The 115343-nt window shown below is 35.4% G+C and carries 72 protein-coding genes and 3 pseudogenes (2 of these 75 running past the window's edge); 22 read left to right on the forward strand and 53 right to left on the reverse strand.

What is annotated here, in order from left to right; all coding sequences use genetic code 11:
• The 6 genes and pseudogenes from xynC to Bccel_RS08330 form a co-directional block, all read right to left on the reverse strand.
• Positions 1-710, reverse strand: partial view of a glucuronoarabinoxylan endo-1,4-beta-xylanase XynC gene (gene xynC / locus Bccel_RS08300; RefSeq protein WP_081927194.1) — the beginning only. 775 nt of this gene lie to the left of the window's left edge; 710 of the gene's 1485 nt are visible here — the first part of the coding sequence; it begins with the start codon at positions 708-710; its stop codon lies beyond the left edge, outside the window.
• A gap of 571 nt (positions 711-1281) precedes the next feature.
• A pseudogene (locus Bccel_RS31350) lies at positions 1282-2427 on the reverse strand (serine hydrolase domain-containing protein).
• A 352-nt stretch (positions 2428-2779) separates the two neighbouring features.
• A complete protein-coding gene (locus Bccel_RS08315; protein WP_036944945.1) occupies positions 2780-4279 on the reverse strand; it encodes a glycosyltransferase family 39 protein in 1500 nt (499 codons plus the stop codon).
• Between the two features lie 218 nt (positions 4280-4497).
• Positions 4498-7374 (reverse strand): S-layer homology domain-containing protein, encoded by a 2877-nt coding sequence (locus Bccel_RS08320; protein ID WP_036944946.1) that lies wholly within the window; start codon positions 7372-7374, stop codon positions 4498-4500.
• 119 nt (positions 7375-7493) lie between these two features.
• Positions 7494-11780 (reverse strand): S-layer homology domain-containing protein, encoded by a 4287-nt coding sequence (locus tag Bccel_RS08325; RefSeq protein WP_036944947.1) that lies wholly within the window; start codon positions 11778-11780, stop codon positions 7494-7496.
• Between the two features lie 145 nt (positions 11781-11925).
• Positions 11926-20916 (reverse strand): flagellar basal-body rod protein FlgG, encoded by an 8991-nt coding sequence (locus Bccel_RS08330; RefSeq protein ID WP_036944948.1) that lies wholly within the window; start codon positions 20914-20916, stop codon positions 11926-11928.
• A 730-nt stretch (positions 20917-21646) separates the two neighbouring features.
• Between Bccel_RS08330 and Bccel_RS08335 the strand changes: the two genes are divergently transcribed.
• From Bccel_RS08335 to Bccel_RS31355, 3 genes and pseudogenes are all read left to right on the forward strand, one after another.
• Positions 21647-23743 (forward strand): glycoside hydrolase family 44 protein, encoded by a 2097-nt coding sequence (locus tag Bccel_RS08335; RefSeq protein WP_050753276.1) that lies wholly within the window; start codon positions 21647-21649, stop codon positions 23741-23743.
• A 185-nt stretch (positions 23744-23928) separates the two neighbouring features.
• Positions 23929-24612, forward strand: a complete 684-nt coding sequence (locus tag Bccel_RS08340; RefSeq protein ID WP_036944949.1) for a response regulator transcription factor — start codon at positions 23929-23931, stop codon at positions 24610-24612.
• Between the two features lie 597 nt (positions 24613-25209).
• Positions 25210-26078 (forward strand): annotated as a pseudogene (locus Bccel_RS31355) (HAMP domain-containing sensor histidine kinase).
• Between the two features lie 7 nt (positions 26079-26085).
• Here Bccel_RS31355 and Bccel_RS08350 read toward each other — a convergent pair.
• Complete coding sequence (locus Bccel_RS08350; protein ID WP_036944952.1) at positions 26086-26646, reverse strand: LysM peptidoglycan-binding domain-containing protein; 561 nt, start codon at positions 26644-26646, stop codon at positions 26086-26088.
• Positions 26647-26910: 264 nt separating this feature from the next.
• Between Bccel_RS08350 and Bccel_RS08355 the strand changes: the two genes are divergently transcribed.
• Entirely contained in the window at positions 26911-27195 is a 285-nt protein-coding gene (locus tag Bccel_RS08355; protein WP_036944953.1) for a hypothetical protein, read from the forward strand.
• 122 nt (positions 27196-27317) lie between these two features.
• Complete coding sequence (locus Bccel_RS08360; RefSeq protein ID WP_036944955.1) at positions 27318-28256, forward strand: hypothetical protein; 939 nt, start codon at positions 27318-27320, stop codon at positions 28254-28256.
• Positions 28257-28377: 121 nt separating this feature from the next.
• On the opposite strand, the gene Bccel_RS32535 is transcribed toward Bccel_RS08360, so the two are convergent.
• From Bccel_RS32535 to Bccel_RS08370, 3 genes are all read right to left on the reverse strand, one after another.
• Positions 28378-28533, reverse strand: a complete 156-nt coding sequence (locus Bccel_RS32535) for a putative immunity protein (protein ID WP_207642404.1) — start codon at positions 28531-28533, stop codon at positions 28378-28380.
• A gap of 203 nt (positions 28534-28736) precedes the next feature.
• Positions 28737-29954 (reverse strand): LysM peptidoglycan-binding domain-containing protein, encoded by a 1218-nt coding sequence (locus Bccel_RS08365; RefSeq protein WP_050753278.1) that lies wholly within the window; start codon positions 29952-29954, stop codon positions 28737-28739.
• 319 nt (positions 29955-30273) lie between these two features.
• Entirely contained in the window at positions 30274-31137 is an 864-nt protein-coding gene (locus tag Bccel_RS08370) for a hypothetical protein (RefSeq protein WP_036944956.1), read from the reverse strand.
• Positions 31138-31326: 189 nt separating this feature from the next.
• Between Bccel_RS08370 and Bccel_RS08375 the strand changes: the two genes are divergently transcribed.
• Positions 31327-33651: a methyl-accepting chemotaxis protein gene (locus tag Bccel_RS08375; RefSeq protein ID WP_160317705.1), complete on the forward strand. Its 2325-nt coding sequence runs from the start codon at positions 31327-31329 to the stop codon at positions 33649-33651.
• Positions 33652-33946: 295 nt separating this feature from the next.
• Here Bccel_RS08375 and Bccel_RS08380 read toward each other — a convergent pair whose 3' ends face one another.
• The 6 genes from Bccel_RS08380 to Bccel_RS08410 all read right to left on the reverse strand — a co-directional run bounded on the left by Bccel_RS08380 (position 33947) and on the right by Bccel_RS08410 (position 42562).
• On the reverse strand, positions 33947-34492 hold the full coding sequence (locus tag Bccel_RS08380; RefSeq protein WP_036944958.1) for a hypothetical protein: 546 nt from the start codon (positions 34490-34492) through the stop codon (positions 33947-33949).
• Positions 34493-35059: 567 nt separating this feature from the next.
• The gene (locus Bccel_RS32030) at positions 35060-35248 is read right to left on the reverse strand and encodes a DUF5680 domain-containing protein (protein WP_276326220.1); all 189 of its coding nucleotides are present in this window, start codon (positions 35246-35248) and stop codon (positions 35060-35062) included.
• Positions 35245-35499 carry a DUF5680 domain-containing protein gene (locus tag Bccel_RS32035; RefSeq protein ID WP_276326221.1) on the reverse strand — a complete coding sequence of 85 codons (255 nt, stop codon included), beginning with the start codon at positions 35497-35499 and terminating at the stop codon, positions 35245-35247. The genes Bccel_RS32030 and Bccel_RS32035 overlap by 4 nt, the downstream gene beginning before the upstream one ends.
• A gap of 47 nt (positions 35500-35546) precedes the next feature.
• Complete coding sequence (locus tag Bccel_RS08395) at positions 35547-35870, reverse strand: hypothetical protein (protein ID WP_152965962.1); 324 nt, start codon at positions 35868-35870, stop codon at positions 35547-35549.
• A 504-nt stretch (positions 35871-36374) separates the two neighbouring features.
• Entirely contained in the window at positions 36375-37319 is a 945-nt protein-coding gene (locus tag Bccel_RS08405) for an ankyrin repeat domain-containing protein (protein WP_242853187.1), read from the reverse strand.
• Positions 37316-42562 (reverse strand): RHS repeat-associated core domain-containing protein, encoded by a 5247-nt coding sequence (locus tag Bccel_RS08410; protein WP_050753279.1) that lies wholly within the window; start codon positions 42560-42562, stop codon positions 37316-37318. Before Bccel_RS08410 ends, Bccel_RS08405 begins: the two co-directional genes overlap by 4 nt.
• Positions 42563-43183: 621 nt before the next feature.
• Between Bccel_RS08410 and Bccel_RS08415 the strand changes: the two genes are divergently transcribed.
• The 4 genes from Bccel_RS08415 to Bccel_RS08430 all read left to right on the forward strand — a co-directional run bounded on the left by Bccel_RS08415 (position 43184) and on the right by Bccel_RS08430 (position 48360).
• Positions 43184-44278, forward strand: a complete 1095-nt coding sequence (locus Bccel_RS08415; RefSeq protein ID WP_050753280.1) for a hypothetical protein — start codon at positions 43184-43186, stop codon at positions 44276-44278.
• 404 nt (positions 44279-44682) lie between these two features.
• A complete protein-coding gene (locus Bccel_RS08420) occupies positions 44683-45759 on the forward strand; it encodes an S-layer homology domain-containing protein (RefSeq protein WP_050753281.1) in 1077 nt (358 codons plus the stop codon).
• A 463-nt stretch (positions 45760-46222) separates the two neighbouring features.
• Entirely contained in the window at positions 46223-47728 is a 1506-nt protein-coding gene (locus tag Bccel_RS08425; RefSeq protein WP_036937840.1) for a methyl-accepting chemotaxis protein, read from the forward strand.
• 128 nt (positions 47729-47856) lie between these two features.
• On the forward strand, positions 47857-48360 hold the full coding sequence (locus Bccel_RS08430) for a transglutaminase domain-containing protein (protein ID WP_036937843.1): 504 nt from the start codon (positions 47857-47859) through the stop codon (positions 48358-48360).
• Between the two features lie 212 nt (positions 48361-48572).
• Here Bccel_RS08430 and Bccel_RS08435 read toward each other — a convergent pair whose 3' ends face one another.
• The gene (locus Bccel_RS08435) at positions 48573-50705 is read right to left on the reverse strand and encodes an RICIN domain-containing protein (protein WP_242856996.1); all 2133 of its coding nucleotides are present in this window, start codon (positions 50703-50705) and stop codon (positions 48573-48575) included.
• 327 nt (positions 50706-51032) lie between these two features.
• On the opposite strand from Bccel_RS08435, the gene Bccel_RS08440 reads away from it, so the two are divergent.
• The 3 genes from Bccel_RS08440 to Bccel_RS08450 all read left to right on the forward strand — a co-directional run bounded on the left by Bccel_RS08440 (position 51033) and on the right by Bccel_RS08450 (position 55246).
• Complete coding sequence (locus Bccel_RS08440; RefSeq protein ID WP_050753282.1) at positions 51033-53006, forward strand: glycoside hydrolase family 48 protein; 1974 nt, start codon at positions 51033-51035, stop codon at positions 53004-53006.
• A 195-nt stretch (positions 53007-53201) separates the two neighbouring features.
• Positions 53202-54380, forward strand: coding sequence for a DUF1617 family protein (locus Bccel_RS08445; protein ID WP_036937845.1), 1179 nt, complete (start codon positions 53202-53204; stop codon positions 54378-54380).
• Positions 54381-54469: 89 nt separating this feature from the next.
• A complete protein-coding gene (locus Bccel_RS08450) occupies positions 54470-55246 on the forward strand; it encodes a hypothetical protein (RefSeq protein ID WP_036937846.1) in 777 nt (258 codons plus the stop codon).
• Between the two features lie 144 nt (positions 55247-55390).
• Here Bccel_RS08450 and cobT read toward each other — a convergent pair whose 3' ends face one another.
• The 6 genes from cobT to recG all read right to left on the reverse strand — a co-directional run bounded on the left by cobT (position 55391) and on the right by recG (position 62472).
• On the reverse strand, positions 55391-56461 hold the full coding sequence (cobT, locus tag Bccel_RS08455; protein WP_036937848.1) for a nicotinate-nucleotide--dimethylbenzimidazole phosphoribosyltransferase: 1071 nt from the start codon (positions 56459-56461) through the stop codon (positions 55391-55393).
• A gap of 168 nt (positions 56462-56629) precedes the next feature.
• Entirely contained in the window at positions 56630-57994 is a 1365-nt protein-coding gene (locus Bccel_RS08460) for an LTA synthase family protein (RefSeq protein ID WP_160317706.1), read from the reverse strand.
• Between the two features lie 565 nt (positions 57995-58559).
• The gene (locus Bccel_RS08465) at positions 58560-58997 is read right to left on the reverse strand and encodes a hypothetical protein (RefSeq protein WP_036937850.1); all 438 of its coding nucleotides are present in this window, start codon (positions 58995-58997) and stop codon (positions 58560-58562) included.
• Between the two features lie 14 nt (positions 58998-59011).
• Entirely contained in the window at positions 59012-59491 is a 480-nt protein-coding gene (gene coaD, locus Bccel_RS08470) for a pantetheine-phosphate adenylyltransferase (protein ID WP_036937852.1), read from the reverse strand.
• A gap of 119 nt (positions 59492-59610) precedes the next feature.
• Positions 59611-60171 (reverse strand): 16S rRNA (guanine(966)-N(2))-methyltransferase RsmD, encoded by a 561-nt coding sequence (gene rsmD / locus Bccel_RS08475; RefSeq protein WP_036937855.1) that lies wholly within the window; start codon positions 60169-60171, stop codon positions 59611-59613.
• Positions 60172-60372: 201 nt separating this feature from the next.
• A complete protein-coding gene (gene recG, locus Bccel_RS08480) occupies positions 60373-62472 on the reverse strand; it encodes an ATP-dependent DNA helicase RecG (RefSeq protein WP_036937858.1) in 2100 nt (699 codons plus the stop codon).
• A 456-nt stretch (positions 62473-62928) separates the two neighbouring features.
• On the opposite strand from recG, the gene rpmB reads away from it, so the two are divergent.
• Entirely contained in the window at positions 62929-63117 is a 189-nt protein-coding gene (gene rpmB / locus Bccel_RS08485) for a 50S ribosomal protein L28 (protein WP_036937860.1), read from the forward strand.
• 474 nt (positions 63118-63591) lie between these two features.
• Positions 63592-64278, forward strand: coding sequence for a PsbP-related protein (locus tag Bccel_RS08490; RefSeq protein WP_036937862.1), 687 nt, complete (start codon positions 63592-63594; stop codon positions 64276-64278).
• Positions 64279-64397: 119 nt separating this feature from the next.
• On the opposite strand, the gene Bccel_RS08495 is transcribed toward Bccel_RS08490, so the two are convergent.
• The 11 genes from Bccel_RS08495 to Bccel_RS08545 form a co-directional block, all read right to left on the reverse strand.
• Positions 64398-66545 carry a cell division FtsA domain-containing protein gene (locus Bccel_RS08495; protein ID WP_081926779.1) on the reverse strand — a complete coding sequence of 716 codons (2148 nt, stop codon included), beginning with the start codon at positions 66543-66545 and terminating at the stop codon, positions 64398-64400.
• Between the two features lie 49 nt (positions 66546-66594).
• Entirely contained in the window at positions 66595-67266 is a 672-nt protein-coding gene (gene nth, locus Bccel_RS08500; protein ID WP_036937865.1) for an endonuclease III, read from the reverse strand.
• Between the two features lie 239 nt (positions 67267-67505).
• The gene (locus Bccel_RS08505) at positions 67506-68243 is read right to left on the reverse strand and encodes an alpha/beta hydrolase (protein ID WP_036937866.1); all 738 of its coding nucleotides are present in this window, start codon (positions 68241-68243) and stop codon (positions 67506-67508) included.
• A complete protein-coding gene (locus Bccel_RS08510) occupies positions 68240-69520 on the reverse strand; it encodes a radical SAM protein (protein ID WP_036937869.1) in 1281 nt (426 codons plus the stop codon). Before Bccel_RS08510 ends, Bccel_RS08505 begins: the two co-directional genes overlap by 4 nt.
• Positions 69511-70362: a class I SAM-dependent methyltransferase gene (locus tag Bccel_RS08515; protein WP_050753284.1), complete on the reverse strand. Its 852-nt coding sequence runs from the start codon at positions 70360-70362 to the stop codon at positions 69511-69513. Before Bccel_RS08515 ends, Bccel_RS08510 begins: the two co-directional genes overlap by 10 nt.
• Positions 70350-70949 (reverse strand): class I SAM-dependent methyltransferase, encoded by a 600-nt coding sequence (locus tag Bccel_RS08520; protein ID WP_036937872.1) that lies wholly within the window; start codon positions 70947-70949, stop codon positions 70350-70352. Before Bccel_RS08520 ends, Bccel_RS08515 begins: the two co-directional genes overlap by 13 nt.
• Positions 70950-70983: 34 nt before the next feature.
• Positions 70984-71442, reverse strand: a complete 459-nt coding sequence (locus tag Bccel_RS08525) for a helix-turn-helix transcriptional regulator (protein ID WP_036937875.1) — start codon at positions 71440-71442, stop codon at positions 70984-70986.
• Between the two features lie 130 nt (positions 71443-71572).
• Positions 71573-71764, reverse strand: a complete 192-nt coding sequence (locus Bccel_RS08530; RefSeq protein ID WP_036937878.1) for a hypothetical protein — start codon at positions 71762-71764, stop codon at positions 71573-71575.
• Positions 71765-71920: 156 nt separating this feature from the next.
• Positions 71921-73468, reverse strand: coding sequence for a S1C family serine protease (locus Bccel_RS08535; protein ID WP_050753285.1), 1548 nt, complete (start codon positions 73466-73468; stop codon positions 71921-71923).
• A gap of 130 nt (positions 73469-73598) precedes the next feature.
• Complete coding sequence (locus Bccel_RS08540; protein WP_036937881.1) at positions 73599-75131, reverse strand: sensor histidine kinase; 1533 nt, start codon at positions 75129-75131, stop codon at positions 73599-73601.
• Between the two features lie 43 nt (positions 75132-75174).
• Entirely contained in the window at positions 75175-75861 is a 687-nt protein-coding gene (locus Bccel_RS08545; RefSeq protein WP_036937885.1) for a response regulator transcription factor, read from the reverse strand.
• A gap of 304 nt (positions 75862-76165) precedes the next feature.
• Between Bccel_RS08545 and Bccel_RS08550 the strand changes: the two genes are divergently transcribed.
• Entirely contained in the window at positions 76166-80896 is a 4731-nt protein-coding gene (locus Bccel_RS08550; RefSeq protein WP_050753286.1) for a S8 family serine peptidase, read from the forward strand.
• A 24-nt stretch (positions 80897-80920) separates the two neighbouring features.
• Here Bccel_RS08550 and Bccel_RS08555 read toward each other — a convergent pair whose 3' ends face one another.
• The gene (locus tag Bccel_RS08555; protein ID WP_036937887.1) at positions 80921-82144 is read right to left on the reverse strand and encodes an EAL and HDOD domain-containing protein; all 1224 of its coding nucleotides are present in this window, start codon (positions 82142-82144) and stop codon (positions 80921-80923) included.
• Between the two features lie 263 nt (positions 82145-82407).
• Here Bccel_RS08555 and Bccel_RS08560 point away from each other — a divergent pair, with 263 nt between their 5' ends.
• A complete protein-coding gene (locus Bccel_RS08560; protein WP_036937889.1) occupies positions 82408-83148 on the forward strand; it encodes a carbonic anhydrase in 741 nt (246 codons plus the stop codon).
• Between the two features lie 68 nt (positions 83149-83216).
• Here the strand turns inward: Bccel_RS08560 and Bccel_RS08565 are convergent, their stop codons facing one another.
• The 4 genes and pseudogenes from Bccel_RS08565 to Bccel_RS32540 form a co-directional block, all read right to left on the reverse strand.
• Positions 83217-83882 carry a histidine kinase N-terminal 7TM domain-containing protein gene (locus tag Bccel_RS08565; RefSeq protein WP_081926781.1) on the reverse strand — a complete coding sequence of 222 codons (666 nt, stop codon included), beginning with the start codon at positions 83880-83882 and terminating at the stop codon, positions 83217-83219.
• A gap of 4 nt (positions 83883-83886) precedes the next feature.
• Positions 83887-84174 (reverse strand): alpha/beta hydrolase, encoded by a 288-nt coding sequence (locus Bccel_RS08570; protein ID WP_036937893.1) that lies wholly within the window; start codon positions 84172-84174, stop codon positions 83887-83889.
• Positions 84175-84179: 5 nt separating this feature from the next.
• Complete coding sequence (locus Bccel_RS30180; protein ID WP_154673435.1) at positions 84180-84335, reverse strand: hypothetical protein; 156 nt, start codon at positions 84333-84335, stop codon at positions 84180-84182.
• A pseudogene (locus Bccel_RS32540) lies at positions 84335-84550 on the reverse strand (cellulose binding domain-containing protein); the annotation flags it as partial. The gene Bccel_RS30180 and the pseudogene Bccel_RS32540, both read right to left, overlap by 1 nt.
• Positions 84551-84907: 357 nt before the next feature.
• Between Bccel_RS32540 and Bccel_RS08580 the strand changes: the two are divergent.
• The gene (locus tag Bccel_RS08580) at positions 84908-86362 is read left to right on the forward strand and encodes a dockerin type I domain-containing protein (protein ID WP_036937898.1); all 1455 of its coding nucleotides are present in this window, start codon (positions 84908-84910) and stop codon (positions 86360-86362) included.
• A 104-nt stretch (positions 86363-86466) separates the two neighbouring features.
• Here the strand turns inward: Bccel_RS08580 and Bccel_RS08585 are convergent, their stop codons facing one another.
• The 9 genes from Bccel_RS08585 to Bccel_RS08615 form a co-directional block, all read right to left on the reverse strand.
• Positions 86467-87288 (reverse strand): DUF5685 family protein, encoded by an 822-nt coding sequence (locus Bccel_RS08585; RefSeq protein ID WP_036937901.1) that lies wholly within the window; start codon positions 87286-87288, stop codon positions 86467-86469.
• A 60-nt stretch (positions 87289-87348) separates the two neighbouring features.
• Entirely contained in the window at positions 87349-87501 is a 153-nt protein-coding gene (locus Bccel_RS30185; protein WP_154673436.1) for a hypothetical protein, read from the reverse strand.
• A 95-nt stretch (positions 87502-87596) separates the two neighbouring features.
• Positions 87597-92018 (reverse strand): coiled-coil domain-containing protein, encoded by a 4422-nt coding sequence (locus Bccel_RS08590; RefSeq protein WP_036938278.1) that lies wholly within the window; start codon positions 92016-92018, stop codon positions 87597-87599.
• Positions 92019-92022: 4 nt separating this feature from the next.
• Positions 92023-92736: a DUF6063 family protein gene (locus Bccel_RS08595; RefSeq protein ID WP_036937905.1), complete on the reverse strand. Its 714-nt coding sequence runs from the start codon at positions 92734-92736 to the stop codon at positions 92023-92025.
• Positions 92736-94310 carry a hypothetical protein gene (locus Bccel_RS08600; protein WP_036937907.1) on the reverse strand — a complete coding sequence of 525 codons (1575 nt, stop codon included), beginning with the start codon at positions 94308-94310 and terminating at the stop codon, positions 92736-92738. The genes Bccel_RS08595 and Bccel_RS08600 overlap by 1 nt, the downstream gene beginning before the upstream one ends.
• Positions 94288-94971 carry a Wadjet anti-phage system protein JetD domain-containing protein gene (locus Bccel_RS08605; RefSeq protein WP_242857070.1) on the reverse strand — a complete coding sequence of 228 codons (684 nt, stop codon included), beginning with the start codon at positions 94969-94971 and terminating at the stop codon, positions 94288-94290. The genes Bccel_RS08600 and Bccel_RS08605 overlap by 23 nt, the downstream gene beginning before the upstream one ends.
• Complete coding sequence (locus Bccel_RS31360) at positions 94971-95453, reverse strand: hypothetical protein (RefSeq protein WP_242856997.1); 483 nt, start codon at positions 95451-95453, stop codon at positions 94971-94973. Before Bccel_RS31360 ends, Bccel_RS08605 begins: the two co-directional genes overlap by 1 nt.
• A 40-nt stretch (positions 95454-95493) precedes the next feature.
• Complete coding sequence (locus Bccel_RS08610; protein WP_036937909.1) at positions 95494-101013, reverse strand: galactose-binding domain-containing protein; 5520 nt, start codon at positions 101011-101013, stop codon at positions 95494-95496.
• A gap of 155 nt (positions 101014-101168) precedes the next feature.
• Positions 101169-101933, reverse strand: a complete 765-nt coding sequence (locus Bccel_RS08615) for a stalk domain-containing protein (RefSeq protein ID WP_036937911.1) — start codon at positions 101931-101933, stop codon at positions 101169-101171.
• 501 nt (positions 101934-102434) lie between these two features.
• Here Bccel_RS08615 and Bccel_RS08620 point away from each other — a divergent pair.
• Positions 102435-104939, forward strand: a complete 2505-nt coding sequence (locus tag Bccel_RS08620) for a stalk domain-containing protein (protein ID WP_036937913.1) — start codon at positions 102435-102437, stop codon at positions 104937-104939.
• An 81-nt stretch (positions 104940-105020) separates the two neighbouring features.
• On the opposite strand, the gene Bccel_RS08625 is transcribed toward Bccel_RS08620, so the two are convergent.
• Positions 105021-106598 (reverse strand): cohesin domain-containing protein, encoded by a 1578-nt coding sequence (locus Bccel_RS08625; protein WP_036937916.1) that lies wholly within the window; start codon positions 106596-106598, stop codon positions 105021-105023.
• 308 nt (positions 106599-106906) lie between these two features.
• On the opposite strand from Bccel_RS08625, the gene Bccel_RS31365 reads away from it, so the two are divergent.
• Together Bccel_RS31365 and Bccel_RS31370 are read left to right on the forward strand one after the other, a co-directional pair.
• Positions 106907-108499 (forward strand): PEP/pyruvate-binding domain-containing protein, encoded by a 1593-nt coding sequence (locus Bccel_RS31365; RefSeq protein WP_242856998.1) that lies wholly within the window; start codon positions 106907-106909, stop codon positions 108497-108499.
• Positions 108500-108564: 65 nt separating this feature from the next.
• Positions 108565-109455: a PEP/pyruvate-binding domain-containing protein gene (locus tag Bccel_RS31370; RefSeq protein WP_242856999.1), complete on the forward strand. Its 891-nt coding sequence runs from the start codon at positions 108565-108567 to the stop codon at positions 109453-109455.
• Between the two features lie 48 nt (positions 109456-109503).
• Here the strand turns inward: Bccel_RS31370 and ybaK are convergent, their stop codons facing one another.
• From ybaK to Bccel_RS08650, 4 genes are all read right to left on the reverse strand, one after another.
• Positions 109504-109968, reverse strand: coding sequence for a Cys-tRNA(Pro) deacylase (gene ybaK, locus Bccel_RS08635; protein WP_036938282.1), 465 nt, complete (start codon positions 109966-109968; stop codon positions 109504-109506).
• A gap of 51 nt (positions 109969-110019) precedes the next feature.
• Positions 110020-110661: a response regulator transcription factor gene (locus tag Bccel_RS08640; RefSeq protein WP_050753287.1), complete on the reverse strand. Its 642-nt coding sequence runs from the start codon at positions 110659-110661 to the stop codon at positions 110020-110022.
• 357 nt (positions 110662-111018) lie between these two features.
• Positions 111019-112932, reverse strand: a complete 1914-nt coding sequence (locus tag Bccel_RS08645; protein WP_036937921.1) for a copper amine oxidase N-terminal domain-containing protein — start codon at positions 112930-112932, stop codon at positions 111019-111021.
• Between the two features lie 23 nt (positions 112933-112955).
• The gene (locus Bccel_RS08650) at positions 112956-114098 is read right to left on the reverse strand and encodes a trypsin-like peptidase domain-containing protein (RefSeq protein ID WP_036937924.1); all 1143 of its coding nucleotides are present in this window, start codon (positions 114096-114098) and stop codon (positions 112956-112958) included.
• Positions 114099-114714: 616 nt separating this feature from the next.
• On the opposite strand from Bccel_RS08650, the gene Bccel_RS30190 reads away from it, so the two are divergent.
• Positions 114715-115343 carry the 5' portion of a glycoside hydrolase family 44 protein gene (locus Bccel_RS30190; RefSeq protein WP_050753288.1) on the forward strand. The gene runs 1963 nt beyond the window's last position, so the window shows 629 of its 2592 coding nt (coding positions 1-629); its start codon is at positions 114715-114717; the stop codon falls past the right edge of the window.

Here is a 115343-nt window from a genome sequence, read left to right on the forward strand (position 1 = left end):
AAAAGAGGATAAGGGAACTGGCTGACTTGAGTGCCATAAAGGTGAGCACCAAGGATGTCCATATTTGCAAGAGCCTTAGGATCGTTCAAAATAGGGTCTGACATGCTTTTCACATATTGAAATGACTCAGGTGCTATTACCCTGCAATTAATTGATCCAGCATTATTTTTCATAAAGTTAAGCATTTCTTGTGGGCTCCACCACGTCCACTCATTTGCATAATCAGGCTCATTTTGCACAGAAATAGCATACAACTCCACACCATTTTCCTTCATGTATGAAACGAAATCGTTAAGATGCTGCGTATATGCATTGTACTTATCGTATTTAAGTCTTTTTTTGCCACCAACAGTCTCACACATTTCGCTTGGAGGATTCCATGGTGAAGCAAAAACTATCGCTCCATTTTTAATCGCTGCTTTTGCAGTATCCAATTCTTTTGACCAATTAGCTTTATCCGGGTCAACATGGATTCTTAAAATAGAAAAACCTAATTGCTTCTCTCCATTACCAAAAGCTGTTTCTCTTTGAGGTGCTGTTAAATCATCAATCCAAGTCGGAAAGTTAATTCCTCCAAAACCCCTGATCAATTGTTTTTCTGACGATAAAGTCACAGTTACATCACTTGCTGCTAATACTGTCAAACTCACAGATGATAGAAAAGTAAAAATCAAAGTGAATATAAGCAGCCTTTTAAATTTCATTTTCATTTCTAATCCCCTCCCAATAATAAATAAACATATTAATTTATAATTTACATATTTGTAAATTTCACAAGTAATATTTTAATATAATTTTGTATGCTAAAACTCCTCCCAACAATAAATTTCGTATGATATTACTTTTTGAGTACTAAAAATATTGAATTCAATCTTTTTCATTAAAAATTTCTTGATTTTGTTCATATCTGCTCATAAATTATAATTCGGCAAACAATTTAAATTGTGTCGTTTTTTAAAGTCTCTTAATTAAATTTTGAAACATGTTAAAAATACTTTATACCACATTTCATATTGATTTTTGTATAAACAGTAATTATTTAAGATATTTATTACATTCATTAAGGAACAAAAAACTTTGGGATTGATAAAACCATTGCATCAGTGTAAATGCAGTTAAACAAATTTAAATTGAGATGTAATTAATAAACTTGAAGTTCAAATAATTGAAAAGAAATAAAAAAGGACTTTGAATCATCCACCCAAAATCCTTTTTTGCTCTCAATTGTAGAAAAGATAGGTTACATTTTATATGCATTGTAAATAATGCCTCTTTTATTAATCACAATTGATTTTGCTTCATTGTGCCGATATATTTTGATATTATAGAATGAAAACCTGCGATAATGCCATCGTGAAAAGCGGTTTTTTTCTTGTCCTCACCTTTTATGTACCAGCCATATCCGTATGCACCCATAAATGTTTCAGAGTAAGGAGTAAATATTTTATTCATTGTCTCCTTGCTTACAAGCTTTTTAGTATCTAATGCTTTTTCCCACAAATATAAATCCTCAACTGTCGAATACAAAGAACCTGCTCCAAACGATCCTCTAAAATTCATTGTATAGTCTACCGGCTGAATATCCAAGTATCCATCATATCCTATTGTTTTAATATTAACCTTATCACCGCTCATGCATAATCCCCAATTCTTCATCCTCAGTGGCTCGAATATATTTTTATCCAGATACTCCTCATAGCTTTTTCCCGTAATCTTTTCAACTATATCACTTAGTAAAACATACCCGGAGTTGCTGTAATTCCACTTTTCACCTGGTTTAAAGTCCAACGGGTTATTATATAGAAGCTTAAATATATCGTCTTTAGTTATTTTATACGGATCAATCTGCCAATACTCAGGAAGCGTTGTATAATTAACAATACCTTAAGTATGGGAAAGCAACTGATGGATTGTGATTTCATTTCCCCTTGGAAAATCCGGATAGTATTTGGATAACTTATCATCAAGTTTCAACCTGCCTCTTTCATAAAGCTGCATTATAGCCATTGCAGTAAACTGCTTTGTAATTGAACCTATTGCAAATCTGATTGAACTGGTATTTGGTATAATATTTTCATAGTCCGCCATCCCATAACCCTTTGAAAGAATCACTTTGCCTTCTTTTTCAACTAGTGCTACACCTTGGAAATTATTGTGTTTTACTGCTGCATTAAGATATTCTTCCAATTTTATTTTAATTTGCTGATCTTCCTTGGACAAATAAGATTTGCAGCTTGTAATCCCATTCCATTTATAGTTGTTTTTTAAATAGTGGTTATATCCTGATTTACTAATATTACATAAACAGCTTGATTTTACATTAATTTTTGCCGATGCACTTGTGCCAGCAGAAATTGAACATATACACATAGCACTAATTAATATTATTGAAAATTTTTTTAACATATAACCAACCCTTTCACTCATTAAATAATAACTCTAAAGAAATAAAACAATGATATCCGGATATTCTTTGTACTCATCTCAAGGTTTTCATTAACCTAACATCATATTAATGCTTATTCCCAGCTATTTTCAAGCAAATATATTGTCTGCTTGAAATGCAGCATTTTTTTGCACATCATAATAATTTGCGAACAAAATCTGACAAGAAATTTTTCTATACAACAAAAAAGCACCCTATATAGGTGCTCTTTTTAATTCTTAGTCATGATCAAAAAATAACTTCCGCTATAAATTTGGCTCATGTGTTGACTTAACTCGTCAACACCCGCGTAGAAAGCGGAAGTAATTTTTCATTCATACCTTAAATCATTCCCTAATTACTATTGGCTGTAACCTTTTCTACCCTGACACCATACCAGGAAGGATCAATAATGAACTCTTTTGTCATTCCTGTTGAATTTAACTGTCCCGACCCTAGAAGTCTGTAAAAGATGCTCTCACCCTGGGTGTAAATACTTGTAACAAGCCATACATTACTGCTTCCCTTTATAAATTCATTGAAATCATGACCGCTTGTTCCGTTTTGTTTAAATGCACCAAAACCGCTATAGCCATTAGTACCAGGCTCTAGATATAAATAGTGCTTACGGTTAGGGAAATAATAACAGAAGGTTCCAAATGTATGTTCATCGGTATGTATGAAAATATCATCCTTTTTCATATTTTCCTGCATATACGTCTTTACCTCAAACATAGGGCCATTAAAGCGTTTTGTGTAAATATCCATAATCTGAGGAACGGATAAAGCAGTGATTAAAAGACACACACCTATTATAACCGGTTTTTTATTAAAAAGCGAAATACCATAAGCTGCAGCAACAATCATTATTCCAACCACCGGAACAATGTATCTCTCAACAAGCACTGGCCTTATAATTAACGAAGCTGCCACTCCAAAAGCTAGTGTAAGAATAAATACAGTAATACCTAAAACAGCCATTTTACCTTCCTTATACTTCTTTACTACAGACCTAATAATTCCCCAAATTATTATTGCCTGGAACAAAAAGGCCAATATATGAGCAAAAGTCATCAATGGAAAAAACTTATTTCCATAAGGAAAAATTAGCGTTCTTCTTATGGTATCTAAGGTAACAGGTTGTATCCAGAAGTCCTTGGATACCTTGGATACCTGCTGTGTCAAATAGTATATCCACGGCAAATATGATATGGCACTAATTATAGCAGTTATCATGAATGGTTCAATTGCATCCCTTTTCTTGATTAATATTGATAAAAGCATGATGAAATTGATAATTGCTACAGCCAAGAGTGCATAATAATGCGTGTAGGCTGCGAGAACCGTGCATAATCCAAATTTTACCCAGTCAATCTTCTGTCTTTTGCTTACTGCCAAATACCCGAATAACCCTGATGTCGCTACAAAAAATGCTGCCCATGTATACATCCTAGTTTCCTGGGCCATGGATAGGTTTATTGGCATAGTTATTGCCAAAAATGAATAAATAAGGCCTGTCTTTACTCCAAATATGCGTCTTACCGGACCTATTCCAAGACCTGACAATGCCACTACACCTAAAACGGAAAAGAGCCTTAATCCAAACTCGCCATTGCCAAAAATTGTGGTAAAAATTTTTAAGAAAATAAAATACAACGGGGGATGACTGTCACTTCCTGCGATAGACCAAATTTCAGGAATGGAATGATTAATTATTGCAGCTGAGTATGACTCATCGTACCACAATGATTCATGGGTTATTCCAAAAGTCAGAAATATTAGACCTGCTAAAAAAAATCCTATCCAAATTATTATTGCCTTTTTGCCAACAGTTTTCTTATCCTCTTCCACCATTTTGCACCTCCTATAATTCTCTATATTCTATAGTAAAAGTGTTGATAAACTTTTATAATATAATAATAATACTTGGAACTTGGCTTTAACAAGCGATTATATTGCTGTATTGAAACATGACACAGTTTTACACCAAGCACAATTTTTACCCCATACATAATAAAAATGATTTTACTTCAATTACGAAGTAAAACCATTATTTTAGCTGTTATCATGAATTAAAATCTGTTCAAAGCCTTGACAAGGTTATACACACCCTTACATGTATCGGCTCTGCTGGCCTTTTTAATCGGGTCAAACAAGTCTCCTTTTTTGCCTTCTATAATTCCAATGGAATAACACAAATCAACCTGATCCTTAGCCCAATGTGCAACCTTTCCCATATCTTTAAATGGGGCTGCGGAGGTTTTTTGAGGCTTTTTCCCCATGTAGCTATAAGCATTTATAAGCATTACTGCAATTTCCTGGTTTGTAATTTCGGAATTAGGGCTAAAATAACCATTTCCTGTTCCCTTTATAACACCATATTTCTCCAGTGCTTCAACATAGAGGCAAAACCAATCCTTCGATTTAACATCTATAAACTTGCCCTGATAGGTCCCCAAAGGAATTCCAAAGGCTTTTACAACCATTGTTGCAAACTCGCTTCTTTTGACCTTGCCCTCAGGTAAAAAAATATTATTTCCCATTCCTTTAACAATCTGCTTAGCCGCTAACACATCAATATAATCTCTGGCCCAATGTTTTTCATTAACATCGCTGAAACTTATATTTGGTTCTATTACTGCAAATTTAGTAAAGTGATTTGTCTCCCCCTCAAAAATGCCTTTTTCCTTATTATATCTACCACCCAAGTATTCCCAGTGTTTATCAATTTCATTAAAGTAGTATATTCCGTATTTCCTTATGTCGTAAGTTTCATCTGTAATATTTATTGGAAACTGTAGACCGATATTCTTTGTGAAATTGCTTATAATCTTGGTTATAGGGCCGTTCTCCTTATAAACCTTTAAATCTATAACCGGTGTCCTTAGATTAAGCCCTTTTATTGATGATGGCGGTATAGTTTCTACAAACTTGGTATCACTCACCTGATCAATTACAACCCTTAACACAGATGAGGAATTTTGCTTGAATATATCCAACGGAACATTAATATTGACATCCCTTGAGCTTAGTTTGATATCCAGGTTGTTGCCTACTATAATGCTTATAGCCTCCGTGTTGAATAAAACCTCTTTTGCAGTTTCATCTGAATCTTTAATCTCAAGTACAATCTCAGCTTTTCTTCCGCTATTTACACCAAGCTTACTTATGATCTGATGGCCGTTGACCTCAGTGACTGACTTGTTGTTCTCTTTATCAATTGTTGTTTGAATGTTATCTATCTTAATCTCAATAGGCGGCGGAGTATTTTCTTCTTTCCTCACTATACCTGAAAAGTCGTCTCCCTGAGCTGGTAAAGGAGTAACCATAGGGCTGGCAGCAACTTCAAAGCTATCACGACTCATAACGCTATGGCCTGATATGGTTACCTTAAACCTATATACCCCTCTTTTTATTGAGGCTGGCAACCTCAGTAGTATGATGTTTTGTGTATACGAAACCATCGTAGCCTTGTTTCCGTCCAATTCACCACTACTGTTTATAAGCTCTAAAAGAGAAGGAATTGCATTAAACCCGCTGCCGTGTATTACAGCATTACCGCCTACCATGCCTTCATAAAGGATACATCCAGACATGTCTATTCCTGTTATTGAAAAAGCATTATCAGTAGGTAAGTTATCATCCTTCAATATATCAAAGGTGGAGTTTCCAATATACTCCTTTGAATTTATAATAAATTTAATTCTGTACCTGCCTGCCTTAAGATTTAACGGTATTGGTGCTGTAAGTCTTTGGCCTGAGCTGGATGGATCCAATTGGGCAAATACCGACTCAGCACCTGAAGAGTCAATTATATGAAGCCTGTTGTCGACAGGCTTTGTTAAAAACCCAGAACAAGTCACTATTATACTCCCACTGATTTTTCCTTCAATATTAACTGCTTCGCTGGATAACGAAACACTCTTAATCAAAGGCTCAGTGTTTGAAACAGTAGGAGTTGGAGCAGATATACCATCATCCTTCCTGACAGTAAAAGTTGATGTACTGGCGGCACTTTTTCCTTCAGTTGTTATTCTTACCGTATAACTGCCAGCCGTAAGACTTGAAGGAACAGGAAAACTTATTGTCTCCCCGCTGCTCATGTCAGGAATAAAAGCCGTACCTACCCTGCTACCCATTTGGTTTAGAATCTCTATAGTATTACGACTTGAAACTGCGGAAAAGTTTTTACCATTAACTATTATATTTCCACTGATCCTGCCTTCCACAAGATATGCTTTTGATACTCCCAGGCTCGTTATCTCAGGAACTTCGGCAGATATTATACTTGGAGTAATGGTATAATCCATATCCTTTAATTTATTTAATACCTGAACTCTAATTTTATATTTTCCACTTACTACGTCCTCTGGTACATCCAATCTTATATTGGCATTTCCATTTTTAAAGCTTCCAATACCTTTATTAACATCTACTGCCTGCTTACCCTGACCATTTAAAAATACAGCTGTTACACCTGTATAATCACTTACATCCATTTTGATATAAATGAGAATATCCCGGCTTCTTCCTTCCTCATGACTTGAAGGGGTCACTGATACATTCGGAATATTGCCTGCATCCGCTGTTAACAAATATTTAATAAGACTTTGTGCTGTCATTTGAAGGCTGGTTGAACTGAATCTTATATAGTATTCCCCTGCAGTAACACTTTCAGGTATTTGTAATGAAAATACAGTTTGGCTGCCTGTTATGTTCATGGTTCTTTCAACTCCAAAAACCTTAGTCTGTCCATCGTTTAAAACAAGGTCGGCTGTTATGCTGTTTCTACTATCTGCATTGGTTGTCATTACATAAATAACAGGATTCCTTTGATTTGAACTATCGATGAATATATTATAGCATAGCGGTTGATTGGATTCTCCAAAAGTATGTAAAGTTGTCATTACTACGAAAATCATCAAAAAAACTGCTATGGTTCTTTTCATGTTTATACACTCCTAATTTTAGAAATTATAAAGAATTGCTTTTTATATAATAGTTCTAAAGAAATAACTTCCCCTATAAGCTATATAAAAAGTGTATAGGAGAAGTTATTCTTCAATCCTTACTTTAAGTTGAAAATCAAATAAATTATGTTTGCTGCTTCAGCTCTTGTAGAAGCTTTAACCGGATAATAATTTCCATCTTCTCCGCTGTCTACTATCGAATACCTTGCCAGGAGTGAAATATACTTTTGTGAGTAATCAGAAATGGTCTTTGAATCCGCATACTTTTTAATAAACTCTGCATAATCTGTAGGCAGGGTCTTGCCCTTAAGTTTTGAGAGGGCATTAGCAGCTATTACCGCCATATCCTGCCTTGATACCTTCTCATTCGGAGCAAATGTCTTGTCCGGTCTACCGGATACTAAACCAGCTTTTACTGCTACAGAAACGGTAGAATAATACCAGTCCTTTTTGCTTACATCCTTGAAGTTGCTTGCAGCACTTGGATCCTCCAGCTTAAAGGCCCTTACAACAAATGATACAAACTCCGCTCTGGTAAGATTATTATCAGGATTAAACTTACCTGCATAACCTAAAATTACTCCCTTGGATGCAAGAATCTCTATTGAATGCTCATATTTGGAATTAGCTGTATCAGTAAATTTTATATCATTTACTTTGACAACATACTGACTGAAATGTTTGGTTTCAAATGTTACAGAGCCTGTGTTTAAATCATATGAACCTATTATGTTTTGAAGCTGTCCCTTGTCATTAATATAAAATACCGTTATTTTTTCAGGATTCTCTCCATTCTTTAACGTATATGGGACAGCTACCTCAACAGGCTTTGAGAAATTGCTTACTTTCTTATCTCCTACCTTTAAATCAAAGTCGAAGACAGGATTTTCACCAACTATAGCCTTAACCTTTTGACTTATAGCTACATTGTCTACCTTAGCTGCTGATATACTTACAGTTTCATTTTCCTTACTTGTAATAATACTTGGAGGTATTGATATTTTAGCAACGCCCGTATCTACAGCAATCTTGTCTATTCTTTTTTCCTCAGCTTTTTTAAGAAGCGAAGCAGGTAATGCTGTATCAACCTTTGTCAATTCCTGTTTAACATCTTCACCAGAGGCAACCTTTATTTCGAGTACAGCCTCAACCTTTGCACCAGTTTTTGCATCTTTGATTGCTTTATTGAGATCACTAGTCGCTTTAGCTATCTCATCAATCCTGTTTTCCATATTTTGAGCCTGTGTATTGCTAATAACTACCTTAACTTCCTCACCTTTTATTTCAGCACTAACCTCTTCAGTATTAATCTTATCGAGAACTAACTCTGCGGTTTTAATCAACTCTTCCTCCACAGCCTTTGTTGACACACCTTTTTTGTCAATATTTACAATGTTTTGTACTGCGGTTTGAATTATATTCAAAGCCATTTCCTTAGCCGCCTGGACATCAGCTTCATTTGCAAGATTAGCTTGACCATCCTTAATTATCTCAACTGCTTTTACTACTTCAGCAGGCATTGGAGCAGATGTAGGCGTAGGTTTTGGCATAGGTGTTGATTTGTATGAAGTCTTTTGCGTTTGTGTTGGTACAGGTGCTTGTGTTTGCTTTTGTGTAGGTGTTTGTGTTGGTACGGGAGTACCGGTTGCAATCATAGTAGGTGTAGCCGTAGCTGTGGAAGTAGACGTACTGCTTGCTAGTGGCAGTGAACCACCATTATTGGGATTAGCTGCTGAAGGAACCGAAGTTGGTGTTGATGTTGGTGCTAATGTTGGTGTTGCAGTTGGTGTTGATGTTGGTGTTGCAGTTGGTGTTGCAGTTGGTGTTGCAGTTGATGCTGTTACTGTTGGTGTTGCAGTAGCTTCCAATGAATTAAGTGTCGTAGCTTTGATAACTGAAGATTTTGCTGATTCTCCCGCTACCTCATGAGTAGCTGACACCTTATAGTAATAGTCTGTTTCTTCACTTAATAAGGTATTTGTATAAGTAAGGTCATTTCCTGTGTATACTACGGAATATTCACCATTCAGACTCGTAGATCTATAAAGCTTATACCCTGTAGCTCCTGAAACTGCTGACCAGTTTACAACTATTGACGAAGCAGTTACTGTTCCAGTTGTTGGTGTAGCAGGATTTGGTATAACAACAAACGAGGCAATAATCTCATTGCTATTTATATCTGTTGCAGATACATTATAAGTACCTGGTGTTAAATCCTGCGGAGCAGTAAAGGTAATTGTATTTGAAAGTACACTAATTTGAACATTTGAAAGCATTTCATTTTCATCTGCATAGTCATTGTCCCTATTAAGGTCAATTTTAACAATTGTATTTTCATCAAGAGTGATACCTTGCGTTGTCACCACCATTGAAATAACTTCATCATAATGGGAGAATACCAGAGCCGGAGCAATTTGAGCAGATGATGTACTTACAATAATTTTATTTTGTGAAGCCGGAATAATTACTATCTCATCAATAATTCCATTTTCACTTGTACGAACCTTAAGACCATAATTACCTGTAGTGCTTATAGTGCTCGGAATTATATCAAAGGTAAGATGTGTATCATTTGCAGCTACTACATTGGTTATGGTACAAGATACATCTGCCCCACTTACATCAATCAATTTAACTATAGGAGTTATTCTTGAAAAATGTGTATTTGTACCTGTTACAGTAAGAGTCTTTGTGCCCTGTATGGTTTTTAACAGAGTCACAGGAGTGGTCGTACCTTGAGCTACAGCAATTGAAGGCTTAGTAACAACAAAAGTCTTCTCAGCAAGTAGATCATCTGCAGTCACTTCATTTCCATCCATATCAACTTTTATTTTATAAGTTCCATCTGAAAGGCCTTCATCAATATAAAAGGATAATGCAGTGTTTGTTACTCCCGGATTAACCAACTGTGTCTGCTTAAGAGTATTGCCTGAATCATAAATATAAACTTTAGTTGCAGACTGAAACAATGTATTTGAACCTGTTAAACCTGCTTGAAATTTCTTATATCCGGCAGGTATATTACTTCCGACTGCCAAAGCATATCCAGTGAAGCTTAGGGATTGTATGTAGGGATATTTAACATTAAATGATTTCTTTAAAGTTACAGAACCTGCAGTAACCCTTATTTCATAAGTCTTATCAGTACCACCCATATTTGCATCCAGTCCTGTTGCAAGAGTAAAGCTGATGTTGCCTGAAGCAATGCTAATACCACTGATGTTACCGGATGTAATATCGTTACTTTGATCTGTAGTACCATCAAATAGTTTAATTACAGTCTGATCATTAAACTTTATATTAGTTCCCTTAAACACCAAATTCTTCTGGCTGGTATATCCCTGGCATATTGATGTGAATGCAGCCTGACTGCTGTCCTCTAAAACAGCAACTGCAACAAGTACCGTTAGGGTCTTGGTGACTTTTTCAACTCCTGTAGCCACTTCTATATTATATGTATTTGGAGCAAGTCCTTCACCAAGCTTAAATGTTAAAGCCCCACTTCCTGAAACGTTTATATTGGTAACAGTTCCAACACTTGACTGTCCGCTTAATACCCTTACTGTAGTCCTCTCCTGAACAAATCCGGTATTTGTTCCTGTTACGGCTATTGTACAATTATTTGTATAGTTCTGATTTAAGGTCTGATTGTTGTTCTCTGTAGTAAAATTGATGGATGGAGTTCCTCTTACAAAAACCAAGTCTTCTCCAACAACTGTTTCAGATCCTGTTGTAATATGCACATCATAAGCAGTTCCACTGATTGAATCTCCCGCCAGTCCTGTTGGAACCGTTATTTTAAGCTGTTTACTGTTGTTTACAATGCAGGTTACTGTCTGTTCTATAACTCCTGCAACAAGCTTAACCTGAGAAACGCCTTCAACAAAATTTGTATAGTTGGCATCTATAATCATATCAACCGACTGGTCATAATTATTCGCAAGGCTTAAAGGGGAATTTGTTGTTACGACAGGAGTTCCAATGCTGATTGAACCTACAACACTATAGTCATAAGTAGCGGAATTATCCACCAACCTTATTCCATATGTTGTATTATCGGTAACGGTGGAAGAATTGATGATAAATTCAACTTTTGTAGTTGTATTGGTAAGTGATGATGTCTTCACATTATTATCCTGTACACCATTTACAAAAAAGAATGGACTTACCGTACCATTGAATTCTCTTCCGCTTATGGTTATTGATATTGCTTTAGTAGGTAAATCACTTAGTTTCACAGATGCAACATTAATTGTAAATGTTTCACCAGCCGCAAGGGTTAGCTTGACAAAAGTAAAAGTGCATATAAATATAAAAACAAGACTTAGCACTACTGAAAAAAGTTTATTGCGGGTTAACTGCTTCCATAATACTGTTTTCATCATATGAACACTCCATTACAATATAGATTTTTACTGCTTGGACTCACAAAACCACAAAGTGATTTTCCAATATTGTAAAACATCAATTTCCGGCAGGAATATCCTGCCGGAAATTTTATAAAGCTTAGATAAATTTTCAATACGTTCATCAAAGAAGATCAGTTTCAACATTGATAGACCAATTTGATGTGCTATCAGTACTTGCTGTTTTAATTACAATACTGCTTTCCTTCACACTCTTATTTCCTTCAGCAGTTTTAACATTAGTAACAGCCCACTTTGAATTGATATCAACCTTTATAGAGAAGTTGCCTGCACTGTCTGTCTGAACCCATTTCTCTGTATCGGTAGCTACATTTTGAGCATCATATTGTTTTAATGCAACCCATACGCTGTTTGTTACTCCTGTTATCTGCCCAGCCAATTCCCTTCTTGATGTAACAGATGTTAAGTCAACAGCAAATGTATTAGTTCCTGTTACACTAAAACCGTTGCCGTCAACAGCATTCCATGCAGTTGATGTTCCGATACTCTTTATTATATAACTTCCGTTCTTAAGTTTTGCCTTAAATGTAAAGTTATTGTCTGAACCTACTTTAGATTCACTTATAAATGAGTAAATAAATTTGTTTCCGTTCTCGTTTAATTCTACTTCAAGCCATGCCTTATCTGAAGCTGTTGGAGCATTTGTTATGTTAAGAGTTACATTCGGCCCAGGCTGGCTTATTACTAGTGTTTCGACTTTCATCTTGGTATTATTATCGTCAATTTTGTTTAATACATTAATACTATTAACAGTTTCATAACTAAACTTAGCATCAGAACGGTACCACCCGTTTTGTCCATATACATCTATAACTTTGTAGTACCCACCATCATCTATTACCGGCAGATTGATTCCAAATGATCCATCATTGGCAATTTCCGTCCATTTTGCAAACCACCAATGTACATCATCACCTGCGTATTTCTGTGCCATTTCATCCGCTGTGATAGCAGTTCCGTCAATCTTAACCTGCTGATTTTGGTTATTGAAGCGTGCAAAGGATATTGAACCTTTACCTACTGCCTGTGTTCCGCTTATTGTTGCTGTCCCTGTTACATTAGGAAGCGGTGGTGCTATGTCAAGTGCTGGTACTATATTATTGTTATAAACAATCCTACCATCAGCATCAATAGTAAACCTTAAATCCGTTTCATACCAGAAGTATTCGATTGTTTGGGAATCAAAACCACCTACTGATACAACCTTATAGTTTCCGGGATCTGCTACCACGCTGAACTTGTAAATTCCCGTTCCATATTCCTTATAATCAGCTCCGAACGCACCTGTCCAATCATTAGCGGAGTTATTTGCCGGCTTGATTGTCAGCCATGCATTACCTTCTACCTGTTTTAACTGACCATTGGAGTTACTCTTGTAGCTAACTATTCCTGTCAGGTTTTCAATAGGCGGTGTAATATCAAGTGTATTTTCAGTATTGAGATATCCTGACTTGTCTGGAGTTATTATTCCACCTTGTGCTGTAAGTGCTATATTGGTTTTCATCCATACGTCGCTTCCATCAGCCTTATAACCACTAACATTTATTATTCTCCAGCCTGTATCACTATCTCCTAAGAATTCCTCAAAGGTTCCGTCAGCTTTTACATTGAACCAATGAGCCTTTGACCAGTCAATTTCTCCTGTTTTACCTTTAACAACGCTAATCCAGCCGCTATTTAGTTTGACAGACTTATCTTTATCAATATATACAGTTCCTTTGAAGTTTGGTTTCTGCTGGCTTACTGTAAGGGTCTTTGTCTGTGTATTGATAAAGTTGTCAGTGTTGTCATCTACCATATTTCCATTAACATCTATATCAAAATCCTTGTCAACCCTGGTGTAGAAGTTGTTTCCGCCAGCATCCAATACTTTGTATTTACCTGGCTTTAACGTCAGTATTCCATCTCCATCTGATCCGGTATTCACCCACACATTATTGGAGTTGTCATTGTCATCAAGATAGTATACACTTCCATTGAGCTTGTATGGTTTTATATTTACCCATGCTAATTTGAGCTTTGCATATTGTCCTGCTGTCAAGGTACCTTGAGCATAACCGTCAGCCCAATCACCGGCATTGTATATTTTTTCTACTACAACCTTAACATTTGGCTTAATAACAATCTTAGGCAGTGTTGATTCTTGAGCATCATCAATGTTCTTTAATACTCCGCTCTCCACCTTAAAGACATAGTTTAAGTTGATCCATTGTCCGGATGCCCAATCTCCGTTGGCACCTTGTGTCCACTTGGTATTGTATCCGTTGATTCTGTAATTGCCATCTTTAAGCTTGATTGCAAACTTACCTGCATCATCTGCATTAACATTAAAATATCTGTCCTGCCAGTTGAATACTTCTATGTTTTCAACAACATTCTGTCCTAGATCTCCTGTTCTTTCAATGCTTAAATTTGCACCAGAAATACCGGCACCATTAATATCATAAATTTCACCTGTTACATTTGCAGACATATTTATGTTGAGCTCATATCTCGTCAATGCTGCATCATATGTCACATTACCTGCGGTGGTCTGGCTCAAGCTAAATTCCTCATTCATCTGCTGCCAACCTAATGTTGTGGATAGACCGTTTATTGTATATGTACCATCGTCAAGAGTTGCATAGAAGGTTCCAGTGTCTCCATAAACACTCATTGTAACAGATATCCACTTCTCGTACTTCCATGGGTTGTTGATAAATTCAATGTAATTTGGATCATCTTTTTCCAGTTTTGGCCTTATGGATATGCTCACTGATTGTGGTGTAGTACCTTCAAACAGATTTCCAAAATCAATAGTTCCCTTCAAATTAGGCTTAATGACCATATTCTGGCTGCCTTCTCCAACAATAAAGTTCTTATCAAGCTGGAATCTCTGAGTCTTGTTCCAATCATTATCATCAGACATTATAGTAACTTCTCTTATGATATATTGCTGTCCAGCCTCCATATTCTTTCCGAATGTACCGTCTGCTCCGATTTCAGCCCATTCCCACTTTGTATTATCCGGTGATGAGAAGTTAATCCAGCCTTTATTAGCAACAGGCTTATCATCAAATCCTTTAACAGTACCTGATACATTTGGTTTTGGAGGAACTACTACAAACTCATAATCTGGAGTATTTAACTGTTCCTTTGTAATAGTCAGGTTAATATCATAACGTACTCCTTCAACATAAGCTTCAGTTATTATATAGTCATGTGCAGCATCAAGCATAACTGAGAAGGAACCATCTGGTTTAACATTAATCCATTTTTGATACATCCATGGTTGTGCATCGAACTCTGTCTGTAAAACATCCTTCTGTTTCAGCACCAAGTTTATATCTACCCAGCTTCCTTCATTTACTTTCTGTGTTGTAAATGGTATTCCGACATTTGATTCGTAAGTTTTGTAAAGATATCCCGTAAAGTTGTTCTTAGGTATGCTTACATCAAGCAGTGTTACAGCAGCTCCATCCAAAGTGAGTCTCATTTCCAGCTTGCTTGATGTATTCATGACTACATAGAACTGCTTTTTGATTTCTCGCCATTCGTAGAAACCAGTGCCGTCAAGATTTGCCTTCCATATATTAACACCTTCTACAATGTATTCTCCTGCTTCCAGATCTCCGGAGAATTTACCTTCACTGTCTGTGCTGAATCCAAAGTATCTATCCTGCTCTTTTAAAGATGTAACCTTCCTCAAATTAATCCAGGTATTTGCAATAGCACTTCCCGATTCATCTTTAAGTATTGCATTTAGTACAGGAGCTGCAATTACAACTATCTTTGTCAAAGGATTACTGGAAGTAACATTTTCATCAACTATAAAGCTTATATTAAGCTGCTTCCATTCCTTGCTTGTTTGTATTCCTTCTATTACATAGTCACCGAGTTTAAGGTTTGTATTATATTCACCGTTAATATCGGTATTGAAACCCATGTATGTATCCCAATATTCACTTGCAGACTTTATCTTCTTGAGATTAACCCACTTGCCCGCAAGTAAATTACCTGCTTCGTCTTTAAAAATAAGTTTGGTATTTGGCGGAGAGATCTTCATTAATACTGTTTTGGGAATTTCTATAGTATCAGCTGATGTTACTTCAAATGGAATATTTACTTGTTTCCAAGTTCCGCCGTCATCAAATCCATCAATAACATATTTACCTGGCTTCAATATAAATGAAACCTGTCCATCTGAGTCAGTCTTGCCCCATTTATAGACCTTCGTTCCATCTTCATCCCTTTGACCGGATATGTTAAGACTTATATTAGGTCTCGAGTTCTGATTAACATTATCATCTACAACCTTAATAAATACATTGCCAATGCCAAAGTCGTATACTATTGCATTAGATCCGGTTTTGTCGAAACCTTCACCAACTACCAATGTGCTCTTTGGATCATTTTCAACTGCTACATAACCGGATTCCTGAGATGATATCGACTTGATCTTGTAGGTTCCAGGAGCAAGTGAAAAGTCAAATCTTCCTGAATTGGAGTTATGAAGATATATTTCCCTTCCGTTATAATTCATAAATGTGATATCTGCATAACCTGTTAGGAGAATTCCCTTTTTAACCAGATTAACAGTTGCATTAATTGCTGGAAGAACAATTTTATTTATATCTGCTGTTCCTGATACATTGCTTATGACACCATCATTAATGGTAAATGTAATGTTTGTTGTATATAATACAGAATTACCGCTTTGGGTTGTCGCACCGGTCCCATCAGGAGTTTTTGTATCTGAATATCCATCCTTTGAAATGGTGCTTATTCTATAACTACCATTTGGAAGTTTAGCTTTAATATCTCCTGTATAATCTGCCCATGTTTTAAATGTGGGTATCGAATAGTCAAGACCTATGCGTTCTATCTGTACCTTCACGTCACCTTGAACTTCAGTCTGATTCTTGTATAGTTTACCTACTGCTATTTCCTGTGTTACAAAGTCTATTGGCATTCCATTATTTAAATTGATTGCCTGATTGCCTTCTACCAATATTTTAATTTCATTCTTAGGTAGTATTATTGTCTGATCTCCTTGGTATTGTCTTACTCCAAGAAGTATATATTCCCTTGGATTACCTGTTTCACCAGGTGTAAGGTATATGTTAAAGCTGCCGTCAGCTGCTACCATAGCCCTCTTTCCAAATGCCTCCTGTAACATATATTCATCCACACCGGTAAAAGGAGCCTTAAGGTATTTCTTTTCAATAAATACCAGTTCATAACCATTAGGTGCTGTATTATTAACTAACACTGCCTGTATATTTGCCATTCCTGATACATTTGCAAGCTTTTCAGAAGCAATTACCTCTAATGGAACCTCACTCGAACCAACCTTAGGTTTCGCTTCAAAATCTACATCCAATTGGATTCTCTTGTATTCTGGGCTGGATATATTTACTGAATATATCTTATAAGTACCCTGTTCCAAATCCAATATACTAACACCTTCAAAATCAGTCATCCCTGGCTCAGTCTTGAGACCTGTACTATTACCACCGGTTTCAGTTGCTGCAGATTTTGTATTTGAGAGTGAATCTGTTCTGACATACATAAAGCTTGTATTTGGAAGTAAATTACCGTTTCCATCCTTAAAAGTTGCCTTTACTCTAACAAATATCTTAACAGGAACAATGATGTCTTTTGCCATTGTATTTCCAACTATATCCTTAAGACCATGCACAGTAAACAGGTCACCCGAGCTTACCTCATCAAAGTACAATATTGCCCTTCCTACAGGACCCGTTGTTTGCTCTGACCATTCCGGCACAAGCTTTACAGGACTTACAGGCAAACTATTATGGTTTAAACTAAAGTATGCAGCTTTATTTGCTACGATGTCTTCAAGAAGAACCTGGTCAAAGAAATCAACATGTATTGCGTAATAATCCTTACCATCAACATCGTCATGAACTAAACCTTTGAAAAATACATCAGCAGAAGGAGGTGCCAAATCCAGTTCAACGCTTCTCCTTAAGACTTCTGAGACTATATTAGCTGTATCTTCAGCATATCTAACCTTTGCAGTAAGATAAATACTTTGTGTGAATGTGTTTAATATATTGGTGCTATTTGTATCAGGAGTAAATCCGATATCCTTTACAAATCCATCTGTACTCTGTCCTTTTACTAATGCATTTGATAAGTATACTACAGGAATATAATCACCCTTGGTAATATCCATCTGCATATTGGTTATAAACCAATCAAGAGTAATATATGATCTTCCGTTTATAACAATAAGATTTTCGTTATCTTTCTCCAGATAACCAGACTTTGTTCCAATATTTATGCTATATGATCCATCATAGCTGTTCCAATTTATTGTACCATTGAACTTATCAACAAGTGCCCTGACTTGGACATATTCTTTATTATTGTCTGTCAATATTGGAAGAACTACCTCTGAAACAGCAGTGCCGGTAGTAGTTGTACCATCAACATAGGAAGTTGTGCTGCTGAGTTTTATTGTTGCAGGAGTATATCCCAACTCAGCAGACAGCTTAGTTAAGTCACCATTAAACCCATGAAATTTAAGTGTCAAATTTCCATTCTTGTTAATTTTTGAATCCTTATTCTGGTCAATATACTGCCATGCTTTAGCTTTTAAATAGATATCAAATCCTGTGTCAGTTACATAGTCCAAGCCTGAAATTTTTATTATATTTCCTACCTGAATTTCAACAGGTATAGTATTTGATTCAAAGCTACCGTTATCAGAATATTTAACAGCTCTCATTGTATAACTGCCTTCATATAGCCCGCCTAAGGCATATGTTCCATCATAATTGATATTGGACTCAGCTACTTTGTTCTTAATATTATCATAAACTTCAACTCTTCCATAAGTCGCAGGCACATTGTTGCCGCCCGGTTCATATACCTTACCCTTTATCTGAATGTCTGTTAGATTCAGGTCAACATAATTACTATAGCTGTACGGAATATTATTTACATATATGCCCGTCGCATCAACTTTTATTTCAGTCTCTTTAGATGGTGCAAAACTGCCATTATTTGATACACCTTTTATTTTATAGGTACCTGGCCCAAGTTTTCCTATATAGAAATAGCCGCCATTGTTGTTTGATGCAAATCCTTTATAATCTGTTGTACTCCAACCTTCTAAATGTGAATCCTGGCATAACAAACCGTGCTTATCATAAATACGTCCTTTTATTTGCGGACTTACTAACTTAAGCTGTGGATTAGCACCGGTATAATTACTCTGATCGTCGATTGTAAATTGAAAACTGTCAGACCTTATATACTCACTTCCGTATTTGCCTGCCTCAATTCTATAATTCCCTGGAAGGAGATTGCCAATCTTAAAATTACCCAGTCTATCTCCATTAAAATATCCAATCCAATCACTTCCACCTGCCGTGTTATCAGCCTTGAATACATCAACACCGGCATATCCGGCAGGATTATTATATGGATCAACAATTGTTCCAGTTATTTGCGGTATAGTAAGTTTAAATGTAAGATTTAATGTTTGTCCCTCATATTTTGCCAACTGCCTTGCAGAATTAGAATAAACTGAATCTTCCGGTGCAATTGCTGTTATATCATATTCAACATTCTGTGTTAAGTTTGTGATTATAAAACTTCCATCATCATTTACAGGATATATATAATTTCGCATTTCTGCCTTACTTTCAACATTTATAAACCCGCCGCCAATACCAGTAGTGTTATCTTCCGGTTTAACTACCTTTCCAATAATTTGTTGATGTCCAACGAATATTCTGGATATTCCGATAACAACACTGCCATTTTGAGTAACTTTTCTTACATTAATTTCATACTCTCCGCCTTTTAAAGGGTAGCTAAGGTTTTCTGTTGTTGTTATTAGCAGTTGATTATCGTCTACTGTCAAACCGTTTCCCGGCGTAGCTGTCCAATTAAAATCAGGTCCCTTTAAATCCACTTTGATATCCAGATCCCCCGCTGCCCATGTATACTGAGATGATGCACTGTTGGTTAATTGTATGGTCTGACCAGCTCCCTCTCCTGTTATAAAATCAGGGAAAACTGCAAGCTTGGGTATAACATTGAACAAGCCACTATTTGGTAATGCCAATGGTGTATTGCCCTGCATAACTTTAAGGTAGTAACTACCCGGAGCAAGTACCATAGCTTTATCGAAGAAGAATCTAAACCCGTCAAATTCATTCTCAAGCGTTACTGTTCTTCCCAGTTCGTTATTTCCATCTGTTATAACTGCTGTAAGTGAGTTAGTATCCAATTGATTAAGGTTATATCCATGAACCCCTAAATTGTTGGTTCCTTGTACCATAAAGGATATACCGGATATAGTCGGTCCAGGGATTGAGCTATCACTTGGCTCAGGTGTTGAACTAGTATACATTGGTGTTTGTATCGGCTCAGATGACATTGGTGGGGGATTGGGTGTATTAGCTGAACCCACTGTAAATTCGGCATGTCCATATAATTTTCCTGAAGTATCCTTAACATCAACAAAATATGTACCGTCGGATAATAGTGCCGGTAAGGCCCAAATCACATCAGCAGCAGTTTTTGAAATATTTTTGTTTGCATTGTTAAAACTGTTGAGATCCATATTAGAATTTTTACTTCCTAAATATAAATCCAATAATGAATCTACTGTCCACTTATACCCTTCGTAAGTACTGTTTTCTACTTTTATCATCGGTCCGCTGGCAGTATCGTATGTATAGGATGATTTAAGTCTTGGAAATACCTGAAATTCTTTTCCTGAATCACCAACCAATGATATTTGATCTGCCCACAACATAAGTTTGTACGAACCTGGCTCTAAAGTATTCGGCAGTTCCAAATGAAGTATAGTGTCTGAATCAATGCCAATATTCGTAGGGATGATTTCCGTCATTCCTGATGCCTCTTTAATTGAAGCACTAATTTGGGCACCATTTAAATTTTCAAAGCCTAAACCCTCAACCACTATAATTAAATCACCAGCAAGCCCTTTAACCTCTGTAACTGCTGTATTACCAGTATAAGTTAATGCCTGTACAGGATACACAAATGAGGTAAACATCATTACAAAGCATAAAAAGTATACTGCAACCTTCGTTAGATTTCTCTTCATGAAAAATCCTCCTCTTTTTTAATTTGTAAGACCTCTCCTTAATTCTCAACATACAAGTATCATAAAAATTCATAAAGAATCTCTATGACCTTCATAACTCTTATATTCACTTATTACCTGAAAATAAAGATCATGTCCGGAATGCAAGATTTCAATTGATAACAACACAATTAATAATTCCGAATATATACACCTTTTACAATATGGTGTTTAAAAAGTTTACTTAAATCTAATATAAAAATCAATAAATTTATACATTTGTCTATAACAAATACTGTCAAAGCATTTGTTATTTGCTATGTCAAATATAAAATTAACTATGATTTTTATATTTATTGAAATGCATTATGATTATATAAAAATCAATCAATTTTTTAAATTAATATTGATTTCTATATAGATAAAAAATGATAAACCTTTCACACTCATCTTTCGCAAGTGATTTTGTTACGCTAAGTGTAAGATTATTAACACTTTTAATTAAGAAAAAGAACATAGAAATAATCCAAAAGAAATATAATTGACAAACATCATAATAAAATTATATCAGAAATTATATGACCTATCAATATATTTAATGTTCCTTTATAGTCCTATTTTTCGTACATAATCTACCACCACATTCCATTATTAACCATAATGTTTTATATGATTATGCTCGATTTAACTATAATAAGATTAATGCTATAATTATATTAAAAGTGTACAATTATCTAGAGGGGGTTAAATAATGCTCAAAAAAAAATTAAGTATTTTCGTAGCATTTACACTAATATCGGCTACCGTGGCAATTCCATACATTCCTGCAAATGCTGCAAATCTCAATATTAATGTAAGTATTGATACTACCCAGGACAAAACACCCATAAGCCAGCTTATATACGGAGGAAACTGGGATTTCAACGATGCATCAATAACATCAAAAAGACTTGGCGGAAACAGAATGACAGGTTACAACTGGGAAAACAACTTTTCAAGTGCCGGAAGCGATTGGCAGCATTCAAGTGATACATTTCTATTAAGTAACGGTAACGTACCCAAAGAGCAGTGGTCTCAGCCCGCTTCAGTTATAACAACATTTCACGACCAGAACCAGGCAGAAAACATTCCATACTCCTTAGTCACCCTGCAGGCTGCAGGATATGTCTCTGCCGACTCCAAAGGTACTGTTTCTGAAACTGAAGCAGCACCTTCAGCTCGCTGGAAAGAGGTTAAGTTTAATAAAGGGTCTGACCTATCCCTTACTCCAGACACTACAGATGGCAATGTTTATATGGATGAGCTGCTTAATTTTCTAACTAATAAATATGGAAGTGCATCGACTCCTATGGGCATTAAAGCTTATGCAATAGATAACGAACCTGCTTTATGGCCACACACACACGCAAGAATACATCCAAATCAACCAACCTGTTCAGAAATTCTAAATAAAAACGTAGAACTTTCCAAGGTTGTTAAAAAGCTGGACCCTGCTGCTGAAATTTATGGAGCTGTACTCTATGGCTTTGGAGCGTATAATGATTTTCAGACTGCACCGGATTGGGAGTCTGTTAAGGGCAGCTACAAATGGTTTCTTGACTATTATCTTGACAATATGAAAAAATCCTCTGATTTAGAAGAAAAAAGACTTCTTGATGTTCTTGACCTCCACTGGTACCCTGAAGCTCAGGGCGGCGGATTAAGAATTACAACTAACGATACAGCAAACATAGACTGTAATAAAGCCCGCCTTCAGGCACCACGTACTTTGTGGGATACAACATATAAGGAAGATAGCTGGATTGCCCAATGGTTCAGTCAATTCCTACCGATCATTCCAAACATTAAGAGCTCTATTGACAAATATTATTCAGGTACCAAACTTGCTTTCACTGAGTATTCCTATGGTGCTGACAATCACATAACAGGCGGAATTGCACAAGCGGATGTACTAGGTATCTTCGGTAAATATGGCGTGTATGCTGCAAACATCTGGGGTGGCGGACCATATACTGCTTCCGGATTTAATCTCTATAGGAACTATGACACAAAAGGATCTAAATATGGAGATACAAATGTTAAATGTGACACATCTGATATTGCCAACAGCTCAGTTTATGCTTCCATTGTCGGAAGCAGTGACAACAAGCTTCATATAGTGGTAATGAACAAAAGCTATGACAGTGCTGCAAACTTTAATTTTACAATTAACAGCAAATCGAGCTACAAAACAGGCAGTGTCTGGGGCTTTGATTCCAGCAGTTCAACTATAACACAACGTACAGGTATATCTGCAATAACAGGCAACAAGTTTACATATACCCTCCCAGCCCTATCAGCTTACCATATTGTCCTTGAAGGCTCACCTGTTGCCCCAACCATATCCTTATCAGGCTACATAAACCCATCAGTCACCTCTGCCAATCCTTCCATAAAAGCTGGATTCAAGGTTGAAATACCAGGTACGACATTTGGTACAGCTACAGATGGCAGTGGTTTTTTTAAAATTGATAATGTTCCTTCAAAAACGTCTTCATATAATGTACAGATATCAAAGGCCGGCTATCTCGCAAGGATCATCTCCAATGTCTCAGGAAGTACAAACAGCCAGCTTGGTTCAAAGGATGTTTCCCTGGAAATATGGGCTGGTGATGTTCCTATTAACGGAAAGTCAGATGGTGTAATAAACATGACTGATATAGTGGAGATTGCCAAATGCTTCAACTCTATAAAAGGAGCTCAGGACTTTAATGCCAGCTGTGATTTTAATTTAGATGATGCTATAAACATGTCGGATGTTATAAGTATAGCAAAGCACTTTAACGCTACATCAGGAAGTTATAAGTAATGTGAGTTTAAGTTCTTAGAAAAGTAGTCCTTTCCCAAGCAATAATAAAAGTAGTCCTGCATGCAGTTAATGCCGGGCTACTTTTATTATTATTTCCCATATTTCGAAACAATTATAATTAAATTATAAAAATGCGACTCAAAATTACCCTCAATGTTATAATTTATTTATTGAGGTGGGTAATAATGGCTAAAATATTAATTTGTGATGATGAGAGCGGGCTAAGGTCAATTATAAAAAGATATGCTACTTTTGAAGGCCATGAGGTATTAGAAGCTTGTGATGGTATGCAAGCAGTTGAAATATCACTAAAAGAGCAAATTGATATAATAATAATGGATGTAACGATGCCGGTAATGGATGGTTTTTCAGCTGTAAAAAAAATTCGAAAAACAAGTGAAATTCCTATACTTATGCTATCTGCATGTGGTGAGGAGTACAACAAAATTTGCGGCTTCCAACTTGGTATTGATGATTATGTAGTGAAGCCATTTTCTTCAAAAGAAATAATGATGAGAGTAAACGCAATCCTTAAAAGGACTCAAAAATCTTCAAAGCCCGACAGGAAGCATAACTATGAGGTTTTCAGAAAAGATGGGTTTGAAGCTGACATGACCGCACATAAAGTTTTTATAGATGGTGTACAGGCAGACATGGCTCCAAAGGAATATGATTTGCTCTTTTACTTGATTCGCAATAAAAACATTGCTGTCCCTAGAGGAAAACTACTAAACGAGATATGGGGCTATGACTATTATGGAGACAGCAGAACCCTCGATACACACATGAAACTGCTAAGACAATCTCTGGGACCGTATGCAGGACTTATAACTACAATTCGCGGTCTTGGATATAGATTTGAGGGTTAATTTATGAAGTTTAATTTAAACAGGCTAAAATTAAAATGGAAAATATTTGCCTATATGATAGGTTTCTGTGCCGTATTATTATTTATTTTATGGTTGTTTCAGACAGTTTTTATAGATTGGTTTTATAGGAATATCAAAATGATGGAAATAAAGCACAGTACAAAATCCATAACCGATAACATTGATAATAAAAATCTTCCTGACATAATCTATAATATAGCTAACAACAAGGATATCTGCATAGAAGTTTTGGACAAAAATAGCAATGTGGTATATTCAGCTGACGTTATCCAAGGTTGTGCCATCCATCATATGAATTTTTCAGATAAATTAGAACTGGTTACCAACGCAAATAATAATAATGGAGAGTACTATGATTATATGCCAGTATTAACTATGGGGCATTTGAATATATTTAAAGGCTTCGAAGGCAAGTTCCCTGAAGTTGAATACAAACCTGTGCAGTCTTTAATTTATGTAAAAATAGTAAAAAGTTTGTCTGGAAGATCTTTTGCTATTTTTATTAACTCCAACCTCTCTCCCGTAAGCTCAACAGTAAAAACACTTCGGTATCAGCTTTCAATTGTAATCTTTATTATGATCGTACTTGCCGTATTACTTGCATTAATCATTGCAAAACATGTATCAAGGCCAATTGAAGAAATCAATAAAAGTGCCAAAGTCCTGGCAACCGGAAATTATGATACACATTTTGACGGAAAAGGCTTTCGTGAAATAAGTGAGCTCTCGGACACACTAAATACTACATCATCTGAATTAAAAAAGGTAGAATTACTTCGTCGTGAGCTGATGGCAAATATTTCTCATGACCTGCGAACTCCACTCAGTCTTATCTATGGTTTTGCTGAAATTATGCATGATTTCCCTGATGAAATCACACAGGAACAGACCAGGATTATCATGGATGAAACAGTTAGACTCACATCCCTTGTTAATGATGTGCTCGACATATCTAAATTAGAATCCGGAGTGCATAATCTTAAAAAAGTCCCCTTTAATATTACGCAAAGTATAAATGAAACAACCCTGCGAATTGCAGAGTTGGTTAAAAGGGACGGGTATAATTTTACATTCACCTATGACCGTGAGGTTATTGTTTCAGCTGATGAAGTCAATATAAACCAAGCGTTTTACAACCTATTGGTCAATGCTATTAACTACACAGGTGATGATAAAACTATAACCATACGGCAAATTTTATCAAAGGAAATCGTAAGGATTGAAGTAGCAGACACAGGTATGGGAATTCCCCGGAGGATCTGCCCTATATATGGGATCGTTATTACAAGATAGACAAAAAGCATAAGCGTGCAGTTACAGGTACCGGGTTAGGTCTATCTATTGTGAAAAAAATAATAGAACTGCATGGTGGTGAATATGGTGTAGAATCATCACTTGACGGCAATGGCAGCACCTTTTGGTTTAGCCTTAAAACTTTGGAGTAAATTTCACCTATATGCAGCTTCCTCCCGTGATGATTCCTTCAACAATTACCGGACCTGTTGCTCCGGTTAAAGAATTGAATGTACTGATTGCCAATCGTGAGTTTAATATTATTGATGCAGCAGTGGGAAGTTCTACCCTTGTTGACCATGTTGGCGGATCTTCAGAGGTAGGAAACATCTGATTTCCAAACCCTCCAATATCAGGTATAAATATATCGCCTGTATACATATTATAGTTACCGAAGAATGTGGGCGACGGCAATGTTGCCATAAAGCTTACCGCTTGCCCTCCTCTAGGAGCAAAGTTTATATATGCCACTCCCCCAGTACCGAACGGTACACGGCCTTGAGTCTGTAAGGGAATACAACATGGATAAGGAATCAGGCCTGGTACACAAAGAACATCCCCAGGGAATAAGATGTTTGGGTTTGAGATATGGGGATTATTTACTGCAAGTGCTTCTATTCTTACCCTGAACATTTGTGCAATAGCATAAAATGTATCACCCGGAAGGACTGTATATCTCCCAAGAAATGCAGGGGGACAGTTTTGAGGTACTCTTGGCATAAATGCTACCTCCATTACTATTTAAATCTATTACATCTGCTTTTGCAAATATATCAAAATCTATTTACTCTGCCAAATGTAAGACTATTATCACTTTTAATATAGTATATTGTAAAAGCAACGATTTTGTTTTCAAATTTCCAAATATGTAATATGATACTTTTACAGATAATTAGGGTAAAATAATAATATATATGTTGCAACAATTAAAAACGAAGAACGCTTATTGCAAAATATATAGTAAGAAATGGCAGGTGATAAATAATGGTTCAATTTACATTACTACTATATATAACGATAATAGGAATAGTCTTTTCAGGCATAGCATTACTTATTTACAAATTCGAGAGAAACAGGCCTTTACCAAAATACTTACCTGGTATCATATTATTTTTGGCAGGAGTAATTTTAATAATTAAAGCTAAGTGGTTTTCTGAAGGTATGGAAGGATTGGGTTATATAATACTTGCTATACTTGCCATAGGCGGAAGTATTATAGCACTTATTGTCCCAGCAGTATTAGATGTATATAAAAAATACCATCAATAATTCTTGTGAAATTATAAGATTTTTTTGACATGTCTTCAATTGTCTTTAATATATAATAAATTTTATTACAATAAATACCGATAAATTATATTATAAAATACATGGAGAGGAGCTTTGTAAACATGTTCAAAACATATGATTTCTCTGTAGACTTAAGCAATATTGATAGAGATTCCTATATATATGAAGCTGCCAAACTTGCAGACGAGCTAAAAGATAAAAAAGCTGTATTTAGCGGTAATTTAAAACCTGACAACACACCCGCTTCATCAAATTATAATACTCTTTCGTCAGCAACTATACCCAAATCTGACGAAGGTGATATTATCCGAACTTTAGCACAAGACATTGCCTCTTTTTCTAATGAGCCTGAAGTATATAAGATAACCGGCAAAGATTTTATTGAAAAAAATCGAGATATTCCACATATTTTCAGCCAATTTTCAGAGGATTATAACTTTTACTGGATCCGTTTCCCTATTAATATTGTAAAAAAGAGCGGCTGGGCTTTCAATAAATTAGAAGCCATTATTGATTTTCTTGCCGATCCTCACGATCCTCATAGATATCCAAAAGTCTTTCAAATATTACCTGATAAAAAGCATATGTACTTTATTCAAGCCAACGGTTCTGTTGCTATCAATATTGATGAAAATTTTCAGTTTGCAGCTAACCCAAATATTGAAACTAAAGGTTTGATGGGAGCTGCCGAAGTATCAGCAAAGTCTAAGACGAGTAATGGACTAGTAGTTGGACCATTTAAGTATTCATTAAACAAAGCAAAAATGGATCATTCAGATATTGGTTCCCAGTGGCTATTCTGGATGCTCAACGGCATAGAGTTTGTACAAGATACATCGCCAGACTTTGTAATAATAACTCAACTCCATAAAAACACAAATAAATTGAACATAAGAGCTCAGTTGCAGGCATACTATGATTATTCTCTATTAAATACAGATTTACAAACAATAGTAAGTGACCTTCCTGATACTATTAGAAGTTATTTCATTAAAGGTTGTCCTGTCAGGGATATAAAGGAATACCATTTAGACCTATGATTTGGAGTGCTCCTCTGTAATTTGTCACACTTGATTATTCAGGAATTGCTGGTGATAATTATTCGCCAGCAGTTCTTTTTGTTTCTTTTCATTTATATGTAGAATATGCTTATTATAAGAATTATTGCACGTTTTTCATCAGTTCAATCTGTAGTTCACATTCTTCTTTAACTTTGTCAAAATTTTTTGGATACATGATATTGATAATTACTATTGCATATTCCGAAGCGACTAACGCATGCCACTTGACATGAGGTATTGCTGCAACTTGCCCCACAGGTCATAATACTTTTGCTTTTGTTAGATATTTCAATATGTTTTACCCATATATACCCCTACACATAATATAACTATTATTGTCTTAGACTTTGAAAACACTATAACATATTTTTCCATAACTATAGATAGCTGAACTTAGCGTACGCTTTTTAAGAAAATCATTAGTTATACCATTAATGGCACTTTTATAATTAACTTTTATTATTCTGCACCAGCTGCAATTCTTATCTTTGCCTGATGATATTCATCAATTGCATTATCCACATGTCTTCTGCTGTTTTTGAAATGGATATCAAAATGACCCGTAAAGTTATTATTTTCAATATATTCTATATCGTGTGGTGTAGAAGACATTGAAGCTGCTATTTTTCTTTCGCCTACAACAACAAGTACCGCTCTTGTAGCCCACGAGTAATTTCCGCCCCATAACTCTTTTATTATTTGAGAATCAGTTGACGTAAGCGGCTCACAGTCTGCATGGCTGGCACCAATCGTACGTTGTATTTTAAACCTTTTTCCAGTAACAAAATCAATTATATCTGCCTGCTTGCCTATAGGAAATAAATACTGGGCTTCAGTATACCAATCGAGATACTCTCCATATTGTGGACCTGGAGTGAGCCTGACAGGTATAGCATAAACAGGAACTCTTATTTGCTGACCAACGCTAAGCTCACTGGACTGTGAAAGGTTGTTCACAGATAACAGCTCCTGCATTGGTACACCATACCTGTTACTGATGATCCATGAGGTATCACCGCTCTGAACGATATGAGTAATAAATCTAACCTCCGGCACCTTAGCTACATATGGTATATGAAGCACTTGTCCAACATATAGATCATAATCATTCAACCTGTTAAAGAGCCTGATTTTCCATATCGTTGTTCCAAAACGGGTTGCCACTTCGTAAAGTGTATCTCCCCTAATCACCATATAATCCACAAACTCAGCAGGAATTTTAAGTATATCACCTTGGTATATTGTATAACCCTCTATTCCATTAAGGATTTTAATGCTCCTTATATCTGTTCCAAAATGTTCTGCCAAAATTCCCAGTGTATCTCCACTTCTTACTCTATATTCAATATATCTTATCTTTAACCCGTCCTCAGGCGGTGGTATCTTCAGCACTTGTCCCACATAAATATCTGTGCCTGTCATATTATTAAGTTCCATTATTCCTCTTATCGTGGTATTAAATTTCTGCGAAATCTCCCATAAGAGATCACCTGATTTGACTGTATAACTGGTCAGGGTCTGGGCATAAGCAGTAGAAGGCACGCATAAAATACTAGTTGCAAAAACAACAATGAGCAGAAAGCAAAATGCTATTATTGCTCCCGCAAGTTTTCTTTTAAGTTTACTTGAATAAATCTTACCAAACTTGTTCAATATTATAGTGCAATTTATAGCCACATTTAATCCTCCGTAAATTAGTAATTATGGTATTTATTCTAACTAAATTTATATAATTTTTTTCAACATGAAATCATTACTCACTTTTAATATAGAAATATTTTTTCTAAAAACTAAAGATTAAATGAATGTATTTTTATCCTCTAAAGTCATAATACTGATATTTTAAATGTAAGTGCCTGTAGTTAATTTCTTTCTAAATTAGAACAATTTTAACCAATGCTTGTACGAATTTTGGCATCCAAGCACCACACTTTAACAATGTTGCCACAGATTTATACAATTTTCTCAGCACTCGTTTTAATATTTTTGAGTTTCTCTACCTTGGATCTCCTTCTTTCCAACCATATAGTTCCAATTCATACCCTCTTATAGCATCATTCTCAATACACCACCATTGGCATCCCATATGTAAATCCGAATTGTAAGACGCTTCATTTTCAGGATATACAAAATTATCACATTGTCCTAAATACTTTATGCCTTTTGGATATTTTCTATTAGATGTTTCCATTAGTGTATAACGGTAATGCCTTTTCCCATCACCTGGTTTATCCTTTCTTCCGTTGTACACGTTAATAATTCCACATACTAATGTCAATTCATTTATCTGATTTGGCGATACAGGCTCTTCCTTTGAAAGCATAATATATATATCCGGAACTATATCATAAACACCTCGAACTACAAATTCATGTTTTGATAAATCATGAACATAGATTGTAATATACCAACCCAAATATTCCATTTTATCTTTTGGCGGATTTTTTATTTGATAAACATAGACATCCTTTTCTTTCCAGGGTATTATATATGGCTTGTGGATTGAAATTTTCTTCCTTGGCGGCATATCGGATAAAAGTCTAATTTTTAAATCCTCCAGCACCTTTTCACGTTTTTTTCTCTCCTTAATATGAGACCATTCTCTATCCTCTTTTGATATTAAATGGAGTGCTTGTTTTTTTACTTCTTCTGTAAGTCTTCCAAATTTCCACATGGTATCTGCAAGGGCAAACCAGAAATCATATTTTTCATCATCATCCTTCTGAACATCTTCATACTCACATAATATTTCCACTAATGCATCCTCATCCGTTTTTCCTTGCATCAGCTTCATTTTGTAATCATCCTTTACATCTTCACCCACATCATTCTGATACAGGTTCGGCCCCCATACACCCATGTGTATTCCTCCTTAATTGTCAAAAATCTATTGTGATAGTTATATTTAACATTACTAATGTAGTAATTGTACCATCAAATATTTAACTGCTTCAAGAAATTTAAATACAGTAAACTTGTATTGGTTTCTCTCCGATATTTTTATTGATATTTATTTTTTATTATTCATAATTTATAAAGGAGAATGCGAATGAAATTACGAAATAGTATTGGTTCAAAACTTTTGCTAATGATGCTTGCCGGTATGTTGATACCAGCGATAGTGTTGTTTGTGAGTTTATTGTTTTCGGTTAATCATATAAGCAGCTCTTCACAAACAGTGATAGCTGATCAGGTACTGTCAGAAGTAAAAAACGGGATAAAAAACACTGTAGATTCAGTTATCTCTAGTGTTGAGGCTAAGTATAAGGATAAAGTAAACGGTCTTACAGATGAACAAATAAGCCAGATTATAAAAAGTGAGTTTGACAGTATAAGGTATGGAGAGTCCGGTTACTTCTTTGGGTATTTTTATGATGGTATACGCCTGATTGCACCTGAAAACAAGTCCATGGAAGGAAAGAATTTATGGGATTTGTCCGACAAGGATGGTGTTAAAGTAGTTCAGGAGATTATTAAAGCTTCAAAAAACAATGGTGGCTTTTTTGAGTATATGTGGCTCAATCCAAAGACTGAGAAGGAAGAGAAAAAGCTTTCCTACACTGCACCGGTAAAGGTAGGAAATGTTGAAATTGCCGTTGGTACAGGAACATATCTTCCAATGATTGAACAATCAAAATTAATTATTTCACAGAACATTGAGAAAACCAAAGATAGCATTGTTGCTCCTGTTACCATAATATGCATAGTTGTTCTCTTTGTTTTGCTTGCATTCCTTTATCTGTTTTTAATGAAGCGAATAGTTCGTCCTATAAGTGATTTAACGGAAATAGCTGAATTAATTTCTCATGATAATCTTTCAAAGGATGTCAAGGTAATAGAGTCAAATGATGAAATAGGAAATTTGTCAAAGTCCTTTATAAAGATGCATTCAAATCTTAAAAATATGGCATTGGCAGTAACTGAAATAGCTGAAGGAAATATTATTGAAAATAACAGATTATCCGGTTTTAGCAGCACTGAAGGCGACTTATCAAAGGCTATATTTAAACAGGCAAACTCAATAAAGCATGTTATATCCGACATTGATTCTCTTGTACAGGGAGCCATTGACGGCAGACTTAATGTAAGAATTGATACATCAAATCACAACGGAGACTTCAAAAAAATAGCTGTCGGAATCAACAATACACTGAATGCAGCTATTGAACCAATCAAGGAAGCATCTGTAGTCCTTATGGAAATGTCAAAGGGTAATCTTGATGTTGAAATAAAAGGAGACTATAAAGGAGATCATGCCGAAATTAAGAACGCACTAAACAATACAATAAAATCGTTAAAGAACTATATTCACGATATTACCACCGTTTTAAACGAAATGTCCAATGGCAACTTGGACATGGAAATATCTTCAGATTATGAAGGAAGCTTTATTAAAATTAAAGAATCTATTAATAAAATAATTAAGTCTATGAATACTTTATTATTAAGTATAAATAATGCATCAGAACAGGTTCTCGTAGGTTCGAGACAGGTAGCCAATTCAAGTCAGCTTCTTGCTCAAGGATCAACAGAACAAGCCAGTGCAATTGAAGAGGTAACTTCAGCAATAAATGAAATTGCTGAACAAACCAAAAAAAATGCACTAAGTGCCGGCATGGCCAACGATAAGTCTTTAATGGTTAAAGAGTATGCAAGTCAGGGTAATATTCGCATGATAGAAATGCTAAAAGCCATGGAAGACATAAACCAATCATCCAATAGTATCTCAAAGATAGTAAAGGTTATTGAGGAAATTGCCTTCCAGACAAATATTCTTTCTTTAAACGCAGCTGTAGAAGCAGCAAGAGCAGGAGTTTACGGAAAAGGTTTTGCTGTTGTTGCTGAAGAAGTAAGGAACCTTGCAGCTAGAAGTTCTAATGCAGCAAAGGAAACTACAGACATGATTGAAAGCTCAATCAATAAAATCAAAAACGGCTCAAACATTGCAATTGAAACTGCAGGAGCTCTTGACAAAATAGTTGAAAGTGTGTCAGATGCTGTAAATTTGGTAGGAAATATAGCTACGTCATCTAATGAACAGGCAACATCCATATCCCAGATAAATCAGTCTATCATCCAGGTTTCTCAAGTTATTCAGACAAATTCGGCAACCGCTCAGGAACAAGCTGCTTCAAGCGAGGAGTTATCAAGCCAGGCCGAAAGTATGAGAGATATGATTTCTAAACTGAAGCTTAAAGAGCAATCTGCATTATCCGGTGATTTAGAATTGGATGAGGATCTACTCCATGCTTTGGAAAACCGACTTCAGAATATAAATAATACAAAAGCACCAAAGAGAAATTCCAAAAGGTCTAACAATTCAACATCTTCAGGAAGACCTTCTATTGATCTGAATGATTTCGGCAAATATTAATTTCTCCTTATGATAAGGCTATTGGATGTTCTCCAGTAGCCTTTTTTAGTAACTAAATATTACGCAGCTACCCTTCTTATTAACAAATGTGAAGAAGAATTCGGAATATCCCACTCCAAGTTAAAAAGCAGGCATTTAGCTTTACAGTAAATAATATACATATATTGGTGTCTATATCACCTAAAATAAGCATATCAACCTTTTTGGATACTTAATAGGTAACAATTCTCTAATGATATTCGACAGGTACACAAATAGTACTGTCATATGTTGGAACATTTTTTATAGCACCTTGTTAAACTGAAGATAAAAGTTCCCTGTTTATTATGTCCTCTACTTTTTTAACATCTTTTATCCCTATAAAACCAACTTGATTTGTACTTCTTTCTCCATCTGAGTTATAAATTACTTCACTGGAAAAAATAATATTTCCTGTTCCGTTCTTATTTTGATATCTTTCAATATTGGCCACTTGATTTGGAAAAAAAGATTTAACCTTAATTTTCCTACCATATTTGTAAATTATAGCTCTTTGGTTTGTTACTATATAAATAGTTCTTTTCTCTGCATTTTTATTTATGAATGGAGTACAAAGCATATATAAGCCTATTAATACAAAGGGAACACCAAATAAGGAAAATATAAAACTGCCTTTACTGGCACCATACATCCAAAATAAAGAAAAGGTAGTCCACGGAATTGCAAATAAGTATATAGCGAATGACTTAAAAAATAAACTTCCCAAAACAGGTTTATCCGCCCAAATTACTCTTTCTCCCACATTCAATTCCCCGTTAATCAATCTTTGTTCTTCATAAGATAGTATATTGTAATAATTCATGTCGACCTCCTTTAACTATTCCTATCAATTCTATAATTTCCATATTGTTGACTTTGTTTAGTTCTCATAACAGCATATATAAAATCTTGCGAAACAAGGCCCATATATATACTATCATGCATTTTCTGTTTTGGAAACTGTTGGTTTTATGTATTCCCTTTGATAACCATCATTGAATAAATAACCTTTGCAATCTATCTCATTACAGTGCTTATTTCCATCCCGGCTCTACATTAAGTTACCGTAAAGAATTTGGATAGCTTGGATAATGATACAAAATGTAGCTGTTAACCTTATTTTGGGCTGCAGCCATACCTTGACTATTGAATTACGCCGAGATACTAAAAGATGAAGGATTCAGCTTTCATCATGAATTGACGCATCAGAAAAAATCATAATTAATTCTTGATTTTTTACATTGAATTTACCAAAAATATTATTACTTAGGTTTTCTTTGTTTCCAAAAAATTTTGGTAAATAAAAGGTAAACTTATTTTTATCAACTTTGAACCTTAAAAGTATATTATTTACCCCATAGGGATTCCTTTTCCGCAAATTTGCTAATAGCTAAACAATTAACCCTCCATGGAAAACACACTCATAAACCTTTATTCCATTCTTAAATATTTCTTCCGCCCCATTAAACCAATCAAAATCTCCATCTACTTTACATCTATATTCAAAGTTATCTCGTTTGAATTCTAGCGGTCCCCTAAATGGCATATCTATAGGAACATTAAATAGTGCTTCTTTCAAGAAATCCCTTCAAAATCATCTGATAATACTCGCCCACAATAATTCATCGACCAAAACGGAGTGTTATTATCCCATAGTGCTTCTTCACCTGCAAATTGACGTCCTCCTAAATATGTATCAATATACTTTAAACCATCTTCCTTATACTCCAAATCATGAGACTTCGGTCTTGATGATTTCTTTTCAGCACCTTTCCCAGCATATGTAACCTTCTTAGCGTTAATTAAAAAATCTATAATCTTCTTATCCACGAATCCATCCTCCCTAGTATTTACTTTATCTGTCGTCAACTTAAGCATTAATGAAATAAAACTCGTATATGTTTGACAACAGGTAGCTGAACATAATCCTCAAAGAAATTTAATACTAATATCCCCTCAGTAATTCTTTTGATCTTTATTTCAAATGAACCATCCATAAAAATAAGCTTAAATGGCTGTTTATCATTTTCAACAAATGTTTTGTAAGCTGAAAGCCACCAGACTAATACTATTATAATAAAATCATTCCAGTTCTGTTCTGGGAAAGAGAATTCTCCTACTTTGAAAAAGATTTCTCCTGTTATATTTCTTCTTTTCTGAAGGGAATTTGTATTTGCAATTATCTCAAGTTCATTTATCATAATATTTTCAACCCATTTTCCATATTTGGGATAAACTGTTCCGATTTCTTTTGTGTTAATATTGTGCCACATCTCAACTGTTATGCTATGCACTGAAAATAAACCAATGCACATATAGAATTATATAAGCTAAATTTAATACAATCGGAACAACATTATTAGTAAGAGATATAGCCTTCCTATATATAAAGAATACACTCATTGTAATTGCAATAGCTGATATTAAGCCTGAAAATAAGATCATGTAAGTAGGATGAAATATATAACAAACAATATTTATAATATCTTTAATCATTCCATCCATTAAATAGTCATGAAGTTGGTACATTAAATAACCAAACAAATTTATAAGACTTAGTATTATTGGTATTTTAAAAATAATATTTTTCATTTTACGCTACCCCAAAATTATGTAAAGAACTGGTACTTCCACCACCCCTGATATTCCCTAATAGCTTTCCAGGAATTAAGAAGACTGGCGTAAAACCAGCCTTTCCTTATATATTAATATTTTTTTAAATATTCTTCCCATGTATCAGGGTAAAGTTTTTTAATATGTTCAAGTGTGTCATTATAAATTTTGGCATCCCAATAATTCACGCCTTGACGGGCAAATTCTTCAATAATATCCATTTTCATTCTATATTCTTTTGAATCTAACTTATAAACCCAGTCTCTTAATAGAGTAACTGGATAAAATTTTTCATTTGGATCTTCATTGCCATAACTTTCTCTTCTGTAATATGGCTCTGTTATTTTTGCTTTCTTTTGTACGATTAAATAATGTGCATACTCTGGACTCCCATCTTCTAATAATGCTTCAATTGCTGCTGTTTTTCCCCTCTTTGTTTTGTAATTAATATCAGCTCCAGCTTCCACTAAAGCTTTTGTTTTTTCTATGCCACAACTAATTGAATACATTAATGGACTAGTTCCTGGCTCTATAATCGTTTTTTTCCCATCAATATTACTTCCGACATAGTTTTTATTTGGATCAGCACCATAGCTCAACAATAGTTTTACATATTTAACATCCTTTTTGGCATCTTTATCTACCCAAGAGTATCCCGATGCTAAGAAAAGGGGAGTCTCTCCCTCACTTGTAGAAGCTATATCTGGATCAGCACCACATTTGAGCAATGTTTCTGCTGAATCATACTTCTCCATACCTATGGCCCATAGTAACAATGTAGCACCATATTTAGGTTCCTGATAATTTATTAACTCCTTATTATCTTTTAATATTTTCTCAATAATTTTAACTTTTTGGTCTTTTACAGCTAATGCTAATTCCCATGCTGCAGTATCTTTATAAATTTTCACATCTGTAATATTACTCTCATTTCTATCTATCTTGCTTATAAAACGGCAAGAACATAATATACCCGCAAGAGTTAATGCACTAAAAATTACTTTTATAATCATAGTTATATTTTGTCCCTTCATCATTTTATTGCTTCCTGTACAGCACCCATTAAATGGTTTGTAATAGGGTTCCAAGATTGTCGTGGCAAGTATACTGCTCTATCAATTGGTTTTGATATTGGACCAAAAATAGTATTTAAAATATCTCCTTTCACAATATAGGCAGTCATATTGCCCGTGTATTCCGAAGTCTTTAATCCATAAGAACTTGTAAAAAGCGTAGCAGGATTGAAAAGTATAGCATTTTTATTTGTTGCTAACGCATTTGCAGCAGCCTCCGCACCACCCTTTGAATGACCGATAAATGTTATATTTGCATCACGATGATTTTTTACAAAATCTCTTGAAAATGCAATAGAATTTTTCATATCTTTTGATGCACCAAAAGGCTGTTGTACATTATTCTTCCAGTCTCCTAATTTTGAAGGTGTTGTACCTTTATTCACTATAGCATACTCCATGTTGCCACCCGTTCCTTCTCTTGCATACACTCCCATTCGTAGGGTTCCTGGATCATAAACATCCACCAGTTTCCAACCTCCTGGCCGCATATCTCCTTTATTTCCGGAATAAATATGTGCAGCTAAATCTGCAGCTTCCTCTAAGGTTGGGCCATATACATTAGATTTAGTTTCACAACTATACCCGCTTGGGTCGTAATAATTTACAGGATTATTCTGTACATATGCATATAAATTCAGTCCATCGCCTCTGTATGTATCTTCTTGTGTAAATCTCCCCACAACTGGATTATAAAATCTAGCTCTCAAATAATACTGTCCTGTAACCTGATCATACTGCTCTCCTGCATAACGGAATCTATTATGTACTTTCTCAACAGCTTCAACTGTATTACCAAATGCATCATATTGATACTTATTCACCACTGCACCAGCAACGTCAACTAATGCAGTGACATCACCGTGTGAATTGTTAACATAATAATAACTCTTCCCTGTCACTTCCTTATGTGCAAGAAGCTCATGCCCCCTTATGGTAGAATGTTTTAAACTACCTCCACCATCCAACTCCGATACAATATCTCTTCCGCTAAATACGAACCTGCTGATATTACCATTCTCCTGAACCTCATACCTTAAGCCTTCAGGATCGTAAACATTCTTTATGAATCCGCCTTCTACACTCTGTACAGATGTAGTTCTGTTGAAACAGTCGTAGGTGTACTTGGTAATTCCACGCCTGCCGCTTTCCTGTATAAGGTTTCCGTGGGAGTCATACTGGTAAATGGTATGTGCTCCTCCCTCAACCTTCTCCACCAGCCTGTTTCTTTTATCATAACTGTATTCTTCTTTTACATTTCCCTTTGTCCTTAATATCCTGTTTCCTGCAAAGTCATATTTGAATGTTTCTTCCACATCAGGATAAACCACTTTTTCCAGTCTGTTGAGTTTATCATAGATGAAGCTTGTAACACAGCCATTTTCAACTCTCTCGATCTGGTTTCCATTGTTATCATAGGAATAATTATGTGAGATAACTTCTTCACCGTTTTTATTTCTTGACACTATAGATGTTACATTTTTATCCTCATCATAGCTGTATTCTATTGTTGTCCCATTGCCATAGCATATAGAAGCAATTGTGTTGTCAAGGTTATATGTGTAGGCAGCTTCTTTCTGTGATGCATCCCATACCTCTGACAGCCTTCCAAGCTCATCATATTTGTAGGTAGTAAGTTTTCCTAAAATATCCTTTAGCTCTATAAGGTTGCCGTCCTTGTCATACCTGTAATTTATTACAGGCTTTCCATTTACTCTCTTTGACTTCAACTTAAAGTCATGAGTATACTCATAGTAATAGTTAACAGCACCATTTACAGCTGACTTAAGGCTTCCATCCAGGTTGTAAGCATACTCCTCGCGGTAGCCTGATGCCATATCTCTTTTTAGCACTATACTGTCATCCTGATTGTATATAAATTCACTTATTTTTCTGTTTCTGTCTACCTTACGGGCTACCCTTCCCTGCAAATCATATTTAAAGGATATGATATCTCCTGCCGGGTCTACAATCTGTGAAAGCTTGTTTAAGCTGTTGAACACATACTCAGTGGTGCTTCCATTTCCGTCGGTAGCACTAACAATATTGCCGGCATGGTCATAGCTGTACTTTTCCAGGCTTCCGTCGGCTTTTTCTATTTCTGTTACCCTTCCCCACAAGTCAAGCTTATGCTGGGCCAAGTTGCCTTCGCCGTCTTTAATTCCGGTTATATTGCCCATTGCATCATAAGTATACTGCTGTGATGCAATCCCCTTTTGCTTTGCACCAGGTGTTGATATTTCCTTTATTCTTCCGCCAATATCATATTTGTATTCTGCTGCCAGCATTGTTGCATCCATCTTCTCAACAAGTTCACCGGCACCATTGAACTTTCTCTTTTCCACAACATTGCCGAGGGCATCAACTACTTCTGTCAGCCTGTTAAGACTGTCATATACGAAGGAGGTTCCTATTCCGTCATCTGTTTTAGAATCATAGTTTTTGGGGGATACCTTTTTAATCACATTGCCTGCTTCGTCATAAAACAGCCTTGTAATTCCGCCTTCCCTGTCAATTATCCTGATCCTGTTATTCATACTGTCATATTCATACTTTATGGAACTACCGTTGCAATCTGTTTCTTTAATTAGATTGCCTGCTTTGTCATATTCATAGGTTGTGGTTCTGGCTTCGTTTTTGCCTAAGACCTTTTTGACCTCTGTGATTCTCCCAGCTTTGTCATAGCTTACCTGGGTTTTGTAGCCAAGGGGAGTTGTAACCCCAGTCAGGTTATAGTTACCATCATAATTGTAAAGGGTTTGGGCAATTGCCTTACCTTCTATTTTTTCTACAAGATCGTCTCCATCTATCTCTTCAGTCTTCTTTTCCAACAAGCCAACGCTGTTGTATCTGTACCTTATAATCTTATTTTTGTTATCATTTATTTTAATTATTTCTGTTGTTCTGTTGCCAAGGCAGTCGTAGGAATATTGGATTCTTGCTCCTGTGGAATCTGAAACCTCGATAATACGATTGTTTTTATCATAAACATAAGTTATAGTGTTCCACTCTTCAGGATATTTCTTTTCATCCACATATACTTGTGAAACCTTTTCTTCAATCCTTCTACCTGCTTTATCGTAACTGTACAGTGTTATATTATACTGTGCCTTTGAGTCCTTTTCATCTACAGGAACCCTCTTCTCAATAAGCCATCCTACCGCATTGTACTTGTAAATAACAGCATGGCCTTTAGCATTAAATTCCTTGGCCACCCTGCCGTCATTATCGTATTCAAAAGCTTTAACAGTGTTTCCTTCAGGGTCCTTTATGAGAGAAAGCCTGTTAAGCTCATCATAAACATACTCGTTTCCTTCACCATCATCAGAATATACATCATATCTTCCAGGTTCAATGGTTTTTATGACATTTCCAACAGGATCGTATTTTGTTCTTCCAACTCCTCCTGTTGGGTAAATATTCTTTATCTTCCTCTGGCTCTGGTCATATACATATTCGACGCCGATACCATCATCGGTATCCTTATTGTAAAAGTTTGGATTAACTTCCTTAACTAAATTCCCATGTATATCATACTTTAAAGCCATTACATTTTTTAATGGGTCAATGGTTTTAACAAGCCTATCCATGTCATCGTAGTAAAACTCGTATTCAGCAGCCGCATCCCTGCTGCCAGGAAGTATCTTTTTAACAAGGTTTCCCATCATGTCATATTCCATTTGGGTAACATTACCTAATGCATCAACCTTTTTGGTCACCTTGTTAAGAGAATTATATGTGTATTCTACTGTTCCGTAGGATGTGGTAATGGAAAGCATCCTGCCTGCTTTATCATACTTGTATTTAAATACATTGCCTTCAGCATCCTTTATTGCAGTAGGCTTATCAATCTGGTGGTCTTCATACTCAAATTCTGTTACATTTCCTTCGGGGTCAACCCTCTCAATAAGCCTTCCGTGCTCATCGTATGAATAGCTCGTTATTGAATATATGTCATCTTCAATAAGTATCTTTTCCTCGGTAATATTGCTGTTTCCATCATAGATATATAACTTCAAGGAACCGCCTGTTGTTGTAGTCTTAATCAGGTTTCCGAAGCTGTCATAGTAATTTGTAACTGTATATTCATTTGGATATATCTCTTCCAATAGATACCCGTCTTTATCATATACATATTCTGTAGTTCTTCCCAAGCGGTCTGTAACGGAATCTTTATTTCCATATATGTCATATGTATAAATTTCGCTGGTACCATCAGCATAAACCCTTTCGGATAAAAGGTTTTGCTCGTTGAACCTGTACCTTTCAACTACATTTGTAGCATGAAATATAAACACGTTCTCTTTATCATCGTCATTATACATCATTTCTGTGATGTTTCCGTTTTTATCAAACTGCTTTATTACCCGGCCTTTTTCATCATATTCGTTTTTTACATATGTAATGCCGTTTTGGTCGGTAACAGTTGTAATCCACCCCTGCTCAAAGGTGTATTTTACAGTTCCCCCATTAGGGAGTGTAACCTCAGAAAGGTTGTCTCCTAAGTATTTATATTTTACAGTTCTGCCTATGTTGTCGGTTATCTGAAGTATTTTACCTGCACTGCATGTAAATGTGATAATTTTTCCGCCAGGAGTTATAAAGGTATCGATTTCACCTTTATGATTGTAAGATATTTTTAATGTGTTGTTGTTTTTATCTGAAATGGAAGTTAGTTTTCCGTTTTTGTCATATATAAATGTCTTTTTGTCTTTGTTTTTTAAAGAAAATTGGCCTGACTCAAGCTCCACAAGCTTATCTGACTCATCATCGTCACTTGCGTTAATCCATTGGCCTTCTTTTTTCTCAAATTCCTTAACACTCCCGTCAGGATAGACATAAGTCAATTCATCTCCGCGTCTTTCTATTCTGCTTTCAAACTCAAAGGTCCAGCCTTTTCCCATGGGGCCTACCGATTCGTCAGTTGAGTTATATTTTCTTTTTATCTCAAGATTAATTCCTCTATCCTCAATCAAAAGGTCTGTTGCATCTATGTAAAAACTTCCTGTTACAACGTTTACAGGATCGCCTGAAGTGCATACATTTTGGGTTGCCTGATTTTTGCTTTTAGGGCTTTTTGACTTTTTGCTCATGCCCTTTCCCTTTGGTGATGCCTTCTTCTTTTTCTTTTTATTCTCTTGTTTCAGCTTCCCTGCTTTTAGCTTTTCCAAGTCAGTTTTAGATATCTTTGTACTTTTCCAATTCATATGCTGCACCCCCCCTACTTCAAATCAAATACATTATTTATGTTTTATATAAAATGCACTATATTACTTTTACAATCAATTATTCTGCTTTTAGTCATGATCAAAAAATAACTTCCGCTATAATTTTCGCTTAGTAATGGCTAAGAAATAACGTCCATTCTCATCGACCAAAACCCCGTTAAATCGTCGGGATTTTGTCCTCTAGAATACGAAGTATTTCTAAGGCATTCCTTATGTGCTTACTTAACTCATCAACACCCGCTTGGGAAGCGAAAGTAAATTTTCATTCATGCATCATACCAAAAAGTTACTTTATATTCATTATAAGATAAAATCTTCTTATAGGGTAGTAATTTTTAATATTAATTTTAATTCAAGAAGATCTTGCCCCTTTATATATGTAAATTTTAACATTTACTATAGAATATCAATAAGCAAATATAGTGTCAATGTATCATTTATGAGTAGGAAATTTTATATCGGCATATATTGAATTTTTTTCAAATTTTGTATATACTGGATAGAGCATTTTGAAACTTTCATTAGATATATAAAGGTTTCAAATGAATGTAATATTCATTCTAAGATAATACAAAAAGAGAAAAGGGGAGATGTTAATTTATGAAAAGAAAAACATTTAGCAAGTCTTTAGCAGTAGTATTAAGTCTTATCCTTGCAATGTCGGTAATTGTTCAAAATGTTTCGTTAGTTTACGGGGAAGAAACGACTAAGGAATGGAAAGCCAAGTATCTTGGCGTTAAAGATCGACCTGAAGATTTTACGTTTGAAATTGAAGATCTTTTAGAGGTAACAAAGATTGAATCTCTAAAAGTTCCTGGGAAGTCATCAGATAATGTAATCCTTAATCAAAAAGTAAATGGAAACACAATAACAGGTTCAATATATGGTGACAATGCAGAAGTTGTAAGTGACGGTTACATATACAAATTTAAGATTAATTATAACAAAAATACTGCTCCCGTTTTAAACATCAGTCAACCACCATCAAACATCAAACGTTATAACGGATTTGAATACATAGAAGTTAATGGTTCAGTAAACGATCCTAATAAACAAAATATAAAACTATACTACTTAATTAATAAGTATTCACCACAAGCAACTCAAGCATCAGTAGCTGTGACTCCAACAACTGCTGCAAATTCTTCTGCTACCTCAGTTGCTTCTTCTGTCCCAACTACTTCAGCTACACCAACACCAACACCAACTCCATTGACATTCCAACAAACACCGGGTAAAAATTTAGAAGGTCCTTATACTATTAAACATAATGGAGGCACATCAAATTTCACATGCTATTTACCCTTGGGAGAACTTTCTGATGAAGGTTTATATGAAGTTAAAATATGGGCAGATGATGGACTCAAAAAGAGTAATGAAATTATTCGTACTTTTTACAGAGACACAGCAAAACCTGCAACACCTCAATTCAAGATTATTCCAGAAGATACATATGCTAAAAAAGTAACTGTTAGTATAATATATCCTACATCTTCACAGGCGACTATTCCCGAAAAAGATGTAAAAATATATTATAGTTATAAAACATCAAAGGAATATGTTAACAAACTCTATACAAACAGCTTTGAGTTAAACGAAAACCTGACTGTTACTGCTGCTTGTTATGATGAGTTCGGTCGTATAAGTAGTGATCAACCTAAGACAATTGTAAACATAGATAATGCACCCCATTAGCACCACAAATCGTTTTAAAGAGTGATAGTACTGTAACTGATAAACCGATAAAATTCGTAATTAATCATGGTATAGATAAAGTAATAGATTTAAAAACATATAATGAGACTAAAGAGATTAAAGAAATTAATGGTCCTGTTACTTCAAAATACAGCTATGACGATGGTAAAACCTGGCATGATTATAAAGATATCAATTCAAAATTCGAAGCAGAAATATCGAAAACTCAAAAAGTTGGAGATTTCGAAATAATAGCAAAAACCGTTGATTCTGTTGGTAATGAGTCAGTTTATTCTGAACCTGTTAAAGTTACAATCAAATCATCAACACCAGTATCACCAACACCAGGCAATTCTGGCACTGGCACTAGCGGCGGCGGTGGCGGTTATGTTTACATTCCAGCTGTGCAGTCAACTACACCTATTCCATCAGCTGTTACTGAGCCTGTGTCAACAATGCCAATAGCAGTTCCAACTCCAACTCCAATACCAGTTCCAGCTGATTTAGGGGTATTCCTTACATCAGACAAAACTGCATATGAAGAAAATAGCACAGTTGCATTCTCAGTCTATTACAACAATAAGTTGGGCACACCTGCTGAGAAAGTTGTTGTTAAAGCTGAAATACCTCAAAATACAACAGTCGTTGACGCAGCAAAAGGCACAGTTTCAGGAAACACAATTTCCTGGGATATCGGATCCCTTAATGGTAAAGCAACTGGCGAAATTATCTTTAAGATTAAGCTTGGTGCATTAAGTGCATCTGAGGTAAATATGTCAAGTAAAGCAACAATATCTTCAGCTAACCAGATGACAAAAACTGATGATGACGAATCAATCTTTAACTTTATGGGATTCTCTAAAAAAATTGCAGGCAAACCTCATACCAAATTTATAAATGGTTATGAGAACAAGCAGTTCAGGCCTGAGAACATGATAACAAGGGCAGAAGTTGCAAAAATACTGGTTACTGCATTATCCCTTGCTAAAGCTAAAGATACCGGCAAAAAGTTCAAAGATGTTGATAACAAACACTGGGCATATGATTACATAGTCACAGCTGTAAATAGCGGAATATTCAGCGGTTACAATGACGGAACGTTCCTGCCGAACAAAGCTATTACAAGGGCAGAGCTTTCAACTGCACTTGCAAAATACTTAAAACTTAAAAACATAGAGCCTGTAAAGGTACATTTTAAAGATATCAACACACATTGGGCAAAGAACTTTATCGAAGAAATATATCGTTCAAAACTGATTGCAGGCTATAGCGACGGCAGCTTTAAACCGGATGCTCAGATTAAGCGTTCTGAATGTGTGACAATTATATGCAGACTTCTAAATCGCGGTCCATTAAAAGATGCTGATTGTGGATTTGTAGATGTAAATAAAACACACTGGGCATACGGATACATTGCAGAAGGCAGCCTCGACCACAGCTATACAAGAAACTCAGACGGCAGTGAAACTAAGAAAAAATAAATAGTAAAACATCTTATATTTGGAGAGTGTTGCAAAACTACTTGAGAGTAGGTAACGCAACACTCTTTTTCTATTGGTATTCAAAGCAGACACCGAAAATTAATCCATCACATTCATAAATATCCCATTTGAGTAAGAACAACCAGGTTTATAACATTAAAAATTTTTATCTGTGTTATTGTTCAATAATATATAACTAATGATTTTGAAACATTTTCCGATATAAAAGATATAATGTCTTGGCTTTTTAAATTTTCAACTATATATGTTACGAAAAAAATTTACATTAGCAAATGCAGTTGAATCGTCTGTATTTGCAATATAAAAATGAATTTTTCGCAACATATAGATCAAGGAAAATGTTTTGCAATAATTAAAATATATAATGATTATTGGAAAACATATAGTCTGAATTTATATAACAATATTATCTAATTAATAATCATAGGGAGGAATATCGAGTATGGAATCTAAAATCCAGCAGGTGTATAGTTTAAAAAGAGTACATTTTGTAAACCTCATATGCGTCTATATTATCGCTATAGTTCTAAGTATTGTTGCAATCAGTGCTTTAGAGTTCACTAAGGGATTGGATATTATAATCAAATGTGCAATCACTTGCGGTGTCCTTACTGCAGTATACTTTTTACCCATATATGATAATATAAAAGCATTTATATTCAGTCTTGTTCCCGCAATTATTGGTCTGATCAATACCTTGACAAGTTCCACATTTACTCTGGGTAACCACTACTTGTTTTTTATTTCTATTGCAATGATTTCATTGTACTTTAAAAAAAGGCTGATTGTTATATTTGGAGTAGTTTTAAATGTTTTAATTGTCCTGGTGTCTATGAGAGCTACAAACAATTTGTTTATAGGCCAATATAATAATATAGGTACTCTATTTGCATTGCTGGCTTATATTAATTGTGTAATCAGCATATTGTTTTTTCTAACAAAATGGGGTGAATCATTAATACTAGCCTCCATATCAAATGAACAGAAAGCATTGGGTTTTTATGATAAACTGAGTACAGCTGTTAATGAAATTGAAAAAGAATCAGGGAGCCTAAGTTTGAATATTTCAAACATAAATAATAACATTTCGGACTCAAATTCATCAATATCCAATATAAATACTGCAGTGCATGAAATGGCAAAAGGTGTGAGCGAACAAGCCGATAGCCTTGGTGCAATCAATGTAAAAATGTCAGATGTCAAAACTCATGTTGATACAAGCCTTACAATATCTCAAGAGGTTTTGGATCATGTTTCACAAGTTTCCGGTAAAGTAACCGAGGGATTGGAGAAAATAGGACAAATGAATACCCAAATGGGAATTATATTTCAGGCTGTAGATACCTCTTTGGTTACAGTAAATGAACTTGAAAAAAATATTGCTGATATAAACAGTTTTCTTGAAGATATCACACAAATTTCAGAACAAACAAACCTATTGGCACTTAATGCATCAATTGAAGCTGCTAGGGCTGGAGATCAAGGAAAAGGATTCGCTGTAGTAGCTGATGAAGTAGGAAAGCTTGCTGATCAAAGTTCAAATACTGTTAAGGATATAAATAATATTATTAGAGAAATAACGACAAAAACCAAATTGGTAGTAGATAAGGTTAAGCTTGGTGATAATGCAGTAAAAGCAGGAAACCAATTAATAAACTATGTCAATAACTATTTTGAACAAATGCAGGAAGAATTCGAGAGAATGAGTAAAACAATAAATAAAGAATCAGATATGATTAAGGATATGGCATTCAATTTTATTAAAATTCAAGAAAAAACAGAAAATATCGCAAGTATATCCGAACAGCATGCAGCATCCCTTGAAGAAGTATCAGCTACAATTGACAGTACAAACAGCGACATAGAAAATATTAGTAAATTAATCACAGAAATTAAATTTTCAAGCGACAAGTTAAAATTAATGGCAAAAGAATCAGCTTTATCTTAACTATTCTTGCATTATTTCTCCACTAATTTTGCCACAGTTTTGCCGAGATTTTTATGTAAGGATTATAGTAACATAGAAACTGACATATCTATCGGCAGTAATCAATTTATATAATTGGAGGCAGATAAATGCGAAGAATTGAAAGGAAATTCAGCATAATACTATTGGCTTTTACTTCTATACTCCTTATAGCTATACCCTTAATTATTCTTTTACCTCCAAATAAAATCTGTGACTTTTATTATAGAGAACTGACTTATAAACATTTAACTGCCACCATTACAGAAAATTCCCAAAATGATTTAATGTCACTAATCGCCTTGTTTAACTATGTTAAGGAAAATCAAAATATAGATCCTGAATATAAAGCAGTTGACAAAACTGCATATAACAATCTGGTTATGGGAGTAAGCTGGTGTGACCAACAAGCGTTTACACTGGCGACTCTTCTCAATAAATGCAATATAAACAGTCGGCTTAGAGATGTCCAAAACCATACAACCCTTGAGGTGTTTATTAATGATGAGTGGAAACTGATAGACAGCATGATAAAGCTCAGAAGGAATATCAAAGTCTTGTTTCCCTATTCCCCGATAGTTTCTGGGCTAAAAGAGTCGATAATTCATCTTTGATGGCAGAAAGGCAGAAGGATGAACTTATTAATTAGCTGTTCAACACTGCAAAATTTACTAAACCACAAAATCGCCGACTTAAAAGTACTTTTCTTATATTTTCCTACAATGAATACAAACAGTACTCTTTCATTGCATTATACACCAAACTTTTTCATAAATCCAACAAGGGAGCCGTGGAACGGGCCCCCTTGTTGGATTTTCACTACTTATCAATAATCTGAGGAAGTCTTGTTAAAATGACCTGCAACAATTATTACGTCAGACATGTTGATTACAGAATCTTCATTTAAATCACAATCAGTTCTATATTTACCGTCCCCGGCTACGCTGTTGAAGCCTTTAGCCATTTCTAATATATCGGCCATATTGATTGTATTATCCTTGTTTCCATTAACCAAAACATCTCCTGCCCATATAAATATTGGTTGGGCTTCTGATGAAACAGCAGTATCATTTTGTACATTAATACCTGTTAATTTCCTCTGCATATATTGCACCTTGCTTATTACAACTGCACACCCCGCAGTGCTTGGTACATCTGAAATTTCAAAATATCCGTTGGCGTCAGTTAAATCTGATTTTCCAAGGCCTTCTATTTCCACCTTGAAACCCGCTTTTACCTTGGGTGCCATACTTGAATCAAATATGAAATCGGGCCTTATGTATCCTTTTACTTTAAAATACTTTATTCCGTTGGTAGGCGATGGAACATTAGTTGGTGTAGGGGTCGGTGCTTTTGTAGGAGTTATTACTTTTGTCGGCGTTGGTGTAGGATTGCTGGAAGGCTGTACATTGACAAGCTTCCAATGCTGATTTTTTCCGCCTGCATCAGCCCACTGCTGAACCAGTGCACCATCTTCAGTTGATTGTTTGTTAACATCAAGAAGCTTGCTGCTGTTTTTATTTACAATCTTATTGTAACCATTTCCGTTATCTACTATTTTCCACTGCTGATTGGCACCACCGGTACTTGTATATTGTATGACAGAGCCCCCGTCATCCTTGGACTCATTATTAACATCCAGCACCTTTCCGCTTTTGACATTGACAATTTTCTTATAGGTACCGTCTATATCAACAAAGTACCACTTTTGTGATTCACTCCCACTATCAGTGTTTTGAATTATTTTAGCAGCATTTACAGTTGATCCGTCTAAAACGTCCAGAACCTTACCACTGTTTTCATTTACAAGCTTGTAACATGGTGCATTCCCCATATCTTCACGGATCGTACCGGCAGCAGCATCAATCTTTATTGTATCGTAATAGTTTAACTCAAGCTTGGTATCCGATACAAAATTTAGCGGAAGCCAAACATATTGAGAATCATTTACTTTGCCGCCCCATGCACCGGCCCATCTGTCTCCCGTGTAAAGGTAAGTAGTTCCGGCTGTTCCCTGAACAGGTATTATAAACGCAGGCTGTGAGTTATATGTAGTGTTATTTCCAAAGTTAGTCAGGGCTGACCAGCCACTGGCAAGGTTTTGTGAATATGAATACTTTCCTTGATTGGGGTCCCATCCTGTACATCCTGATGTAATAAGATAATAATAGCCATTTCTTTTTATAATACATGGAGCTTCCCGTTGAGATCCGGCAAATAGCTTTGCTTTAAGAGATGCCACATTTTTATAATCTGGAGTCAATTCATAAAGCATTAAATCCATATTCTCATTTGCACTTGATATAAAATACCCTTTGCCGTCAGTATCTACAAAAACATTACAGTCCCTGGACATGTATCCGTTTTTGCCATGGTCAACCACTCCTGAATTGGCCAACGGTCTGAAACTTCCCTGATATGTAAAGTTTCCGTCAGGCGTTTTACAATATGCCACAGCTGCCCTGGCTTCTCCATAGTGTACTCCGTTCTCCCAGTGCATCCACATTACAAATTCCTTGGTTGATGCATTGTACATTACCTTTGGCCTTTCAACATTACATCTGTTTAATTCAGCAGCAGAACTGGGCTTTAGAACCTCTCCCCTATACTCCCAATTCATAAGATCTGTTGAACGATAACAGCGAACACCCAAAAACAAATTGGAACTATCCCTATATTCACCATACCAGTAGTAATATCCGCCATATTGTATAAGGCCGCCTCCATGTGCATGAATAATATTACCTGCAGTATCTTTAAACTGTGTCCCATTCTTAAGCGATCCTACAGCAGCCCAAGAAATGTGACTTGGAACAATACAGGATACAGACATAATAAACATAAGCAAAAAAATTATGAAATGATTTTTCAACTTTGATTGTTGCAGTGAGAAATTGCGATGCAGTATACACCATAGTCTCCCAGACATTATAAAAGCAATAAAACTCTTTCTCCTCAAGATATCATCTCCTTTTTAAACTTTTCATACTGATTATATAATTATTTTATCATTTTATAGGCCAATTTTTCAGGCAAAATCTTTACAACATTAAAATGATGGCACATAACTGGACATTAAATATATAAACAAATATATACAACAAATAGCAAGTTGAAACATTCTACCAGCTAATCTTTATATTATATAATTGTACTGTAACTTTTGTTTTACACAAAATAAACTTTTTCTGTATCTGTAAATCGCCGTAATATACCAACTTATTAGTCAGGAGGGATTTTATGTTTAAGATTTCTAAAAAAGTTTTATGTTTTTCCCTTAGTCTTATTGTTTCACTACCTGCAGTTAGAAGCAGCTCAAGGCTATTTCACAGGCGATTGGTCAGGTTACAATAAGGCATGGGATACTATTTCAAAGTATGCAATACCTAGTAATGTTGAGCAGCCTGGCTTTGAATCGGGGTACAATTTCAATGATTGCTCCTTTTATTATCCTGAAGGAAGTCTATTAGATTATCCTCAAAAAGTTAACCGGCTTGTAAAAGGTAGTAAAGATCCCCTGTATTGGAGTCTTTCTTCATTTTATAATAAAAAAACAATATTAGGAATACATAATCTTTTAGATGTTGATAACTGGCACAAATATGGGAATATGGGCACAGTAAATAGCCGTGTATCCAAAATCAACATTACAGGAAGAGGCCCTGGAGAAACTATTTGGCAAAGGCTCATGATACCTGCATGGGATGCATTTACCGGTAAGCCTGCTTTTTCATCCCTTGTATATAAATCAGATATGCTACCCAAACCCTGGACCTATATCACTTCCTCAACTGGTGACACAAATATTATTAAGTCTGCCTACTATGCTAACAAGTGGGCATCTGAACAAAATATGGGTTCTGAAGTCAAAAGCTCCACATCCTCAGCAGGCAAACTTGGAAACTACCTCAGGTATTCAATGCTTGACAAGTACATGAAGCCTATAGGCTGTAATTCAGTAGATACTGTTAGTGATGGTGCCAGTGCTTTCCATTATCTTATTTCATCGGGGTATTCATGGGGTTCAAACGTTGAACCAAACGATTTTGCATGGATTAAAGGAAGTGATATCCTCCACCAAAAAAATCAGAACCCTCTAGCTGCATATGCACTCTCATCAACATCTAATTTGGTTACTGGTCTTTCCGGAGCATCATTAGATTGGAACAAAAGTATTGATATGCAATTGGAATTTTTACAATGGCTTCAGTCTGCTGAAGGTGCTATCGCAGGCGGATGTACCAACTCGTGGGGATACAATTATAAGACACCTCCTAAAGAACTGTCCCATTTCTATAAAATGACATACGACGTAAGTCCAGGTACTTTTGATCAATTAAGCAACGGGAGCTTCCTATCTCAATGCCGGTCCATAGTGAACCTTGCGGAATATTATTATCAAACTGGAGATGAGAGGGCTTATAGTATACTTAGAAAATGGGTTGATTGGGTTAAACCATATGTTAAAGTAGATAATTTTGAAAGTTTTGAAATTCCATCACAAATAGAATGGGAAGGTATGCCAGATACCTGGACCGGCACCTATACAGGCAACTCTTATCTCCATGCCACCATTACATCAATGAGCTCAGATTTGGAAGCTGCCGCAATTCTTTCAAGGATACTTCTTACATATTCATATGCAACTAAGAAATATTCTTACTTTGATGCAGATGCACAAGATATTGGTGAAAAGTTGCTTAATACTTTAGTTTTAAGTAATAAGGATGATTCAGGTTTTACCAATGAAGAGCAAAGAGGCGACTATTCAAGAGTTTTCGACAATGAGATTTATATCCCCGAAGGATGGGAATCTAATAACGGCCAGGGTGCAAAACTTAAAAACGGATGTAAATATATAGATACAAGACCTGCATTAAGGCAAGACCCAAGTTGGAATAATTTATATCAAGCATACGAGGCAGGAGTTAGTCCTATGTTTAAATATCACCGTTTCTCAACTCAATGCGAGATTGCACTAGCACTATTTGCAGCCTATATTCAGGATAGTGATATTCCAACCTCTACTCCAGCTTATACACCAACTCCAACCCTACCAACACAGTCTATCCTTCCAGATGGTGATATAAATGGTGATAGAATAGTCAATATGGCAGATGTGATAATACTGGCAGGCTGTTTTGGCCTTACATCAGGTGAAACTGGCTTTTTAATTGAATGTGATATAAATAGAGATGGTGCAATTAATATGAAAGATGTTATCATTATTGCAAACAATTTTGGCAAAACTAACCGTTAACTCTATAAAGGATAGTTATATAAGAACCTTTAATCAACCGTTTGTATTGTTGACCAACAAGTCTTGATATGAACGGTTGGTTACTTTAATTATTACATCTTTTAACTACAGCAATTTATATATCATTGATTATTGAAATAAAACCAAGTATAATTATATTGATTTATACAAACGAAAGAACTCATGAGGTGTATAATGAAAAAATTTACTTTCATATCAGGCATTCTGGCACTTTTTGTATCATTATTTCTTATAATATCTCTAAAATTTCAAATACCGATTTATCTGACTCTTGCAGTACCTGCCTTCTTATTTATTTACGCATTTAAAAGCAGTAATTTACCAGATAAAAAGCTTTCTTTGACAGTGAGCATATTATCCTTAGCCAGTATTGTTGTTTTTTTGATGTCAGTTATATTTATGATTTTGAACTTACCTGTCGGAAAGCCCTTTGAACAAAAGTTGCAAAGAGTAAGTGTACTGCCTGAAAAAGAGGAAATTTACAATAGAATAAACTTCAGAATTAAACAGCTTTCAATTACTCTTGATGATAATCGAAATGCTTCAAAAGATTTTGATGACTTGGTTGATAAGTATGATTATAACAATGAGATTATTTCTAAAACACTAAATGATAGTCAAATAGTACGAAACGAGCTGGTAAAACTTTTTACAGAGGCCGCATTTTCAATACCTGAAAAATTTTACATGGACAGATACTTGGAAAGTGCTGCTGAAAGTGAAGCTTTTTATGGTCCAAGATTAAGCAGTAAATATCAATTTGAAAACCATATTTCATTTTTTAAATTGGAATTGACTGATATAAGTAAATTGTTTAATTCAGGTGATTATGATGAAGGATTTATGAAATATTTAAACCTTTGGAAATGTGAGGATGTTTTTATATCATCAAATAACATTTCCATTGACAACATTTTAATATTTGAAAGCTCTATTAAGCTTCTGATTGAGTTTTATAATTCCAATCAAAATACACTAAAAAAACATGATCTGACTAAGTTACTATCTCTTTCGGAAAATATTCAAAATAAAATGACACAAGGCTTCCAACGAGCACTTTCCAAGGAATATGAAATAGCATCCCATAATTTGTCCCAGCTAAAGTACAATTGGCCTTTTTTAGATTACAACAAAACCAGCAAGCTGTATCATGATATGTTTGTCAATATCGCAAACAAAGCTGATAATATAGGAGATTCCAATGCTGTTTTCCCAAACACCAATGATATAAAACTCAAAAACCCTGTCGGCAATTCATGTTATCAAAAAGTTTTTAATGCTTTTAATGGCATAGAAGATAATTTTATAGAGGTAAAGGCATTGCTGGAAAAATTCAATAAAGACATGAAATAGCATAATTATAAACTTATCCTATGAAAAATCCGATAATAATAAGAATAGAACTTTTCTAATAAACTGATCTATATTCAAGGAGGAAATCTATGAAAAGTCGTATCTCTTATTTATTTTTAGGAATACTGATTGTCACAATTCTAGCTCTTACTGCAGCATGTTCGTCAAAAACCGATGATGCTCCACTATTTTCTGTTGATGAGTCTTCAACTGAAGTGCAATTAAACGGACCTGGAAATGCATCTCCAAACCCGGACGCATCCCCAAATCCCAATGCATCTGTAGGGTCAAGCCCTGAAACTTCATCAAATTCTTCAACTTTACCCTCTTATAAAGGCTATACAGCTCAAAATATAACTGACTTTGAGTCCAGTTTAAGTTCATGGGAAATTTCCAACTGGCAAAGCGATAATGATGGTGAACTTGGCTTTAAGGATATATCTATAAGCAATGATCAAAAAGCTTCCGGCTCATCTTCGGCAGCAATTACAGCCAACCTGACAGGCCAGCTAGGAGCCAGCAAAACTGCAAAAGGTGCCATAAAGCTAGCATTTGCTTCACCTGTCAATTTCACAGGGAAAAAAATTACTGCTAAGGTATTTATTCCTGATACTTTGGTATCAAGTGCATTCAAAAAAGCATCATATGGTCTTTTATTATACATTAAAACCACCAGTACTTGGAAATGGACTGACGGCGGCTGGATTGATATAGCAAACAATCTTAAACCAGGATGGAATGAAATTAGCTTTTCTCCAAAAGGTGTAACTGAAGATCAAACAATGGAGATAGGCATTCAAATGGCCAAGGGACAAAACGCTCCTGACTGGTCAGGAAAAATATATTTTGATGACATATCCTATTAAAAATCTTATAATTGCATTACACTTTCATAACAAAAGGGTCCTGCTGCAAAATGACTTTAAATGCTCCATATTGTGCCTAATCTTTTCAAATCCGCACAATATGGAGTAATTGATTATGTATCGTTTTGCAATAGCCTTTTTTAATCAGCAATCCTTCCGCATATCAATTAAAAAATCACTGTTCATTTCTACTTCTTCAAAAGTAGCCACTTTATTTATAATTTCTGTTGCAGCTTCTATTACATTAAAAGCAATAGGACAACCTGAGCCCTCTCCAAGCCTCATTTCCAGACCTAAAAACGGTTTTAGTCCTATATACTCAATAACATGCTTAAAGCCCGGTTCCTCAGATATATGAGAAGGAATCATGTAATCCTTGACCTTCGGATTTATCTTATAGGCTACTAAAGCGGCAACAGCTGATATAAAGCCATCAATTACAACCGGAACCTTATAGTATGCTCCTCCTAAAAAACAGCCTGCCATCCCGGCTATATCAAGCCCTCCTACCTTTGCTAAAACATCTATCGCATCATTTTTATCAGGTTTGTTTAACTCCAATGCTTTAAGAATAGTTTTCTTCTTAGCCTCATATCCTTCATTGGTCATTCCTGCACCCCTGCCTACTGCTTTATCGGCTTCAAGCCCTGTAAATGCCATAAGAACAGCACTGCTTGTTGAAGTATTTCCTATTCCCATTTCTCCTGTCCCTATTAGATTATACCCATCTCTTACAAGCTCACCTACAATTTCAATTCCAGTATTTATTGCCAAAACAGCCTCATCTCTTGTCATAGCAGGCCCTTTTACCATGTTTGAAGTTCCCGGTTTGACTTTTTTATTAATAAGTCCTGGGTACTGCACATCTCCATTTATCCCAATATCTACAACCTTAATATCTGAATTTGCATGTTTTGCAAGAACGCTTACACCTGAGAATCCTCTGATAATATTTATTGTCTGCATGATAGTTATAAATTGTGGACAGGTGCTTACTCCCTCTTCACACACACCATTATCTGCCGACATTACTACGACACACTTTTTCTCTATTTTATTGTTTACCTTGCCAAAAATACCAGCAAGCTTTATAGAAATTTCCTCTAAAACACCCAAACTGCCAATAGGCTTTATAAGCGTATCAAGTCTTTTGGAAGCCTCATTCATGGCAGATTTATCAGGAGACTCTATCAAGTCTATTATTTTATCCATCATATATTTGACCCACCTTTCAATAATATATAAAAAATAATTAGCTGGTAAACAGAGCATTCCTAAGGATATTTTGTAAAAAATACCCAAAAATTATTTTTTTTGAAACGCCCTACCTAAAACCAATCAGATTCTATCACTCATACCGGATTTTGTCAAAATAGTTGAGTGCTATTTTATCCCCTCAATCTTTTCATACAGAAATTGCCTATTATAAGTCATATCTTTAAATTTAATTCCTCTCCAGTCTTTTTTAAATTCTAGAAGGTTTACACCGTCAGACTTTATCTTATATTCAACACCTGATGCTTTTAATGAAGTTGGAGAGAAATCAAGCATGGATACTGCCCTGCTGTTCTCAATATACTTCCTGTTATCCGGAGTTAATATAAAAAGCGGAATAAATTCAAAATATTTGTTATCATAATCAAAGGATGCCTGCATATATTCTTTATCCCTTATACTTGGTGTGTGATCCCCATATATAAAGATGTATGTGTTTTTATATTTAGTCCGGACTCTTGTCACGAAATCTTCCAGTACTTTATCTACATATGACATGGAATTGAAGTAGTTTTTTATGTTTACATTTTCAACTCCATCAAAAATCTTATTATCATAATATTTACCCGCATTTGTAAATGGGCCATGGCTTGTCATTGTAATAATGTAGGATATAAAAGGCCTGCTCATCTTTGTCATATGGTCAAAGGCATAGTTTAAAACATCCCTGTCAGGTGCCCCCCATCCAACATCCTTAAAACCCATATCATCCATATCAATCAACCTTTCAAAGCCCATCTTGGGAAACGATATATTCCTATTAAAAAAACTGCCTTTGTTTCCATGAAATCCAATGGCAGAATAGTTATTCTTACGAAGTACCTTAATAAATGAATTGGGGTAATTATAATTTGAAAGTTTCTGGGCGGAGTATCCCTCAAGAGGCTCTATACTATTAATTACCGAAAATTCAATATCTGACGTACCACCTCCCATATGCTCACTTAATACATATGGGTAATAAACAGAGCTATCTTTTAGAGAATTCAGAAAAGGAGTAATATAGCTTCCCTTGTATTTCTTATTTATAACATTGGAATCCATGGCTTCTACTTGGATAAAAATAAAATTTGGATTGTCTTTCATGCTTGCTTTTCCAGCTTGGACCTCTCCATATTTTAACTTATCTATAATCACTTTCTCATTTCTATTTAAGTATATACCCAAAACATTGTTGGCTACCGTCCCATATCGCTCTACTATAGGCTTTTCACCATTATATTTGCTTTGAACCAGATGAACTAATGACCACTCATAATAGTAGCTTCTCACTTCAATTGCTGCTAGCAAAATCAGCGAAAGGCAGGTTACCAATACAGTAAGAAACCTTTTGCTTTTTCTAAAATCAATTATTCTGTGAAAATTCCTATAGACCAGAATAAAACCAGGCAGATCAATGAGTATTATAAGCATTTTCAAATTTATAGGTGCTGAGTTTTGATTTGCTGCAGTAAAGCCCTCTTTAAAAAGCATTATAAACTGCATAACATGAATATAGCTGTGAAAAAACATATAGTAGGAAATATTAATTATTATATAAAGTGACTGTAATAAATAAAGCAATAAAAATAGGATTCTGGACTTTAGTAATAAAAATATGTTTATTAATACAACCATAAACAAAAGTGTGTATACTATTTTATATTGTGCGATGTTAGCCGATTTATTGTCTGTTAATATCAAATTGAATATAGAAATCTTAAGTGTATTTAATAATATAAAAATTGACAGTACAGTAAATAAAGAGAGCTGTCCTTTATCTCTAAATATTGCTGTAAAGTTGTTCATCTGCCTAACCCAAAACCGCTTCATTCATCTTCACCTGTAATCTCTTAAATGTTTTAATTCGCTGTAATTGCCATAAATAACTTTTCTTAGAAATCAAAAAAAATAGACGAACTTTATTATTTTCGCCATTTTTCTTAATTTATTTCTCATATAATATATTTTATTTTTTATCAGGAATTTATACATCTAGAGAGCAATTTACAGTATGAGCTATTTACATGTCCATATCGCAGTGACTATAGTGTACACATTACTTTAGTTCACTGCGGTCAGCTTGGACAACCTCTAAAGCTTCCTTTAAAATCTCCTCAACTTTATTCAGAATGCTGTCCGCATATTCCCTTGTACCCAGCCTTATTTCTTTTGCATTCTTTTGTGCATTGGAGATTATCTCATTTGCTTGATCGTATGCTTGTTTGGAAATTTCATGCTCATCAACCAATGCAGAAATTTTGCTTTCCGCTTCCTTAACTACATTATTAGCTTCCTTCTGGGCTTCCATAAGTATCCTTTGTCGTTCTTCCTTCACCCATTTGGCCTGTTTTAAGTCATCCGGCAGCTTCAGCCTCATTTCTTTAATGATTTCCAATATCTCCTCCCTATCTACAAGACATCTTCCACTAAACGGCACACTAACACTCTTTTCAATTATATCTTCCAAAGTTTCCAAAATAGATAGGATCTCCATTATATTCCTCCCAATCACTTCGTGATTTTGTTCATTATATCCTCTCTTATACACTCCGGTACAAGTCCTTCTATATTTCCGTTATTTCTTGCCAATTCCTTGACCGCACTAGAGCTTAAGAAAAAATAGTTTATATTTGTCATCATAAAAAGTGTTTCAACATCAGGATCAAGGTTTTTATTTAATAATGCCATCTGTAACTCATATTCAAAATCCGATACAGCTCTTAACCCCTTAATAATTGAACAAGCATTTTTTTCTTTGATAAAATCTATAAGCAATCCATCAAAAGACTCTACAACAACATTATCCCTGTCCTTCAATACTTTCTCCAAAAGCCCTACCCTTTCCTCCAATGAGAAGGCCGGATTTTTTCTGGAATTGACAAGAACTGCTACAATCAATTTATCGCATAGCTTTGCTGCCCTATCTATTATATCCAGGTGACCATTGGTCACAGGATCAAAACTTCCGGGATATACACATACCTTCAAATTACCAACCGCCTTAAAATTTTATTTAGCCATGATCAAAAAATAACTCGCCATAAATTTCGCTCATGTATTGACTTAACTCGTCAACCCCCGCATAGAAATCGGAAGTAATTTTTCATTTATTCCTTATTATAAAATGATAGAATCGTTTTCCCATACTTTTGACTTCTAAATCGCTTAATTTCTCCAACTTGCTCAGGAACTTTATCCATTTCTTCGTGTTCTGCAACTATTAGACCATTGTCTATAATTATATCACTATTTACCAAATAATTTAATGTTTCTTCAACAAAATTTTTTCTATATGGTGGATCCATAAAAATCAAGTCGAATTTTCTTCCTGCATCAGATAGCTTTAAAATAGCTGATCTAACATCACAGTTTAGTATTTGTGATTTTTCCAGAAGCTTTGTATGTACTAGATTGTCTTTTATTATACCGGCACACTCACGGGATTGGTCCACAAATACTGCTTCTTTGGCACCTCTGCTCAAAGCTTCTATACCAAGGCTTCCGGTTCCGGAATAGATATCAAGCACTGTAGCATCTTCCAAATATCCTGCTATAATGTTAAACAGTGATTCCTTGACCCTGTCTGTTGTAGGCCTTGTGGAATTACCCTCTTTTGTTTTTAGCTTATGCCCTTTGGCAGAGCCAGATATTACCCTTAAAATAAGCATTCCTCCAACTTGTAATAAGGTATGCCTTAGAAATAGCGACCTATTCTCGAGGACAAAATCACGACGATTTAACGGGGTTTTGGACGATAAGAATCGGATGTTATTTCTAAGCCATTCCTTATTAATCTTTCATATAATGTTATTTTATATTATGATTTCTAATTGTCAACCCCAATATACACACTATAATACATTATTCGATTATAAGAAGCTAAGTCCTTCTATTTTTCCCTCAAATTTTTCTTTTACAGCCATTTTTATTCTTATATTTTCGTCACTTGATAGCTTCGGATCCTCTGTAATGATATTAATGGCTGCTTCCTGTGCTATTTTAAGTATTTCCATATCCTTATACAGGTTTGCAATTTTAAGCTCCGGCAGCCCATGCTGCCTGGTTCCGAAAAATTCTCCCGGTCCCCGCAGCTCCAAATCCTTTTCCGAAATAACAAACCCATCATTGGTTTTTTCCATAACCTTCATTCTTTCCTTAGCTACAGCACCCTTCCCCTCATTAAATAGTATACAGAAAGACTCCTCCTCACCTCTTCCTACCCGACCTCTTAATTGATGGAGCTGTGATAACCCAAATCTTTCAGAGTTTTCCACAACCATAACAGTTGCATTGGGTACATTAACTCCCACTTCAATTACTGTAGTTGAAACCAATATATCCAGATTTCCCTTAACAAAGTCACCCATTATAGCCTCCTTGTCTTTGGGTTTCATTTTACCGTGAACAAGTCCCACCCTCATATCTTTAAAATCATTTTCGGCAATAGTACCTGCCAGCTCGTTTGCAGACCTGGCACTTATTTCTTCAGATTCTTCAACAAGAGGGCACACCATGTATATCTGTCTTCCCTCTTTAACTTTTTTTCTTATAAAGTCATATATCCTTTGCCGCATACCATTATCTACCGCATATGTTTTAATGGGCTTTCTACCTGGAGGAAGCTCATTTATGATGGAAATATCCAGGTCTCCATATAGTATAAGAGCAAGTGTTCTTGGTATAGGTGTTGCAGTCATAACAAGAACATCTGGATCATTCCCCTTTTTAGACAGTACAGCCCTTTGCCTAACTCCAAACCTATGCTGCTCATCTGTAACTACAAGTCCTAGAGAATTAAACTCCACCTTGTCCTCTAAAAGTGCATGAGTGCCTATGAGAATTTGAATTTCACCTTTTTTCAATTTCCCGATGGTTTCTCTTTTTTCTTTTGCAGTCTTGCTTCCTGTCAGAAGAGCAACATTTACGCCAAATCCCTTAAACAGCTTTGACATGGTTATATAATGCTGCCCGGCCAAAATCTCTGTAGGAACCATCAATGCTCCCTGATATCCACTTAAGACCGCCTTATACAATGCAAGTGCAGCAACAACTGTTTTACCGGACCCTACATCTCCCTGAACAAGCCTGTTCATTACCTTATTGCTTTCCATGTCATTCTTTATCTCACAAAAAACATTTTCCTGTGCACAAGTAAGAGAGAACGGCAAAGCTTTAATAAAAGCATCCATTCTATCATCATCTTTATTAAACTTTATGCCCTTGTGTTCATTTGTTAAGGTAGCTTTTAAACTCAAGAGCCCTATCTGCATAAAGAAAAGCTCCTCAAACACAAGTCTGTATCTGGCATTTTTAAAATCTTCAAAGCTTATTGGAAAATGTATGTTTGAATAAGCATAATTTATTTCCGGCAGTTTATATTTTTCTTTGATTGATGGAGGTAGTGATTCCTCAACATTGCTGCCAACAGCATCCATAGCACTTCTTACAGCAGCTCGTATAACATTCTGTGACAAATCCATTGTAGATGGATAAACAGGCACAATTCTGCACATGTTTTTAAATTTATCTTCGCCCGCCTTCTCGTATATAGGGTTCTGAATCTCTATAGAATTGAACTTTCTTGCAATCTTTCCAAAGAAAATATATTTCTCCCCCGGTTTAAATACATTTTTAATATATGGCTGATTAAACCATGACGCAGTAATAGAGCCCGTTTCATCCTTTATAACAAGCTTGCTTATTGTAAAACCTCTTTTAGGCCGGTGCTCGGTAACCCTGGATGATATTTGGCCCTCAAAAGCACATTTCTCATCATCCTGGAGCTCATTTATCTTTTTTATATTATTCCGGTCTTCATAATCACGAGGAAAATAAGAAACCAAATCTTCAATATTGTAAATCCCTAGCCTGTGAAACAGCTTTTCTCTTACTTCTCCAATTCCTTTTAAATATTTTATGGTTTTTTTCATAACCTCTTTTATATTATTATTTCGAGTATTTTCTTCCATATAAAATTCTCCGTCTATAAAAATCAATTAATTTTATTAATTTGTCTATCGCAAATCCCGTTGAACCGATCTTTATTCGCTCTGCCAAATGTAATATTAATGTTGATTTTTATGTATTCATCTTTCTTTTGCAGGTAGAGCATATATTTTATTTATTTGTATTTTATCATATAAAACCGGCATTCGACATGTAATTTTCCGGTTGAGGTATTAACAAATTATTAATTAGGCAATTCTGCATTTCAAAATGTTGAACTAATGATATTACCCATAGAATAATTGAATAATCAATTTTTTGAAATGCACCAAATTTTATTTAAAATCAAATTTTAAATAAAATTTGTAAAAATCACTTGCAGTATCCACATGTATTGTGTTAGAATTATATTTGCTTTGGGTAAAGCAAACAAATATTAATATAAATATTTCTCCAGACTAAAAGGAGGTGTAGATATAATGGCAAAGTGTGAAGTTTGCAGCAAAGATGTTCTCTTCGGATTGAGAGTGAGCCACTCAAACAGAAAGACTAACAGGAGTTGGAAACCAAACATCAGGAAAGTAAAGATTGTTGATAAAGGTACAACTAAATCAATATATATTTGTTCAAGATGCTTGCGTTCAAACAAAGTAACAAGAGCTGTTTAAAATCAAAAAGAATTTTATAGTTATGGCGTGTAATACACCATAATTTCCTAAACATTAAAAAATAAAAAAGCATTAAGCTTTTTTATTTTTTATCATTTTTAACTCATCTTTAGTACTTTTTTAAGTAAATTCCCAACTAACTTGGGCATTTTCAATACCAAAATCTTCATAATAACCACTCCCGGCATTATTTTATTACCTAAATTAAAAGTGTTAATAATCTTCCATTTGACTTAGACAAATGGAAAAGATTTATCACTTTTTATTATAGTATATTCAATTATGCAATTTTCGTGAATATCTGATGCCTATTAAAATATTATTAATCTTGATGAATATTATTTATCCTGTATTAATATAAATTATATATAAAATTCCTTGTACGAAACCGTTTGCAATTTTGTGCCCTTGATTGTTGTCATGGCTAGTCCTAAGCATTTTATAAAAACAATAATAGAAACTGGAGTGATTTACTTGTATGTTATATTCATTAAAAACTACAAAGAAAAGATTGCTAGGACATGCATATTGCTATCAGCATGGTTTGCTTTATTTATATTGGTCAATTTTATTTTAAGCAAAAACATGAATTATATATTAACGATAAACAATTGCTTGTCTTTTTCATGCCCTGCCGATTTTACAGTTGAAAATGTATTCATAAATGAAGCTAACAAGGACGGATCAATAGAAACTGGGTTGCCCTTTATTAAGCCAAGGACTGAGACCTTTAAAAATTTCATATCTGAGAAGGGCAAATTCGGCTTCGACTACCCATCCATTTTCACTATAGATGAGCAGGAGCTATCCGGCAGCGACATACTCTACCATGTGGAGTTAAAGTCGGAGTATTCAAATGGCTTTGTGCAGGTATGGAATTTACCACAACCTCTGCCTGAATTTCTTGAAAAGGCCAAATCAACGTCACAGCTAAATTATCAATACTTTAGCTCAAAACCAATTAAACTAAACAATTTGGATGGATACGTTTGGGATTATTCAATAATTGACAAAAATGGAAAGCAGATAAAATCAAATGAGGTTTTCCTGCAAAAAGAAGGCAAGCTTTACAGGATAAGCTATTTTATCCCTGAAGAATCGTGGAATAACTATCAGAAAAAGCTGTTTTATGATATTGTAAATTCATTAAAGATTTATTAGGAGTGATTTTTAACATCTTAAGGCATAATCAAAAAATAACTTCCGCTATAAATTTGGCTCATGCGTTGACTTAACTCATCAACACTTGCGTAGAAAGCGGAAGTAATTTTTAATCATACCTAGGATGGCTCCCAGCTTATTTCAATCACATCACCCGGTTTTATTTCATCTGTAAAAGCTGCCTTCTCACCATTTAGCTTGAACACTGCATTTCCCTTACCTGATGACAAATCAAAATCTATATGATTAAACACGTCAATAAAAATATATTGGGGCTTATTTCCTTTAAGGATAGTGTTCTTACCGTTTACAGTAACATAGAATGATTCGTTGTTTGTTTTCTCACCGGTATTAATAATTGGATCATTTATAGCAAATCCATCAAAATCTGGCTTATCATCAGCTCCAAGTCCAACTTCTACAACATCACCTTCTAAAAGGGTATATGATACATCCGGTTTATTTCCATTGACTATAACCCTGGATTTCTCCATATCAAAACCATACAACTCCAAAAGATCATTGACACTTGTTATATCCCTCACAAGAATTGAATCACCATCTGACATATTCAAATATTCCTCTACTTCATTTCCATTAACAAAAATATGAGTTCCTGTGTAAATGAGATCTCCATTAAATTTAATACTTCTTTTAGGTTTGATTTCAGTGTAGTCCGAAAGCTTAGCTTCAGCATTCCTGCCATGTATAGAAGGTTCTACTATTATTTGATCTCCAGGTTTTAAAACAGTATCTAGGCTTGCAGCTTCTCCGTTTACGAAAATTCTTGCTGCTTGTCCATGCTCACCTTTAATAAATTTTTCTTCACCGTTAAGTGTAAATCTGATGCTTTTACCCGATCTGCCTATAAGAGAGTTTGAGTCAAATCCTATAAGAACCAGTGAATCTAATACTGTAAGCTTCTTTGAGTTAAATAGCCTTATTTTTTTACCGTTAAGCGTAACGCTTAGAAAGTCATGCCCTCTATGATTAAGTGCTGTAACAGCTATTCCAATAGGGGTTATCGCTTCAGGACCTGAAAGTTTTTTCCCACTGAATTTGATATTGTTGATATTATCACGGTTTCTTAGTGCAACCCTATCATGAGGAATCTTTAGTATTTCAGCTATCATCTCAGTAAGCCCTGGTATCTGACTTCCTCCTCCTATAAGGAATACTGCGTTTGTAGCCTTCTGATTCAATTCGAGAATTTTTTCCGAGACCACCATTGCCAGGTTTTGTATGGATGGTTTAATATCTTCGAGTACTTTTGCTGCGTTTATAACATGCTTTTTACCCATTATGTCCTTGAAGGATATACTATCTGATGAATTTTTTGAAAGTGATGTCTTTATTTCCTCTGCAGTATTGAAGTCTAAAAGATACTCCCTTGCTATTCTCTCAGTCAATTCATCTCCTGCAACAGGTACCATGGCATATGCTACCACACTCCCATCTCTTGTCAATGCTATGTCTGAAGTTCCCGCACCTATATCTACCAGTGCCAGATTCAGCAGCCTCAGTTCAGACGGAATGGTTACATTGATGGCCGCAATAGGCTCCAATGTAAGATTGATCACCTCAAGACCAACTTTATTCATAACTGTATAAAGGCTGTCTACAACAACATGAGGAAGGAAAGTAGCCAATATATGAGCTGCTATAGTTTTTCCCTTATGGTCGGTAAGGTTTGATATAACATAACCATTGAGATAATAATTAACTACGCTGTATCCCACACAATAAAACTTTGTCTGACCAGTAGGAGCTTCATTTTCATCAAGAATTGCCTGTGCTTTTTGTATACCTTCCATCTCCAAACCATTAATAAGCTCCCTGTCAATTGACACTCCCGGGTCAATCTCCCTCTCAACCTTTACCTCACAAGTCTTTAATACCCTTCCTGCTGCTGCAATTGCAACCTTTTCAAGCTTCATACCTATCTTTTTTTCCAGCTTATCCTTTACCTCTCCTGCAACTTCAGCTACCTTTTCAATATCATGGATTTGCCCATTAAGCATTGCCCTGCTTTTATGCTCTACCACTTCTGCCGCGGCAACCTTAAACTTGTCTTTTTCCATGTATCCAACAATACCTACAATTGTTCTTGTTCCTATATCCATGGAGAAAATCATGTCTTCCTTCTCTACACCAGTCAGACTCTCCAGGGATTTAACCTTGCTATCTGAACATATACTGCTGCTATCCTGGTCCCCAGTGCTTTTGTTTTTAATCTTCTTTACAGCTTTGTTAGTTTCGGTAGACATAGCAACACCTCTTTCAAACAGATTATTTATATCAAAAGTGATTTATATTTTACTTTATCTTTTTATTATCCACCTGTTCCTTATAGTATCTGCAGAATATTGCAACCGGACAATCATCGCACTTTGGCTTTCTTGCCACGCAAATCCTTCTTCCATGCCAAATAATCAAATGATGTGCTTTCGACCATTTTTCCATCGGTATATTTTTTCTTAGTTGCTCCTCAGTGATATCTACATTTTTTGCATCAGCCAGTCCAATTCTGTTGGAAACCCTGAAAACATGGGTATCCACCGCTATAGCAGGAACATTAAATGCATTGCTCAATACTACATTGGCAGTCTTCCTTCCAACTCCCGGGAGCGACACAAGGTCCTCCATATTATCAGGAATCTTTCCCTGAAACTTTTCAACAAGTATATTGCACATTTCTTTAATATTCTTTGACTTGTTTTTATATAGGCCAATTTCCTTAATTTCCAATTCCAGCTGGCTTTGGTCAAGCTTCAGAAAATCCTCCAGTTCAGGATGCTTCAAAAATAGTTTATCTGTGACCTTGTTAACTGTTTTGTCAGTTGACTGGGCACTTAACATGGTAGCCACCAGTAACTGGAACGGAGTATTAAAATTCAGCTCACAACGTGCATCAGGATATGTTTTGTCCAGTATTTCCAATACTTCTTCTATTTTGTTCTTCGAAATAATATTATTGTTCTTTTTCATATATTGCCTGCTTTCTACTATATCGTAATCTTGTTCAATTTTTATTATAGCATTTTATTGATACCCAACTGATATATAACGTTACAGTTCGGTATCTATATACCCTGAACAATTATTTTTAAACATTTATATAATTACCTATATTAAAAGTGTTAATAATCTTACATTTGGCGGAGCAAATAACGAACGGCTCAACGGGATTTGCGACAGACAAATGTAAGAGATTTATCACTTTTAATCTAGATATAAACAAAGTGGTTTTTATCCGAAAAATGCATAATGCTAACATTATTTAATGTATTTTTAAGATCTTTGGAAGTTTTTCTAACCTGCTTGAAGGTTGTTCCTGCTGTAATCAACACAACAGGGATATCTCCAAGTATTTTAGCCCTTTCGATATGATCGTACCTTGAATAATCTTTCATAAGCCTTATATACTTTATTGAGTTTTTTACATCAACTTTTTCAAACATTCCTGCAAGTTTTTTATTCCTTCCTGATTTTCTGAATACTCTGTGTACAGAAAGAAGTTTAAATCCTATTTTACGCCTTAACATTAACTTCAATAGCCGCAAACTAAAAAATTCAAAAAGCAATAAATTCATCCAAATTGGAAAATATATCATTGTCTCGACCAAAATAAGTTTAGAAACCTTATGACTATGCCTTATTGCATAATCTAAAGCAATAATACCTCCCATACACTGCCCAACTAAAATAAAATTATTAAGGCCCAATGCATTTGCAAATTCATCCACAATATCGGTCAGTCCTTTAAAATCATAATCAATTAGACACTGGGATTTACCAAAGCCAGGAAGATCAATGGCATATATCTTACACTCCTTTAGCAACCTTCTGTAAATCAAAGACTTAAAAACCCTATTGTTCTCATTCCACCCATGGATACAAATTACAGGCTGTCCTTCTCCAATGGTCTCATAATTTAGCATTATACCCCTAACCGTAATTTTCATACCTTTTCACCTTTAAGAATCCTGTAAAATGCAGGGAGCTTGGGATTCTGACACTTGCATTCAATGCATAAGTCCTCTGCTTCTAATGGATAGCATTTAACATTTTCTTTGGTTTTTAAAATATCTTTTAATTCTGCCTTGCTAAAACAGTACCCTCTGGGCTTACCTATAGACCCATGCATCCTTTGCCAGAGGACATCAATGGGAGTGACAAATACATTTCCAAAACTCAAAGGCACAAAATCACAGGGGTATAAATTGCCTTCGCTATCTATGTAAGAATGCTGTACTGCTGCACCACATCCAAACTGTCCATCTGATTCAAAATATGAAAACACAGATGCCTTAGGTAGTTTCTTGTTATGGTTACACTGAATGTGAAAATCAATGAGCTTTCTTTCTTCTTCAGCATTTAACAGCGAGCTACTGTCAGAATCAAGCCTGCCACAAGGTAATGGCTGAATTATTCTCATCTCATCCACCCCTAATTCCTTCATAAACCTTGCAAAATCATAGAGTTTATTGTCAGCTAAAAGTTCCCTGGTGCACACTGTTTGCACCATAGTATAAAGGCCTGCCTTTTTAGCATGGTTAATAGCTTTAATTGCATGGTCATAAGCACCTTCAAAACCTCTTCCCTTGTCATGCTCTTTAGAATCCAAAGAGTCTAAGCTTATGGCTATACCAAGTAAACCTGATGCTTTTAGCTTCATTGCCCTTTCATAGGTTAGTCCATAACCTGTAGAAAACACAAATGACACACTTCTGTCATCTATACTGGAAATTATTTTCTCCAGATCATCCCTAAGCAGCGGTTCACCTCCTGTAAACCCAATTATACCGGTACCCATATTCTGTATTTTCCTTACAAGTTCAATCATTCTATCAGTATCTGTATCACATTGGATGCCTCTTTTTGCGGCACTGCAGTGCCAGCAGTCATACATGCATTTGGAGGTAGCGGAAATGTATATGGAAATAGGTGCCTTCCGCTTTCCTTCAGTATGGCTTAAAAAAATTTCGCTGCCCTCTCCCGGCACTGCCGTGAGAATGCTTCTATATGCCTTTGAATTTAACGGCGGCATGAAGGAGTTGACTATGTACATTCCTTCATGTTTTACAATTCTATCGTTTTTTATTACATTTAGCCCTGCCTTAATAAGATTTCTCATCCTATAACTTCTGTTTTTAGAAAACATATTGTGAATATCCCAGCCTAGCTTAATACATTTCCTATCAAATACCATATTTAAAATCACCCAAGCGTTCATAAGCATTTATATCCAACCCCCAAAACAAAATCATGAGTAATACTTTTTATTCTAAACTTCTCCAATAGCAGTGAAATCTGATTTTTTATACCGTTATCCTTCAAATGGAGCATAACGTCAAATCCTGCAAGGGCACCGGTTGACGTCACCCATCTGGCCGCATCATCCGTTGAATCAAAACTGAAAGAATGGCATCCATGGGAGGTTTTTATTTGATCAAACCCACAAATACGAAACCATTTATTTAGTTGTTTTTCATTCTTAGGATTTGGGAGTTCCATCATCAATTTATTTATTTCAGTTGAATTATCGATCAATAAATACTTGTATATCTTTCTTATTTCCGGAAGGGTGGCCTTAGTATTAACAATTATACCTATCTGCCCTCCATTTTTAAGAACCCTCCAACACTCTCTAAGTACCTTTAAGGGCGGTTCATACTTTAGTGCCCAACTGCAGACAATTACATCCACCGTACCCGATTCATGCTTTTTTAGAAAATCAAGCATTGAAGCCTCTGTCAACTTAACCTTTCCACAAAGCTTCTTATCCGCTTCCTTAAGCATACCACTGGAAATATCTGAAGCATGGATTAGGGCATCGGGATGTCTTTCATAAATCCACTTGGAATTAAAGCCGGTACCGCAGGCCAGATCCAAAACCCTTGCTTCATTGGGTATACTAAGCATTGACAGCATAGAAACATTGTACCTGTGCATAACATCTATAAACTCATTATCATAACCATGGCTAACTTCATTGTAAGATTTGGCAATATCCTGTTTCTTTACAGTGTTACCTGTGATAAAATTCTTTGCCACATTAAAATACAGCTTTATTCTCCCCACTCTTTCACCCCTGAAAAAACATATTCGAAACTACTCACATTTGTGGTTTGACCATGGATGCCGTTGCACTTCATCATTTCAACAAGCTCTTCAGGTTCTACTAAAACAGTTTTCTCACCAAGGCTTCTTTCAAAAACATAAATAAACTTGGATACTACTGAGCTTGGTCTAAATTCCTGAATAACTATTCTGCCCCCCTGTTTAAGTATCCTTGCTGCCTCTTTAACAGTATCCTGCTTACTTCTTATATGGTGCAGGCAATCCCGCATACACACAACATTGAAATAGTTGTTTTCTACCGAAATATTCTCTGCTGATGCGTTAATTATTTTTAGTCCGGGGCATTTTTTCAAGGCAATTTGCGTCATTGGAGTACTTGGATCAATTACGGTAACTTCTGCATTCCTATGGTGCATTATTTTTGCCAATGTTCCGGTACCACCGCCCACATCTGCCACCTTTAGCCCTTCTAAATCACCTATATGGTCAAGAAGAAGAGATTCATTGGAAAGTCCGGTAATTTCCATAAAAGCATCATAAAACCTTGATAGTTTGTTAAATAAAAAGCTCATATTCTCATCCTTCAATACTTCCTCTTAATAATTGCATTTCATTCCTTAATTACTTTTCATCAAGCGTTAATTCATCAAGCCTTTTTCTCATATAGTCATAGTCAAAAGATGAGCATATTCTCCTATTTTCTTTGTCAAGAATCCTATAATGCTTGGAGATAATGTTCTGCTGTATCTTTAGCTCATTTTTTAATTCAATATCCACCCACCATATCTTTCCACCCATAGTTTTTTCATAGCTGGCTTCACACTTGTCAAATGCCAATGTGGTTATAATATCCTGGGGATGACCGCCAAATATCATTTCAAGAACCTCGCTGTCTTTGAATATGGTGCACAAGGCAACTGCACCCATCCATCCGAGACTTGCCCGCCCTTTCTCAATTTGTATGAGCGTCTTTTTAGATATGCCTAAAACCTCAGCCATTTTATCCTGCGTATAATCCCTTTCATATCTTATAAGTTTAAGCTTTACATCTATATTCCTAATAAATTCATCTCTCGTCATAACAAAGTTACTCCTTTAGTGTAATTTTACACTAAAGGAGTAACTTTGTAAATACGTATATGACTTTAATTATCTCTTTTGCTGTATTCCACCAACTGCTTCATTTCTTTATACAGCTAACTTTTAAATACTACTCATTATCCTTATTAAGCAGGGATTTTATAGCTCTGGCCAATACCTCAGTAGAATCTGAGCTGTTCATTGCATCCTTTATCTTATCCTCCCTATTCTTTATTTGTTTTTCCGCAGAAGAATGCTTTGTTTTCTCATGATTATTTGCATTTTCATTTTTACTTTCATTTTTACTTTCATTTTTGCTCATTGCCAATCTCTCCCTCACCTTTTTCGCAAAACATAATAGCATATTCAAAACTTTATATATATAATTATCGGATTTCTTTATAAAAAACATTATTTCATAGAAATAAAAAAAGATGTTGAGGCTTTTATGCCAACAACACCTTTTAAATGTTCCATCTTACTTTTTAACTACGCCCTTGTCCTCTGATAACTGCACTTGCAGTGTGAGAGTCTCTCCATCTCTGTAAACTACTACCGCAACAGTATCACCAGGCTTATGTTTCACTTTGAGTTCATTAATTTCCTCAACTGATTTTACAGCTTTTCCATCAAACTTGGTAATTATATCTCCGGCTTTTATTCCGCCTTTGTAAGCACCGGAGAAAGGTGTAACCTGTGCAACCAATACTCCCATAGGAACATCATACTGCTTTGCTACTTCCTCATTGAAATTCGGATCACTTTCGATTCCAAGAAGCGGTCTTCCCTTAACATATTTAAACTCCATAAGACTGTCGGTAATTTCCTTGGCTTTATTAATCGGGATTGCAAAGCCAAGTCCTTCATAACCGTTTTCTCCGATTTTCGCAGTATTTATACCTATTACCTGTCCCTTTGAATTTAACAATGCTCCACCGCTGTTTCCAGGGTTTATAGCTGCGTCTGTCTGAATAAGCCTGAGCTCCTTGCCATCATCTATAGGAATTGTCCTGTTCACACCGCTTATAACTCCTACTGTTACAGATCCCATATATTCAAGACCTGCAGGATTACCAATTGCTACTGCCAATTCCCCGATCTTCAGATTATCTGAATTCCCAAACTCAACAGCAGGAAGGTTTGTTGCATTTATTTTAATTACAGCCAAATCAGTCTTTTCATCTCCACCGATAATATCCGCTTCATATGGCTTATCCTTCTGGCTAGGCAGTATAACCTCAAGCTTTGCATTACTTCCACGAACACTTTCTGCTGCTGCTTTCACAACATGATAATTTGTCATGATGTAACCGTCGGGCTTTATAATGATACCAGAGCCTTCAGACTTTCCTTCCTGGCTCATATCGAAAATAAAGCTTTTTGTTTTGTATGTTACCCTTATTCCTACGATTGAAGGGCTAACCTTTTCAGCAATTGCCGTTACTGCAGAATCTTCAGTCTGAACAATTTCTACCTTCTTAATTGTTCCAGCATTTTCATTGGTGCCTGATGATGTATTAGAATTGTCACTGCTTCCTATAAAGTTACTGAAAAAGCTTTTGGATGAAGGCTGCACAGCTGGTGCTAAAAACTGAAAATATGATCCTACAATTGTACCGCCTATCATTGAACTTACTACAGCAACAATAACAAGCTGTAATATACTAGGATTTCTAGTCTTTCTGGGCTTTTTAACAGACTCTGTATAGAATGTGCCCTTTTTCATGCTGTCACCAGGATTGCTGCCATATGAATTCCCAGAGTTTTCTTCGCTTCTTGTATTGTTGTAACTTACCGCTTCTACGCTGCTAACTTGAACTATATCGCTTGGACCTCCCTGAGAGGTAACTTCAACTGCTTCACTAAATGTATCCGTATTAGCATTAAATTCATTAATTTCACCCTCATTATAAGGGTTTGCATTAAATTCATTTCCTCCGGCCGCTTGGTAATTTGAATTTGTGTCATTCCCTGACACAGGTTCTTTCTTCTCGAATTCATTATTTCCAAAATTCATATCATCCATTATTAAAACTCCTCTCCAGTTATTAAGCTGTTTGTTTGTAATTATGAATATTTAAATACAGAAAATTTATCAACTTAAATCCTATAATACTATTTTAAGAAACTATTTTTAAAAAAATATGAACAAATTGTTAACTTTGAGACCCTTTATCAGCTGATTTATTTAAAGTAAATGTGAACTTTGCCCCATGACCAGGCTCACTTTCAACAGATATCTCCTGTCCATGCTCTGAAATGATATTTTTTACAATTGCAAGGCCCAAACCAGTCCCTGACTTGTCTTTCCCCCTTGATTTGTCTGCTTTATAAAACCTATCCCAAATAAGGCTTATCTCATCTTTATCGATTCCCGGCCCGTTATCCTCTATTGATACGCATATCTTATCCCTTTTCTTAATGGTACTTATTTTTATCTTACCATCTTCCTGGGTAAATTTAACGGCATTATGGACTAAATTCAGTATAACCCTTTCTATGGAATCCACATCACCATTTACATACATGTCCTCCGATTCAAAATAGGCTTCTATGTCGATATTTTTACTTACAAGAAGGCTTTCTATCTTTATTACCGTCCTTCTTATGAGTTCGTTAATGTTAAAATCAATAAGGTTTAGCTTAACTTCTCCACCCTCCATCCTGGCAAGATCCAAAAGATCGTTTACCAATCTATTCATCCGGTTAACTTCATCCCTCACAATTGTAAGGTAATAATCCTGTCTTTCAAACGGAATAGTCCCATCAAGTATACCTTCAATAAACCCTCTTATGGAAGTCATCGGAGTCCTGAGTTCATGGGAAACATTGGCAATAAACCCTCTTCTCATCTCCTCCAGGTTCCTTAATGCTTCAATCATATTGTTAAAGCTCACTGCCAGTTCCCCTATTTCGTCTTGGGACTTTATGTTAAGACGTTTCTGGAACTCACCTCCTGCTATAACCCTTGCAGCTTCATTAATCTCTTTTAAAGGCTTGGATATCCTTCTCGAGAACACATAAGCCAATAATATGACGATAATGACGGAAATACCCACCGCATAAAAATAGAACATTATAATTGACCTCTGAAGTTCATAAACATCAGGAATTGAAGTACTTAAATATACGGCACCAATAAATTCATTTCCCATATTGTCTTTTATTCTGATGGGTTTTTCTATGGTTAGCCTTCTTTCTCCAAACAGCCCGTACAAGTCGTTTTTCTCCACCACATCACTACCTGATAACATAACCTTACGGTACTGCTTTTCATCCGGTAATCTGAATCTTTTATTTTCAAAAACAAGTTTCCTTGTTACATCATGCATTTCACTTGAATTAAGCTCGGGTTTTGCAAATCCAATATACCCTTGTTCATCTACAATCCATACATAGGAATGAGTATACTGTCTTACTTTTTCCATTTCGTTTGTAACGATTTTTTGAAGATACGCCTCTATATACTGTCTTAACAAATAATCATTCCCAACTATATCCAAATCATAGGTTGCATAATCATAAAAAGCAGCGATAATGCTATCTGCATTGCGCTTTAAGTCACTCTCCTTCTCGGAGTAGACGAAACTATCAAGCATAAAATACAGCATAATTCCGGTTATGGAAAAGCTTATTATAATTATTGAAATAAAAAGAACTATTAGCTTGCTGAAAATTGATTTGAACATAAAACACCTCTGCATAGCTATAAATGACTATAGAATAGCTTTACTATTTCACTTCGAACTTGTAGCCAACACCCCATACAGTCTTTAATTGCCATATTTGATTATCTATCTCCATTTTTTCACGCAATCTTTTTACATGGACATCAACAGTCCTTGAGTCACCATAAAAGTCAAACCCCCAAACCTGTTCCAAAAGCTGCTCTCTGGTAAAAACCTTATTGGGATTAGATGCAAGAAAAAACAACAACTCCAATTCTTTTGGGGTGAATTCAATTTCCTTACCGTTCACCCTTGCCGAATAGTTGGTTCTATTTATAACCAGGTTTGGATATACAACCTCCTGAACATCTATTTCCTTATGCTCATACCTTCTTAATACTGCCTTGACCCTAGCTACAAGCTCCTTAGGCTCAAAAGGTTTTACCATGTAATCGTCTGCTCCTAATTCCAACCCAAGTACCTTGTCAAAAGTTTCTCCCTTTGCAGTAAGCATTATTATGGGAATACTGCTGATTTTTCTTATCTCACGGCACACCTGCCAACCATCCGCTCCCGGAAGCATTATATCCAGTATGACTATGCTAGGGGTATTCTCCTTAAAAGCATCTAATGCTTTTATACCATTATAAACAGGATATGCCTCAAATCCTTCCTTTTCCAAGTACAGTCGTATTAACTCACAAATATTTATGTCATCATCAACAATTAAAACCTTTGTTTTATTGGTCATATATTCTACCGCCTTTGCAGTTTTGTTCATGTCTAGGAAATTGTAGTGTATTCACACTACAATTTCTCACGACAACAATCAAGGTTGACAAAATCAATTCTTGATTTTGTTCAATTATACCATACCGGTTTGAAACAATCATTATTTAAAATGTAAAAGAATTTTAAAATTTCAAACATAAATCCCAAGGCTTAGGAATCAGGTCTCTCTGTATTATCCACTCCATATCATTATTGACACCCAATAAATACAAATATATAATTTATGTTTGAATGATGTAACATGAAAGGATTGGTTACAATATATGAACCGTAATAAAATACTATGCACTGTTTTAGCTTTCTTCACACTTGTATCAAGCTTTCCGTCAAACTCATCCGGTTCAGATTTTAAAGATGATGCAAGCCCATCACCTTTAGTTACAATAACTGACTCCAATGACACTAACAGGTTATTGATTAAATATAAAAAACAAAAAAAGAATTCATTATCCAAAGATAGTATTATCAAAAAGCTGAAAAATATTAAGTTTCAGCATTATAATAAACTTTCAGGGACAGAAACCCTTGAGTTTTCTAACAGAAAAGAGCTGGAAACTGCCGTTAAACTGCTGGAAGATGACTCTAACATTGAATATGTTCAGCCCGATTATAAATTATATAAAAACGGAAGCATTCAAGATCCTTATTTTAACAATCAATGGGGTCTTGGCAACTCCGGTCAGGATATAAACGGAACCTCTGGCTTGCAAGGCTTTGATATCAATGTAGCAAGCGTATGGGAATCCATTGGAATAAACAATAATATCCTGGTAGGAGTGCTTGATACCGGAATAGACATAAACCATGAGGATCTTAAAGATTCAATTTATAAAAGTCCGGATGCTATTCTAAATACATATGATGATGATAATAACGGATACATAGATGATTATTGCGGCTGGGATTTTATAAACTCAGACAGCAGCGTTTATGATGGAGAAGAAGATGTTCACGGAACCCATATTGCCGGAATTATCGCGGCAGGTGCTAACTCTGTAGGAATCAGAGGTGTCGCCAGCGGAGTTAAAATTGTACCCTTAAAATTCATGAACGGTGTGGCAGGCTACACCAGCGATTTATTGGAAGCAATTGAATACGCAAAAAAAATAGGCGTAAAAATAGTGAACTGTAGTTTTAGCGATACCCATTACAACTATGCATTAGAACAGGCAATAAAAAATTCAGGCATGCTTTTTGTATGTAGTGCAGGAAATGAAAATAGTAATACCCCTTCATATCCTGCATCCTACAGACTTCCAAACCTGATTTCGGTAGGTGCAGTTAATAACAAGGGAAGCCTGGCTTCATTCTCCAACTATGGGCAGCTTGTTGATGTAGCTGCACCTGGAGTTGGCATATTCAGTACTCTTCCCAATAATTCATATGGATTCAGCTATGGTACATCTGTTGCAGCACCTTTTGTATCAGGTATTGCCGCACTCCTTTTGAGCTATAACACAAATTTCAATGCGTATGATCTATCTAATATTATAAAAAACACTGTAAATACCAAATTTACCAATTTAAATGGATATATAGCTTCAGGAGGGATTGTAGACGCAAAGAACGCCCTGGAATATGCAAAATCCTATATTCCCCCAGTATCACCTACAAGTACTGTACCTGCCACAAGTACAGTTACACCTTCTCCAACACCAAATGTCCAGCCAGGTACATGGATTATGAGATCAGTATTAGATTGCGGAAATAAAATTTTATCTAAAGTATCCTTAAACGATAAAATATATGCAATTGATATCAATGGTAATGTTCATTCCTATGATCAAGGTACAGACAAATGGACAAAGTCGGGTACCATAGATACTAATATTATAGATTTAAGCCATAAGCCAATTTTAGTAGCCCTTGATAATAAAATATATATTATAGCCGGCAATGCAAAAAATGTATATGAATATGACCCATCCAGCGGAAAGATAAACGAGAAGGCTCCTGCTTTGTTCAACAGAACAGGCGGTGCTGCAGTCGCCTATAATGATAAAATATATGTATCAGGCGGAGAAGATCCTTTAAGTTCTAAGGCTTTTGAAGTTTACAATCCCTCTAATGACAACTGGTCACAGTTACCCGGCATGCAATATGACAGATCCTCTCATTCCATTACTGTTTGCGGAACCAAAATATATTCAATGGGAGGTATCGCTTATCCAAACCTTATAGAGGAATATGATTTTAATGAAGGTAAGTGGAATGCTCTTGCCAGTGCACCATTAGCCATTAATTCCACAACAGCTGCCGCAATTGGCAGCAAAATATATCTAAGCTGCAAGGGAGATAGTACCGGCTTTGATTTATGGGAATATGACGTCTTAGCATGCAGTTGGACAAAAATAGAAAAAATACCTATGTATACAGCCCTTTCTCTGTTTAGTATTAATAATAAATTATATGCTTTAGGTGAAAGCCCTAATGGCAACAAAGCAGCTTTAGCAGAATATACCTTTGAAGCGACGCCATCAGTAACCCCAAGTCCATCATCTGCTTCAGCTACTCCTACCTTAAGCAATCAGGGAAATAGAACAATATCCGGCAAGGTTACTTTGAAGGATATAAACCTAAAAAAAGACCTTTCAATAGAAGTTTTCGCAGAACAGGATACAGGGAAGTCTTATACTGCCAACATCACACTGAAAAGAGATTCTCAATCTCAAAACTACTCCATAGCTATACCCAAAACAGAAATATCTGGAAATTACAGGATAGGATATTACATAACCTCAGAAGACAGCAATCTTCAAAAAACCGGTTATTACAGCTTTGATGGAAGTGCGTTTGATTCTGATCTTGCTTCTGTACTAAATTTAAACGGTAATGATATTACAAATATAGATTTGAACTTACTTAAAAAGAAAACTATTGCAGGTACTATATCCCTTCCAAATGGAAGCAGAGCTCCGGCAGGAGGTACTACCGTTTATTTGGAATTGGGATTTCCAGATGATGCATATAAAAATTCCAGACATAAACCGGATTATGTATATAATAAGACAGTTGTAATACCTGAAAACCAAACTTGTGTACCATTCAGCTTCTCAGTAATTGAAAACAACAATAAATATAAATATGTTTTAGGCTATGAAACAAACTCCGAAGGCTGCGTTATATCAGGATTTTACAATACAACTGGAACAGTATCAAAAAAGAACAGTGCAGGTTTCATTGATGTAAGTTCATCGGACCAGAATAACATTGACTTCAAAATACCGGGCTCAAAGTATATTTCCGGTATTCTTTCCCTGCCCGATGGTGTAACTGCACCAAAAGGCGGCTTATATGTACTTGTATCTGCAAAAGGAGCTGATGCGGACAGCAGCTGTGCTCCATTTCTTAATCAGTTTGTTATACCTGAAGGAAGCAAATCATTAAAATATTTTATCAATATATCTGACAATTCAATATCAGATCTTTATGTAAGCTATCAAGTTGATGAAAACGAATATGTTAAATATGGATATTACAGTAACGGAAACACTACGCCTTACGAAGGCAATGCATCCAAAGTTTATTTAAGCCCGCAGAATGCAGTAAATGTCAACCTTACAATCATCAAGGGAAGAACCATATCAGGCAAGGTGTATTTGCCTGAATCAAATACTGCACCAAAAGACGGAATTGATGTAGAAGTTGTTGCAAATGTATTTTTCGGCACTGATGCCTTAACCAACATTAAGTGCTTTAATGAAGCGGATTTGAAAGTATCATCAAAAGTTACAATACCGGAGAATTCCAATAGTGCTGAGTATATAATGACAGTCCCTCAAGACGGTTTCTTTTATATTGATTACTTGACTGAACAGGATAATTTTGTAGCTCATGGCTATTATACAGGGCAAGCAATAAGTACCGTTTATTATGAAAGAAAGAGTATTCTAAATCCTTCTACACAGAACTTAGCCAATTGTAATTTGGAGCTTCTCAAAGGATTCAAGTTCACATGCTCAGTATCTTTGCCTTCCGGTCAAACAGCAGCTAACGAAATTCCACTATTGATTGAATTTTTTACAATCAATTATCAGGCACAAGCTTTCGAAGTCGCATTTTCAAAGCAGATTACTATAAACAAGAACTCGTCAAAGGTAGATTTTCAATTATATTTACCTGAAAGCAAATATTATTTATCTTATTACAACCCGAAATACTCCGAGAACAGATATCAGGAATATGGCTTTTATAATCCAACAGGCAGCTTGAAGGATTTTGACTTTAATGGTAAGCTATCTGTGGGGCCGGACAGCCAAAACAAAGCACTTCTCACCCTTATTGAAGGTACAAGTTTGCCTAAGCCCTCTGCATCTCCTGGATTTTCACCGAACCCAGGCGGCCTTACCGTGCCTGTCCCCAGTATAAAACCAGGTTTATCATCTGCAGTTCCATCTTCTGCAGCATCCCCCACCGTAACACCAAAGCCGGTTACTACCGAGCATAAGCCCGCTGCCTTTACCGATATCTCCAGTCATTGGGCTAAAGACAGCATATTAGCACTTTTGACAAAAGGAATAATTGATGGATATCCGGATAAAACAATACGTCCCGATAAAGAAATCACAAGGGCAGAAATAGCCAAGCTTATAGTCATAATGCTAAACCTTGCACCTGGCGAAAACCCAGATATAAAATTTACAGATAAAGCAAAAATACCCTCCTGGGCTTTAGGGTACATTGATGTACTAACCAGAAAAGGTATTATTCAAGGTTATAATGACAACACCTTCAGGGCATCGAATAATGTATCAAGAAAGGAAATGGCGGTTATCATCATGAGGGCACTGGGTTATAAAGATGATGCACCATCTGGCCCGATAAACTTTAAAGATGCAAAATCAATACCACAATGGGCAATAAATTATATTGGGAAAGGAGCTGAACTTGGCATATTTAACGGCTATAATGATTCAACCTTCAGGCCTGATAAATATATAACAAGAGCTGAAGTATTTAAAATAATTGATAACAGTTTAGGTTTTGTAAAGTAGCATAAATAATATTTTAGTCGTTCCTTAAATACAATCACTGCAGTTAACCCATACTATAGCTTTAAAGTATGCATCTGCAATATCTTCAACTTTTATCCCAAGCTTTTCACATAAACTATTAGCTGTATTCCATTCACCTTTTTCATATGAAGTGATTAGCTTATAGCATAACGAAACTTTGTCATCCCCTAATTTGCCGGAAAGGACTTCTTTTATATCTTTAGGAATATCCAATTGGGACAGTATTAAATCCATCATACAACCTGTCAGGGTATCAATCATGGACAGCATCCCCATTGTAAAAAGTTCTGTCTTTCTTTGCTCCAAGCCTATCTTCCGGCTTATAAACTCCATAGCCTTAGCCCTTTGGGCACATATAACAACAATTTCGTCCTTATTATTATCCCCTATTTTCCTCAATACCGTAATGTAAGCCCATTTACGCAGCTCGTCCAGCCCCATACGCATCGAAGCTTGTCTTATCGACTTAACGGAATTACCTCGATAGTAATATGCTGTATTTGCTATCTTCAATATTTCATAGGAAAAAGCAACGTCCTTTTCAATTACATTAACTATATCTTCAAATTTAGGATCATTTTCCTGCAGTATGTGCATAAGCTTTAAATGATTTATTTTGGCAGGCGGAATCTCCTTCGATTGTGAAATCATTGGCTTTGAAAAATAATAGCCTTGATAATATGTATATCCCAACCTTACTGCCTCATGATACTCTTCTATTGTCTCAATTTTCTCCGCAAGAAACCTTATTCTACCATTACCAAAGTGGTTTACAATATATTTTCTCTCATTTTCTGACTTAGTGAGAATAAAGTCAACCTTAATCACATCAGCCTGTTCAATTAGAGGTTCATAACCCGGTTTAAAAATAAAATCATCCAAAGCTAGAGTGTAGCCATGAGATTTAAGGCTTTTACATGCATCTATAATTTCCTTTGTGGGCTCTATTGTTTCAAGGAGTTCAACAACTATCTGATCACTTGGAAATAATGTGGCTACCTTTTGCAGCAACATGTTATGGGTAAAGTTAATAAAAGCCTTCTTCTTTCCCGCTATGGAACTCACTCCCATAGACAGAAAACCAGCTGCCATAACATTTGATGTGGCCATATCTCCATCCACATTATTGAAAGAGTTATTAGCTGCCTCATCCCTGTACAAAAGTTCATATCCATATATGCTGTTCTTTTTATCAAATATTGGCTGTCTGGCAAATAACAGAGGCATAGTAGCTCTCCTTGTTTTAATTAATATTTAAAATTAATATACCTAAATAATATACTCTCAAATAATATATACCACCTAAATCCCCACATAATCTATCGGCTCAAAATGATATTTAAATAAGCATATTACAAATAATTTCATTATTAATATTTTTTCTGATATGAGCTATTGAAAAAAATTTCCTCATAATGTATTATTTATCTGATCATCTATATTAATAGTTTTGATAATTTACATTTAGGAAAGAACCAGGAGGTCATACAATGAATAAAACAACAATCAAACTAACAACCTTATCTTTAACAACAGCATTATCCATAGCAATGCTCTCAGGTTGTACAAGCTCTGAATCCGGTAAAACTTCAAAAGAGTCACCTTCCCCTAAAGTTGTTAACGAACTTTATAAAAGGCCTGAAAAAATTGACTATAACATGGCCGAGCAGTTGCTAAAAGAAGGCAATCAACGTTTCCAATCAAACAAGATACTTTCTGATGATATATCAACCAGTAAACGCAAAGATCTGGTTAGCAACGGACAGCATCCCTTTGCTGTTGTACTTACCTGCTCGGATTCACGTGTTCCTCCTGAGACTTTATTTGATCAAGGTCTTGGAGATATATTTGTAATAAGGGATGCAGGCAATGTCATAGACCCCGTTGAGCTTGGAAGCATTGAATATGGCGTTGAGCATTTAGGCTCTCCGCTTATTGTTGTATTGGGACATGATAATTGCGGTGCTGTAAAGGCTGCTGTTGAAGGCGGTGAAGCTGAAGGAAATATAAAAGACATCGTTGAAAAAATCAAACCGTCTCTGGAAAAAGCCAAACATACTTGCACTGGTAATGATAAACTATGTGAAGCATGCGAAAATGAAAACATAAAGAATTCAGTAGCACAGATAAAAAATGATCCAATAATTAAAAAACTGGAAAAAGAAAACAAAGTTAAGGTAGTAGGTGCAAAATATCATTTGGATACTGGCGTTGTAAGTTTCCAAGGTTAATAACATCATACATAAAAATCTAGATATGGGACTAATTGCTTTTTGTATAAAAGGAATTAGTCCTACTTTTAGGAATTATTAAAATGTTTATTATGATCAATAAATAAAACCCATGGAGTATAAATTATGATTAGAATCCTTATTGCGGAAGATATGCAGATGCTTCGAGAGAGTCTGAAATACATATTGTTATAATACGCTATTGTACCTTCATAATCCAAAATCACAATTCCTTCTTGAAGATGTTCAACAATATCTGGTAAAGCCATGGGAAGCATTCTTAAAAATCTATATTTTAAATGTGCAATCGCTGTGAATAAAAGGCCAATTACCAATGCAACAGGTACTATATCCATATTGCTAAAGTAAAAATGCAAATTTAACCCGTAATAAATGAGTGTTACAACTATTGAAAGCAGCACCCCAAATAATATTAATAGAGTCCTGTTTCTTACATATTTAGATTTTGAATTGGCAAACTTGATAAGAATTAAACCTCCAAATATGTAATACACTGTTTGCAGAGAAATATGAATCCAAAAACCGTAGGAATAATGTACAAGCCCATGTTCCATATATGAATAAAAACCATATCTGTCATTGTAAGATAAAAATAATATAGGTAGATTTGGTATGAAAATCAGGATCAGCTTTAATGGACTTAAGCCATTTTGTATCAACCTGCTTTTAGTGTAATATAAGCAGAAAACAAACCGATAGAGAGAATTTTTTATTCGTTTATTTTATAAAGTATTTATCCAAAAACGCCAGCACCTTATTTTCATAATCTTCTTTATCCGAAGTATACATGGCATCGCAATGTCCTGAGTTTTCAAAAATATATTTCTCCTTAGGTCCAGATACCGCATTATAGAGTGTTTCTACTTCACTTACAGGAATAGAGTCCTTTAGCCCATGGATAAAAAGTACAGGCTTTTTAATTTTCGCCATAGCACTAATATATGGAGACGGAAACATATCCAGTGGATCGAGTATATCTGATTTATCACCATATTCATCTCTCAAGATCTTTAAAACATCATTACCGATAGCTCAATATACTTCTCAGGCGTCTTGTAGTAATTCCAGTACCTTGCATTATAGGATAGAATCTGATACCCATTATCTATGAGATATTTTAGTTTTGCAGACTCCCAAAGTGCAGTACTTCCATACCCATGGAGCATTATAATAGTACCTTTTGCCTTTTTAACCGGAAAGAACAGCCATCATATTTACCTATAAAACCTATGGTAATGCTGCAGCCAGGAGCAATTACCATATTATGCTTCAAATAAGACAATACATAATGATTATTCTCAGAGCTTTCAATCTTAGCATTCCATATTGATATAATCTTAACATTCCAATCAAATTCAAGCTTCCACTGATCCAAATTTCCAGTTCTATCGTTATCTTCACTTCCATAACATTACAGCAATAATAACAATAATAGCATTAATACTTTTTACTTTTTTGTACATTTCAAAACCCCCTTTTAATTTATAGATATCGAACTGTAAAGAGTTATCATATAAACAATTCTATTATTATGATCATCATATTCACAATTGTTGTTCATTACAAAATTATTAGCAGTTTATCACTTCTTTTAGACAATAGTATTTATTAAAAGCACATTTTTTTAATTATTCATGTAAATTTGGTTTGACATTTCACGGACAGTATTGTATGATTTACATATAGTCCGTTAAATATAGTTAACAATAAATAAATTTGTAATTAAGGAGGTTTATTTATGGGAAATAACAAAAAGCTTATTCTCACACTGTTGGCAGCCACCGCACTCACAACGTTATTCACAGCATTTTCAGTCAGCAATGCTGCATCTGATTTTGCAGCAGACAATACCATTGTTCCTGTTACATCAACACCTGCACTTACAGACATAACACCTACACCAACACCAACAAGCTCGCTCCTTAGTGGGTGTGCATATGTATCAGATAATACTTATCAATCCGCCATATTAAACTGTAAAATTCCTGATGACTTTAAGGGAAAGAAATTTGCTGTTTTCTATGAATACTGGAAAAGTGATGCTCCTGATAAAATAACTAAAACCAATATATACAGGACCTATAACGCAGATAACTTTTCTTCAGTTGACAGCTATGAATTGTTTTATGTAAGTTATAATACTAAATATTCTTTTAGAGCTGCATTAATTGATCTGGACAGCGAAAATGCCCAAACGATTTATAGCGATGTTGTCACCTTTTCAAGCGTCCCGCCACCAACAGCCGGATTATTCAAACGTAGGATATATGGCTATGTTGCACCTGAATTTAAAGCAAGCAGTGATATAGACCGCAGTGGTTTCAAAGTATCCATTAATGGTGGTGCGGCTACTGCAACAACAGATTCGGAAGGATATTTCTCCTTCAGTACATCCTCCAGCAACAAAGTATTCTATAATATCAAAATAAGCAAGCCTGGCTATATCGAAAGAAGCATAGACCTCGGCTTTATAACAGGCACGTTAAATACAAGCCAGAATGGTGCATATACTATAATGTTATGTGGAGATATCAATAATGATAACTCGGTTAATATGTCCGATGTAATTCAAATGGCAAAAACCTTCAATCTCAGTAAAGGAACTGAAGGCTTTATTGATACTGCAGATTTCAACAGAGATAGTGTTGTAAATATGAACGATATAGTATTAGCTGCCAAAAACTTCAGCAAGTCAGCAAGTGATTATACCGTTTACCCGAAGATACCCTATATTGAGCTTAAAAGCCCTAGCGAGACAATTTATCTTTCTTATAATAGGACTCCTATCTTCGATATTAACGGATATTACCTTAAGAATATTGCCAGCTACAGCTTCAAATTAAACTATAGGTATACGGCACAAATAATTGGAAAAGAATTAACCGGATCTCCTAACGACAATTTATTGGCTAATCTCCAATATGACCCTGTCGTTGAGACAAACAATGATACAGATAACAAGATTTTGTCGATTAATAAATCATATACAAAACTTGCAGATTATAAAAATTCCGGAGCTGGTGAGGAATCAGGAAGATTGATATCAATACAGGCTGATATTCCGTTTGTAAACCGTGCAATTGGAAGTGACATTTTCCAGATCAATGAATTTACTTGCAAAGACTGGGATAATAATGTTATAAAAGTCGAGGTTTTAAAGCCCAGATTTGAGGTAACATCCATAACACCTTAATTAATTTCGCTATATCTTTTCCTATAGATACAATAAATAGTGTACCTTTTCATTATTGAAAGCCGTCAACCAAAAGTTGATGGCTATTTTTTATACTTTCAGTATCATCCTCTTCCCTTGTTGATCTTCGCTATAATAGCATCCGATTTATTCCGGAGTCCTTGGCTGACAATATTGCATATTATTCCTTTTGAATGTTTTATATCCAATTGAATAGTTAGATTTTCAATTCTATTTATTAAATCATCAATTCGCTTTTCTATATTATGTTCATAAGAATTAATTAATGGGTTAAATCTTTTTCTTTTTGCATCATCCTCAAGATCATCCATACAATCCAGATAGTAAACATACTTGCCCAGATTATAGCCTATCTCTCTTAACAACATAAACTGCTCATACTTAGAATCATAAACAAACATTTCTCCCAATATTTCTCCAAAAACCTCACTTACTTCATCTAAGGTTGTTCTGTCAGATTTTTCCAACTCATGAATTTTTTCCATTCCATACCGCATGATCTTTTCTTTATGAGGATATTTGTCCTTAACTTTCAAGTAATTCTTATAAAGCACCTTCGAGAATAAAAGGGATGGATAAGATCTGTTGTCCTTGTAATCATCAAGCAATTTGAAGTAAAAAAACAATACATTGATACTTGAACAATAATCAGTATATTCATTTAGAATAATCTTCTTTTTTTTAAATGGACTTAGCATACATTTTTCAAATTGGAACTTGTCATCACCATCGTAGATAGCAGATAACAATAACGCCATAAAGACTATATCATAGTTTAAAGCAAGCCTTCCCAATTGGCCGAAATTATTTTTTATGCTGTTGCACACACCACAATAATACGCCTTGTACTTGTAGAAATCCCTGAAAGTAAGATCTGGCTTACTATATCGAACATATCCAAACATTTTTTTCTCCTTTGATTATGTAAACGAATGTGATTAACACTATAATTATTAATTACAATCTCAGTCGCAGCAGTCACAGCCATCGCAGCATTCACAGCAGTCGCAGCAGTCAAAGCAACCACAACATTCACAGTCCTTTCTCTTCCTTCTTAGTATCAAAAAAATCATACCTAATAAAAACAAAACAATAATAATTATTATGGCAATTTTCATTATCAACCACTCCCCTACTCAATTATTATATTGCACTACTGACCTACCACAAAATACCACTAATCGTTCTTTTAATTATATCACTGATTACAATTTCAAAACAGTGTCATCTGTTCATGCTTAACCCTGTAGGATGCAGATTCAAGCTCTCCCTGTGATTTAACGAGCTTGGATTGTATAACACTCATATTCATACCTGCCAGCATCCTGTGAATGAGACTGTATACCACATCGAACTGCTTGTATATATCCACCTGCATATGTCCTGTAAGACATATCATTTGTGTATTTGTAGCCTTCGCTAGATCAAATATATAGGACAACAGATAATCTGCATTTGCCTGTCCAAAAGGATTATCAATCCATATCACCTTACTTGAGCCCTGCCAACCAGTCTTTTTATATCTAAGATACGATATAATAGATATGAACATAGCAAAAAATCCAGCTAGTTTTTCTCCTCCCGACCAGTTAATAACAACCTCCCAAGGTATATAACGTGATGCCCCCAAAGTTGATTCCGGTTTATAAACCTTTATAGAATACTCATTTAAATTTGTGACAGCATCCAACAATCTCACCGGCGACATGATTTTTGCTATTTCATCATCAATCCTTGCAGGATCATACTTCCCTTCGGATTTCATTTTTTCAATCTCACTTATGGATACCTCAATATATCTTGTCATAAGGGCTTTTCCTTCTTCCGGATGAAGAGCAGGTGCCTCAATAAGTATTGTTTTTCTCATGGCTCCATCCAGTTTGATTTTTGAAAAGCCGTCAACAGTCCTAACCTCATCATATATCGCTTCCGCCTTTTGAAAGCATCGTTCAACGATCTCATCCTTGTCCCTTAACGACTCCTCCAATTGAAATTGTGCTGCATTTTTCATATTCTGAACACTTAAAATGATATCATCAAACAGGCTTTTAACGTATTTATAATTGTACATGTCCTTTTTTATAATGTTTTCAAGGATTGTTCTTATGGTTATGTTTTCAGCCCAATCCGATTCCTTATATAGCTCATCATAGCTCCTATTGATATCCATCTGCATATCGGATATAATCCTGGTCAAATCCAGGTACTGCTTTTGCAAACCCTTCGCGGCAACAGCAATATTCTCAACCGGAAGCTGTAGTATATCCCAAATACAAAACGATTCCCCACCATAGGTAAAGCTGTCCATATTCTCCCTTGAATCACTATTGATTTTTATATCCTTTTCACTGATATAATCATCCAGTCTTCCTTTATATTCCAATAGTCTGATCCTTCTTTTTTCCTTTTCATCAATAGCCTTTAGATTTCTTGTCTTCTTTTTGTTAACTGCATCTATCTGGGCATTAAAAGAGGATATGTCAACCCCTTCAATATGTTGGAACTCATATGGAACATGACCGAACCTTTTTTCTATATCACTCCTGATCTGATCCACTTTTCCCTCAAGAGTTTTTTCATCAACCAGTAGAGAACGTTCCTCTTCAGATGCTGCATCTTTCTTCATTGATAATTCATTATAAAGCTTTGTTTCGTTTTTTAATTCCTCTTCTGTATAATCTATAATCCCATCAATAAAGTCCGTTTCGTAAAACCCATTTATCTGTATGAATTTCTGTTTATCACTTACATTTTTCTTTTGCATATCAATTATCATTCTTATTGATTCTTCGCTGCTATCATCAATTTTCTTATGAAGCCCCTCAGCCCTTTTTAAAACTTCATCCAGGACCCCCGTTATTTCCATTGATAATTCCTTTATTGTCAGCTTCATGGAAATGTCATCCATCAGCTTAATTCTATCCCTGCTTTTTTGAGAAATGGAATCCATCTTGTATTTTGTATTCTCAATTTCTTTAGAAATACCATTTATGCTGCTTGATATGGAATTTTTGTCCTGCTCTATTTTGAGCCTTTTTCCTTCTTCCTCCCTGTAAATTTTGTCAAGTTCAGCTATTTTATTGCCAAGCTCAATATATAAGCTAAGATTCTCTATATCCTTATCCTTTTCGTTTATAATCTCTTCAATGTTTTTTATCTTTTCCTGGTTCTCCTTAGTTTTTTTAGCAATTAATTCTCTTTTTCCAGCAAAATCCTTTAACGCCGCCTCGTTTTTCCTTATTCCATCTAAAGTAGCATCAATAAAATTTTCCGTTTCCTTAAGGTAGCCTTCCGGATACATTTCAATAAACTGCCCGCATCTTTCCATAAGTCCGGTTATCTTCTCAACATCCCTTTTTATAGCCTCATACTCATCTTTTATTTTTCCAATATCCTTATCCATTCCTGCTAAATAACTGCTAAAAAGCTGGGGCTGAATAGAAAATGAATTGTTTTTTGAAAATAGCACATAGGCCTCCATTGTTCCAACCCTGTCTAATCCTTTGGATTCTTTGTCACTATACTCTCCGGAGGTAATAATGCCTTCTTCAGTATCAGCAATAAATGTAACAGGAAAACTCTCAACCATATCAAGCAATTCTTTTATGAAGCCTTTTATTTTTTCCATTTCATTCTTTTCGACAACAATGGAGTAGCACAAAAGGGGATTTTTGTGTAAAAGTGCTTCTCTTAAGTCCTCCCTCTGATTATTGAGCCAGAGACTTCCAGGTATACACCTTACCCCGTTGCCCTTTAGAAAATCATACACCTTTTTAACCTCAATATCAGGAACGTAGTATTCACAACCTTCAAAAAGAATTTTCCTTTTAATCAGTTCATGATACTTTCCTGAAATTTCACCAAGCTTATTATCTGCCTTTAGCTTTAATGCATTTAGCAGCTCAGAGCCATGTATACTATAGACATCCCCCTCTATTTCATACATTGACAATTCCCTGTTAATTCTGGAAAACCTTTTGTGGAAATTCTCCAACTCCTGTTCCTTATTATTTTTCTTTTCATTTTCCGAGGCCAATGCTTCTTTTATTCTTGTTTCATTGATCACATAGTCATTGTTGGAATTATTCCACCTGTCTATTTCTCCAATGTAAGTTTCCTTTTTATTAAAAAGCATTTCTTTTTCATTTTTAATATTTTGAAGACCTTCAGAGGGTTCAACCAGCAATGTCATATCCTTGGCAAAATATGCTGTGATTTTTGAATATCTTTCCCTCGCTTCCTGAAGTCTTGTATTTATTGACGACAAGCTATCCCTGATACTATCCCTATCTATGTTCTTTTTTTCAAGCTTGTTCAGAAGTTCCTTCTTTTCATTGAGCTGTTCCATATACTTGAGGTTCAACTCATCTAATATTTTATCCTTTTCCTTCTTCTCCTCGCAAAGCAAACTGTATGCATAATAGATACAGTTTTGATACTCCCTGTATATATCATCCTTTTCCCTGGTTAAGGTTTCAAGCTTTCCATATTGCTCCGACAGTATCAATCGGCATTCAAGCATGTCTTTATAGGCAATAGCTGAATTAATATATTTAATTTTTCTATCAGTTTCATGAATTTCATTTACCAGCAGAGCTATTTCTTCTGTTTTTCTCTCATGCCTTGTTTTAATTTCTTCAAGCTCCATCAGCTTTTTTTGATAATCCAGGCTAACCTTTTTATAGGTAAGCTCTTCTATCATTGCAGCAAAACCTTTGTCATTATCCATCAATGATTCACATTCATTAATAAGCCTGTCTACTCCAATGCCAAGAAGGTTATCAAATGCCAGTATATCCCGTCCGGCATTGTTGATTTCCTCAACTTTAGTGCCATATCCCTCGAGATTATTGATTAACGATGCTGTTTTACTGCAAAAAGCATCATACATCTTAATATTATGCTGATACAGTGGAATGTTTTTGAGGTTTTCAATATGTTTTTTAAAGGTTTCTGCAAGTATACCTGAGTATTCACCTTCAGCCTGAGGAATGTTTGGAATAATCAATTTTTCTATTACATTTCTTGATTTTCTGGCATCTTCAAAGAATTTGTCAATTCCTCCCTCAGCCTGGTTAATTATCTTAATAGCACCAAATTCCTCCCGAAAGAGATTAAATGTATGAAGTCTTTCTCTATAATCCCTTTGACGATCCCTGGAATAAACATTTATAGGAATCCTCATTTCTGTAGAAAGCCTTTTTAAATAATTGTGATACTCTGAAAAGCCAATAACCTGTTTATCCCTGCTCACTGCCTCAATACCTTTTATATCAATATCATGGGGCAATGTATAGGTTTGGGTGTAAGTATAATATCTTAAACCATCTGCATTCTTGGAAATGCATATGCCTGTGAGAAGATACTCTGCCCTGGTTCCGTCAAGCTTCCATTCAACCATTATGTGTGTAGGTGAAGTGCCGACCTTAAAATAATCGGAAAAGTTTCTGCTTCCAATGCTTGTATTGGGCATAACCGATTGCAGTGCCAACTGGAGTATGACGCTCTTTCCTCCTCCATTTTCAAGATTTATAAGTGCATTTCTGCCATCAAACTCATAAATCTCATTTGCAATGTATTTTTTATCATCATCATATCTAAAATTTACAATTCTAAATCTGTTTATCTGAGGCATAGAATCATATCCTTTCAAGGAATGAGAGAATTTCCTTTTTTCTTGAACTTTCCGGATAATAGCTAATAACCATTGTATCTAATTTTTCTGTGGTATATATCTCACTGTCATTATCCATATTTATAAGACCCTGTTCCTGCAAAAACTTTAGAGTCCTATATATGAAGCTTATTTTAGTACCTTTGGATTGGCTAAAACTCTTTATCTTTTCATCATAGGTAGGCAGCTCTAACCACAGTCTGGAAATAGTACTGAAATTAAAGTTCAGTTCCTCGTCCTTCTGCTCCCCATTTTCCATGGCCTTAAACGACTCAAGTTTCAAGGTGATAAACCCTTCGAGCTCCTCAACCTTCAGCATTGACCGTACTTTGTTGTTATAGTTTTCTCCATTATAAAACTTAATTATAATAGATAGTATTATAAGGTAACTGATATAAAGCTCGGAATTATTGGAAAATCCCATCTTATCCCTTAACTCTTCATTGGTAAAACCTAAAAATTTATTGTCTGTCCTTGGAGTAAAATAAAGGGTATCTCCCGACCTTAAAATCATTATTCCGGCTTCTTCCTCAAAAATTCTTGTGATGAATGAAATTTCAGGATCTTCAAAGGCTAAAAATCCCTCCGGATCATCTTTTTTTGTTATCTTTGACTTTTCAATAAGATTCATATACAAGCTGAAAGCCTTTCTTACCGAATCCGGTGATAAACTCTCCACTATTTAACCCCCTTAATTACAAAATCAGTTATCTCATTTCCATTCTCAAAATATATCTTTTTAGTTGAAGACAACAGCAAAAAGCGTTTTAGTTCTTTTGATTCAGGTCTTTTCTTAAATAATTTATCAAAAAGGTAGTAAATGTTTATGTTATATGCAGAAGTATCTCTTACCATTTTTGTAAGAATCTCTTGAAGCTCATCAAAATCTATTTCCTTATTCTGATGAAGTATCACTATCAGACTATAGAAATCAAAATCGAAGGATGCCGACCTGTACAACTCATCATCCAACCTCTTTAATGCTGAGCTTAGCTTGGATTCACCCTGGCTATATGCTTCCATTAGAATAGCTTCCAGGTATGACATAACTTTCTTATCCCTTTTCTCTCTTTCTTGTCGTTCCGCCTTTTCCCTTTCTTCAACCAAAACATCAATATCAATATTCTCCTTCACTTCCTCCATATCACTTTTGATCCTTTGTGGATCAAGGGCTTTGAATACATTAAAGACCTTGTTCCGGGATGTATTTGTAAAAATAGGAGAAAGAATGCTTGCCAGCGGATCTAAATTATGATTTTTCATCATAAGCACATCAAATATGCTCTTTTCAAAATCTATATACTCGCTCACACCCTGCCTAAGCTTGAGTTCAATAGTCTTTAAATACTCTCCTACAATATCAAGCTTCTCCTTAAAAAGCCTGTCATGCTCAGATGTTGTAACACCAAGTCTTTCACTAAGAATCTTTATTTGTTCGAGACTTTTTAGCTCCTTTTCCTCAATATCATTATAGTTTATCTTTTCAATTGCCTGTCTTTGTTCTTTAAGTATTCTTCTTATATTATGGAATTCACGTCTCTCGGACTCAAATTGCTCCTTTATCTTCATAAACAATAACTTAAGCTCTTCAAAATCAATACCAAGAACATTCTGACGTATGTTAAGGAGGAGGTTTTCAAGTTTTTCCCGCAGCTGCCTAACCTGTAAATTTAACTCATTAACAGTCTGGAGTGCTCCTGAAAAAATTCCCTTTTCTATTTGCTGTTTAAGATACATCTGCGTTACGTTTATCCTGAATTCCGAGAATATTTCCCTTGTTTTAAAGAGCATTTCCATTCCCTGATCTGTAAGCTTATACCTTGCGGATTTTTTAATTTCATAATATGAAGTATCTATAAGCTTAACGGGAATTGACTCTCCCGTTCCATTCTCAAGGTTCATGTAGTTAAACTCAACTGTCTCACCACCGCTTCCTGATATGGAATCCCTTATATAAAAAGCCATTTCTTTTGATTCTTCCTGTGTAAGATTCAAATCATAACAGCGTTTTATGACGTTTTGCAAAAAACTTGCTATATCTTCAATACTGCACTCTTCACGGCCTATAAGCATGTTCTCCAGAATAAACAGCAGCACCGAAAAGCCTACCGAAACCATGTCAATATGGTTGTACTTCTGGAAACCCGACAATTTCCGGGACAAATGTATAAATGGTGCCAGGCTCTCCATCCTTTGCCTGAAGCCTTTAAGACAGTCACCTGCAGCACCTTCATAACCCCTTATATCTTCCAAATATTAACGCCTCCTGGGGAATATATTTTCCTGAGTATAATATCTTTTCAATTCTATCCTTACTCTCACTGTCAAAGTACATCAAAAAGAGCTCCATGTAAAGCTCATTCTGTCTGGTTCTTAATTGGGGCGGTTCCTTTGATACCAAAAGCAATTCCTTATACAGTGCAACATGGGGAACAACAAGGTGTTTCCCGAATTTTGATGCCAGTGAATTAAATATTCCAACACCCTCAAAGTCTAGATCACCAAAATAATATACTTTTTCAATGGGCGTCCCCATGGCCACTTCGTTTATAAAGCTGAAGCTGTTCACTATCTTCTTTCCTTCGCCATAGATAAGCATATTGATTTTAACTCCGCCAATTCTCTTATCTTGATTCCTTTCAAGATACTTAAGCACTGAGTAGAATGTATCCTTATTCTCAATTATTAAAATATTCAGACTCTCTTCAATTCCAAAACGTATATAAAAAAAGGCTTCCAAAGTCTTGTAACAATTAAGTTCCTGCAGTGACAAACCAAGCCTTTTTAAAATCACTTTCCCTTCTGCCCCTAAAAACTTTTCGTTATTAAATATCTCAAAGGATCTTTCATTCATAGTGCATCTATATTTTAGAGACTCAGTGGCTGAATTTCCAATCATGTAATTTGACAACATCAATATATAACATCTATCCTCCTTATAGCATTTGGGATTTCTGTAATAGTACCCTTATCAAGCTTGGGGTGCAAGGATTGCAGCTCATGCATTAGTTCATTGCTAAAAGATACTTCTTTGCCGGACAGAATTTTATATTTATTGTGCAGAGAAGGATTGCGACCATTACTTCCCGATGATTTTACAGGAGTAATAATACCTATATCACAAAATTTTTTGATAACTGAAGAAAAAAAGCCATAGCCGCCCTTTAAATCAAACACCTCAGAACCATATCGTTTTTCAGCATCATTTAGTATTTCACATATATCAATAACCTTTTTGGTCTGTTTTTCAATTATATTATAAATAATGTCTTCCATTTGATAATCCTTTACAATAATTGATAAATCATTACCCATTATATCAAATAATGGGTTTCTGGAAAAGAACAAACAAAATGGCAGCCCGATTGAATAGATTTCCAACCTGACTGCCATCATCCATGGCTTATATATTCCTTAAATCATTCCTAATCAAGGCTTATGTAATATCTACAACCCAGCCTACATTCACGGTAATATCATTAAATATACCTTTAATGGGTACTGTTCGCTTAACACCTTTTGAGTCAATATATTCAATGGTATATGTAATGCTGGAATCTGCACCTTTAAAGGTAACATCTCCAGGTTTTATGAAACGCAGCTTGAATTTAAAATTATCACCATTTAAAATATATTTGCTTCCATCATACTTTAGCTTTACATTGTTTAGCACACCCGTTGCTCTATCTCTTGTGCTACCATCGATCACAACTTTTGAAAATGTCATATTGGAAGGTCCCTCTATGATCCTTATTCCTTTTGGGAATATTTCTTCATACAATACATTATTAAGCAAAATCTCATAATTTGTGTATTCATATAGATAATCAAAAATGGAAGTTAACTCGGTATAATTTTTTGCTTTGTAAAAATGTTTACCTGTAGATGGAACTTCCTTGGAGCCGCTTGAAACAGATATTTGTTCCATTTTGGTGTCAATATTCAATGAAGAAAAATCTATAAACAAAGTTTCTATTCCTAAACTGTTGGCAACTGCACCTACTGTTTTTGCATATTCCAATCCACTTCCATCGCTGTCTCCTGCACCATCGCCACCATAATGATGGGCAGCACCGCCATCAGTTTTCATTGTAGTCCCTGGCGCTGTGGTTTTTGTCCATTTATTTGGTGCAGAGCCCGATAGAACAACCATGTATTTGGTAGCTAAATCACTTGACTTAATAGGATCCTTTAACAATTCATTGGCCCGTCTTATGCCGTCGCCCATATTGCTGGCCCCTGAACCCTCAGGCATCATAGCATCTATTTGAGCCTTTGCTTCCTGAACTTTTGATGCTATAGACAAGTCATAATAAATCATATTACTGCTATTCGCCGATTCGGAATACTTGATAATTCCAAGTTTGGTATCTGTACCTGCTAATTTATCTATAAATTCTTTAGCTACATATTTTATCATATTCAAATATGTTGAATTTTGTATATATTTCTCTTCCACATCACGCAAGGAACTAAGGGAAGAATCTATGGTAAGTCCTCCTCCCATTAGGTTAATGTTCTGCCCTACAATACTTCCTTTCACATTATTTGCATTACCTATAAACCTTATATTGCCTGACGCACCCGGCCTTTCAGGGCTGCCTGGTGCATATGCTATTCCATTAATTGTAGAATTAGAGGTTTGAAACTCAATATTACCGCCTATAGAATATACATATACCTTGTCATTAGGACCGCTTGGAGACAGTGAATTACCCTGAAGCGTAATATCTCCATCTGCAACTAAAAATGCATTTCCTGTGTTATCTATCCTAGGCAAAGATATGAGAAGATTTCCTTTAAAGTACATTGACTTGTTTATTTTAAAAGTACCATTTCCTGTTATTACAAATCGGCTGTGCCACGGCTCATATCTTATGTTAATTCCTGTTTGACCTAACATAGGAACATCAATTCCGGAAGGAAGACTGTAAGGACTGTAAACCTGGTGTGCTAAAATTGCCTCATTGATAAGCTGCGGATGTAAATAAGGCATATCTACCGGTTTCGATACATTCTGGAACTTATTCACATTAAGATTAGGTGTTGTTACAAAGAAGTCTTGTGCTGTACAGTTTTGAGATATTGTAAGACTCATACCTGTACTGCTGAATTTCTGTGAATAGGTGCTTCCGGTTATAACCGCACTATTTCCCTGTATTGAAAGATTTTTATTTGCAAAAATTCCGAAATCAAATGGTGAAAGTGGATCGGTCATATATGAGTTGAAAGCTCCTGAATTATCAAGAACCAGTGCGACCTCTTTTTTACCTAACATAGTCCCCTCTATAGATATCTCCCCACCCTGTGTAAGCTCTATGTCGCTTTTCTCTCCAAAATCCAATTTGTCCGACACAGCACTTCTTAAAGGCGAGAAGCGGACATTTAAATCGCCGGAAACAGGCGTTGGCCCAGGTGTAGGTGTTGGAGCATCTCCCATAAGAATAATACTGACATTATCAACTATAACATCATGTGCCGCTGAAACTGGATTAGTAATTGACTGTCCCATATTAAATGTTAATTTACATGTCGAATCTGTATTACTGAACATATTGAATTCATAGGTATATTTTCTCGAAGTTGAATTGACATTTGTTGTGGCATCAAGATATTTTACTGACGTAGAACCGCTTGCAATTTCAACTTTTATATCTCTTGAAATAGTGGAGGATGCATCAAATGAAAGCCTGTATTTTTTCAGTTTTTCCAAAGTAAAATTACCTTGTGCCAATTTTATATTCCAGACATCCGTACCAAAATTTGCGATAGATGTCTTGGAGACGTTGTTTGATAAAACTTGAGTAACCACATTATATGCATTAGCACCGGCTGAATTGTTTACAGAAAACTGCCATTGCGAAGTTCCATCATCGAATTTTCCATTTTTAATTATTCCTCCATCCGGAGTTGGGGTTGGAGGTGGTGCCGGTAAATATGCAGAATCAGTAAAAACCTTAAACTCCCAGAAGCTTGCAAGTGCACCGTTTTCAAGCCCTGTAACAGTAAGCCTTACATATCTTCCCGTTGCATTAAAATTATCGCTTTGAACTTGTAGTGTACTTTGATTTCCGCTCTTGTCCACTACTGTATTCCAAGTGGAATCATTATTTGAAATTTCTATTTTATATTTGTATACTCTTCCTCCAAACTCCCAAACAACTTGAGTTCCTGTTATCTGATATATGCCTCCCAGATCAACCTTCCACCAGTGGTTCAAACCACTGTCACCGGCACACCAGCGTGTTCCACCATTGTCATCATTCCCTTGGGAAGCATTTTGTGAAATCGATCCATTTGTATCTGCTGATACAGTTTTTCCTATAGCAATATTTATCCTTTCAGCAGCCGGGGTTGGCGTTTGTACAGAACCTGTTGGCATCGGGGTACGTGTAGCAGTAGGAGTTGCAGTCCTAGTAGGTGTTGGAGTCACACTTACATTATACACCTCAAATTCCCATAATGAGAAACTATACTCTATTGCCCTTGTTATACCATACATTCTTACATATCTTGCATTTACAGAAGAAAAGAAAATATCATCAAGGCTTCCATCGCCCGAATCTGTTGTATAAACATCAGTCCAACTGTTAGCATCATTTGATACCTGTATTTTATAGGCCTTTCCATAGCTTACTTCCCACATAAGTTTGACTCTATTGAAAGCCTTAGTTGAGCCAAGATCAACATATATCCATTGGTTATCGGACCATCCGCTTGCCCATCTTGTATTATAATTTCCATCAACAGCATTTTGCTTTACATTTCCATAACCATTTTCCTCTGATGATACAAAAACATTTTTACCCAGTGCCAGATTTAATTGATCAGCTGGAACAGGGGTAGCTGTAGAAGTTGGTGTAGGGGTTTTTGTAGGGGTTGTTGTTACTGCACTTGTTGCATTTGGGGTATTTGATGGAGATGAAATTTCCTGTAATATAATGTTGTCGAAATAAACATCAGTAGTGGTAGCTCCATCAATCTTTCCCAGATCCATTCCAAACATACTGTTACTGTCCGATTGTGCCATTGTAAAAGTATAGCTGTAATTTGCCATATTTGTGCTTATATCTTGATTAACCGATATGTAGTCAGTATAGCTTGTACCATTACATATAAATACTCTTATTTTTGTGGATGAAGCAGCTCTTGCATCTAAAGATAACTTGTATGTCTTTCCTGCTGAAAGTGAAAAGGGCTTTTGATAGAATTGATTATCTGATGATTTACTGCCTAAATAGTATATGGATAGTTTGTATTCACCGTTAATAACCTGACCGTAGCAAGAACCCTGATAATTCCAATTGGCTGTATTGTCTATAAAACTTCCATTCTTAATAAGATTTATTATAGCCGATGTAGGTGTAGGCTGAGGCGTTGCAATCACTACAGAATCGGCAACCTCCTGTATTATAACATTATCAATATAGATGTCATGGTTTGGAATAGTACTGGAGGACCCCATATCAAATGCTATACGGGAGGATGTGTCCGATGTATTCATTACGAAATAATAGCTGTAGTTTGTCATTGCATTTGTAAGAGATGCAGCCTGATACAAATAATTTACATATGATGAGCTATTATGAATTGAAGCAATAATTGTTCTATTTATTGTGGATCTTGCATCAAAAGAAACCTTATAGGTTTTTCCGCTTACAAGGGAAAAATTTGTCTGACCGACCCCGACATGCCAAGATGATGTACCTGTATTGGTAATTGCCATTTTATATTCACCGTTTTGAACTGTTCCTGTTGCAACAGCACCTGAATGAGCATATTGTGACCACAAATTAGTACCCATGCTGAAATCACCGTTTGATAAAAGATTTTGGAGTTGTGATGTCTGACCTGACTGACCTGACTGGGATATTGTTATATAGTCAAGATATAACGCACCATCCCCTGAATCACGTTTTAACATTATTGTATTACTGCCTGCATTTAAAGTTATAGTATCCGCCTTTTCAGTCCATGAATCCCAGCCAGATGTATAAGGAAAAACACAGTCTTTAAAATGTGATCCGTTTACATACAAGCTTAATTGCTGCTGGCTTCCCATTCCATTTGCATACCTTAAGGATAAATTATATGTTCCGGCTGCCGAAACACTAACATTAAATGTAACACCTACACCATCATTATAAAATCCGCTTAAAAAACCTGTTCCGGAATATCCTGCACTGCCGTTTTGTACTAAAGCCCCTGATAAAACACCATTTTCAGCTTCAATTTTTGTTATTGAGCCTCCTGATACAGGTGCTGCAGTAGATGTAGGAGCAGAGGAAACCCCGGGTGTGGAAGTCCTGGTTGGAGTTGAAGTTTGTGTTGGTGATGGGGTCGGTGACAGGGTTGGTGTAGACGTCTTGGTCGGGGTTACTGAAATAGGTTCTACCCCACTTGCCAATACACCATTTATGTATGCTGTAACCTTGTCCCATGTTGCATAGTTTGAATTAGTAGAACAAAAAGAATAGTCATTGCTTTGAGTAAAATTTTTACTATAGCTTGAATGATTGAATCTCGAATTAACTGTTACAGCAGTACCGGGAGCAATTGTTCCTACTGAACTGTTAAAGCCAAATTCCAAATAACTGTTTGCATTTGTTGCACTTATTGTGTTAATGACATAAGTTACATTATTGGTTATTGCTGTTCCTGCATTGCTTGCATACTCAGTTGTTGTAGTTATTGGAGACACACCATCATCAGTAAAATAATACCTGAACTTAATACTTGATGCATTAATAGTTGTCGTCCCTGTATTAGTGATTTTAAATCTTGTATATACAATATTTGTAGTGTCGGTTGTTCCACCGTTGTAAAACTCAATTTTTATGCTATCTGCTGCATATACTCTAGGGTTTTCTATAAAAAAAACACTAAAGGACAATACTATTGCCATTACAATTGAAAGTCTCCTTTGAAATTCAATTCCCAATACATTACTTCTCATTAATAACCCTCCTTAACCTAAATTAAAATCAATTAACCTTTTACATTTATCTATCGCAAAATACCGCTAAAGCATTCGTTATTTTGCTCCGCTAAATGCAAGATTAATAGTGATTTTAATTTAACTAACAAAAAAACTTTTTACTTTTATTACTTTTAATTCAGAGTATATTCAGAAATTTTTACTTGTTTATCAGACTCATTAACAGTTTGTATAACTATAGTCTTTGGTCTGAACAAATTAGTGAGATATAAATTACTCTCAAATCTATACATATCTCCATCCTGGCCTGTTATGGTAATAAAGCCTGTTTCATGCCTGCCTGAATCGTCAAATGCTTCTATAATTAAAAGTTTTTCCGGTAAATTGGTTTTTCCAACTATTGTAACCATTTTTCCATCCTGGCTGGTATCAACACTATTTATGGAGAGCTCTAAATCCTTGTAACGAGAAACATCTCCAAGCTTGTGTTTTCCTAACATGTACGTTATATGAACTGTTTTGGCCTTTCCATCCCATTTGACTTCTGCACCTGTATTTTCACTGACAAACCTTAAAGGCACAAAAGTTCTTCCGGTCTTAATTTCGGCAGCCACATCAAGCTCAGTCTTCAATCCGTTTACAACTGCTTGTTTATTGCTTATTTGAATAAATATATTTGTACTGCTTGCGTTGGCTGATATTGTTTTATTGGCTGCATTCCAGCTCATAGAAACACCCAGCGACTCAAAAATCTTCCTGAACGGTACCATTGTCCGTCCATTTTTTATGTATGGTTCTACATCAAATTGAAGTTTTGTGTCATTTAAATACACACTTATACTTTTATTATCTGCAGCAAAAGAGAACATAGGAATATTGACAATAATAAATAAACATAAAATAAGGACACAAGAAACAGACTTCCTGTTTTTTCTCATTATAATTCACCCCTAACGTTATTTATTTGTAAATAAACCCCTTAAATTTAATTGAAAAATTAATTATTTGTTAGTACCTCATTGAAAGGCTATAATATTAACACTTTTCATATAGATAAAAGTGATAAATCTATTTAGAATTATGTGTTGAATAGGAATTGAAATAAAATCATAAGAATTAAATCGAAATAAAATCATAAGAATTAAATCAAAGTGTAAAAAAAAGATAATCATATTGAATCCAAGAAATCGTCTAATAAGAAATGTTGTACATACTTCATACGATTATATTATATAATAATATGGTAATATCGTCAACATCCCTTATTTCCAACTCTCCTTAATATTTCCAATTAGAATTATTACTCATCAATCCTTAAAAAATTCATTGGAATTGATTAGGATAACTGTTTGACTCATATTTCTCAAAAATGTTAAAATATAAAGATTAATTTAAAAATGATATATCAAGATATATCAAAAGGAGGAATAATTAGATTTATGAAGCTTAAAAAAACACTTAACATTTTATTGATTTTCACTTTCTTATTTTCATTCGTACCAAACATATCAATGGCTTCTAAAGGAATATCCGTTATTGTTGACGGAAGTCTTATCCAATTTGATGCCCAGCCGTTCATTGATTCTGCAGGCAGAACCATGGTACCAGTGAGGTTTGTAGCCGAAAAGCTAAATGCTACTGTTAATTTTGAAGAAAAATACAGCAAACAATTGGTCTTAATTTCAAAAAACAAACTTACCATACAACTAACAATCGGTGATGAAATGCTTACAACTCGTACCGAAGGTGTTGAAAAACCTACATATACATATATGGATACAAAACCCATTATTAAAGATAACAGAACATTTATACCTTTACGCTATGTTGTAGAAACATTAGGTGCTACTATCAATTGGAACAGCACCACTTCTACAATTACAATAAACTCCAAGTACATAGGTACAGAAGATTCTTCAGGCCAAAGAGACTATGGTGCAAGATTCGAAATATTAAAACCCAAACTTGGAGTAGCACCTGATAGGAAATTTATTTTTCCTATTAAATATTATGATTACAAAGACGGCCGCATAGGAGATGACTATGCAGAGGTTTACTCTGATCCTGCATGCCTTAATAAGGTTTTTGCCTCCATAGATCTTGAACCGTCAAAGGATTATAAGACCGCATCACTGGTAATTTCACCTCCTGTGAGTCCAACCCTTAAGAAAAGCTACAATGATAAATATACATGGGGTGAAGGAACAAACTTTTATATTGTTTTCAAAGCCGATATAGAAGCCAATAAATTCACCAAGCTAGACAAGTACAGACGTATGATGTTTACGTTGGCAACACCTGTTGACATTCCGACCCTTCAGTTTAATCTTTCATCAGAAGGTTTGGCAACTCTTAAATGGAGCAAAGTTGAAGGTGCTGACGAGTATAAAGTCTATTCAGGATATGATGATGTATTGGATGAGGTTATCACAACCACAAAAGACACTCAATACAGCAGCTTTACCCCACCGGAACATAAAGAAACCATAAATTTTGATTTTAATGACCGGTATGCAGTAGTGGCTGTAAAAGACGGTAAAGAGTCGAGATTAAGTAACGTTATTGACTCTAAAGACTATGACCAGCTAATACCTCAATCCATGTCCTACAAGGATGGCGATAACAGAATTGAATTATCCTATAAATCATTTAAAGACCTTCCGTCAACGGTGGATTTATCAACACTTGCAGGCTACGATGCACCAGTGCTGCCATATAAAGTCAAATTTGACTTCAAAAACGCAGTAAAATTTACAAGAGGTTATCTTAGCGGATATACTCTTCCATATAAGATACTCAATACTCCTTTCACCGGAACAACAGAAGTTATGTGCGAAGATAAAGAGGATGCTTTACTTGCAGAGCTTCAAAAATCACAGGACAAAATAACATCCAATAACGGCGTTATAGATCCACCGGTTCCTCAAAGCACAAATGAATCCAAAATAAAAGAAGAAAAACCCGATCCAAAAAAAGAGGATACAGCTGAAAAAATTAAGCCTGCTAAAAATGATTTGTACAGCTACCTGACCGAAAACATGATAAAACAGAATAAAGACATTGATGTAAGTGCATACGATGAAGCCATGGACTGGAGCTATCTAAAAGACCTGGTCTTCAAAATATTCACACAAGAGCCTTTGGTTATGGATGCGAAAGGGTTTAGTTTTGATTACTATAATAAAAAACTAAGTGTTACTTATACACCCGACAATGATATTCAGTCAAAAATAAGCGCAGTTAAAGCTGAAGCCAAGAAGGTTATTTCTCAAATTATAACACCTGGAATGTCTTTAGCTGAAAAGGAAAAGGCAATTCATGATTATATAACTAAATCAGCAGAATATGACTGGGAAGCATTAAAGAATGGTGAGAAAAATGATTACAAAAAGGTTGACGACATTTTTAAGGACTCCTTCAATGCTTACGGCATACTTGTTAAAAAAGTGGGAGTATGTGCAAGTTATGCAGCTTCATTTACACTCTTATGCAGGGAAGCAGGTATAGATGCAATTACAGTAACAGGAACAATGAATGGTGTAGGACATGCCTGGAACAAATTCAAGATCAACGAAAAATGGTATAATGTGGATGCTACCAACAATGATAATCGTGAATATCCGGTATATAATGCATCAGATTCTTCAATCCGCCCTCAATTCGTAATCGAAAATGATTTCGAACTTGATGAAAATGTAGAAAAGTTTATGACAGATGATAATTCTCAAGACTATTTTACTATAAATAAACTGACTGCCAATTCAATAAACGATGCTTTTGCATTGGCCAATGAACTGGCAAAGACTAAAAACAATTTCTCAATAAAGGTGCTTTCATCCACTCCTATCGATGGATTCGATATTATGATGAACAGAGAATTAATACCCGAAGGTTTCTCTTGTAGCCAGCCTTTTGCCTCAGTAATAACCTTTATAAAGGAATAATTCACCCGCTATTTTAAAAGCCTCCCATGGATTTCAAACAATTCATGGGAGGCTTTTTATATTTTTATATGGCGATTTTTGTTATTTTCTTATCTTTACATACCCATTACTAAATTTTGCATTTATAGGTGCCAATTTACTGCCAAGTGAGCCTGAAAAGGAACCTACATGCTGCTTGTTTACATAGTATGTACCGCTTGGTGCATTGTCTTTTACCTTGAAAATTACTTTTGCAAACACACCGTTTCTTTTTATCGGCATATTTGATTGGGATTGATCAACAAATAACATATATATTTGTCCATCAAAAGGTTTGTTATAAGAAAAATTTCTTGAAGAATCCGGAACGATATCTCCTGCTTCTATCCTTTTTAATTCCAATGCAGTGCTGTCATAATCCAATATAAAGTCACAATTATTAATTCCGATGGATGGTATTTTGTCAAAAGTTATTGGCACTACTACTTCTCTTCCTGCAGCTCCAGCAACCTTTCCTATTTTAATATTCAAATCATATTGCGTATTTGAAGGAGTGACGGCAGGCGTATTTGTAGGTGTTGGAGTAACTGTAGGTGTGCTTGTCGGCGTGTTGGTTGATGTACTTGTTGGTGTAATTGTCGGTGTACTAGTTGGCGTGTTGGTTGGTGTGCTTGTAACTGCTTCTTCGATATTGACATAACCTTCACTGAATATAGGAGTTATGGCACGTAATTTCTCATTAACAAATCCTGAGAAAAGTCCTACACTAATCTTACTAACTCCATATATACCAGTTTTAGCATTATCGATAATTTTAAATGTAATTTCAGCAAAAACTCCGTTTTTTACAATGGGCATAGCTCCCTGGGTTTCATCATTATACAAGAAGTTTATACTTCCATCTTGCGACTTATTGTAGTTAAAGCAGCCTAATGGATATGTAACTATATCACCAGGTTGAACTGACTTAAATTCCAATCCTTCAGTATCATATCCTATAATGAAGTCGCAATTGTTTATTCCCATTGGCGGTAGATTATTGAATTTTACAGGTACTGTAATTTCACTTCCGGCTTCCCCATTAACTTTACCCAATTCAATATTCACGCTGTATTTACGGTCGGGTATCGATATATCTGCTTTTTGTGCTATTATATATCCGTCTGTAAATACAGTAGGTATGGATTTAAGTTTCATACCGTTCAAACAGCTAAAGGTGGCTATGCCGGACAGCTTAATGTCATAAATTCCGCCTGGAATATCTTTTTTAATCATAAACTTAATATAGGCAAATGCACCGTCTGAAACTATTTGCAATGAGCCCAGGCTTTCATCACTAAATACAGTATTTATTATATTATCACGTCTGTGGTAAGCAAAGTTAGCTATAGGCAGAGAAACAATTGGACCTGCCTCCATTGATTTAAATTCAAGAGCATTTGTGTCATATTCAAGTGTAAAATTACAGTTATTTATCCCTGATTTGGGTACATTATAAAAGGTTATCGGCACTACCATTTCTTGTCCTGCTTTTCCGCTTACTCTACCGATAGTTACCTGCAAACTACTTGAAGAAGAGTTGATATGACTTATGGTATTTTCGCCATAAGCATTTTGAATTCCAAACATCCCCAAAATCATAACAATCAAAACAAATAAAAACAAACTCTTTTTATACACGTTAATACCCCCTTTTTATTAATAGATACAGTAATTAAAAACCAGTCTAAATCAAACTAATTTCAACCTTCACCCCCAAATCCTTTATTTTACAGAGAAATAATCTCTCGTCCAAATTAATTATACATTAAATAATTTAAATTTTCATTTTTATTGTATAATATTATTTATTCTTTCATATGGATTTTGTTCTGAATAGACATTAGGCTTACATATATACTATAATAGAAATTGAAGGCTTAACACTTTTAGGTAGCACATCTCAATGTCATTGTTTCACCTTTTTCAATAAAAAACGGAGGCTTGATATGGAAATTCGTGATAAGGTTAGTACAGGACTTTTAGGCTTTGATCAGATGATTGACAAACTTAGACTTGGTGATAATGTTGTATGGCAGGTTGATTCTGTAGAGGACTACAGAAAAATGGTTGAGCCTTATGTAACTCAGGCAAAACTGGACAAAAGAAATTTGGTTTATGTTCGTTTCGGAAGGCATGAACCTATTGTCTCGGAAAGCCCTGATATCAAAATCTATACTGTTGAAGCTAAGAACGGTTTTGAAAGCTTTGCTGCGGCAGTACACAATCTAGTTGAAAAAGAAGGAAGGAAAACCTTCTATGTTTTTGACTGTTTAACAGATTTATTGGAATATTGGTACTCAGATCTCATGCTTGGAAACTTCTTCAAAGTAACCTGTCCCTACTTGTATGAATTGGATACAATAGCTTACTTTGCGATCAAAAGAAATGTCCACACTTATAGTACAATTGCTGGTATTCGTGATACTACCCAGCTTTTGCTGGATTTGTATAAAGTAAATGATAAGTGCTATATCCACCCTCTAAAAGTTTGGAAGCGATACTCTTCAACCATGTTTTTCCCTCATCTTATAGATGGCCAGGAAGCTATATGTATAACAGGCAGTTCTGAGTCTACCGAGTTGTTTTCCAGCATTAACCGGAGGGGCGAAATAATTGATAACTGGGATGTTGTTTTAAATAAAGCAGCAAATTTGCTTACAAGCCCTCACGAGGAACAGGAAAAAGCCAAAAGACTCCTGATGTCCATGATTATTGGAAATGATACAAGAATGTTCAATTTATGTAATCGGTATTTTACTCTAAAGGACATTCTAAGGATTGCATCAAGGGAAGTGGGAACAGGCTTTATCGGCGGAAAAAGTGTAGGTATGCTCATAGCCAGAAAGATTCTTGAAAAGGAAGAAGGCGAACGCATTGAGCTTTATATGGAGCCTCATGATTCGTACTATCTAGGTTCTGACATTTTTTACACATACATTGTACAAAACGGCTGTTGGGAGCTTCGCATAAAACAAAAAACTCAAGAAGGGTACTTTAAATATGCAAAAGAGTTGCAGGAGAAAATTCTTAACGGACGTTTTCCCGAGAATATACAGGAAAAATTTATAGAATTACTGGAATACTTTGGACAATCACCTATTATTGTACGCTCAAGCTCGCTCCTTGAGGATAATTTTGGCAATGCTTTTGCCGGAAAGTATGAAAGCGTATTTTGTGTTAATCAAGGCACTCCTGAAGAACGCTATAATGCTTTTGCACAGGCTGTTCGCATAGTATATGCAAGCACTATGAACGAAGATGCATTGAAGTACCGATTAAACAGAGGACTTGCGGAGAAAGACGAACAAATGGCAATTTTAGTTCAGCGTGTTTCAGGAGACAATTATAATGAAGATTTTTATCCTCATATTGCAGGTGTGGGAAATTCCTCAAATCTGTACGTATGGGACAAAAATATAGATATGGATGCGGGTATGCTTCGCATGGTATTCGGTCTTGGAACAAGGGCGGTAGACAGGACTGTCGGTGATTATGCCAGAATTGTTTGTCTTGATAATCCATTGCGTATTCCCCCATGAATTATAAGGACCAAAAAAAATTCTCCCAGCATTTTGTTGATGTTCTGTCTTTGGAGAAAAATGAATTGATTACTAAAAACGTTGACGAAGTAATATCGGATGATATAAAAGCAGATAAAGAGCTGTTTGCCACCCTGGATAATCAAGCTTTAGCCCGTATACGTGAACTTGGAATGGACAATATTAAAGCCCCTTATATTATGGACTTTAAGAGATTGCTTGGGAATACAAAATTCCCAGCACTTATGAAAGATATATTGGCTATACTTTCCAAGGTCTACAATTATCCTGTGGACATTGAGTTTACGGCAAATTTCAAAAAGGATAGCAGCTTCAAAATTAACCTCCTTCAATGCCGCCCTTTGCAGACAAGAGGACTGGGTAAACCTGTTGAGTTACCTAAATTAAATAATGAAAAAGACTGCTTCTTTTATACAAAAGGGCCTTTTATTGGTGGAAACATTCGGCTGCCTGTAGATTTTGTAGTTTTTGTAGATGCACAATCATATTTAGGGCTTAATGATAGCGGCAAATACTCTGTCGCCAGGCAGATCGGTATAATAAATTCTGCCCTAAAGGGAAAAAATGCCATGCTAATGGGTCCTGGAAGATGGGGAACTACAACCCCATCTTTAGGTGTACCCGTGCATTTTACTGAGCTTTGTAACATGTCAGTAATTTGTGAAGTAGCATCTAGTGAAACAGGTTTTATGCCTGAACTGTCTTATGGCAGCCACTTTTTCCAGGATATTGTGGAAACAGGAATTTTTTATGTGGCAATTTTCGATGGTCAGAATGATGTTATATATTACCCTAACCGTATTCTTGAAAAAGAAAACATCCTTGAAACAATACTGCCCCAATGTTCACAGTATAAGGATGTAATCCGAATAGTAAAAACAGATGGTATGGAGATATTTTCCGATATAGTAACACAAACTCTTTTATGCAGATGAATACCTAAAAAATTTACATAAAAGCAAGCGGCTAAAAGCCGCTTATTTTTATTCATTTCTTTGTATAGCTATTCTTTCAGTCGTGCAATTTGCTAACTTAATAAGGTCGGAAGGAGCTAGCTCAATCTGGTGACCTATCTTCCCTGCACTCACAATGATAGTATCTAAAGTCTCACATGAGCTATCAATAACAGTTTTATATTCTTTTTTCATTCCTATGGGTGAGCACCCTCCACGAATATATCCGGTAACCTTATTAATATCCGCTACCTTAATCATCTCAACAGCTTTTTGTCCAACTGCCCGTGCAGCTGCTTTCAAATCCAGCTCTTCCGCAACCGGAATAACAAAAACAAAATAATCTCTGCTTGTCCCCTGAGTTACAAGAGTCTTATATACCCTTTCTACCGGCTGTCCCATTTTGCTTGCCACAGAAACCCCATCAATCAAACCGTCACTATGGTCATAAGCGTATGTATTGTATTTTACTTTTGCTTTATCAAGAATTCTCATTGCATTTGTTTTTATTTTTTCCAATTTATTCACACTTCCTGTAATATCTTTTTAACTTGCATATGCTTCATTATTACACCAATAATTATATTCATTTAGCTCAGTAAAATCAACCACATAAAAGACACCGATTTTTTTATATATTTTATTGATTTGATTCTTCAAAGTACTTCTAGATTTATACAATTCTTTTTCTATCTGGGAATTGGTGTAGCCCTTTGCTAAAAGTTTGAATACTTCCTTTTCAGATATGGAAAGCGAATTTAATTGCTCTTCTTCTTTTAGCCTTCCATACTCATTAAGAAGTACTTCCATAGGGTTAAATTGCCTCAAAGATGATCTAATGGTATTAGGTATTTGTGTAAAATCCCTCTTAGAAATATAATTAATTGCTCCTGCAGTAAAAGAATCAATGATAATGTCTTTCTCATGCAATGAAGTTAACATAATGATTTTAGCTTCATTGACCATATTTATTTCTGCGGCAGCATAAATTCCGTCATACTTATTACCGTCCAGGTTTATATCCATAAGTATTATGTCCACCTTTAAGTTTGAAGCTAAAATTACAGCCTCATTCTTGTTGGTTGCAGTTGCAGTAACGCAAATATCCTCTTCATTATTCAAATAATTTGCCATTACTTTTATCCAGTCAGGATCATCCTCTACAAGCATAACTTTTATTTTATCCATAAGGTTCTCCTGTAGGTATTTATCGCTGGTTATAAACAAATTATACCATCTTTTGTTAAAATTATCAATTATAATAGTGTAATCCAATTTCTAAAAACTTAAGTTGTTACACCAGATTTTTATGGAGTTACCGGGATTACTTATTAAATTATTTACCAGTGGGTGCATATTCTACATTTATGTAAACAAGATAAATGGTCTTAGTGTTTAAGATAATGCATTTTAGAGTATAAAGTTTATGATGGGACTAATGTTTATTGGTCTATTGGTCAGTAGGATAATCCATAAAAAAACGTGATTTTCAAATCGAAAATCACGTTTTTTTATTAATATTTTTATTTGACTTTAATCATTACCTTACTCAAACTTCATAGACTGCCAAATATCTGAGAACAGTTTCTTGTTCTTTTCGCTAAGATTTGCTTCAGGAATTGATAACGTAATAATATACAAATGATCATTTTTACTAACAACATAGTTTTCTACATGAATATTCTCTTTTCCATACACTTGAGTAGAGACGTATTTATATACATCAGTTCCCTTTTCCTTTAAAACCTCTTTTTTAGAGTCCTTTAAAGATCCAAGCTTAAGCCTTTTGGCAATCTCCTCATCGGAGTCTGAAATATAGGCTTCCATCGATACTCCATCCCTTACAGCCATACCGAATGCTTTCATACCTGAGCCGTATAGTATCTCTTCATCATTATTACTTTCTGAATCTGCAATCCAGGAAACAGGCAAATTTACCGCCCATTTATTTTTGGTGCTTTGTCTCATAACAGTGGAATCCTTATCCTCAGCATAATTAGGATCCATTAATTCACCTATCTTAGCTGTATCAGGCTCTGTAAACTTAAATGAATTTAATGCATTTTCAATTTCTGAAAGCTTCTTTTTATCATTGTATGTTTCTGACTTGATATGATAGTATACATTATACTTGTATTTCTTTCCTACAATAAAAACATCGCAGGAGTATATGTCCATACCGGCTACCTTCTGTGTATAATAGACCTTTTCGCACTTTACTCCATTTATTTCACCGTCTTCCTGCTTTAAAACCTTGTAAAAGTCGGGATTAATATCATCTTCCATATCTTTAATAAGTTTCTTTGCCCAATCATCCGCTGTAAAACCGCTTTCGGCTGAATACATATCTATATGCAAAGAATCATAGTAATCCTCAATGCTGCCTGGCTTGCTATAAAATTCAACCACATTGGGTGTGTTTTCATTGTCAGCTTTAAACCACTCAGGATAAACATTCATTGAGAACTTTAATTTCTTATCTTCATACTTTCTGAAACCTTCTTTTGAAATATCGGATAAGTCCTCAATAGAACTATTTTGTACATAATCTGTAGCAAATGAATCGACTATATCTGTATAAACCGAACTTCCAATATACTTGTCATATTCCTCCATATAAAGAGTGATCTTAAATACCCTATCACCTTTAATATAATAACGGACATCAATTACTCCATCTCCCTTATAAACTGTTTTTGAGTATTCTTGACCGTTCTTAACCTTTTTGCCCTGGGATACCAAAGTATAATCTTCGCCCAGGTCTTCCCTTACGCTAGCCATTAATGTATCCAATGTATCGTCTTCCTTGTCGAATATACCGACAGTTATTGCATATGAATCATCCAATGAATTAAAGGTTGTAAATGTTCCGTCAAAACTTCTGTCGGATATCCTTAATTCTTTAGGTAAATTCATTGACCATTTGTAATAGCTGTCCCCTATTTTTGACTTGGTAGTCTTTTTCAATATAAGGGAAAAATCCTTTATACTCTTATCCCCTGCAATGACCTTGGAAACATTAATTTGTTTAGTCTTTTTGTCATATGTAACATCGGCACCGAAGTTTTCAGATATGAAAGTCAAAGGCACCATAGTGACATTGTTTTTGATGGCCGGTGCTTTTAATAAAACAGAAGGTGTACCATTTACATAAGCTGTCTTATTATTTATAACAAGCTTTATTTTTGTATCTCCATAGCTTATATTTACACTACGCTCGGAAGCATTCCATTTCACATCAGCACCAAACGCCTGTGATATTACTGCCACAGGTACAAGTGTTGCCCCATTCTCTACATACGGAGTTTGAACTTTTACATCATTGCCATTAATATTTAAAACCGAATCACCAACTTTAAACGAAATCTCTACCATACTTGAGTCTGCCAAAGAATTAGCAGCAAAAACCCCTATGAATACAAACATTACAACCAAAACAATAAAATTTTTAATCTTCACAAAATCACATCTCCTTTTATCTATTATTTTTCACCCAGAACAACACTGATATTTAACACAATATCATTCCTCTTAACCTTAAGAATCACTGTATTACCAGGTAAATATTTCTTCATTTCTTCATTATATTCAACATTAGAATTTACTCTAACGCTGTTAATGCTAAGTAATATGTCCTCATCCTTCAAGCCTGACTTTTCGGCATTTGTATCATCATCTACACTTGAAATAATGAGTCCGTTATTTGACGGCAGCCCAACTTTTGCTGCCCAGTCTTCCTCAAAAACTACTCCTAAATCAGGCCTTTTAACTTTCCCATACTTATAGAAATGACCAAGCACATAGTCGATAGTGCCAACAGGTATGGAGAACCCCAATCCTTCAATGCCTGCTCCAGCAAACTTGTTTGAGTTTATACCCAAAACTTCACCCTTTAGGTTGACCAATGGTCCACCACTATTCCCAGGGTTAATGGCAGCATCTGTCTGAATCAATCTATAATCGCTGTCGATTCCCCTGTTGATCCCGCTGATTATACCTATAGAGGCGGAGTTTCTCAAGGACAAAGACACTGGTGTCCCTATTGCCAAAACAGTCTTTCCGGTTATTATGTCCTCTTGCTTTCCAAATTTGGCAGCCTTTAAGCCGGCTTTATTAATTTTTATCAAAGCAAGGTCTGAAGCCTCATCTATGCACTTTAATTCAGCTTCATACCCACTGCCGTCAGCAAGTACCGCTACGATTTTCTCCATATCCCTTACAACATGGGCATTAGTTACTATCTCTCCGTTTGACTTAATTACAACACCAGTCCCATGAGCAATTGAGTCTTTAAACTTTGAACTGTAATCAGAATCCCTAATGCTTCCGACAATACCAACCACTGAAGGACTCACAGCCTTTAGCACTTCAGGTACTATATCATCGTTTTTCAAAGAGGTGACCATAACTGTGCTTTTCGGACCATCCCATGCCGCTTCTGCCCCTAATGACTCCGATATAGCCCTAACAGGTGCATACACCCTGCCGTCAATCAATTTGGCATCTGTACTTAATTCTGTTCCATTTACCACAAGCTTCAACCTGCTTGTAGAACCAAATGATGAAAAAGATGTAAGTGATAACAGCATTGCTAAAACAATAAGTATACATACTTTTATTCTCATCTTCTCCTCCTTAACATACTGCAATAAATGATGTAACTATAATATCATTTATATATTTTACAGGATATAGATTAATATTGTTTTTTATTATATTAAAAGTATTATTTGCCCCGCCAAAGGTAATAGATTATCACTTTTAATATAGAATTGAGTACAGTGAAATTTTCATAAGAAGTATTATTTCAATATACAGACAATTTTACTCGATATTCCTATACATTGCTAGATTATACTACAACATAGAATTATTTTCAAGAAGCATTGATATAGCTATGTTTACAGTTTCCGGCTTTAGTTCAAAGGTTTGTATTTCTACAGGCTTTTTCAGCTAATCATATACATATGGCAGATTATCAGTTTTATCCCGGCAAAAAAGTGATTGGGTGCTATAACTTTTTGTGACAAGCTGTCATTGTGGATTAGCAGTAAAAACGAATATAATCAAGGTAGTTTATGGGAACTATGTAAAAAAGGTTACATCTAATTATGTATTAGGGGGGGATCTCAATTATGACGGAAAAGTAGATGCAATTGACTGTGAACTCTTGAAACAGGTTAATGAACACGGGCCTTACCATAGGTCTACAAAAATAATTTATGTTAGGTTGGTGAAATTATGAAAAAAGCGAAATACCTTGTAGTTGCATTTTTTATGCTCATATCTTCATCTATAAGCACAGCATTCCTTAATGATACAAATATGTTCGCGGCTACTGCGGGAGATATTACGATTAATGTTGATACAATGCAGGAAAGAGACTCAATAAGTCCTTATATTTACGGAACAAATCAGGATCTTCCAAACACAAAATTCACATCCAGGAGGCTGGGCGGAAACAGACTGACAGGATTTAACTGGGAAAATGGTTACTCAAATGCAGGAATCGACGATAGGAGTACAAGCGATACTTTTTTGCAGGAGGAAGTTAAAGTTCCTAAAAGCAGATGGACCGAACCAGGTGCTGTTGCAACAACTTTCCATGACCAATCCCTTGGCTCCGGAGTACCATACTCAATCATAACACTGCAAGGGGCTGGATATGTTTCTGCGGATGGTAACGGTGTTGTACGCAAAATTGAAACAGCTCCGTCAGCCAGATGGAAAGAAGTCAAGTTTACCAAGGGAGCTCCCTTTTCGCTTATCCCTGACACCAATGACAATTATGTATATATGGATGAGTTTGTAAATTTCCTGGTAAATAAATACGGCAAAGCTACTTCTGCAACAGGGATCAAAGGTTATTC

The organism is Pseudobacteroides cellulosolvens ATCC 35603 = DSM 2933, from assembly GCF_001262605.1.
Taxonomy (GTDB): Bacteria; Bacillota; Clostridia; order Acetivibrionales; family DSM-2933; genus Pseudobacteroides; species Pseudobacteroides cellulosolvens.

Bases quoted from the DNA above. Each gene is read 5' to 3' on its own strand.
- Bccel_RS08425 (WP_036937840.1), top strand. From the start codon at position 46,223: ATGGAATCTAAAATCCAGCAGGTGTATAGTTTAAAAAGAGTACATTTT.
- Bccel_RS08540 (WP_036937881.1), bottom strand. From the start codon at position 75,131: ATGTTCAAATCAATTTTCAGCAAGCTAATAGTTCTTTTTATTTCAATA.
- Bccel_RS08615 (WP_036937911.1), bottom strand. From the start codon at position 101,933: ATGAGAAAAAACAGGAAGTCTGTTTCTTGTGTCCTTATTTTATGTTTA.
- Bccel_RS31365 (WP_242856998.1), top strand. From the start codon at position 106,907: ATGGAAATTCGTGATAAGGTTAGTACAGGACTTTTAGGCTTTGATCAG.
- Bccel_RS08545 (WP_036937885.1), bottom strand. From the start codon at position 75,861: ATGACCAATAAAACAAAGGTTTTAATTGTTGATGATGACATAAATATT.
- Bccel_RS08495 (WP_081926779.1), bottom strand. From the start codon at position 66,545: ATGTCTACCGAAACTAACAAAGCTGTAAAGAAGATTAAAAACAAAAGC.
- Bccel_RS08610 (WP_036937909.1), bottom strand. From the start codon at position 101,013: ATGAGAAGTAATGTATTGGGAATTGAATTTCAAAGGAGACTTTCAATT.
- Bccel_RS08335 (WP_050753276.1), top strand. From the start codon at position 21,647: ATGCTCAAAAAAAAATTAAGTATTTTCGTAGCATTTACACTAATATCG.
- Bccel_RS08460 (WP_160317706.1), bottom strand. From the start codon at position 57,994: ATGCTTTTTAAAGAGGGCTTTACTGCAGCAAATCAAAACTCAGCACCT.
- Bccel_RS08640 (WP_050753287.1), bottom strand. From the start codon at position 110,661: ATGGATAAAATAAAAGTTATGCTTGTAGAGGATGATCCTGACTGGATA.
- Bccel_RS08410 (WP_050753279.1), bottom strand. From the start codon at position 42,562: ATGAATTGGAAAAGTACAAAGATATCTAAAACTGACTTGGAAAAGCTA.
- Bccel_RS08555 (WP_036937887.1), bottom strand. From the start codon at position 82,144: ATGCCTCTGTTATTTGCCAGACAGCCAATATTTGATAAAAAGAACAGC.
- Bccel_RS30185 (WP_154673436.1), bottom strand. From the start codon at position 87,501: ATGAAAATTGCCATAATAATTATTATTGTTTTGTTTTTATTAGGTATG.
- Bccel_RS08465 (WP_036937850.1), bottom strand. From the start codon at position 58,997: ATGGAGATCCTATCTATTTTGGAAACTTTGGAAGATATAATTGAAAAG.
- Bccel_RS08370 (WP_036944956.1), bottom strand. From the start codon at position 31,137: ATGGGTGTATGGGGGCCGAACCTGTATCAGAATGATGTGGGTGAAGAT.
- recG (WP_036937858.1), bottom strand. From the start codon at position 62,472: ATGGAAGAAAATACTCGAAATAATAATATAAAAGAGGTTATGAAAAAA.
- Bccel_RS08315 (WP_036944945.1), bottom strand. From the start codon at position 4,279: ATGGTGGAAGAGGATAAGAAAACTGTTGGCAAAAAGGCAATAATAATT.
- Bccel_RS08405 (WP_242853187.1), bottom strand. From the start codon at position 37,319: ATGATGAAGGGACAAAATATAACTATGATTATAAAAGTAATTTTTAGT.
- Bccel_RS08525 (WP_036937875.1), bottom strand. From the start codon at position 71,442: ATGACGAGAGATGAATTTATTAGGAATATAGATGTAAAGCTTAAACTT.
- Bccel_RS08380 (WP_036944958.1), bottom strand. From the start codon at position 34,492: ATGAATTATTACAATATACTATCTTATGAAGAACAAAGATTGATTAAC.
- Bccel_RS08360 (WP_036944955.1), top strand. From the start codon at position 27,318: ATGTTCAAAACATATGATTTCTCTGTAGACTTAAGCAATATTGATAGA.
- Bccel_RS08355 (WP_036944953.1), top strand. From the start codon at position 26,911: ATGGTTCAATTTACATTACTACTATATATAACGATAATAGGAATAGTC.
- Bccel_RS08620 (WP_036937913.1), top strand. From the start codon at position 102,435: ATGAAGCTTAAAAAAACACTTAACATTTTATTGATTTTCACTTTCTTA.
- Bccel_RS08430 (WP_036937843.1), top strand. From the start codon at position 47,857: ATGCGAAGAATTGAAAGGAAATTCAGCATAATACTATTGGCTTTTACT.
- Bccel_RS08375 (WP_160317705.1), top strand. From the start codon at position 31,327: ATGAAATTACGAAATAGTATTGGTTCAAAACTTTTGCTAATGATGCTT.
- Bccel_RS08445 (WP_036937845.1), top strand. From the start codon at position 53,202: ATGAAAAAATTTACTTTCATATCAGGCATTCTGGCACTTTTTGTATCA.
- rpmB (WP_036937860.1), top strand. From the start codon at position 62,929: ATGGCAAAGTGTGAAGTTTGCAGCAAAGATGTTCTCTTCGGATTGAGA.
- Bccel_RS08550 (WP_050753286.1), top strand. From the start codon at position 76,166: ATGAACCGTAATAAAATACTATGCACTGTTTTAGCTTTCTTCACACTT.
- Bccel_RS08585 (WP_036937901.1), bottom strand. From the start codon at position 87,288: ATGTTTGGATATGTTCGATATAGTAAGCCAGATCTTACTTTCAGGGAT.
- nth (WP_036937865.1), bottom strand. From the start codon at position 67,266: ATGAAAAAGAACAATAATATTATTTCGAAGAACAAAATAGAAGAAGTA.
- rsmD (WP_036937855.1), bottom strand. From the start codon at position 60,171: ATGCTTATTTTAAGGGTAATATCTGGCTCTGCCAAAGGGCATAAGCTA.
- Bccel_RS08580 (WP_036937898.1), top strand. From the start codon at position 84,908: ATGGGAAATAACAAAAAGCTTATTCTCACACTGTTGGCAGCCACCGCA.
- Bccel_RS08590 (WP_036938278.1), bottom strand. From the start codon at position 92,018: ATGCCTCAGATAAACAGATTTAGAATTGTAAATTTTAGATATGATGAT.
- Bccel_RS08340 (WP_036944949.1), top strand. From the start codon at position 23,929: ATGGCTAAAATATTAATTTGTGATGATGAGAGCGGGCTAAGGTCAATT.
- Bccel_RS08505 (WP_036937866.1), bottom strand. From the start codon at position 68,243: ATGAAAATTACGGTTAGGGGTATAATGCTAAATTATGAGACCATTGGA.
- Bccel_RS08530 (WP_036937878.1), bottom strand. From the start codon at position 71,764: ATGAGCAAAAATGAAAGTAAAAATGAAAGTAAAAATGAAAATGCAAAT.
- Bccel_RS08535 (WP_050753285.1), bottom strand. From the start codon at position 73,468: ATGGATGATATGAATTTTGGAAATAATGAATTCGAGAAGAAAGAACCT.
- Bccel_RS08320 (WP_036944946.1), bottom strand. From the start codon at position 7,374: ATGAAAAGAACCATAGCAGTTTTTTTGATGATTTTCGTAGTAATGACA.
- Bccel_RS08450 (WP_036937846.1), top strand. From the start codon at position 54,470: ATGAAAAGTCGTATCTCTTATTTATTTTTAGGAATACTGATTGTCACA.
- Bccel_RS08395 (WP_152965962.1), bottom strand. From the start codon at position 35,870: ATGATAAATGAACTTGAGATAATTGCAAATACAAATTCCCTTCAGAAA.
- Bccel_RS08415 (WP_050753280.1), top strand. From the start codon at position 43,184: ATGAAAAGAAAAACATTTAGCAAGTCTTTAGCAGTAGTATTAAGTCTT.
- Bccel_RS30180 (WP_154673435.1), bottom strand. From the start codon at position 84,335: ATGCTCCATGGGTATGGAAGTACTGCACTTTGGGAGTCTGCAAAACTA.
- cobT (WP_036937848.1), bottom strand. From the start codon at position 56,461: ATGATGGATAAAATAATAGACTTGATAGAGTCTCCTGATAAATCTGCC.
- Bccel_RS08605 (WP_242857070.1), bottom strand. From the start codon at position 94,971: ATGTTGTCAAATTACATGATTGGAAATTCAGCCACTGAGTCTCTAAAA.
- Bccel_RS08560 (WP_036937889.1), top strand. From the start codon at position 82,408: ATGAATAAAACAACAATCAAACTAACAACCTTATCTTTAACAACAGCA.
- ybaK (WP_036938282.1), bottom strand. From the start codon at position 109,968: ATGAGAATTCTTGATAAAGCAAAAGTAAAATACAATACATACGCTTAT.
- Bccel_RS08330 (WP_036944948.1), bottom strand. From the start codon at position 20,916: ATGAAGAGAAATCTAACGAAGGTTGCAGTATACTTTTTATGCTTTGTA.
- Bccel_RS08510 (WP_036937869.1), bottom strand. From the start codon at position 69,520: ATGCTTATGAACGCTTGGGTGATTTTAAATATGGTATTTGATAGGAAA.
- Bccel_RS31360 (WP_242856997.1), bottom strand. From the start codon at position 95,453: ATGATGGCAGTCAGGTTGGAAATCTATTCAATCGGGCTGCCATTTTGT.
- Bccel_RS08650 (WP_036937924.1), bottom strand. From the start codon at position 114,098: ATGAGAATAAAAGTATGTATACTTATTGTTTTAGCAATGCTGTTATCA.
- Bccel_RS08325 (WP_036944947.1), bottom strand. From the start codon at position 11,780: ATGATGAAAACAGTATTATGGAAGCAGTTAACCCGCAATAAACTTTTT.
- Bccel_RS08350 (WP_036944952.1), bottom strand. From the start codon at position 26,646: ATGCCAAGAGTACCTCAAAACTGTCCCCCTGCATTTCTTGGGAGATAT.